Raw genomic sequence first — 87,409 nt, 5'->3', positions numbered from 1 at the left:
AAAAGCAGGTGGCGACCCCTGCAGGAATCGAACCTGCGACAACCTGCTTAGAAGGCAGGTGCTCTATCCAGCTGAGCTAAGGGGCCGTCCGGCGGTCACGTTCAAAGAGCGCGACCGAATGCGCCATATGTGGACGAGAAATTTCAATGCGTCCAGGGCTGCGTGCGGGTATAGCGGAAATTATCCGGATAGGCCACAACCTGGCGGGCCGGATCCTTCGGCGCGATGACGCGGTATTCGATGCCGTTGCGCTGGGCGTAGGATTCGGCAAGCGCCTGCGTTTCGAAGGTGAGCTTTACCTGCTGGCGCATGTCACCCGAGGAGGTGTAGCCCATGATCGGATCGATCTTGCGCGGCGACTCCTGATCGAATTCAAGCACCCAGAGATGGGTCTTGGCCTTGCCTGACTGCATGGCGGTCTTAGCAGGACGATAGATCTTGGCAGACATGACTGCGGCATCTCCGAATATGCAGGGACAGAGCGCCCCGCCTTTCATGGTCTCAATCCCGTTGCCGGGCCCTTGCTTCGTCGTTTGCGATAACGCGAAGAGTTGAATTTTGCTTATCCGCGAATCCCCGTTTTTTCAAGAAAAAAGCGGATCGCGACGCCGCCGCCACAGCCACCCCGACGATGCGCCAATGTGTTGGGAAGCAAGGCTTATCGTTAACTCGGGCGCCTCAGCACATTCATCCCTCATGTCGCTGCCATTCCACCTAAATCCCCAGGAATTCCAAGCGATTGCGCAATATTACCAATTGTCTCATGTTGTGATCACAAGGTGATTGCCGCAGCCGACCGCGGGCACTAGTTTGCGGCTCAATCGGCTTCAGTGGATGCACGCATGATGAGACGTTCGACAGAGTTCAATGCCATTATGATAGGAGCTGGCATCACCGCTTTCTTCTATGTCGCTATCAGCTATGCCCAATATATCGGCCTGATCGCCCGCGGCTAAGGCTGATCGTCCTGACGTCCAATTGCGCCTCACAGGTAAATTGAAGGCCGACCGGGATTTTCCTCTTGCGTCCACAGGCCTGGTGAGAAATCTCCGGCCACAGCTGGATTTATGGGTTGCGACGACGAAGTGAACCGTGTATTCCCGCTGCCAATCACGGCACGGAGTGTAGCGCAGTCTGGTAGCGCATCTGGTTTGGGACCAGAGGGTCGGGAGTTCGAATCTCTCCACTCCGACCATTCAATATTCTGATTTCTTGGATTTCTTGTTGGCCACATCGCACCTCGCGAGCTGGTGTGCCGTCACTTCGCCTTCGTCGTCGTGGCGCTCACGATTCTGTCGCCCGGCTTGATTCCGAATTTGCCGACGATGCCGGCATTGAGTTCGACGACGTATTTCACCGGGCTCATCGAATCGATGATCTCGCGTGAATAGGGTTTTGCGTTTTCCTTGATGTGGCGGATCGTGCCGGTGTCGTCGGCAAAGAGCATGTCGAGCGGCAGGATGGTGTTCTCCATCCACATGGCAACGCGCCGTGTTTGCCCGAAATCGAAAATCATGCCGGCGTCATCAGCCATCGACTTGCGAAACATCAGCCCGCGGGCGCGCTGATCACCGGTGGCGGCGACCTCGACGGTAAAATGCAGCATCTTGCCGGCGGCTGTCTGGATGAGCAGTGGCTCCTTTTCGAACCGCATCTCCTCCTCAGCCAAAGCCGGCAGGGCGACCAAGAAAAAAAGCGCCATGACGGCGCTTCTGATCGCATGAAACAGGACGATGCCGCGCATGTCAGTGCGACCGGCTTGCCGGGCTCGGAACGTCGGGATGGATCTCTGCGGCCATCAGGCCCTTTTCGCCATCGCCGAAGCGGACGAGGACCACTTGGCCGGGGCGCAGCTCCGTCAGCCCGAAGCGGCGCAGCGTCTCCATGTGCACAAAAATGTCTTCGGTGCCCTCACCGCGCGTCAGGAAGCCGAAGCCCTTGGTGCGGTTGAACCACTTGACAAGCGCCCGCTCGAGCCCGCTCGTGGCGGTGACCTGCACATGGGTGCGCACCGGCGGCAGCTGCGAAGGATGAATGGCGGTCGACTGATCCATCGACAGGATCTTGAAAGCCTGGTAGCCGCGCTCGCGGCGCTGGACGAGAGCGACGATGCGCGTCCCCTCGAGGATCGTCTGATAGCCGTCGCGACGCAGGCAAGTCACGTGCAGGAGAACATCCTGCATGCCGTTATCAGGCACGATGAAGCCGAAGCCCTTGGCGACGTCGAACCACTTGACGACACCGGTGATTTCAACAAGATCGACCGCTTCCGACGACAGCTCGTCGACATCGGTGTATGCGTTCGATGAAATCCTATCAGCCATTATCGCCAGCCCCTCGAATACGCGTCACACTGTTACGGTTAACTGATTCTTGAAATCAAGATTAACATCTTGGTAACGGATAAGCGCAAGTCCTAGTTTTCGGTTATTCCCAGCTGCACATTTTATAAAGATGACTTGCCCGAAGCTGACCTCGGCTCGCCAAAAAGGCCAGCCCCTATAAAGGAGTAGATAGAATGCGTTATCTTCATACGATGGTTCGCGTCAAAGATCTGGACGCTTCGCTTGCCTTCTATACCACGCTGTTCGGACTGGAGGAGATTCGCCGCCACGAAAACGAGAAGGGCCGCTTTACCCTGGTTTTCCTGGCCGCTCGCGACGATCTCGACCGTGCGCGCAGCGAAAAGGCGCCCTGCCTCGAGCTCACTTACAACTGGGATACGGAGGATTATAGCGGAGGACGCAATTTCGGCCACCTCGCCTATGAGGTGGATGATATTTACGCGATCTGCCAAAAGCTGATGGATAACGGCATTACCATCAACCGGCCGCCGCGCGACGGCAACATGGCCTTCGTGCGCTCGCCCGACGGCATTTCGATCGAAATCCTGCAGAAGGGAAGCCCGCTTCCGGCCGCCGAACCCTGGGCTTCCATGGGCAATACCGGCGCCTGGTAATGGTTTTGGCCGCAAGGCTTTTGCGAAGCTTGCGGCTTTTGCGATTTCGGGTCCGGCCGGCGCCTTGACGCTTGCCGCGATCCGGCCCCGCAGGCAATCTCCCGGTGACTCGAAGCGGAAGATGGCGATATCTCGCCGTTTTCGCATCAACCGGAGACCGATTGCTTGCGTGACCTTGAGATGCGGATGCCCATTACGGGCGCATTGCTGATCGCCACCTCGATGCTGGCGCTTTCCGGCTGCGTATCGAACAAGAAGACGCTCGATTCGGCCGCAGCTGTTCCAGCGACGGCGGCCGCAGCGCCACAGCTTGGCGCAACGGCGCCCGTGAAATCTGCCCCGCGCTCAGTCTATACCGACCCCCGCCTCGTCAATGTCTCCGGCGCCGAGGCCGCGCCACAGGTCGTGGCAGGCGATGCGAATGCCGCCGTCCCGCCGGCCGATCCGGCAATGGTGGCGCCTGCCAATATAGGCGGGCTCGTCATGCAGTCGACACGGATCAATGCGCAGGCGATGAGCATCTTTTCGGATCACCAGCCGCCGCCACAGAACAACAGCACGTCCACCGTCATTCAGCCGCAGGCCTATGCGCCCACGGAAGGAGTGGCCCCTACAAAAAGCAGCGTCTACAGCCAGCCAATCATGCCCTCACAGCCGGCCGCCCCGGTGCTGCCGCAGCAATCGTCCGAAAATTCCGGCACGCAGCCTGCGCCCGTACAAACAGCCTCGCTGGCGATGGGCGGTATCCCCGCCTCGACGACAAACGCGCTCTACAGCGCACCGAAGCAGAACCTGCTCGGCAGTCTTTCCGGCCTTCTGCACAAAGCCGCCCTGCCCGGCATGACGCGTGTTGCGCCGAACGGGCTGCACGTCCAGAACGACAATGTCGAGGTCGGCTGCTTCAAACCGGACCTGCTGAAAGTGATCAAGACGGTCGAAAACCATTTCGGCCGGCCTGTCATCGTCACGTCAGGCTATCGCGACGAAGAACATAACCGCCTGGTCGGTGGGGCTGACGAATCGATGCACAAGAGCTGTGAGGCCGCGGACATTCAGATCGACGGCGTCTCCAATTGGGATATCGCCGCCTATATAAGATCCTTGCCGGATCGCGGCGGGGTCGGCACCTATTGCCACACCGACTCGGTCCACCTCGACACCGGCAAGACCCGGGACTGGAACTGGGGCTGCGGCGGCAAACGGGCACCCTTAACCACCGCAAGAGCGATCTGACATCGTCGACGCGAAGTTCCCTCACCCAACGTCAGCTGGATTTCACCTGCTTCTGGAAGGCTGTACAAGCCTTTGATTCGCCAGTGGTAATTTTAAATAGTACTGCCACTGGAATATCTGTCATTTTTTTGAAAAAAATCGAATTTGCCGCTTGCGGCTTTCGAAGGTGCTGACTATAAGGGCGCCACCACGAAGGAAGCGCCCTTCGTCTATCGGTTAGGACACCAGATTTTCATTCTGGGAAGAGGGGTTCGACTCCCCTAGGGCGTGCCACTTTCTCTCCATACAGAAGCCATCGCATCCGCTTGCAGAAGCTCGCGCGCACGCCTATTTTATCGAGGCTGGCCTGCGCCCTTCGTCTATCGGTTAGGACGACAGATTCTCATTCTGTAAAGAGGGGTTCGACTCCCCTAGGGCGTACCATTTTTCCTAATAAGATCAGATCGATAGCCGCCCCAATTTTCTCCGGAAATATTCGATCAATTATTTTGCCTTTCGGGGGCAGATCGGGGGCAGGTTAAATGGCCCGATCCCCGCCATTTGCACCTTCCATGGAGGCCGCATCACATTACCGTAGCTTAACCCGTAGCACTTTGGACGGCTCGTCATTCAAGGTTTCCCCGCCAAAGTTCTTCAGTGATTATACTTGCGGGTCCGGCCTCCTTGACGGCTACCGGACTATGCGAGCTATCATCGCAACAGTTGCTTTTGGAGGGGCGCATGAAACCAAAAAGTAAAAAGCCGAAGTTCAACACTGAACAAGCCAGGGTCAAGAAGAGGCGGAAGATCGAGCCGAAGGCACCGGGAGATTTTCGCGAAGAAAACTACCGAATATTAAATTCAGGCCTCAGGGCGAAAACAAAAAAGAAGCGCATTCTGATCGATCTAACCGCCGATCTCAGCAAGTACGAGGACACCCGCGAACCGGCTATGCCGGGGAAGACCATCCGAAACGAGTTCAAGAAATACCCTTGGAAAAACTCGTCATACGATACAGTCAAGAGCTAGACCCATGCGGCTATGAGGGCCACGTGGACCTAAGATCCCTCGGAGAAATCCTTACGGGTTCGATCCCGTCACCCGCAGCATTTTCTTGCCGGATTGTGTTCCGATAATTCTCTACAGGGCACCGAATGCGCCGCAAAGCACCTCACGGGCTACGGGAATCATTGACGCACCTGAGCAGGCTCAGATAGTCGGCACAGCCAACTAATTGGACGTGATGACCTCGTATCGCTCTCGATGGGGCGCAACCTCGGCGCCCGCCGCGATAATAATCCACCCGCGCGGACAAATTTCCGCGCAACGTTGGTGCTCGCGAGATCGCCGTTCCGGTTACCGAGTACCTCGATGATCGACGAGAAGCCCTTTAAAGGAGTTCCGGAGCGGCTTCACTGTTGACCTATTTAACGAACAACTTGTGAAACATCGCTGAAGCGGCGACACAACCTATCGACTCTAGATGAACCGTGCACTTAAAGTCTCTGATCTTTAGATTCGGAGAAAATTCTGTGTTCCTCGAAAAGCATTCTCGGTATTTTCGCAAGTTTGAGTTCAGTTTTACTCCTCGTCATACCGGCGCCCCCTACCTTCCATTGGTCGCTGATGCAGACGACTACAGCATCATTGATGCGCTCAAGACCCATATCAAAGCAGAGAAGGCCTTAGAGGTTCAACCGAACGGCGATATCGTGGAACTGATGGAGGTGGAGTACCTTGCTAAGCACGCGGCCCTTGCAATATTGGTGCACCGAGCCAGCCCAAACGCAGCCGACCCGGTGTATAGGAAGAAAGCCCGCAAAGACGCGGACAAAAAATTCACCCTGCGTCAAACAGTCAAAGATGCGGATGAAGAGCAGTCGGTCTCGGCCCACGTGGTGATATCTACCGTGGGCAATCCAAAATCAAAACATCGAGCGGCTCTGGAAGAAATCCCGGGCATCAGCATGGCGGTCGTGCGGCGGCTAATCTCGAACGCTCTCCATGACTACCCTTACAATTTCAAGCGGGCGAAAACGGAGATCGAAACCTACGTCTCGTTCAAGCCGGAAGGGATCAAATCCGAGTCAATGGAGAACGCCTTAAAGTCGGGACACATCAAGTTTGTCACCCTCTCCCGACCAGGAAAACCAGAATTCGTGGATGCTGACGGAATGTTTAAGCCAGAGCAAGAGGTTCTGAAGCTCCGCGTAACGGGAGAAATCGACGCCAAGAACTGGCGTGGTGTTATTTCCAATCTCATGGGAAAGGCCAAAGCCGACGGGTGGGCGGAGTTTAAGGTGGACGTGGGTTTGAACGATGATCGAACACGGACGGTGAAGATCGATAGAGACGAAGAAGCAAAAGAAATTTTATTCATTCGATCGGAGCAAGCTGCCTTCAAAACCGCACTCCCTACGTGTAGCGTTGATATCGTTGATGAGGTCGTTCAAAGAGCCGTAGCCATAGCTAAAATCTAACGAGGAGCAGATGAACATCTTGACCTACCCCTTGGGCTATCTCCGGCTCAAGGACGCGGACGGCCGATACCTCTACCGCCGAAACCTGCTTGCTCTTGTTGCCCTAACGGCAATTGTTAGCGCGCCGTTCATCATCGCTAACGCGAACTTCTTTGGCGACAAAGGATTTCTCGACAGGATTGGCAGTTTCTCAGCCGTTCTTACCGGGTTTTACATTGCGGCGCTTGTCGGCATCGCAAGCTTTTCGACGGCTATTGGCGACCTTGACGAAGAGATCCTAGTCGGCCCCATCTCTCGCGAAGCCGCTAACGGAGAGCCTGAAAATCTGACGAGGCGTCAGTATGTATGCGCGTTGTTCGGCTATCTCTCATTCGTTTCCCTGATCATTTCTCTGGGATCGATACTTTTGATCGTACTCGGCGGAGCCAGTACCGACGTTCTGATGCTGTTCGCAGAGTTTCCACGTCTTGCCGCACTTGCCGATACCATCACCGGGCTTATCCGAGTTGGAGTCGTAATCATATGCTCACTCGTCATATCGCACATGTTCATCACCACATGCCACGGGCTCTACTACATGATTGATCGCCTCTACCACAAAGAGGCTCAGATATTAAAAAAGCCGACAGCCAAGCGGTCAGAAGGCTGAAATCAAAATATGCTACGACTTATTGATTTTGCTAGAGAATTTTAATTAAACCTCCAGTCGGTCTTCGGCGCCACGGCACGGGGCGGCCCATTTGGATAGCACGATAAACTTTTCAAAGCAGGGCCTTTTCTTCTTGTCTCCTTCTCTCTTTGAAGCCCATTTTTCTAAGCTGCAGATTCCACCGTTTCCCACCCCAACAAGTGCTCGTTCTTGTCGAGCCAAGCCTTCCTCTCCGCCCAGTCCGGTAAGAATGGGCCCGACAAGTGTCCAAAACTTCGGCTCGTGATGCCGACGTTCAGGTGGCACATCTCGTGGACGACTGCGTATTCGAGCGCCGGCTTTGGGGCAACGATCAGATGCCAATTGAGGTTGATCTTGCCGATCCTTGGCCGCAGCTGCCCCACATCTGCTTCTGGTCCTTTATCTGCAGACCGCTGGGCTTCAAGCCATGACCCTCGCCGTGTCGGCGGACATATTCTCGGGCATCATCGCGAACCCGGCGCGCCGTTTTAACTGCCGCTGGACGGCGAAGCGAACCGGTCCCAAGATAGTGGGCTCAGGATCCATAGCAGCCACCGTCAACCGTCCGTTGCTACTGACGTGCCAGAGGTCCGGACCATTTTGAGCCGTACACAAAATTATCAAATCGTATGGAAGACAAATGCCCAACAAGGAAGACAGGTATTCGTATCCCCCGCGCGGCATGTCGCGGGAGGTTGCCGCCCGTTACATTGGCGTCGGTGAGACGACGTTCGACAAGCTTGTGGCAGAGGGCCGAATGCCGAAGCCGAAGCGGATAGGCAGCCGGGTGATCTGGGATCGCCACGAGATCGAGGCATGTTTCGAAGACCTTGAAGAAGAGAACAGTCTTCAAAGATTGGTTGACGCATCGAGAGGTGCAAAGACCCACGTAGAGCAAGCGCGAGCGAGACACGAAGCGATGGCTAAATATGGCTTAGACGCTTTCCTGCAGGCATCGCGAAGGTCGACAGTGCCGCAGGAGGATTTGGGGACAGACATACCGGATGGCAGTGTCGATGTCCGCGCAAGCGCGATGACGCGACAACAGCGCCGTGATGAGGCAGATGCTATTCGCCGCGCTCAATTGAAGGCAGCAAAAAAGACCGAGAATTAACGTCGCCGACCTCCGATATACTAAAAAATCTCTCACCTGCGGTTCTGAAATCGCTCTGCATCGCGCCCTTGGCTGGACCTGTTTGCAACAAGTCGCTGTAGACCAAATTATGTGAAGTGGGCCCCTTTTCTGGCCCCCTACCCCGCCCGTCGAAAGACCCGGAGGGCGGGTGGCGGCAGGCAGGCCGCCAGCGCCGGGCGATCACTTGCCATCCGGCTTGCTTGCCCAGCATGCGCGAGACGGCTGCTCTCGTAAAGCGCTCCGATGCTCGATCATGCGCCGGACGTGCTAAACGCATTCTTTGGCCAGCGTCGTGACAAGGTGGCGGCAAATCGCGGGATAGGAAATTGAACGCGCCCCGCCTTGCCATGATCGGTCCAGACGGTTTTGCGCTTGCCGTTTGTGACCGGGGCAGATCCGCATCAACGGTACCCTTAGCGTCGTTACTCTAGCAGAAAAGCCCGTAGCCGCACGGCAATCGGGAGGTTAGGGCGCCGAGGTACGTGTCACCAAGCGCGTTCGACGTGCACTTCCACCGGCCACTGCCGGTGAGCCTCGCCGAGAATAAACGCATCTACAAAGAGGCATGTAGCATCATCTGCCGACATCAACGCTTGGTCCACAAGGTAAGCGATAAGCGTCAGAGTGTGCCCCGCAAGCTCACGGTACTGGCCTTGGTAGACAATCGTTAAGATGTAATCGCAATCCATCAACCGATAATCCTGCTTCTAGAGCCTTGGGGTTCTAGAGCAACGACCATCGCCCCAACGCCCGTGATGCGGCTGTTGGATGGGACCCTTTTTCCACCCCCGCCAACCGGAAGCCCCCGCTCTATCGCTTCCGAAGCGCTCAGATCCAATGGTGAGGCCCTTATGGTAAACCGTCATCAAGCTCTTACACTGAGCTTGCTCGGCGCAAAAAATAGTGATTACCCGCGCTGCCTTCAACGACGTCCGTGACCTTTTATTTCCCCCCCCCGGCTCAGACGAACAATCTCGCCGAGAAGGACGTCTAGGTCTGCCGCGAAGTCGACTTGGACTGCTGTAGGCACGTCTTCGCGGGATCTTATTGGGGAATGGAGATGCATATCGGCAATGTTGCGAAGTGAGGTCTCAAGACGCTGCATTGAAGCCTTGAACGATTTCTGCGATTTGGCGCCGCCATACTGGTTAGCCAATTCGGCAAAGGTAGCGAAACCAAAAACTGGCGGTACATGGTTTATGATCGTGCGGAGAAGCATAGCTGTTGATAGGTGGCATCGGTTTGCCGCCGCAATATTGATTTCACGGCAAAGCTCAATGAGGCGTGCGAAGTCCCAGGGGCCATTGCCGATGGCTTGGAGCGCCAGAACCCGGGTGGGATCGACATAGGATTTGGCAGAAAGTGCTGAATGTGCAGGTATTCGCCACTTTCGCTCGAACGCACGCACCGCAGCACGCACGATCTGAGTAGCCTCTTCAACAGAGGCGTAAGATGGCCCTCCGATAAAACCTCCAGAACCGGTGTTAACGGCATGCAGAAGGTTCAAAGAGTACTCGTTGCCGTGACCAAGTTCTTGATCGATAATCGACTTTGCCTCAATCGCGAGAGCCTTGAACGTTGCCGAGTGGGTTGTCGGAAGAATAAGGCCCGATGTATTTCCCCCATCGACGAACAATGGGAGCAAGGCCGCCATATCGTCCGCAATTCCGGTCAGTTCATCGATCATTGGTGGACTGTAGGACACGCAGCATCGGTGCGAAAGTGACGGCCAGACGGGTGCTGCAATTGCCCACAGGCAAATTCAACTGGTGTTTCGTTCTGCGGAGCGGCTATTACGTAAGTGGTGAGCGGCGGCAGCGGGCTATTAACTGCTCCACGGTCTGTGCAACAGGCAAGGCCATCGTGGTTGGCCTATCGGTTGCCGATCGTCGAAAGCCTATGTGAGAACGCCGTACATTAGGCGATCCAAATGCCAGCTTTCGCGATAGATCTTGAAATCTCTAATAGTGAGGGGCTTATGGTTTCCAACACTTGGGAGTACGTGTGCACCGGCTATCGTTCGGAAATCCCGCTCTAGTCCCGCAGTTTGATAGTGCGCGCTGATGGAAAGGCGAAGCATTTCGTCCGCGATCTTCTCCGCCTCTTCAGAGGTCATCTCGACCTGCAAGAGCAGCGGCAACCTAAACGATTGCCCCGGCGGAACAATGTAGCCGTTCCCGTCTAGTTCTTCGATCCGTGCATGTAGAGCTTCCGTCAGTGGTCGGACGCTGTCTGCAGTAGGGCCAAAGGTAACAACATGCGCGAGCGCTTCGACAGGGAGTTTGCCCGTGTTGCGGACGTTGATGGAGCCCTGCGCGGTGAAATGAAAGCCTTTCTCGCCGTACACACCAGCCGTGCTGGTGATCTCAACGCCTTCTATCAGAAGCCACGGCCGCACGTCGATAAAGGAGGTTTCCCTAGCGTGCTCGATCGCGGCTCGCGTTTGATAGAGCGATACGAACAAGCCTACAAGCCCTAGCCCACCAACCAAAGACGAGGCCAACGTGACCCAGAACATGGCCGCCGCCCACCAAGCCATGGCCTCTTGGGCTTGTAGATCGCGTATCTCCCGGCCCGTCGCTGCCGCGTCGGCGAAGGTCTGGGCCAGTGGCGGATAGCTATCGGCAAATACCGGCAGGGCGGACGCCGCCACTACGATGCATATCCATAAGCGTCGCATGAATTACTCCAGATCATCAGTTGATGATCCGATATAGTCATCGCTGCTTGAGCGAAGCTTCCCGTTTTGGGCAAGGACCGTTTGGACGCTGCCCTTTGCCAAGGATCAGTTAGACCCTGCGCCGCAGCAAAGGATGGCGCACAGCTGGAGCCTTTTGCCGCCCTGCCAACGGAAGGGCGTGCGGGGCAAGCCCCCTGCCTAATTCTCCTCGGGCTTCCGTTCCAGCATGCGAGAGATAGCAATCCTAGCGAAAGGCTTTCCAGTGCTGGATAGGTAACCAGCTTTGGCCAATTCCTCGGCAATGTCGTTTAGCGAACGGCGCTTGCCATTGACCGGGTAGCGGTGAAGCTTCTTGGCCAGTGCAATCATCTCGCTACCGCCTTCCATCTCGCCATAGTTCTTCCGACCCCCCACCTTCTTGCCGGTCTCACGGCGCTTGCGTTCCCGTGCACCTTTCAGCTTTTCGACCAACATCGCTTTCTCAAACTCGGAGACGGCACCAAGCACCTGCCGGATCAAAGTCGCGGTCGGGGTGTCACCAACGAAACTGTCGGGGCTGTCCACGGCGATTAGATCGATACCACGAGCCTTTAGCATTTTGTGTCCGGTCTCTTGCACAATCATGTCGCGGGCAAAGCGGCTGGCGGTCTCGACAAGGATGGTGCGCACACCATTCGATAGCAACCGCTCCAGCATCGAGGAAAAGCCGGGGCGTTCGGTCACGGCATCGGCCCCGGAAACGGCTGCGTCATAGTAGCTGTCCACGATCTCATAACCCGCCGCGTTGGCAAATCCGTCGATGGCCTCGCGTTGTCGCCTCTCGCTATCCTTGTCCGCCCCGACATTGGCTGAACTGGACGTTCTGAGATATGCCACAGCCTTTCTATTTGTTCTGATACTCAAGCCATCCGCCCCTCTATGTGTAACGCTTCCTCAAGCAATTGTTACAACAAGACGCGGACGGAAGCCAGAGGAAGTGATGAATGCTAGTGAATGGTGGCGTTTTCTCGTTCTTCCGCGAGCAGTTCGAGGCGGCGATGACGGAGATCGGCGACGGTGGCTAGAAACCTCGTAACCTCTTTCGGGGCAAACCGAGCCATGAGCGGGCCAACCGAGTCGCAAACCGCAATGATGGCGTCCACGCTTGGCGGCTTCGGACTGGCGGGGGCATGACACGTAATATCCCAAGCGATGCGTAGTGCCTTGACGGCGGTTGCACGGTCGCCACTTTCCTCGGCCAGATCAGCTATCTGCCGCAGATCGGCAACGATGGACTTGCGGTCGACCGCCATGGCGCTATTCCGGCTTGCCCGGCTTTTCGGGCATTGTCTCCCGCACGGCTTTGAATGCAGCCCGTAGAATGGCGACAAGCATCAAATCATCGTTGGGCCGGAGCATGATGTTGCGATAGATCGACGAGGCGGCGACCAGCAGCAACGGCACCGCGATCCATGCAGGCTCGCCCCTTTCCTCGCAAAATTTGGACGCGACCCGCTCCAAAGCCATTACGTCATCGCGCATTAGTCCGGGCAACGCCGTAAGCTTTGCCACGGCGGCATCGAGTGCAGCGTCGTCGATCACGATCACGTTGTTGGCTTCGACTGGTCTCCGGTCAATCACTATCATCGTCGTCTCCTATCGTTATCATTCGCGCTTTCAATATCTCGCCGGTGCTGGCGTCCCATCTGATGGCTGGCGGCGGTTTTCGCTGATCAGCTTTCGACCGCTTGGCACCCGGGAGCGTCCTCGTGGGGGCCGGTCCAGAGCCAAATTGGCGCACCCATTCGGCTTCGGATAATTCGATAACGGCGGTCGGTAGCGGCGCGGGCTTTCTCAGCACCACCTGTTCGCTCCGATCGATCATCAAACCCAACAGCCGGGCTTGGCTGTTGACGGCGGCGACCATCGCGGCTGGATTTCGGCATTCCTTTGAAAATGCAATGATTTGGTCGAGGTCGCTCACCAGACTCGCGACCGTTTTTGTGGTCCGTTTGGCGGCCACGCTCTTTAGTTCGTCGACGCGAGCGGCCACACCATCATTTCTCAGCAACCTATGGGCGCTCACCTCAGCCGTATGACCAGAGACACCATAGACGCTGGCATAGGCCCGTGACGCGGCCTCACCCTTGGCAACGAGGCGGGCAAAAGCTTCGCGTCTGGCATTCGAAAGCGGCGGCATGATGCACGGTACTCCGGTTTGGGCGGGCTCCCCAACGTTAGGCGCGGCCTCTGCTCAACGACAGCCGGTGACGTCCGGTCGTTGGAGCTTCAGCGCGCGATGGTTTTCGTCACGAAGCGAAGCTCACCGATTTCAATTGGGCTCATGCTGCACCCCTCTTAAGCATGACAATTTCACCGGACTTAGGGGTCGGCGGCCATACCGCTTCGGATGCGATCTTGCGGATAAGCGCAGGCATGATGTCGATTACATCAGCGGATGGTCGGGACGCGGCCCACTCAAATAGATCCATCTGCTTCATGCCACACCTCTGATGCTGGACCATTCTTCGATGTCATAGGCGGTAAGGCTTCCTTCCATTAGCATTCGAAGGCATCGATCAAGCTGATCACTGGGGACGTTGTGATTGATCAGAAAATTTCGTCCTTCGACGACATTCGAAGGTGCTGCAAATCTACGAAGAGAGCCCCTACCAATCCCCCTTTCTTCTAAAGCCCAGCCAGCTGGCTCTGTGTCTGATGCTGAATATGGTTCTGGTTCTGGTTCTGGTTCTGGTTCTGGTTGCTTGAGCTTAGCTCTAGCAGTGCTCAAGCTTTGCTTGGTTTTTCCGCCCTTTCGACCCGCCCTCACCCGGTCTGCGTGGTACTTCTCGGCGTTTGCTCGCTCTTCGTCTAGCCGGGCGTTCCGCCACCCATCATCAAAGAGAATTTCGATCACCGGCCGGAGGTTTTTCCACTCATCCGGGGTAGCGCGGGCAATTCGGGCAAGGCGGTCGTCATCATTCGGCAAGCACCCGTGTTGCCAGTAATACCGCCTTAAAAGCTCGTATGCCCCAAACTCATCTCTCGACAGGTGGACGGTCGCAGCCGCCTCGTCGCCGACGTAAGTTTTCATCCAATGGAGGTGGGTCATCCACGTGCCTTTCTGGAAGTGCCATTACCTACGCTACAGGCTGCAGGCTCGCCATCCAGTCCGCCCAAACGGGGCGGCTCACCGCCCGCCTGCTGAGCCTGTCTGCCAACCGGCGAGCCCAGCTGCTTATGAGTGGTGGAGTCGGCGCTGCCGTCATTGTCGTCGTAAGGATACAAGAACGGCGCGACATCCTCATAGGCAGACAGCAGCTTGCTATTCCGCTCCCAATCTTCCTCGGTCTTATTACGCCAACCGGAAAACAGGTTAGAGCCGATAGACCAGCGGACCTTATGTGTGTGGCAAACGGTCCAATGTGTTTTATCGACATTGAGCATTTCATCGTTGCGATTGCAGATGGGGCAGAGCCCGCATAGTCGTCGATGAAAGGTGGCTGCAAGATTTCGACCGTGGTCATGCTGCACCTCTGGGGTCGGTGCTGTTGGCACCGTCGGTGACGGGCAACTTCCTTGGACGCCCCGGCCCGCGCTTTTCCGAAACGGCGACGGCGACGGCAGCCGTCGACATCTGCCCTTTCGCCCGGTCGCTGATGATCTGCAGAATGGTGCTTTCACGCCAAGCGGAGGTTCGTTCGCTGATCTTCAACGGCGCGGGAATGTTACCGGCTGAAACCTCCCGATAGAGCGTACGGGTGCTTACACCTAGTCGGTGGGCCGCGTCCTTTGGCCGGATAAGTCTTTCGTTTGTCATTGTCTGGTTCTCCCAATTTTCAGAGTCTTACCGTGACATACAGATTCATCGCTGCTTCGGTCGGACGGTGTAAAGCTCATTTTGAGTTGTGCGGTGTCGGACATAACCATGGCGCGTCGGAGAGTGACGTGACAAATGAAAAAAATCGATTGAACCAATTGAAGTTGCTCAGGAAATCGCAATCAATTTGGTTTAAAATCGCTTATCGCTTAGGTTTAAATTGAGTTGAAAGTCAATGCTCTGTAAGTGGCGCCAAATCAGCGGCTTGGGTGTCGAAACGGGTTAAACTTTTCCTCAACCCGGCTTTGAACCCCCGCGCAAGTTTGCGGGATTTCATACCCATAAACTCTCTTGATCGGTCACGCCTGCTTGCGTGGAAATGCTATTACCTTGCCCCCGCCATCGCTCGGCGTCTCTGCAACAATGTCCATCAGCAAATTGGCCCATGCGTCGGCGGTTCGGCGCTTTTCGGCAAGATAGTCGTTCATGTCGTAATGCTTGCCTGTCATGTCGTGGTCGGCATGAGCCAGTAGCAGCTTCCCAGTCGAGCGCGGAATGCCGATGCGGTCTCCGCAGATGTTCGTGAGTGCCGTTCGGCGGAAGTCGTGCGGCGTGGCGCGCGGCATGTCCAGATGCTCTACAATGCGCTTGAAGGCGGCACCAATTGAAGCGGCATGTAACGGGCGTCCCGATCTCGCGGAACGAAACACCAACACGTCGTCGCCAATGATTTGTCGTGCGCGCTCCAACAGTGCCATCGCGGGGGCCGTAAGTGGCATAACGTGCTGACGTTTCCCCTTCATGCGGGGTGCCGGGACGGTCCAAACGTCGCCCTCGATTTCCGCCCATTCCATCCCAGCAACTTCCGAAGCGCGCAGTGGCTCTAGAAGCATCATCTGCAATAGAAGCGCCATTTCGTCGGAAACCTCGACTTTGGCGCGTGCCTCGATATCGTTCAGCAACGCCCAAACCTTGCGAAGTTCATCATCAGTAAGCCAGCGGGTGCGCGGGTCTATCGCCTTCACGGCGACGTGCGGCGCGGGGTTCATCGGAATGATATCGCGGGTCACGGCGAAATTGAGCATTTGCCGCAACAGGTGAAAGCCAGCACGACCCGCCGATGGCGCGCGGCTGGTGAGCGCATCGACCCATTGAATGATTTCCTTCTTAGTTAGGGTTGTGACGATGCGATTGCCGAACTTCGGTTCGACGTCTGCCTTCCAAACGCGCTCCTCTTGAGCAAGAGTTTTTGGCGCTTTAATGCGCACCCTATCGCCGATGCGCTGGGTTCCGACCAGGCACGCGGCAAAATATGCTGTCGCAACATCGGATAGGGTTTCCCTTGCCGCTTCCGCCTTAGCGTCATCCTTGGCTTTACGCTCTTCGGCAATTACGTCGCGGCCCTCGGTAACTTGCCCTCTGAGCTTGCGGATCAGTTCGCGAGCTCGTGCCAGACCTATTTCCGGATATTGGTAGGTCTTGCGGCGCATCGTCCCATCGGGCGCTTCGTAGCGCATGGACCATGATTTGTTGCCTGTGGGCGTCACACGCAGAACCAAACCGCGCTCTTCGGTATCGCGGATTTCAAGCCGCTTGCCCTCTTCCGGTCTTAGGTTTTTGACGAAATCGGGCGTCAATCTGGTCTTCACGGATGACTCTGTTTGTTCGTGTGTTGGTCTCGTCAGTCTTTACAGAATGTATTTGGCGGGGGCAGCTCGGGGGCAGTTCAAGCCGTCACGGCATGGCACTTCTTTACCGAGTACGGCAGATAAACGTCAAGTTATTTCAATATGTTTGGCGATTTTGACGCTTCTTTGCACGTCTTGGCGCGAGCGAAAAAGATGTTCTCATTCTGTAAAGAGGGGTTCGACTCCCCTAGGGCGTACCATCGAAATTATGATTGCCCCCAACCACCGATCGGTTTGATATTCCAGCCATCCACCGCCCGTAGCGCCGTGGTTTTCCACAGCTCAAAAAAATCGGCGAAAACTGTGATTTTTTCGCGCCTTGGCGCTTGCGGCTTTCGAAGGTGCTGACTATAAGGGCGCCACCACGAAGGAAGCGCCCTTCGTCTATCGGTTAGGACACCAGATTTTCATTCTGGGAAGAGGGGTTCGACTCCCCTAGGGCGTGCCACTTTCTTCCATCAATTTTCTCATTCGAGCCTCTTTTTCGTGACCGTTCTATTTCGCTGGCGCTGCGTCGCAGACGCGCAGCTGGACGCGGCGTGCGCCTTGATAATGTTCAGCGCCGAGCGAGCCTGCGACATGCAGGCTCGCGCCGCGTGAATTGATGAGAAGATTGCCGAGGCCGGTATCGGCGGCGCGAAAGGCGATTCCATCGAGCCGCGACCCGTCCATCGCCTCCAGCGTCACCTTCACATGTTTCTCGCCGACGAGGCGCGCGTCTCGCACCCGATGCGCCGGTACGGCAAAGAGCGGCTGAGCGTGGCCGGAGCCATAGGGACCGGCGGCTTCCAGGCGGTCGATGAGTTCAAGCGTGGCGCCGCTTGCGCCGATTGCGCCATCGATCTTCAATGTCTCGTTGGCGACGAGGCTCGCCACCGTCCTTGCGGCCTTCTCGGTAAAGAAGGTCCTCAACCTGCCGAGATCGGCGCGCTCGACCGTCAGCCCCGCCGCCATGGCATGGCCGCCACCCTTGATGAGGATGCCCTCCTCGACCGCAGCCCGCACCATCCTGCCCATGTCGAAACCATTGATGGAGCGGCCTGAGCCGGTCCCGCGGCCGGAGGGATCGAAAGCGATCGCGAACGCGGGCCGCTTGAATTTCTCCTTCAGCCGCGCGGCGATCAACCCAACGATGCCCGGATGCCACTTCTCATGGGCGGTGACGATGACGGAGGCGCCCTCGCCGTCGCCATATTCGGCCAGCGCCTCGGCTTCCGCCTCCTGCAGCATCATCGCCTCCATCGCCTGACGTTCACGGTTGAGCTCGTCGAGGCGCTGTGCGATCATTTCCGCCTCACCGGCATCGTCGAGCGTCAGCAGGCGGCTTCCGAGCGCGGCATCGCCGATCCGTCCACCGGCATTGATGCGCGGGCCGATCAGAAAGCCGAAATGATAGGGGGTCACGGGGCCCGCGAGCCCCGCCTTGCGGAAGAGCGCGGCAAGCCCGGCGTTGCTCTGGTGCCGGGCAGCAACCAGCCCCTTCACCACATAGGCGCGGTTGAGCCCCTTCAGCGGCACGACATCGCAGACCGTCGCAAGCGCCACGATGTCAAGCCATTGCAGCAGATCGAGCGCCAGGATGCGTTTGTTGCCGGCCGCGCGCAACAGCCGCAATGTCGCGACCAGCACCATGAAGACGACGCCGGCTGCGCAAAGATGCCCCTGCCCCGACAGATCGTCTTCACGGTTCGGATTGACGAGCGCATGGCAGGGCGGCAGCTCATGTGTCACCTGGTGGTGATCGATGACCACGACATCGATGTTGCGCGCGGCAGCGGCCGCAAGCGCGTCGTGACTGGTGGAGCCGCAATCGACGGTGACGATCAGCCTGGCGCCATTGTCGATCAGCTGGTTGATCGCCGCCGGATTGGGGCCATAACCTTCAAAGATGCGGTCGGGAATGTAGATGTTCGCCTTGACGCCGAAATGGCTTAGAAGGCGGAACATCAGCGCCGAGGAAGCCGCGCCGTCGACGTCGTAGTCGCCGAAAATCGCCACGCTCTCGCCGCGCTCGATTGCAAGCAAGAGACGGGTTGCCGCCTTCTCGCAATCGGTCAGCGTGTGGGGATCGGGCATCAGGCTGCGGATCGTCGGGTCGAGGAATTCGACCGCTTCGTCAACCGGGACGCCGCGTCCTGCGAGAACGCGGGCGATCAGATCCGGCAGCCCGTGAACCTGCGCCATGGCGAGCGCCCGGTTCTGGCCGGCCTGGTCGAGTCTTGCAACCCAGCGATTGTCGAGTGCGGATTTCTCCACGCCGAGAAACGCGCGCTGTACCGGATCGACGAGATCTGCCATGCCAAACTCCGCTGACTTCATCTGTTCTTTCTACAGGAGCAGCGGAGATAACATAGGGACGGATTTCCAGACACGGATTTTTACCAGAAGATCAGCCAGACGATCACGGCGATGCCGCCGATCTGCACCAACAAGACCGAAAACAGCGTCAGCAGAATGGCCCAGTTGCGGCCTTCCGTATGTTCGTCGTCAAAAGCCTCGTCATGGCTCACTTCACGAATGTCACTGTGCAGCGGCTTGAGGATGTCCGCAAACATCGCAGGGCGGGCTGGCGGCACCTTGCTCGGACTGCCATGCTCTTTTCCGGCGTGGCTGTCCTTGCTCATGAAATGCTCCACGCCGACGACTCACCATCTGTGGTTTTATTTATAGCAGTATTTCGGCATTTGGTAATATAGACTTCCGCAAGGGGAGGCTGAACGATTAACAAAAAACCCGCCCTGCCAGAGACAGGGCGGCTCATACTTCGGAAAACGCTTTAACACTCTGAAGCTGCGCATCGTGCTTTCCGAAAATCGAATCCGATTTTCGGGCCGACGCGCTAGGCTTCTTCTTTCGGCCGTTCGATACGGATTACCTGCGGCTCGCCGAAGAGATAGCCTTCCGACTTTATCGAAGCGACCGCCCTGCGCACGGACTCCTCCATCGTCGCATGGGTGACGAGAATGATCGTCTGGTGATGCGATGGCGCCAGGTGCTGCGTGGAGCGCTGAACGATCGATTCGAGCGAGATGTGGTTTTCCGCCATGCGGGTGGCGACGCTTGCAAAGACGCCGGTGCGGTCGAGCACAGTCAGGCGGATGAAATATCCGCCCTCGTGACTCTGCATCTGTGCCTTGCGGTAAGGCTCCAGCGCCTTTGCGGGATGACCGAGCACCGGCACGCGCTGAGCGCCCGGCTGGCTCTTGGCGATATCGGCGATATCGCCAAGCACGGACGAGGCCGTCGCATTGCCGCCAGCGCCTGGTCCGACCATCAGCAGTTCGCCGAGGACGTCGGACTCAATTGCCACCGCATTGGTAACGCCGTCGACTTGGGCGATGACGGAATCGACCGGGACCATGGTCGGGTGTACACGCTGTTCGATGCCGGTCTCGGTGCGCTGGGCAACGCCGAGCAGCTTGATGCGGTAACCGAGTTCGGCCGCGGCGTGGATGTCCTCGATCGAGATGTTGGTGATGCCTTCGAGATAGATATCGTCGGCTGCGATGCGATTGCCGAAGGCAAGCGTCGTCAGGATGGCGAGCTTGTGGGCGGTATCGTTGCCCTCGATATCGAAGGCGGGATCGGCTTCGGCATAACCCAGCCGCTGCGCTTCCTTGAGGCATTCGGCGAAGGAAAGCCCCTCCTTCTCCATCTTGGTCAGGATGTAGTTGCAGGTGCCGTTCATGATGCCGTAGATGCGCGAGACGGCGTTACCCGTCAGCGATTCGCGCAGCGCCTTGATAACGGGGATGCCGCCGGCGACCGCCGCCTCGAAATTCAACAGCGAGCCCTTCTCTTCCGCGATCGTCGCAAACTCGACGCCGTGATAGGCGAGCAGCGCCTTGTTGGCTGTCACCACATGGAGACCGCGCTGCAGCGCGGCGCGCACCGAGACGTTGGCAGCCCCTTCGGCACCGCCCATCAGTTCGACGAAGACGTCGATATCACCCTTTTCGGCCAGATCCTCAGGCCGATCGAACCAGGTGACGGCAGAAAGATCGACGCCCCGGTCTCGCGTTTTGTCGCGGGCGGAAACCGCGGTGATCGTAATCGGACGTCCGCAGGTGACCGCAAGCTCGTTGCTTTTCTGCTGAATGATGCGGACAAGCGAGGCGCCAACGGTGCCTAAGCCCGCAATGCCGATTTTGAGGGCATCTGCCATGGATCGATCCTGAAATGTCTGTGTGGCGGCAGCCGCCGAATGCGGCTGCCCAAGAGTTGGAATTAACGATGGGCGTTCAGCGAGATGACGTTATGCATCGTCTCGTCTGCCGTCGACATGAACTTTTTGATATTGCGCGCAGCCTGACGGATGCGGTGTTCATTCTCGACAAGCGCCAGACGGACATAGTCGTCGCCCATCTCGCCGAATCCGATGCCGGGAGCAACGGCGACGTCGGCCTTCTCGACCAGCAGCTTGGAAAACTCCAGCGAACCGAGATGACGGAACTTTTCCGGAATTTTCGCCCAGGCGAACATGGTGGCTGCCGGCGGCGGCACTTCAAAGCCTGCCTTGCCGAAGCTTTCGACCATGACGTCGCGGCGGCGCTTGTAGACGTTACGGACTTCCGCAATGTCGGAACCATCACCGTTCAGCGCATGCGTCGCCGCCACCTGGATCGGCGTGAAGGCGCCGTAATCGAGGTAGGACTTGACGCGGGTGAGCGCAGCGATCAGCCGCTCATTGCCGACGGCAAAGCCCATGCGCCAGCCGGGCATGGAAAAGGTCTTCGACATCGAGGTGAACTCGACCGTCACATCCATTGCGCCGGGCACTTCGAGGACCGAAGGCGGCGGAGCGCCGTCGAAATAGATCTCCGAATAGGCAAGGTCGGAGAGCACGATGATGTCGTGCTTCTTGGCGAAGGCGACGACGTCCTTGTAGAAATCGAGCGTCGCGACAAAGGCTGTCGGGTTCGAGGGATAGTTGAGGATCAGCGCCAGGGGCTTCGGGATCGAATGCCGGACCGCGCGCTCAAGCGGCGGGAAGAAGGTCTCGTCCGGCTCCACCGACATCGAGCGGATCACGCCGCCGGCCATCAGGAAGCCGAAGGCGTGAATCGGATAGGTGGGATTCGGGCAGAGGATCACGTCGCCGGGCGCGGTGATCGCCTGCGCCATATTGGCGAAGCCTTCCTTGGATCCCAGGGTGGCGACCACCTGCGTATCGGGGTTGAGCTTGACGCCGAAGCGGCGGGCATAATAGGCGGCCTGGGCGCGGCGCAGACCGGGAATGCCCTTGGAGGAGGAGTAACGGTGCGTGCGCGGATCCTGCACGACCTCGCAGAGCTTATCGACGATCGCCTGGGGGGTGGGAAGGTCAGGGTTTCCCATGCCGAGATCGATGATATCGGCGCCGCCCGCTCGCGCGCTTGCTTTCAAACGGTTGACCTGTTCGAAAACATAAGGCGGCAAACGCCGGACTTTGTGAAACTCTTCCATTTCATTCCCCGTGGAAAGGCGGCATTTCGGGCCGCGGTCGAAGTTCGTTCCGTCTCCCGGCTGCTGCAACACGAACTTCACAATCGCAGCGCCGTATTCATCAGACCCAAGCCAAGCGGCAAATCTTTGACGGAAAGGCCGCACAACCACGCATTATCGGGAAAATCGCATCTTCCGATCCATCCGGAAGGCTTTGCGTCCAAATTGCCTGAAAGGCAAGGCTTATTTGGAAATTTCGGAGAGCGTCTGCGGACCATGCTCGGCGGCGAGGCGGCGCATTTCGGCGACCTTCGCCTGATATTCGGCTTCCGAGATCGTGCCGGCCTTGCGCCGGCCGGCAAGCGCGGTCAACTGATGCTGCAGTTCGGCCGCCTGCTCATCGCTCATCTGGACGTTGGCCGCCGTCAGCGGTGCACCGAAATTCGGATAGCCGTCCGGTGATTTTGTCAGACCGCCTTCGACAGCCTCGCCCTTGGTTGCCGGCATGACGACGGCGGTCGGCGCCGCCCGCTTGGCGGCAGCTGCGGCTTTTTCCTCCGCCGTCAGATTGCATCCGGCAAGGGTCATCGCCGCCGCGGCGCAGATCAATGCGGTGCGGTTGAAGGTTGCGATGCGCCGGATGCGGTTCTCGATCATGCCTCAAAATCCAGTTCTGATTGCCTCGACTGTTAAATTTGTCGCAGCCACAAAGCAATAGCACGAGCCGATGCGGGTGGAACTTGTTTTCTCGTTCGGTCACGATGTACAACAAACGGATAAAAAGAGTGCTGCCGCCGGAGGAAATGGTGACCGACAGCAAGCAGGAGAGTGGCGGCCAGAAGAATGGCGACAAGACCGGTTTCGACGCGACCGATCTCGAACCCTATCTGCTGAAGGATCCCGAGACCATGGCGATGAATTTCGCCCGGGCGCTCGAAAATCTCGGCCAGGCCGCCTCGGCTTGGCTTGCGCCGCGCGAACGCGGCGAGATCTCCGAAAGCTCCATCGATCCGATGACCGACATGGTCAAGACGCTTTCCAAGGTCAGCGAATACTGGATTTCCGATCCCCGCCGCACCTTCGAGGCGCAGACCCAGCTGATGTCCTCGTTCTTCGGAATCTGGATGCGCTCGATGCAGCGCTTGCAGGGCACGCGTGGGATGCAGGGCGAGCCCCTGCCGCCCGAGCCCGACACCCGCAAGGACAAGCGCTTTTCCGACGAGGATTGGCAGAAAAATCCGTTCTTCGATTTCCTCCGCCAGGTCTATCTCGTCACGAGCGATTGGGTGGACAAGCTGGTATCGGAGACCGACGGCCTCGACGAACACACCAAGCACAAGGCAGAATTTTACGTGAAGCAGATCACGGCGGCTCTTTCGCCGAGCAACTTCATCGCTACCAACCCGCAGCTTTACCGCGAGACCATCGCAACCAACGGCGAAAACCTGGTGCGCGGCATGAAGATGCTCGCCGAGGACATCGCTGCCGGAAACGGCGAGCTTCGCCTTCGACAGACCGACATGACGAAATTCGCTGTCGGCCGTGACATGGCGCTGACACCGGGCAAAGTCATCGCCCAGAACGATATCTGCCAGATCATCCAGTACGAAGCCTCGACCGAAACCGTGCTGAAGCGGCCGCTGCTGATCTGCCCGCCCTGGATCAACAAGTTCTATATTCTCGACCTCAACCCTCAGAAATCCTTCATCAAATGGTGCGTAGACCAGGGCCAGACCGTCTTCGTCATATCCTGGGTCAACCCGGATGCGCGTCACGCCGAGAAGGACTGGGGCGCCTATGCCCGGGAAGGCATCGATTTCGCGATCGAGACGATCGAGAAGGCGACCGGCGAGAAGGACATCAATGCCGTCGGCTACTGCGTCGGTGGCACGCTGCTGGCCGCGACACTGGCGCTGCACGCCAAGGAGAAGAACCGGCGCATAAAGACCGCGACTCTCTTCACCACTCAGGTCGACTTCACCCATGCCGGCGACCTCAAAGTCTTCGTCGACGAGGAGCAGCTTGCCGCGCTCGAAGAGCATATGAAGGCGGCCGGCTATCTCGACGGCACGAAGATGTCGATGGCCTTCAACATGCTGCGCGCCTCCGAGCTGATCTGGCCTTATTTCGTCAACAGCTACCTCAAGGGTCAGGAGCCCCTGCCCTTCGACCTCTTGTTCTGGAACGCCGATTCGACGCGCATGGCGGCGGCAAACCACGCCTTCTACCTGCGAAACTGCTATCTCCGCAATGCGTTGACGCAGAACGAGATGATCCTCGACGGCAAGCGCGTATCGCTGAAAGATGTGAAGATCCCGATCTATAATCTCGCAACGCGCGAGGACCACATCGCGCCTGCAAAATCGGTCTTCCTCGGCAGCCAGTTCTTCGGCGGCAAGGTCGAATTCGTCGTCACCGGCTCGGGACATATCGCCGGTGTCGTCAACCCGCCCGACAAGAAGAAATACCAATTCTGGACGGGCGGCCCGGCGAAGGGCGACTATGAGACCTGGCTCGAGCGAGCCAGCGAGACGCCGGGATCGTGGTGGCCGCATTGGCAGGCCTGGATCGAGTCGCAGGACAGTAGACGCGTTGCGGCGCGCAAACCCGGCGGCGATGCGCTGAACGCGATCGAAGAAGCACCGGGAAGTTATGTGATGGAACGCACCTGAGACGCCAGCAGGCATCTCTTTTTGAGACATCCCAAGAAACAGCGATATCGCGTAAACAAATTAGAAACCATAATTCGTCATCCTCTCAAAACAGTCGGAAGTCGCAGGCGGCCTAAATTCGGCCCCTTTGCGCCCTTACCGGCCCCGGCGAAGTTTTAGTCAGTCAGTGCCGCCGGCCTGCGTAGCGAGTTTGAAAGACGAGTGTAGTATGGCGTTTGCGGTAGGGACGTTGGATAACGTCGCCCCTCTTGGCGGATCTGCTTTGCGTTCGCACAGATCTCGCGGTTTTCTTTACGGTGTCGTCGGCGCCGGGCTTTTAACCTCAACATGGATGATCGCGACCTTGGCAACGATGCATTCGGTCGCCGCGCCCTTCTCTCCAGCAGGCAGCCTGGCACAGATCGGCGCCACCCCGAAAGTGGCGTCGTCAACTCGCCTTGAAAGGTTGATCCATGTCGGCAAGGGTGACCGGCTGACTGCCTTCAACGCGAAGCCGAAGATGCCGCTGACGGCAAGCCTCATCCAGTCTCACGCCGAAAAGACCGCCGCCGCCGCAACGGCATTGGCGGCTCTGGCGAAGAACAATCGGCTGACCATGACTGCCGAGCAACCGGTCGTCGCCGCGATTTCCGACAGCGCCAAGTTCCGCAAGGATGATGCGATCGCGGCGCCGCCGGTCGAACTCGCCTCGGCAGAGATTGAAGAAGACGACGGCAACCGCATCATCGTTCCGTCAAAGGAGGCCGTCGCAGCGGCCCAACTCCAGGCGATGCTCGCGCTTGCCGATGCCGACCCCCGGCAGATCGCACCCGCCCCGATCGAGCCAGTCGCCTCTCCCGTCAGGACCGCCTCGGTTCCTGCAACAGAATCCGCTCCGGTGCAGGTCGCAGCGGCAGAGGATCAACCCTTCGATCTCGTCCTGTCACCCGATACAGGTTCCGTGCCGTTACCGATGGCGCGTCCGGACGGACTCATCGGCAAACCGGCGCCGACGGCCAAGGGTGCGCAGCGCTCTGCCGGGCCTGCCCTTGCCTATGCCCAGCCAAACTCGCCGATAGAGGACGATGAGGACGATGCCGTGCCGCGCTACGACAAGCCGGTCTTCTCGCCGAAACTGCGGGCAGGTGTCGCGATCTATGATATCGAAAACAGCACCGTCTACCTGCCGAGCGGCGAACGGCTGGAGGCTCATTCAGGTCTCGGCAAGATGCGCGACAACCCGCGCTACGTCGACAAGAAGATGCGCGGACCGACGCCGCCGCATACCTATGTCCTCACGATGCGCGAGGCTCTGTTTCACGGAGTCGAAGCGCTGCGCTTGACACCGGTGGAAGGCTCGGATGCCATCTATGACCGCGTCGGCCTGCTTGCCCACACCTATATGCTCGGCAAGAACGGCGATTCCAATGGCTGCGTTTCCTTCAAGGATTACAAGCGCTTCCTGGCCGCCTACAAACGGGGCGAGATCAAGCAGCTCGTGGTGGTGCCGCGGCTGAACAACAAGCCGGCTTCGACGCTCGCTTCGCTGTTTTCGTCGCGCAGCTGATTTAGAGCACGTGGGCAAGCAGCCGCTTGCCCCGCAGCCCTACTTCAGCCAAACTGCTATCCGCTCCACCGCCTCGGCGATCTCTGCTTGCGAACCCGCATAGGAGAGACGCAAGGTTCGATGTCCCTCCAGCGGATCGAAATCAAGCCCCGGCGTCGTCGCGACGTTGATTTCTGCAAGCATGCGTTTGGCAAAACCCATGCTGTCATTGGTGAAGCGCGAGACATCGATATAGGCGTAGAAGGCACCGTCCATCGGCGAAGCGGGCGCAAGGCCGATCCTGGGCAGGCGGTCGAACAGCAGCGCTCGGTTTGCGGCATAGCTCGCCTTGACATGATCAAGCTCTTGGCTTGCGCCAAGTGCGGCCACCGCTGCGATCTGGGAGAGCTCGGGCGGCGAGATATAGAGGCTCTGCGCCACGCGCTCGATCGGCCGCACCAGGCGCTCCGGCAGCACCATCCAACCGATTCGCCAGCCCGTCATGCAGTAATATTTGGAGAAGGAGTTGATGACGATCGCCTCGTCGGTCAGCTCGAGCGCGCTCGCTTCCTCGCCGGCGAAGGTCAGCCCGTGATAGATCTCATCGGAGATGAAGGCGATGGATTGGGCCGCGCAGTAGTCCGCAAGCGCCTTCAACCCGTCACGGCCGGTCACCGTGCCGGTCGGATTTGCGGGACTTGCAAGCAGTACGCCTTTGAGCCTGACGCCGCTTTGCTGCTGTGCCGCCTCAAGGCTCTCGGGTGTCAGGGTAAAGTGGGTCTCGGCCGTCACCGGCACTTCGAGAACCATCAGCCCCAGCGCGCCGAGAATGTTGCGGTAAGCGGGATAACCCGGTCTCGCGATCGCCACGGCATCGCCGGCATCGAAAAGCGACAGAAAGGCGAGATTGAACCCTGCCGAGGAGCCTGTCGTTATGGCGATGCGCTTGGGATCGATCTCCAGGCCGTGACGGTCCCTGTAGTGCCAAGCAAGTGCGGATTTCAGCCGCGCCGTCCCCAGCGCATCCGTATAACCGATCCGGCCTTCGACGAGGGCGGCGTTTGCCGCTTCGAGGGCAGCTCGAGGCGCGGGATGCGAAGGTTGGCCGACCGCCACCGAGATGACGGGATGGCCGGCTGCCCGCCGCTTCGTCGCCTCCGCCAACACGTCCATGGCATGAAAAGGCTCGACTTCGCTGCGTTTCGATATGGAAAACAAGATCGCTTCTCGCTCGGCTTCTTGGCTGTTGGCCAGACAATTGCCGCATTAATCGGCTCATCACAATCCCGCGAGGGCGGCGCAGGGATGAAAATTCCTGTTTGAGCAGAACTCGACGCACCGTACCTTGACGCGACGCGTTCAAATCCATAACCCGGCGACGGTTTCTCGACCAAGACCACATCGCCGATGACGAGGATATCATGGCCTTCTTCTCAAAAAGCTTCACCGCACTGGCGCTCGCCGCATCGATCGCGCTCCCGTTTCCAGCGGCAGCGCTCGACGATCAGCAGAAGAAGGAGTTCGGCGAATTCATCAAGCAATATCTGATCGAGAACCCGGAGATCATGCTTGATGTCCAGGAGGCGCTGCAGAAGAAGCAGGAAGCCGCGCGGCTGGTGAAAGCCAATATGGCAATCGAGGAGAACACCGCGAACATCTTCAATTCGAAGGATGACGTCGCGCTCGGCAATCCCAAGGGCGACGTGACGGTCGTCGAATTCTTCGATTATAACTGCACCTACTGCCGTCACGCGCTTCCCGACATGCAGGCGATGTTGAAGAAGGACACGAACGTTCGCTTCGTGCTCAAGGAATTCCCGATCCTCGGGCCGGCTTCGGTTGCCGCCCACAAAGTGGCCGACGCCTTCCGCAGGCTGGCGCCTGCGAAATACGCCGACTTTCATGTCGCCCTTCTCAGCAGCGAAGGCCGCGCCTCGGAAGACAGTGCGATCGCCGTCGCAGGCTCTCTCGGCGTCAGCGAGGACAAGATTCGCGCCGAGATGGCTAAGAGCCCGAATGACGGGATCGTTCAGGCGACCTATCAGCTTGCCTCCAGCCTCGGCATCAGCGGCACGCCCTCTTACGTAATCGGCAACGAGCTGGTCCCGGGCGCAGTCGGGCTCGACGATCTCGAAGCCAAGGTCAAGAACATGCGCAGCTGCGGCAAGACCGCCTGCTGAGGAAGCGGGCAGCCGACCGGCCGCTCATCAAATCGCCAGAATCGAAGCGTTTCAGCCATGTGGACAAATGTGGCGCGATTCCTGCCGGCCAACCCGTAAGGGCTTTCATTCAGCCCTCGCGGAGTCTATAGGTTGCCGTCGTGCATTTACGGAACATTCGATGACGCAAACGATTTTTGTCCTGAACGGCCCAAACCTGAACATGCTGGGCAAACGAGAGCCCGGCATTTATGGCGGCAAGACGCTCAAGGACATCGAGGCAAACTGCAAGGCAGCCGGGCGCGAACTCGGCTTTGATATCGATTTCCGTCAGAGCAACCACGAAGGCACGCTTGTGGACTGGATCCACGAGGCCGACGAAAAAGCCGCCGGCGTCGCCATCAATGCAGGCGCCTACACGCATACGTCAGTCGCGCTGCACGACGCGATCCGCGCTATTTCGATTCCCGTCATCGAGCTCCACATTTCCAACGTCCATGCACGGGAAGAGTTTCGCCACAAGTCGATGATCGCACCGGCATGCAAGGGCGTGATCTGCGGCTTCGGGCCTCATAGTTACATCCTGGCGCTGCAAGCGCTGAAGAACATCACGGCATAAGAAGAAGACAGGGCAACACCATGGCTGAAAAGAAATCGGGTATCGATCAGGCACTGATCCGCGATCTCGCCAACATCCTCAACGAGACGGATCTGACGGAGATCGAGGTCGAGCAGGACGACTTGCGCATCCGCGTTTCGCGCGGCGGCACGCCGCAATACGTCCAGGCACCGATCGCTGCACCGGCCTTTGCCGCTGCTCCGGCAGCAGCCGCCGCTCCGGCAGCCGCCGCTGCCGCGCCTGCCGCAGCCCCCGGCCGCAACCCGGCGAATGTCGTCAATGCGCCAATGGTCGGCACCGTCTATATGGCGCCGGCTCCGGGCGCACGTCCGTTCATCGAAATCGGCGCCACCGTCAAGGAAGGCCAGACGCTCATCATCATCGAAGCGATGAAGACGATGAACCAGATTCCTTCGCCGAAGTCGGGCAAGGTGACCGAGATCCTCGTCGACGACGGACATCCCGTCGAATACGGCCAAGCTCTCGTCGTCATCGAATAGGCCCAAGCCCATGATTTCGAAAATCCTTATCGCCAATCGCGGGGAAATCGCCCTTCGCGTGCTTCGAGCCTGCAAGGAGCTCGGCATTGCCTGCGTCGTGGTGCATTCTACCGCCGACGCCGATGCCATGCATGTGCGCCTTGCCGACGAAAGCGTTTGCATCGGTCCGCCCTCCTCGCGCGAGAGCTATCTCAACATCCACCAGATCGTCGCCGCCTGCGAGATCACCGGCGCCGATGCCGTGCACCCGGGTTACGGCTTTCTGTCGGAGAACGCCAAGTTTGCCGATATCCTGGAAGCGCACGGCATCACCTTCATCGGGCCGACGGCGGATCACATCCGTATCATGGGCGACAAGATCACCGCCAAGACGACGGCGCTGGAACTCGGCATTCCCGTCGTTCCCGGCTCGGACGGCGAAGTGAAGACAGAAGAGGATGCGCTGCGGACGGCCGCCGAAATCGGCTATCCCGTGCTGATCAAGGCAACGGCCGGCGGCGGTGGGCGCGGCATGAAGGTTGCCAAAAGCGAGGCCGATCTCATCGAGGCCTGGTCGACGGCGCGCACGGAGGCGGCAGCCGCCTTCGGCAACGATGCCGTCTACATGGAAAAGTATCTCGGCAAGCCGCGCCACATCGAAATCCAGGTGTTCGGTGACGGTGAAGGCAATGCCATTCATCTCGGCGAACGCGACTGCTCGCTGCAGCGCCGCCACCAGAAGGTCTGGGAAGAAGCCAATTCGCCTGCACTCAATGTCGAGCAGCGCATGAAGATCGGCCAGATCTGCGCCGATGCCATGAAGAAGCTGAAATATCGCGGCGCCGGCACGATCGAATTCCTCTACGAGAACGGCGAATTCTATTTCATCGAAATGAACACCCGTTTGCAGGTGGAGCATCCGATCACGGAAGCGATCACCGGCATCGACCTGGTGCATGAGCAGATCCGCGTCGCCTCCGGCGGCGGCCTGTCTGTGACGCAGGACGAGGTGCATTTCTCCGGCCATGCCATCGAATGCCGGATCAATGCCGAGGATGCGCGCACCTTCGTGCCCTCCCCCGGCACGATCACGCATTTCCATGCGCCGGGCGGCCTTGGCGTGCGCATCGACTCCGGCGCCTACCAAGGTTACAAGATCCCGCCCTATTACGACAGCCTCATCGGCAAGCTGATCGTGCACGGCCGCACGCGCGTCGAATGCATGATGCGCCTGCGCCGCGCGCTCGACGAATTCGTCGTCGACGGCATCAAGACGACGCTGCCGTTGTTCCAGGATCTCGTCTCCAACCAGGATATCGCCAACGGCGACTACGATATCCACTGGCTGGAACATTACCTCGCCAACACGCCAGCGGGATAGGACAGGAATGGCAGGATCGCGCAGGAAGTCACCAGGCATAACCCCTGACATCCTCCTGCGCGCCTATTCCATCGGCCTCTTTCCAATGGCCGAATCTGCCGACGACCCGGAGATCTTCTGGGTCGAACCGGAATTGCGCGGCGTTCTGCCGCTCGGTGATTTCCACATATCGAAAAGCCTCGCCAAAACGGTGCGCAGGAAACCCTTCGAAATCCGCTTCGATCACGATTTCGACCAGGTGATCGCGGCTTGCGCGGAGGAAACATCGGGACGCCCGAGCACCTGGATCAACCAGACGATCCGGTCGCTTTATTCCACGCTGTTCGAAATTGGTCATGCCCATACCGTTGAAGCCTGGGAAGGCGATCAACTGGTCGGCGGCCTCTACGGTGTCTCGCTGGGTTCGGCCTTTTTCGGCGAAAGCATGTTTTCACGCCGGACGGACGCCTCGAAAATCTGCCTTGTACACCTGGTCGACCGGCTGAGGGAAAAGGGTTTCACGCTGCTCGACACGCAATTCACCACCGAACATCTGAAAACGTTCGGAGCGATCGACGTGCCGAAGGCCGAATATGCGCTGTTGCTCGCCAGCGCGATGGAATCGCCACACCTGGAGTTTTAAGCGTGATCGTTTCATCCCAGCGTTGATTTTCGAGCCGATTCGAATAGGTTCGGCCATGAAATGGGGGATAGAATTTTGAAACGATATTATGCGGCCACACTCCTTTTTGCCTTGTTTGCGGGTCAGGCCGAAGCACGCCCGTACCAGGAGATGTTTCCTGGCAGGGCTTTTTCGGATGCAGAAAAACCACTGCTGCAAAAGCTCGATTTTCAGCAGGGTGCGATCAAGCTGCCCGCTGCAAAGGCGACGCTGAACATGCCGGAAGGCTTCTACTATCTCAATTCCGCAGACACGAAGAAGGTGCTGGTCGATATCTGGGGAAATCCGCCGCAGGCGGCGGAGGGAACGATGGGAATGATCTTCCCGGCGAAATACGCGCCGACCGATATCGGGGCCTGGGGTTCCATCGTCGAATACAGCGCCGACGGGTATGTCTCAGACGCCGACGCCGCCACGACCGATTACGATGAATTGCTGCAGAAGATCAAGGATTCGATCAGGGAAAATAACGTCGAGCGCGAAAAGCAGGGTTTTAAAAAAATTACGCTTGTCGGCTGGGCCTCGACGCCGCATTACGACAAATCTGCGCATGCGATGCATTGGGCGCGCGATTTGCTGTTCGGCGATGATGCGCAAGCCCCGCATACCCTTAACTATTCGGTACGCGTTCTTGGTCGCCAGGGCGTATTCGAGTTCGATTTCGTTGCCGGCCTGAATCAGTTGAAGGAGATCGAGCAGGTCATTCCGACCGTCACGACGCTCGTGCAGTTCGACAAGGGAATGGCCTATACCGACTTCGTCGAAGGCGACAAGATCGCAGCCTACGGAATGGCCGGGATGATCGCTGCGGGTGCTGGCGCCAAGATCGCCGCAAAGGTAGGGCTACTGGCGCTTGCCGCCGCCTTCCTCAAAAAGGCCGGCATCCTTATTGTCGTCGTGCTTGGCGGTGCGCTTCGGTTTGCCAAAGGTCTTTTCACGCGAAACAAGACACCCACGGCATAGGCTGTCTAACCAGTGGACGGCGCCGAAATTGTGAAGCTTTTTCGGCGTCTGCCCCAGCTGATATCAATCAGCGGGCCGGCGCCTTGGCGCTGTCAGGTGCCGGGACGTCTGAGCTTGTCTTGCAGTCCTTCAGCCAGACGTCGTAGATCGGGTGCTCGACGGCGTTGAGGCCGGGGCTGTCGGCGAACATCCAGCCGGTAAAGATGCGGCGGATCTTGCGGTCGAGGGTGATTTCGTCGACTTCGACAAAGCCGTCGATCTTCTGCGCTTCCGCCTGGTCGCGCGAATAGCAGGCCTTCGGCGTCACCTGTAGCGCGCCGAACTGTACCGTCTCATTGACATAAACATCGAACGTCGTGATGCGGCCGGTGATCTTGTCGAGGCCGGAGAACACGGCAACCGGATTGTCGATTCGGGCGGCATGCGCCGCACCCGGTGGAAGCAGAGCCGAGAGCGCCAGCAGCGATCCGGCGCCACGCAGGACCATGTTCCGCGTGAAGAGCTTCATATGCACCCGTCTCCAGACATTTTCGGTTCACGGCCGCGATCCAGCGCGGCCAACCTGCGGGTAAAGGTCAATTGTGGCCAAAAGCCGGGCTTGCGATCGCCCGGTCGAGCCGTCTCAGTTGCCGGGCGTCCAGGCGTCGTAATCGCCGGTGACGCGCGGCCGCTCGCCGGGAACCGCGAGTGAGCCCGGCGGACGGTAAGCCTGCGGCGAACCGGTGAGGTTCGGACGATGCGCCTTCTGCCATTCCTTGGCGACATAGTTTTCCTTGGACGGCGGAACATCGGTGCGATGATGCATCCAACCATGCCAGCCCGGCGGAATGGCGGAGGCTTCGGCATAACCCTTGTAGATCACCCAGCGCTTCGGCAGGCCATAGGAAGACATGCCGCCTTCATAATAGACGTTGCCGAATTCATCCTCGCCGACGCGCTTGCCAAAACGCCAGGTCGCAAAACGCGTGCCTATCGTCTGACTGTTCCACCAGGTGAAGATTTGAACCAGAAGATTCCGCATGTCTTTTCCTTGTGCCCGCCAGTGCGGGCCAAACCAGAATATAGCTCCCCGCTTATGCCGTCGCCAAGCCGAATTGTCCAGCGATTCCACGAGAGGCAGGGGTCATTTCAAGGCCATCTTGAAGCCGATATGCGAAGGCTTGAAGCCAAGCCTTTCATAGAAACGATGGGCATCCTTGCGTATGGCGTTCGAGGTCAGCTGTACCAGCCGCACGCCGCGGCTTTTTGCCTCGGCAACGGCGAATTCGATCATTCCAGTGCCGATGCCCTGCCCGCGCATATCGGCCCGCGTCTGCACCGCCTCAATGATCATCGTCGAAGAACCGCGGCCCGTCAGCGAGGTCGTGAGCATCGTCTGGAACGTGCCGACGACTTCGCGGCCGCGCTCTGCGACATAAAGCGTCTGGTCGGGCGAAGCCTCGATAACCGCGTAGGCTCTGGCATAATCAACAAAAGCCTCGGCATCCGTCGTATCGCCGTGACCGCCGAGAGCATCGGCAGCAAACAGCGCCACAAGCGCCGGCAGATCGTCGCTGCGCGCTTCGCGAATGAGAGTATCGGACAATTCGACCGCCACGGTCTCAATGCCCTTCGAGCGGTTTTTCGAAAATCAGCGAGGGAATGCCGGATTGTCCGGGCGCGCTGTTCTCGTTGCGGCCGGCTTCGGTGAAACCATGCGCCTGGTAGAAGGCGATCGCCGCCGCATTCTGCGGCTCGACTTCCAGACGCATGATCTCGGCATCCGGAAAGCAGGATTCGAGCTCGGCGAAGATATCGCGGCCGATGCCCTGGCGCTTCAGCGACGGGCTGACGTAGAGGAGATGCAGCATGACCGTTTTCGTCAGCGCCTGCGACATCGCTGCATAGCCCACGCCGCCGATGTTGCGGCCATTATCGGCGACGAGGAACTCGGCATCCCTGCGCACCAGCCGCGCCTTGAGCGCTGCCGGAGTAAAGAGATGGGCGATCAGATCGTCCACCTTTGTTGTGCCGTGGAGCTCGTCATAGGTGGCGTGAAAGCTCTCCACCAGAAGAGCGCGCACCTTCTCGAGGTCGCGCTCGCCGGCGGTGCGGACGAAATACACCGCTTATTCCTCGATTCCGAGCTTCGCCTTGACCAGCGCCTGGACGGCCTGTGGATTGGCCTTGCCGCCGGTCGCTTTCATCACCTGGCCGACGAACCATGCCGCCATGGTCGGCTTCGCCTTGACCTTTTCGACCTGCTCGGGATTGGCGGCGATGATCTCGTCCACGGCCTTTTCGATCGCTCCGGTATCGGTCACCTGTTTCATGCCGCGCAATTCGACGATCTCGGCGGGATCGCCGCCTTCGGTCAGCACGATCTCGAAGAGATCCTTGGCGATCTTGCCGGAGATGGTCCCAGCCTTGATGAGGTCGATGATGGCGCCGAGTTGGGCCGGCGACACCGGCGTCTGTTCGATGTCCTTGCCGGTGCGGTTGAGCGCGCCGAGCAGGTCGTTGATCACCCAGTTGGCCGCCGTCTTGCCGTCGCGGCCGGCGGCCACGGCCTCGAAATAATCGGCGATCGCCTTTTCGGAAACGAGCACCGAAGCATCGTAGATCGACAGGCCGAGTTCACGCACGAAGCGCTCCTTCTTGTCGTCGGGCAGCTCCGGCAGATCGGCTTCGAGCGCCTTGATGAAGGCGTCGTCGAATTCGAGCGGCAACAGATCCGGGTCGGGGAAGTAGCGATAATCATGCGCGTCTTCCTTGGATCGCATGGAACGCGTCTCGCCCTTGTTCGGATCGAAGAGGCGCGTCTCCTGATCGATCGTACCACCGTCTTCCAGAATGCCGATCTGGCGGCGCGCTTCATATTCGATCGCCTGGCCGATGAAACGGATCGAGTTGACGTTCTTGATTTCGCAGCGCGTGCCGAAAGCCTCGCCCGGACGGCGCACGGAGACGTTGACGTCGGCGCGCATCGAGCCTTCGTCCATGTTGCCGTCGCAGGTGCCGAGATAACGCACGATCGAACGCAGCTTGGTCATATAGGCCTTGGCTTCGTCGGACGAGCGCATATCGGGCTTGGAGACGATCTCCATCAGCGCCACGCCGGACCGGTTCAGATCGACATAGGACATGGTCGCGTGCTGGTCGTGCATCGACTTGCCGGCATCCTGCTCCAGGTGCAGGCGCTCGATGCCGATCTCGATGTCCTCGAACTGGCCCTGACGATCCGGCCCGAGCGAAATGACGATCTTGCCCTCGCCGACGATCGGATCCTTGTACTGCGAGATCTGATAGCCCTGCGGCAGGTCGGGGTAGAAATAGTTCTTGCGGTCGAAGACCGAACGCTTGTTGATCTCAGCTTTGAGGCCGAGACCGGTGCGCACGGCCTGCTTGACGCATTCCTCGTTGATGACGGGCAGCATGCCGGGCATGGCGGCATCGACCAGCGATACGTTCGAATTCTGTGGCTTGCCGAATTCCGTCGAAGCGCCGGAAAAGAGCTTCGAATTGGACAGCACCTGGGCATGGACTTCCATGCCGACGATGACTTCCCAGTCGCCGGTGGCGCCGGGAATGAAGCGTTTCGGATCGGGCGTGCGGACGTCGACAATGGTCATCTGATGCTCTTTGCAGGCTGTTCTTTTCCACTGGTGAGGTAAAGGAAATGGCATTCCGGTGCAAGGCTTTCCCCATCGCGCACCGCGGTTTGACGCAGGGCGGCGACATTTGCCGCGGGTTAACCGAGGGATGGCAGTGTAGCCGCATGACGATGACCGACATCACAAAAATGGCCGCACTGTTTCTGGCGCTGAACCTCATCGTCTTTACGATCTATTTCCTCGACAAGCAGGCGGCGCGCAATGGCGGGTGGCGCATCAGCGAGCGCACGCTTCTGACTCTTGCGCTGATCGGCGGCAGCCTCGGTGCGGTGGCGGCACAGCAGATCCTGCGCCACAAGACGAGAAAGGAGCCGTTCCGGTCGATCCTGGCGGCGATCCTGATCCTCCACGGCGCCTTGGTCATGATGCTGGCCTTCGCGCCGCTATAGGCCCCTCACCTTCATCTGGATTTTTAAACGAATTCCTGCCCATAGCCGCCTTGGCTTTCCGAAACCAGCGGCTTCGTCAGCCCGACAGAGGGCACGTCTCGGTCAAGCTTCGGGTTATAGGCGACCGACAGCCAGTGGATACCGTAACCGTGCTTCCGAAAAAAGCCGATAGCCTCGCTATTGCCGGAATGGGTCTGCACCGCCGCCGTCTCGAAGCCTCGGCCGGCGATATCCTTCTCGATGCGTTCGAGAAGGGCTGAGCCGAGTCCCTGCCGGGTGAAGACGGGATCGATCCAGAAATCCGAGATGGTTTCGTCCAATCCCTCGCGTGCAGCCCAGCCTGCGACCTGGCCGTTCCGCTCGATGACGGTGATTGTCAGCCAGTCGTTCTCCACGAAGTTGCGAAAGGCGTTGCGCGCCGCGTCGATCATCGCATCCGATTCGCCAATCGACGCCATCGCCTTTTGCCAGGCCCTGAGCCCGATCTCGCTCAATAGCTCCGCTTCCCCGTCGCGGGCATTGCGAATGTGGATCAACGACACCTCCGCGTTACCCCTCTAACTAGATCACTGAGTCGCGGAATTTACCAGTAGCTGCAAAGGGATGATCAACCGAAACCAGCGTTTTCGACCGGTTTTCACCGACAGGGATGCTCTTGACCGCTTTTCCGGGCTGAATAATAGATATTTTATGTTGAGCCAGTCTGAGACCCGGTAAAGGCCCTGCCCGCAAGTTTTCTTGCGAGCATGGGCCCGAAAAATGAAGCCCTGACGTTCGAATGAGCGCCAGATCGTTTTTGTGCGCGCCGACGGCGCGATACCGGATCTCACAACATGGACATTTCCCGCACGGAGCAGCGCATCCTGCATCTCATGGCCCAAGGCGGCCGCATCGAAATTACCCGCGACGGCAACCGAAAGATTGAAAACGTCAATTGCTTCACCCGCGACGGCTGGCGCTATCCCGGCGTCGACCTCGATCTCTTCCGCAGGCTGAAGCGGCTGAAGGCGATCAGGTCTTCAGGCGGGCAGCCCTACCGGATCACCGAAAGGGGGCTGAGGCTGGTCAGATCGCAGTTGGACAATAGATAGGTCGGGCAACCAACCCTGATCGCGCCTCAGACCGGCGCGGTCGGGGGCTCAGCTTCCACTCGCAGGCGACCTCTGGGTGACACTCGACAATCGATTGGCGCCGTCCCAGGTCAGTGTGCGGCTACCGTGGAGACCATGTTGCCGTTGGCGTCACAGTCGCATAGTCGATGGTCTTGGCGCCGATCTGTGTCGCCACATGCGGACGGATCGCTGATGCCGTCGTTGATAGACATAGGCGCCGATCCGTGCGCGTGAGAGAAGATTGTGATTGGTGTCGTAGCTGTAGGTCTCGTCGAGGGTGTTGTCGATTGTCGCTCCGGCCACGCGAGAGAGATCGTCATAGCCATAAGTCCAGTTTCGTTGCCTGTCAGACCGGTGATGGTCTTGTTCCTGCCTAGTTTGTCACGGCTGTGGTTCAGGACTTGATGCGCCGTCATTACTTCTTACGCCAGGAGTTCATTTCTTTAGCGAGTTGCGGGTCGTGTCGTAGCTCGTCAACCGCATCTTTGCTGATAGCAGCCTTCGAGCGTCTTAAAGGTCCGATCAGCAAGAGGCGGCTTTCTCCATGGGCGGGATCTTTTGCCAGTTCAATAAGCTGGGGGAGCGTGTCTTCAGTTATTGATCCAGAAAGCGCACAAGCTAACGCCTCCTTAAAACCCAGCACGAATTCCGTCTCCTCACCGGGGAAAACGGGACCTTTGCCCTGTTTTGCGTTGATGTATTGCTGAACAAGGAAATCCCAATATTGACTGGCCGCGGGAACCGCTAGAGCTCTTGCAATCCCACTTCGTGTTCGATCGGAATAAGGCAATTGCAAATGCTTCATCAAGATCGGCACCAGGGTTGGATATCCACTCCTCCTGTTAACCAGGTCCCAAACAGATGTGATGTTCGCGCCCGCCTCCCGCAGGTCATTGACAATAGGTTGCTCCTCTTCAAGCAAGCGGGCGTCGCGAATGGCCCAAATATCGCTCATTTCATTCTCCTATGTCTGACCCACTCCCTCAATAATCACCGTTCTATGTCCCTTCGATTTATCAAGCCGTCTTCAATTGCCCTTTGGAGAGTGCCTGATCTCTGTGTCGCTGGTAGGTCGAACCGATCGAAGCGCAATCCCCGAGAAATGGCAGTGTCGATGCAATCCATCAACTGCTGGTTGATATTCAGCTTTCCGACGTTTTTCACCTCTGACAGCGTCGATCGCGTGATACCATCAGGAATTCGAACCCTTCCATTTACATCAGCCCGGTCTCGGCATCGAAGCGTTCGCCGATATAGCTCTTCTTGGTCTGGAAGCTGGTGTTGGTGGCTTCGCCATAGGCGGCGTAGCCGGTCTCCTCGACACGGTATCCGCTTTTCGAGCCGGCGGTGACAACAATCTTGGCGTCGGAATGCGGATAAAGCGTGTAGCTATCCGCACCCTCAAACGGTTAATCTCGACATTGGCTTCGGGATAAAGTCGCGAAGTCCCAACTCTTCTTCACCTGGGCGCCGTCCGGGCCATAGGCGAGAGTCACGGTGGCGCCGTTCTGGGACGCTCGACAGACGGTTGGCGCCATCCAGGTCAGCGTGCCGGCACCGTCCGACAGCAAATTGCTGGTCAGCGAATAGCTGTAGGTCTCATCAAGCGTATTGTCGCCGGCATTGTCGGCGCTGATCACCGGCTGAGATCGTCATAGCCGCAGGTCTAGTTGTCGCCTGACGTCCACTGACAGATTCCCTCAACTCAAGCCCTTCGGAGGTTGCCAAATATGCTTGTGAGGTGACATTAATTGGATCGCAGAGTCGCCGCAATCTCACGGATTAATCCCTCAGCTCTTTCTTTCGAAAAATTTATTTTTTCTCAGCAAAGACTTTCGAGGCGAGTTCGATGCTTTCGCGCAATACTTGTGTGATGTAGTCAACCGAAGACACCGCATCAAACTTGGAAGGGGAACGGCGATCGTAACAACCACACCTTTTTCCTTCCGCGAAAAATGTCCAATTTTGAACCCTTCAAAATCGGGCTTATAGACAGACCCGGGAAGTACGAAAACCGGGTTCACCCAACCTTCTTGTCCCGAGTCATATGAAGGTTCGCGATGCTGTTTGGCGAATGTCATTGCTTTCTTCAAAACTGCAACCAGCGGAATATTACTTAGCTCCGGACCGCCTGTGTGAACGCCGATTGCAATCATTCGCTCAGCCTCGCTCTAGCTTTGACTGCCATGGTTCCTTGTTCAAAGGGCGGGGACCGTAGATCACCAACTGACGCTCGCGAGTCAACATCGATGCAAGTCCATCTTCTTCATCGGCGGCCCTCGCTCAGGTCGCATTGACAGCGGCGATGACAGGCCGTTCGTTTCGCTGGATCAACTCTTCTTTGGAAGAAGCCGATATGATTTCGAGAAATTCACTCTTAAGGGCCAAGCTACGATCTCTTCTTTGCCGCGACAACTCGCGTTGTACGACGGGATGCATCAAAATCTCTTCCTCCGAAGGTTCGCGGCTATCTCTCCGTAAAAGGTAGATCGCGACCTGATCTGCAGCCTCATACGCGCGTCGAAGAGCCCAAGCCACTTCCTGCACACTAGGCGCAATTTTTGCTCTTATCGAGTAGCATAGTGACGCCAACGCATCTTCTGCTAGCGCGTCAACAATGGCCCATGGCCGGTCGTCAGGCGGCATCATTTTCATCGACTGCTCAAGCAACGCTTCCCAATCGGGAGGCGCTCTATCTTCTTCAGTTGCGCCCCAAAGACTTTCGATGCATTCCGAAAAAAATTCTGGTCGGCCGCTTCCAGTTACTTCGTGGTACCAACAAAAGCTACTTTTTTGCCTGGCTGCAGACGCTATCGCCAAAAAGAACCAATCTCGTTGCGACAGCGGCGCAAGATCGCTCAGTAGCTGTTTTTCATTGAATCTTTCCATCATTTTAACCACTCTGCGTATCTTGGATCTCTTATGGTACCTCGACCTGCTCGATGCGACCGGGCGTAGGGCCGCACCGCGACGGCTGGCTCTATCCCCGCGTTGACCCCTACCTCTTCCGCAAGCTGAAGCGTCTGAAGGCGATCAAGTCTTCGGGCGGGCAGCCGAACCGGATCACCGAAAGAGGGCTGAGGCTGGTCAGGTCGCAACTGGACAACAGGTAAACAAGACAACGCCCCGCCGCGCTCGACCCGAGCACCGTCGGGATGTCCTTAGGCCTTTGCCGACAATTCCGCCCGCATCGCCGCCCACTCGTCGGGCAGTGCGCCCGAGCCGCGCATCTTGCCGGCGCGGCGATACCAGTAGTCCGCATTCCAGTCGTCGCCCTCGATGCGATGGCAGAGGGCGTGGCCCCAGTCGAACGGCTGTTCGCCTTCGTGGCGCTGACAGATATCGTGAACCGCCTGCCAATCCGCGCCGATGGCGAAGCCGCCGGCAGCAAGGCGATCGATTGCATCGATCAGGCGCATAAGATCATTGCCTGCCATGTAGCCCTCCCCAGTTTCGGCTATTGCTCAGCCTAGCTGCTTCTCCAGGTGCACCTTTTCGAGCGGGACGCCCATGCTCCTGGAGAATTCGATACCGTGCCAGATGATGGTGAAACCGCAGCGTTTGTAAAGCCGGATCGCGCCCAGGTTCCTGGCATGGGTGTCGATCCGGGCGGTCGTCAGTCCTTCGGCCGTCATCAGCTCGCACAGATACGACAGCAGAGCTTCGCCCACACCCTTGCCCTGATGATGGGGATGCACCCAGAGATCGGAGATATAGTTGGGTTGGCCTTCACGAGCAATCCAGCCGACGATCTCCGCGTCGAGTTGGGCAACGAAGATCTCACCTTTTGTCTCTCGCGGAAAAACAGTGAACTCTTGCCTGATTTTAGCAATCACAGCGGGGTCGCGATAACTCTCGTCGAAGGCATCTGCTGCGGCCCATGCGGCGAAGCCGACGGCGCCGACCGTTTCGTGGTCGGCGGACGTCATCTTTCGGATCGTGAGACCCGTTACCACCACTTGGCCGGCGTAAATTTGCCGGCGGCCTGCTCGATAACGTAGGCGGTCTTGAAGAGGGTCTCCTCGTCGAAGGCCTTGCCGATGAGCTGCAGGCCGAGCGGCAGGCCCTTATGGTCGAGGCCGGCAGGCACGGCGATGCCGGGCAGGCCCGCCATGTTGACCGTCACCGTGAAGATGTCGTTCAGGTACATCTTCACCGGATCGGCCGCGAGGTTTTCGTCGGCGACGCCGAAGGCGGAGGACGGCGTTGCCGGGGTGAGGATGGCGTCGACGCCGGCATCGAAGGCCAGTTCGAAATCGCGCTTGATCAGCGTGCGGACCTTCTGGGCGCGGATGTAATAGGCGTCGTAGTAGCCGGCCGACAGCACGTAGGTGCCGATCATGATGCGGCGCTTGACTTCCTGGCCGAAGCCGGCGGCGCGCGTCTTCTCGTACATATCGACAATATCCTTGCCGTCGACGCGCAGGCCGTAGCGCACGCCATCGTATCGCGCGAGGTTCGAGGACGCCTCGGCAGGCGCGACGATGTAATAGGCCGGAAGCGCGTATTTGGTGTGGGGCAGGGAGATATCGACGATCTCGGCGCCGGCATCCTTCAGCCAGGCGATGCCCTGGCGCCAGAGGGTCTCAATCTCCTCAGGCATGCCGTCGACACGGTATTCATTCGGAATGCCGATCTTCATGCCCTTCAGCGACTGGCCGAGGACGGCCTCATAATCGGGCACCGGCAGATCAACAGACGTGGTGTCCTTGGCGTCGACGCTTGCCATCGACTTCAGCAGGATAGCGGCATCGCGCACATCGCGGGCGATCGGGCCTGCCTGGTCGAGCGAGGAGGCAAAGGCGACGGTGCCCCAGCGCGAGCAGCGGCCATAGGTCGGCTTGATGCCGACGGTGCCGGTGAAGGCGGCCGGCTGGCGGATTGAGCCGCCGGTATCGGTCGCGGTGGCGCCGGCGCAAAGATGGGCGGCAACAGCAGCGGCCGAGCCGCCGGAGGAGCCGCCGGGAACGAGTTGCTGGTTGGAGCCCGACGCACGCCAGGGATTGATCACCGGGCCGGAATAGGACGTCTCGTTGGACGAGCCCATGGCGAACTCGTCCATGTTCAGCTTGCCGAGCATGACGGCGCCATCGTCCCAGAGGTTCTGCGTGACGGTCGATTCATAACGCGGCTCGAAACGATCGAGGATATGGCTGCAGGCCTGGGTGTGGACGCCAACGGTTGCGAACAGATCCTTGATGCCGAGCGGAATGCCTTCGAGCTCGCCCGCCGTGCCGGCGGCAATCCGCTCGTCGGACTTCCTGGCCATGACGCGGGCGAGATCCGGCGTCACCTTGACATAGGCGTTCAGCCGGTCGTTGGCCGCGTCGATTGCCGCGATATAGGCTTCGGTCAGTTCGAGCGCGGTGATTTCCTTGGCGCGCAGCTTCTCGCGGGCTTCGGCAATGGTCAGGCTGGTGAGTTCGCTCATCGTGTTTTCGCTTCAGGTCTTGAAAATGGCAACAGGGTCGGAAAGAGGCTTTCGACGCCTTATTCGACGACTTTCGGCACCAGGAAAAAATTATGGTCGGTGACCGGCGCATTGGCGACGATATCGGCGGCCTTGTTGCCGTCGGTCACCTCGTCGGCCCGCTTTTTCATCGCCATCGGCGTCACCGACGTCATCGCCTCGACGCCATCGACATTGACTTCGGATAGCTGCTCGACGAAGCCGAGGATGCCGTTCAACTCGCCGACCATGCGATTTGCCTCATCTTCGGAGACGGCAATACGGGCAAGTTTGGCGACGCGCTTCACGGTGGCAAGATCGACGGACATGGCATTCTCCGGATAGGATTTTTCCCACCCGCTATAAAGGCCATGTCCGCCCGGTGCAACGGGGTTTCGTCAGATCGACAGGCTCTCGGCAGGCTTCAGCGCCCTCGCCTCAGTCTTCGATCCCTCCATGCCGGCGACGAATTTATCGGCCGTCTGGTCGATGATCGGGAAGGTGCCGTAATGGCAGGGGATCGCGGTCTTGAAGCTGAAATAGCGCTGGCAGGCGAGTGCCGCCACCGCGCCGCCCATGGTGAAGCGGTCGCCGATCGGCACGAAGCCGATATCGGGCTGGTGCAGTTCGTTGATCAGCGCCATGTCGGAGAAGATGTCGGTGTCGCCCATGGCGAAGATCGAGGCTTCGTCGTCGAAGTGCAGCATCAGACCATTGGCGTTGCCGAGCGCATGCGAGACGCCGTCCTCGGTGATCTGGGCCGAGGAATGCAGCGCATTGGTGAAGGTCGCGGAGAATCCGCCGAACGTGACCGTGCCGCCGGTATTGCCCATCTCGATCCTGTCGACGCCCTTGGAGCCGAGCCAGGCGGCAAGATCGGCATTGGCGAGCACGACCGCACCCGTTTCCTTGGCGAGCGCCACGGTGTCGCCGACATGGTCGCCATGGCCATGGGTCAGCAGGATATGGGTGATGCCTGCAGACACATCCTTGATGTCCTGGCCGGAAAAGGAGCGGTTATGGCTGAGGAACGGATCGAGCAGGATCTTCGCCTTTGATGTCTCGATGCGGAAGGCGGAATGGCCGAGCCAGGTGATCTTCATGAAATCTCTCCTTACGTGATGCAAAATCTGATTTCGATGGTAAGGACATATCTCATGCCCCGGCAAAGGAAAGCGGCGGCGGCTTCAATTTCTTTTGACGGGATGAAACGGCAATGACGGTGCTGACGATCGAGGAAATGGCTGAAATCCTTGCTCCCGGGCAGGCGATCGCCGGTCTCGACCTCGGCACCAAAACGATCGGCGTTTCGATGTCCGATCTCGGCCGGCGTTTCGCCACGCCACGTCCGGTGATCCGCCGCGTCAAGTTCACGGTCGATGCGCAGGTGCTGCTGGACTTCGCGGCGGCGGAAAAGGTTGCCGGCTTTATCATCGGCCTGCCGATGAATATGGACGGATCGGCGGGGCCGCGCGTGCAGGCGACGCGCGCCTTCGTGCGTAACATGGAGCAGAAAACGGTGCTGCCCTTCGTCTATTGGGACGAACGGCTTTCGACGGTCGCGGCCGAACGGACGCTCATCGAAATGGACGTCTCACGCGCCAAGCGGGCCGAACGGATCGATTCGGCCGCGGCAAGCTTCATCCTTCAGGGGGCCCTCGACAGGCTGTCCTCGCTCGCAAGGTCTGCGGGAGACGAATCCAGCGCCTGACGCGCCTTCCACCAGGCGGCGATCAACTTCCGCTTTCTGAATCCCAGGATGGCGAAGACGACGAGACTGTCCACCGCAATGGCGCGAGCAACGAGCGGCGGAATGGTTTCCGGCGGAATGCCGAGGGCTTCGCCATAAATCGCGAAAGTCAGGTCATGGACCTGCCGTGTCAGCATGAAGATGCCGAAATTCATGTCGTAATAGGAGAGCCAGTACCATGCGCCCAGAAAGACGATAGGACCGGCCCAGAAGACTAGAAACCACTTCATGCGGCTTCTCCTCCCTGCTTGCGGGCGATGGGCAGATCGAGGGAAACCAGCCAGGTCGACAACGCCATGATGCAAAGCACCAGCGTGGGAATTGCGATATCGAGCGCCAGGATTGCGAAGAACATCATTGCCGTCACCAGAATTGCGGCTTTCGCGATCTTGCTTCCCATGGGCGTCAACTCGCAGGTTCTCACTCGTATCATCTCTGCTCCCCGCCACACTGTCCGGTTAACCAGCCCCACGCAACGTAAACCATTCGTTAAGGTTAACGCAGCGCCGCCTCCCTGTGGATGAATGGGGTCAGCCGTAGACGCCGCGCACGAGACGCTTCAGTGCCGTCGCGGCCTTCTCCCAGTCCTTCGACCTCTTCAGCGACAGGCCTGCACACTGGCCGCCGGCTGCGCCGGAAAGCACGAGGTACTGAATCGCCGCGATCACGACGGCATTGACGGCTGCCGCATCCACGCCCTTCGGCGGCGCCAGCGAACCGCGCATGCGATCTAGCCAAAGGGCGAGAGCCTTCGAACGGGCCTCGGACAGCCGCCTCACCTGCTCGGTATTTTCCGATACTTCCCAGGCGAGGATGCGGCGCATCAGCGGATCATCTCTCAAGGCGTCGAGCAGGAGAAGCGCCAGCCGCTCCATCAGATCGCCATAGGTGAGCATGAACATGCCGCCGGCATCTTCCGGAATGCGATCCCTCACCCACGTGCCGAGATCCGCGCCGATCGCCTCGACCAGACCGTCAAGTCCGCCATAGTAGCGGTAGATCAGCTGCTTGTCGCAGCCGGCGCGGCGGGCGACCGCATTGATGCCGAAATTCTGGAAGCCCTCCTCCGCCAGCAGGCCCTTGGCGGCGGCAAGGATGGCGCGCTCGGTGGCGCCGCGATCGCGCACGCGCCGTTCCGGCTCCGTGCCGATCCCGGGTGAGTTATCAAGATTTTCAGCTTCATTCAGCACGACCGACCCTTCCCCACTGTCACCAATCGGTGAGTAGCGGGGAGACCTTATTCGATCAATCCTATCCCCTTGGGAAGATTGTGGATATTTCCTCCGGCACTTAGAACTCGGCGCCGAATGGCTGCGGAAAGCGGATCGAAACCTTCCAGAAATCTCGTCCCGACGGTTGATCGCGATGGACGAACCCGGCATAGCTGCATTATGAACAAATCTAACAATCTCCGCTAAGGCCCTGCAATGGTGAATTATATCGAAGCCTCCTCCGCGCCGCCGAAGAATACGGGCGCCATCCGGCTTTACGATGCGCAGGCATTCGAAGGCATGCGCAGGGCGTGCCAGCTGACCGCGCGCTGCCTCGATGCACTCGCCGATATCGTCAGGCCCGGCCTGCTTACCGACGAGATCGACCGATTCGTATTCGATTTCGGCATGGATCACGGCGCCTTTCCTGCGACGCTGAATTATCGCGGCTACACCAAATCCACCTGCACCTCGATCAACCACGTCGTCTGCCACGGCATTCCTAACGACAAGCCGCTGCGCGAAGGCGATATCGTCAATATCGACGTTACCTTCGTGCTCGACGGCTGGCATGGCGATTCGAGCCGCATGTATCCGGTCGGCACGATCAAGCGGGCAGCCGAGCGGCTGCTCGAGGTCACCTATGAATCCCTGATGCGCGGCATATCGGCCGTCAGGCCCGGCGCCCGCACCGGCGCGATCGGCGAGGCGATCCAGACCTATGCAGAGGCCGAGCGCTGTTCGGTGGTGCGTGATTTCTGCGGCCACGGCGTCGGCCGGCTGTTCCACGATTCGCCGAATATCCTGCATTATGGCCGCGCCAATGAAGGACCGGAGCTGCGCGAAGGCATGATCTTCACCATCGAGCCGATGATCAATCTCGGCCGGCCGCATGTGAAGGTGCTTGCCGACGGCTGGACGGCCGTGACCCGCGACCGCTCGCTTTCGGCGCAGTATGAACACACGGTCGGCGTCACCGCCGAGGGCTGCGAAATCTTTACGTTGTCACCGGGTGGCCTCGACCGGCCCGGACTGCCGCCGCTTGCCAGGTGACGATCCGATGGCGAAGCGGCCTGTTGCGACATCTTCCGACGACAAGCTGCCTTTCGAGACTGAAGAGCCTGTTGTCGACGAACGCTCGTTCTTCGGCGGCCGGCTGCGAAAACCAGCCGCGCCGAACGCCCGGACCGCCCTACCCGCCTCGCTTTCCGGGCCGGAACATTATCACGGTCATCGCGAGCGGCTGCGTGACCGCTTCCGCGAACTGGGCGATACGGCGCTTGCCGATTACGAAATCCTTGAACTCTTGCTTTTCCGGCTGATCCCGCGACGCGACACCAAGCCGATCGCCAAGGCGCTCATCGAACGATTCGGCTCGCTTTCCGGCGTCTTTGGCGCGCCGGCGGCGCTATTGACGGAGGTGAAGGGCGTCGGCGAGAATGTCGCCCTCGACCTGAAACTGATCGCCACCGTTGCTCACCGGACCCTGAAGAGCGAGATCAGAAGCAAGCAGGTTCTCTCCTCCTGGTCCTCGGTCATCCAGTACTGCCATGCCGCCATGGCGCATGAGACACGCGAACAATTCCGCATTCTCTTCCTCGACAAGCGCAACGTGCTGATCGCTGACGAGGTGCAGGGCCGCGGCACGGTCGACCATACGCCGGTCTACCCCCGCGAGGTGGTCAAACGCGCGCTTGAGCTTTCGGCGACGGCGATCATCCTCGTGCACAACCACCCCTCCGGCGATCCGACGCCCTCGCGCGCCGATATCGACATGACGAAGGTGATCGTCGAGGCAGCCAAAGCGCTCGACATCACCGTCCACGACCACATCATCATCGGCAAGGACGGCCATGTCAGCCTGAAGGGGCTGAAGTTGATGTGATCCCGCCGCCTTGAGACGTGACTCCATAACCATCGCCCGAGCTTGCCACCCCGGGCCCTCTACGGGGACGATCTTCAATCCGGCTCGGCTAATCCTGCCCGCGCGAATGCCCTCACCGTCATGGCGAGACCTGTCATGATTCCACCGGTGGTCCAATCAGCGCTCTGCTGCTGACGCCGATGCGCGTTCTGCCGTCGATCCGGAGAGGTCGCAGGCAAGCATCTGAGGCAAGCGAAGACTGCGGAAAGCTTCAGTTGACAGCGGTCGCCGGCGCGGATTCTATGCAATCCTGCGCCGCCACTCTGAATAATACCCGCCCGCAAATGCCGAGAAGATAAAGCTTCATGACGATCTCCAGCGGTAACACTGATCGATCGACCCGGCTCTGCCGCGATGCGCTCTGCCTCGATGACTTTGAAATGAGGGCACGGCGGCATCTGCCGAAGCCTCTGTTCGGTTATATCGCCGGCGCGACCGAGACCAATGCGTCGCTGCGGCATAACGCAGAGGCCTTCAAGGCCTATGCCTTTCGGCCTCGTGTACTTCGCGACGTCTCGGGGCGCGGCACTGAGACGAGCCTCTTCGGCAAAACCTATGCCGCACCGTTCGGCATTGCGCCGATGGGGATCAGCGCGCTGATGGCCTACCGGGGGGACATTGTGCTCGCGCAAGGAGCGGACCAATCGGGAATCCCGATGATTATAAGCGGTTCGTCACTCATCCCCCTGGAAGAGATCGCGGCGGCTTCGCCACAAGCATGGTTTCAGGCCTATCTCCCCGGCGAACCCGACCGTATCGACGCTCTCATCGATCGGGTCGCCGCGGCCGGCCTCACCACCCTTCTGCTGACCGTGGATACCGCCACGCTGCCCAATCGGGAAAATAATGTAAGGGCGGGCTTTTCGACACCTTTGCGTCCCGGGCTCCGCTTGGCATGGCAGGGCATCTCGCATCCCCGCTGGACAACCGGCACATTCCTGCGCACGATCGTCCGGCACGGCATTCCGCATTTTGAAAATTCCTACGCCACAAGAGGCGCGCCGATCATCTCTTCGAACGTCACGCGCGATTTCGGCAAGCGTGACCATCTCAATTGGAGCCACTTGGAGCGGATACGCAAGCGGTGGTCCGGCAAGCTCGTGGTCAAGGGGATCATGCATCCTGAAGACGCGGCACGGGCTGCAGATACCGGAGCGGATGGCGTGATCGTCTCCAATCACGGCGGCCGCCAGCTCGACGGCACCGCATCTCCCCTTCAGGTCCTCCCGGAGGTTGCTGCACGTGTCGGAGACAGCATTGCCGTCATGATCGACGGCGGCATCCGGCGTGGAACGGATATCATAAAGGCCCTCGCGCTTGGCGCCTGTTTCGTGTTCGTGGGCAGGCCGTTCCTTTATGCTGCAGCCGTCGCGGGGCTACCGGGCGTGCTCAGGGCGGCGGATATCCTGAAGACGGAACTGTATAGCAACATGGCGCTGCTCGGGGTCACCGGGGTGAGCGATCTTTCCACGGACTACATCACTCGCGTATGAACAACCGTCGCGCGCTGACATCGACATGACGAAGGTGATCATCGACGCGGCGAAGACACTTGATATCACTCTCGACGACCACATCATCATCGGCAAGGACGGCCATGTGAGCTTGAAAGGGCTGAAGCTGATCTGAAAAGCACAGGTCCGCCTGAAACGGCAGCCGTAAAACAATCTGTAACATTGACCGGCTACCGATAGAAGAGCGACATTTTTGTCGCAAATGATTCCATTTCAAATCCGAGGCTAGAGGATGTTTCAGTACGATCTCGTTGTGGTGGGTAGCGGTCCCGCAGGGCGCCGCGGCGCGATCCAGGCTGCGAAACTCGGCAAGAAAGTGCTTGTCATCGAACAGGGCAAGCGCGTCGGCGGCGTGTCCGTCCATACCGGCACCATCCCTTCGAAGACGCTGCGCGAGACCGCGCTCAATCTCTCCGGCTGGCGCGAGCGCGGCTTCTACGGTAGATCCTACCGCGTCAAGCAGGAGATCAGTGCGGAAGATCTGCGTCGCCGACTGCTGATTACCCTCAACCATGAAGTGGAAGTGCTCGAGCATCAGTTCGCCCGCAACCGTGTCCACCATATGCGCGGCAAAGCGAGTTTCATCGATTCCACCACCTTGCAGGTCATCAAGGATGACGGCGAAGCGCTGACGGTGAGCGGCGCCAGCATTCTGCTTGCCGTTGGCACGAAGCCTTTCCGCCCGGACTACATGCCATTTGATGGCAAGACAGTGCTCGACAGCGATGAATTGCTCGATATCGAAGAACTGCCGCGCACCATGGTCGTCATCGGCGCCGGGGTTATCGGCATCGAATATGCGACGATCTTCTCGGCGCTTGATACTGCCGTGACGGTGATCGATCCAAAGTCGACCATGCTCGACTTTATTGACAAGGAAATCGTCGAGGATTTCACCTATCAGTTGCGAGACCGCAATATGAAGCTGCTGCTCGGCACGAAGGCCGAGAAGGTCGAGCGGCTGGATAGCGGCAAGGTCCAGCTGACGCTCGACAACGGCCGTCATCTTGTGACCGACATGGTGCTCTTTGCCGCCGGACGCATGGGAGCGACCGACGCGCTGAACCTTCCGGCCATCGGACTGGAGGCTGACGGCCGTGGCCGCCTCAAGGTCAATCCGGAGACCTTCCAGACCTCTGTGCCGAATGTCTACGCCGCCGGTGACGTCGTCGGCTTTCCGAGCCTTGCCTCGACATCGATGGAACAGGGCCGCATCGCCGCGCGCGTGGCGATCGGCGCGGTCGCCAAGGAGCCGCAGAAATATTTCCCCTACGGCATCTATGCAGTGCCGGAGATCTCGACCTGCGGTCTGACCGAAGAGGAAATGAAGGAGCGCGGCATTCCCTATGAATGCGGCATTGCCCGCTTCCGCGAAACCTCACGCGGCCATATCATGGGCCTCGATACCGGGCTTCTGAAGCTGATCTTCTCGCTGAAGACCCGCCGACTGCTCGGCGTGCATATCGTCGGCGAGGGCGCCACCGAGCTGGTGCACATCGGTCAGGCGGTGCTCAATCTGAAAGGCACGGTCGAATATTTCGTCGAAAACACCTTCAACTATCCGACGCTCGCCGAAGCCTACAAGATCGCCGGCCTCGACGCCTGGAACCGGATGGGTGACATCAAGTCGGAACTCTGAAGGCCCGACGGCAGCGCCCATCTGATTCCGCCAGCTAAGATGGAGCCGAGAGCTTGCGCATCATTTCGCTGAATGCATGGGGCGGCCGACTGCACGAGGCCCTGATCGCCTATGTCAAGCAGGCTGACCCTGATGTGCTGTGCCTTCAGGAGGTGCTGCGGGCGCCGAATGCGGATAGCGGATGGTCGATATACCGGGATGCGGGGCTGGAACTGCCGCAACGTGTCAATCTGTTTCAGGAAATCAGGGCCGCCCTGCCCGCCCACGACGCCTTCTTCTGCCCGACATCGCGAGGTGAACTTTTCAACGGCGACGCCGCCATTGTCGCGGAATTCGGGTTGGCGACCTTCGTCCGCAAATCACATTCCATCATCGCCCAGTCGCTGGACTTCGTGCATGGCAGTTTTTCCGCCGATGGCTGGGGTGAACATCCCAGACCGCGCAACGCCCATTGCATTCGCCTCTTCAGCCATGCGCACGGCCGCGCGGTGACCATCGCCCATATGCATGGCCTGCGCGATCCCGCCGGCAAGGGCGATACGGCGCAGCGCGAACAGCAGGCGCTGGCATTGGCCGAGCTCGTCGGGCGGATCTGGCCCGGCGACGAAGGGCTCGTGGTCTGCGGTGACTTCAATGTGCTGCCCGACAGTGCGACCTTTCGCATCCTTGCCCGGTCGGGCCTTTCCGATCTCGTCACCGGAAACGGCCTTGTCGACACGCGAACCTCCTACTATCTGAAGCAGGGCCGCTTCGCGGACTACATGCTGGTTACGCCTGACGTGGAGGTTGCCAGGTTCGAGGTGGTCGAATCGCCCGAGGTCTCCGACCACCGCGCATTGCTGCTCGATATCGCGTAGTATATTGAGGGATGCGCTGTGCGAAACTTCTGCGCGCAGTTTCCGGTTTTTACGCCATAGTTTGAACCCAGCTCAATCGCATCGATACGCCGTGCCTGACTTGTGCCTTCAACTCCCTTTTGCCTCCGGGCAGACGTTTCTAGAGAAAGATAGATACTCTTGCCCCATGCTTCGGAAACCGCGCGCAGACGTTTTCAGCTCATCTTGATCAAGCCGTCGCATTATGACGATGACGGCTACGTCATCCGCTGGTGGCGGGCGATGATCCCTTCCAATTCGCTCGCGGCGCTATACGGCATCGCTGCCGAATGCGCCGAGCGCAAAGTGCTCGGGCCGGATACCGCGATCGACATTACCGTGATCGATGAAACCAATACACGGATCGATTTTGCCGGGCTGCTCGCCCAGTTCAAGCGCCACGGCAATTTCGGCATGGTCGCGCTGGTCGGCGTCCAGTCCAACCAATATCCGCGCGCCCTCGACATTGCCCGCCCCTTCCGCGATGCCGGCCTGCCGGTCTCAATGGGCGGCTTCCATGTTTCCGGCTGCCTGTCGATGCTCGACGGCAAGGCAGTCGGGCTCGATGCCTGCCGCGAGATGGGCATCTCGATGTTCGCCGGCGAAGCAGAGGGGCGGCTCGACATGGTGCTGCGAGATGCCGCCGCCGGCGAGTTGAAGCCGCTTTATAATTTCATGAACGACCTTCCCGGCATCGGCGGCACGCCGGTTCCTTTCTTGCCGAAGGACAACATCCAGCGCACGCTCGGCCTCAGCACCAGCTTCGATGCCGGACGCGGCTGTCCCTACCAGTGCTCCTTCTGCACCATCATCAACGTGCAGGGTCGAAAATCGCGTTTCCGCTCGGCCGACGACGTCGAGAAGCTCGTGCGGATGAACTGGGCGCAGGGCATCCACAAGTTCTTCATCACCGACGATAATTTCGCCCGAAACAAGGATTGGGAAGCGATCTTCGACCGGCTGATCGAGCTCAAGGAGCGGGATGGCATTCCGCTCGGCCTGATGATCCAGGTCGATACGCTCTGCCACAAGATCCCCAATTTCATTGAAAAATCCAAGCGCGCCGGCGTCACCCGTGTCTTCATCGGCCTCGAAAATGTCAATCCGGATAATCTGACTGCCGCAAAGAAAAACCAGAACAAGATCACCGAATATCGCAAGATGTTGCTCGCCTGGAAGGCGCAGGGCATCATGACGCTCGCCGGCTATATCCTGGGCTTCCCCGCCGACACGCCGGATTCGATCCGCCGCGACATCGCCATCATCCAGGAAGAGCTGCCGCTCGATGTCATCGAGTTCTTCATCCTGACGCCGCTTCCCGGCTCCGAGGACCATCAAGTTCTCTGGAAGAAGGGTGTCGAGATGAATGATGATCTCAACATCTACGATGTCGAGCATGTCTGCACTGCTCATCCCAAGATGAGCAAGCAGGAATGGGAAGACATCTACCATGAGGCCTGGTCGCTCTATTATTCGCCTGATCATATGAAGACGCTGCTGCGCCGCGCCGTGGCGACCGGTGTGCCGCTCGCAAGGCTCGTCAAGGTTCTCGTTTCCTTCGCGACCACCGTACCACTGGAAAATGTGCATCCGCTGCAGAGCGGTCTCTTGCGCCTGAGGACGCCGTCGGAGCGGCGCCCGGAACTGCCGCGCGAACATCCGCTGGTCTTCTGGTGCCGTTTTGCCTGGGACACCTTCCGCAAACATGCCTCGCTCGCCGGCACGATTATCGGACTGACGATTTCGGCCTTCCTGATTTCACGGGATGCCAAGTCGAAGACCTATATGGATCAGGCTCTGACGCCCGTCGCCGACGACGAAGAAGAAACGCTCCACCTCTTCACCCAGACATCAGGCGGCGCCGCAGCCGTCAGCCATGTCAGGAAAGTCGCGCAACTGACGGGGCATTGAGCGGAAATTCTTGCAATAGCGGCCGACTCCCCGCTGGCCGGAGATCACAGGCGACATCAAGGCGAAGCTTGGAGGCTCCGGCTTTGATTCGGCTAAAGCGCGTCGCGATCTCCCAGAGACGCGCCACGCTCTATGCGATTTGGATCATCCGGCTCGTCTCGGCCACTTGTAGCGTGTCGACGAATTCGACGATCTTGACGGGTTTGCCATCCTGGAAATGGATCTTGTCGACGAATTCCGTTGAGAAGGTTACGCCCGATGGGATGTGTCTGACCTCGCCTTCACGATGGGCAAAGACCATCTGCTCGTCCTCATCCACATAGATGCCGGTCGTCCTGACCTTGGATAGGTCCCATGCCGTGATAAGCTGCGTTATCGTTTGGCGAAAGTCCTGCCCGCTCGATTCGATCGTCAAAGGCGCCAGCCGTGCATTGCCGACCATGCGAAAGGTACAACCCTCGCCGAACAGCGCAAGCGTACCCTCGATGTCGCCACGACCACGCACAGAATAGATTTCCTCTACCAGCGTCTTCATGTCATTCTTTGCGGTCATTTTCAGGTCCTCCATTACCCAACGCTGTTGGTTTTTATGCATGTTGATCCCGGGCAACATGCGCCAGTAAAATCTGCGCCGGCTTGCAGCTTGCTCAACTATTTGTTGTTGCCAGCAAAGATAACACCACGACGGAGAGGGCGTCGAGTACCCCGTCCGGATGACCCGAAAAGAAAAAGCCCCGCACGATGGCGGGGCCTTTCCAAGTTTCAGAACTGAAAAGCGATTATTCGGCGCTTTCGTCAGCCGCCTTCTTCTTCGGTGCAGCCTTCTTCTTCGGTGCGGCTTCCTCGCCTTCGCCGGCGTCAGCAGCTTCTGCCTTGGCGGCAGCCTTCTTCTTCGGAGTGGCCTTCTTGGTTTCAGCCTTGGCTTCGCCTTCTTCCTCGGCGAGCAGCTCTTCCTTCGTCACCTTCTTGTCGGTGACGTCGATTTCGGTCAGCAGGTGATCGATGACCTTCTCTTCGAAGATCGGCGCGCGGATCGAAGCGGCGGCGCCCGGCTGGCTGCGGAAGAATTCGAGAATCTGCTTTTCCTGGCCTGGATACTGGCGCAGCTGATCGTAGATCGCGCGCTGCATCTCGTCTTCGGTGACTTCGACGCCGGCCTTTTCGCCGATTTCGGAGAGAACGAGTCCGAGGCGGACACGACGCTCGGCGAGCGTCTTGTATTCCTCGCGCGCCTTCTCTTCGGTCGTGTCTTCGTCTTCGAAGGTCTTACCGGACTGGGCGAGATCGTTGTTCACCTGGCTCCAGATGCCGTTGTACTCGGCGTCGACGAGCGAAGCCGGGGTATCGAACTTGTACATCTCATCGAGCTGATCGAGGATCTGACGCTTTAGCTTCTGGCGGGTCAGCGAGCCGTACTGCGATTCGATCTGGCCACGGACGATCTCCTTCAGGCGATCGGCAGATTCGATGCCGAGCTTGGAGGCGAGCTCGTCGTTGATTTCGACAGCGCCCGGAGCTGCGACATCCTTGACCGTGATGTCGAAGGTCGCTTCCTTGCCGGCAAGATTCTTGGCCGGATAGTCGGCCGGGAAGGTCACGGTGATGGTCTTCTCTTCGCCAGCCTTGACGCCGACGAGCTGGTCTTCGAAGCCCGGAATGAAGCGGCCGGAGCCGATCACCAGTTCGGCGCCCTGATCGGTGCCGCCTTCGAAGGCTTCGCCGTCAACCTTGCCCACATAATCCATGGTGATGCGGTCGCCGTTTGCGGCCTTGCCGGTCTTGCTCTCGTAGGAGCGGGCGCTTTCGGCGACCTTCAGGACCTGTTCATTGACTTCCTCATCCGAGATGTCGATGACTTCGCGCGTTACCTTGATGCCCTTGACGGACTTCAGCTCGATCGGCGGCAGCACTTCGTAGGAGAGCGTGAATTCGAAATCCTGCTGGGCGGTGAGGATCTTGTCAGCCTCGTCCTTGTCCTCGGTCATGGCGATTTCCGGCTGGGTGGCCGACTTTTCGCCGCGGCTGGACAGGATGGCGGCGGGCTGCTCGCGGACAATCTCGTTGACGAGATCGGCCATGATCGATTTGCCGTAGACCTTCTTCAGGTGAGCAGCGGGGACCTTGCCCGGACGGAAGCCGTTGATGCGGATCTTGTCCTTCACATCGGCAAGACGCTCATTCATCTTGTCTTCCATGTCCTTGGCCGGGATAACGACCTTGATTTCGCGCTTCAGCCCTTCAGCGAGCGTTTCGATAACCTGCATGTCTTCCTACCTTCATGTCGTGGCGGCCGTGCCCAGACGCCGTTCGTTTCTATGAGCACGACGCCGGCAGCGTGCCGCGCGTGGCTTTTCCCAATTCCTGCATCATTCCACCCAAGGGGGAACGGCACTCGCTTCCGGGTATCGGGGATAACTAACTTCTTAGTCGCCCCTGCAAACAGCCTGGTGCGGGTAGAGAGACTTGAACTCCCACGCCTTGCGGCACCAGAACCTAAATCTGGCGTGTCTACCAATTTCACCATACCCGCGTTCACAGAACCGCATGCCTATGCCTGCGCATGAGGCCTTCCGGAGCGCGGCGTCTCTATATCACCCGATTTGGTCGAGGCAAAGGAAAAATGAACGTCCAATGACAGGCTATTCAAGGCCCAAAAGCCGCCCTGTCCCGAAGGCTCCGGAGATCAGTAAAGCGGTTCGTCGTAAACCGGCTTGCCGTCGACGAGCAGGCTGCGAATCTGCGCGCTTCCATCCGGCGCGACCCTCACCGCTATGGCGACGTTGCCATCGTTGCGGGCCTCCTCGATCAGTTTGCCCTGACCTTCCGGAACGTAATAGCGCTCGATGCCGTATTCGACCCGGATGCTGTCGCCCGCAGCCAGCCCGCCGCTATAGAAAGTCTTGCTGCGCAGGATCACCGTCTCCGGCTGCGGCGGCAGTGCCTGGAAGGACGATTCGGTCACCGCCCAGAAACCGTCGGCCTGCTTCTTCAACCGGACCCATAGCGTGCGTTCGCCGGGTTCGGCGGGAATGCCGCCGGAGACCGTCTGCACCGGCACGGTAGAAATGTCATAATTCAACACGACATAATCGCCGCGCAGGAAATCCCGTGGGTCGACCGGGGCGGTTTTCAGCAGGACCTCAGCGCCGCTGCTGAGGATCGATGCACGGCTCTGGATGATCGTGCCGAGGATCACGGTCTGCAAGCCGGCGACGATGATCGCCGAAACGAAATATCCCTTGCCGGATCGCAGCCTAGCCATCAACGAGCTCATACGCGTGCCTCCCGCGAAAAGCGCCGCTCGAGACGGATGACGATCCAGGCGACGAGCGCCACCACAAGACCTGAGAACAGGAAGAGGCTCGACGTGCCGAGGATCGAGCCGACGGTGACGGAGGCGAGATAGAGCATCTCCGCGGCGAAGGTCGTATAGGCGAGATAGCGCACCGCGCCGTTATCCCTGCCCTGCAGAGCGATCGCCAGCACGGCAGCGGCGAGCGTCGCCACCCCGAGCACCACCAGCCGCCAGCCTTGCTCGATCTCGATATGCAGCAGCAGCAAGCCAATGACGGCGATGAGGAAGCTGTAGAAAGCCGGCGCTGCGCCGGCACTCCTGACGAGGGAAGCGATACGGGGGTGCGGCAAGGCTGTCAGCGCGAACACCGCCATGCCGCCGATCGCGAAGGCGAGCGCCACCGCGATCTCCTCATAAAGAGTATAGAGCCAGGCGAGCCAGCCGATCAACAGCAGATAGGCGAGATGACGGGCGCGCTCGGCACCGGTGTAACGCACCAGCGCGACTGTGATCACCGCCATGACCGGCGCCATCCAGGGATCAAATCCGATCCAATGCGTGTCGTTGTTCTCGAGATAGACGGCGAAGGACGCCCACGAGAGAAAGCCCGCGACGACGACGACCGCGCCCGAGCGGAACAGGATCGCCGAGATCGTCGCAATCGCGAACCAGAGATACATCACGGTTTGCTCGTCGCCGGAGAGATGATACATCTGGCCGACCAGCGAAATCGCGCCACCGAAGCTCACCGCGCCGATGACCAGCAGCCCACTTGCTGCCGCTGTCGCACCTCGGGCAAACATGGAGGCGGCGGCAATGTGCACAGCCCAGATCAGCGCGAGAATTGCGCCGACCCGGACGAGCCGCGGAATGGCCTCCCAGTTGGACGCGACAACCAGCAGGACGGCAGCAGCAAGCAGCACCGCCGCCAGCGCCATCAGCACTCGACCCAGGCTGAAACTTGCCGGACGGCTGTCATATTCGGTGAGAAGCTTGGCCGCCGTTTCCTGTCCAATCAGACCCTTGCCCACCCAGAGCGAGAGATCCCGCTCCAATCTGCCGCGATACATACCTCCACCCCTCATTTCCGTGTCGCTCGCTCCGGCGCTACGGCCTCCATCGTTATAGCCGCAGCAAGCCGCTTCGCAAACGCCCGTCGCGGCGACAAATATGCAAATTCCTCAGTGGTCTAATTTGGGTCAGATGTTAACCGGGCGCTAACGTCGCAACTGCTAATATGAGCACATGAAAGACAGACATGCGGTTTACGCATACCCCTTATGTATTTATTGCACTGCAAAATATCAATTAGTCATACTATTTACCGCTCTATCGAAGCACGGGGATGGCGCCCCGGCCCGGTTTTCCGGATGCCCACGGACGCTTTGTTCGTGATGAGATTCGCAGCCGCGCACTCCTCCTCCCAAGCGCGCTGTGATAGACTGGCAACACTCCTCCTCCCAGTTGCCAGTCAATATAATGCGCCCGCCGGATCCTCCCCCGGCGGGCGTTCTTTTTGACGACTGTATCTTGGACAATTCAAGCACTTAACGGCATCCGAGCTGCGGCACTGCCACCAAAGCGAGATGTCGAAGTCCCCGTCGCGTGAAGCTGCGGGACCCCATCGCGATCCATCGCTTTGCCATTGGCATTGAGACGAATGAACAGCCAGTCGATTCAGCGCGAAACGCCAACGGACTGATCGTCAGCGGGGCGGCTTTGTTTCATCGCAAGGCGAGTGAGCGGGAGAAAAGGCGGATTTCTCCAGCGATTATTTTGCCTATTCGTTGACCAGAATGCGGTAAGATTATGTAAAGCATTGCACGACTCGCATGGGTGACTTGAAAACTTGGCTGTTTTCGTTCTTCGCGACGCAACATATATTCCGGCCATCAAATAGAGGTCAGCGCCGATCGGTGGCCGCTGGCAGATCAAACCCTAGGAAAGGGGCTTAACATGAACATCACTCGCTCTTTCAACAACTGGCGCAAGTATCGTCAGACCGTCACGGAGCTCGGTCGCATGACCAACCGCGAATTGCATGACCTCGGCATTGACCGTTCGGACATCCATCGCGTCGCTCGCGAAGCTTCTTCTCGCTAATTCAAGGCGATCACTGCTTCCTCCAAGCAGATCGCAAATGATTGAAACGCCCGCTGCACCGCAGCGGGCGTTTTCTTTTGCAAACAATGCACTTCCGCTCCGGTTGCGACCTTCCCCGTTCTTTCGTCCGCTTAAAAAATATTCACCGCTCAAATTGCGAGCATCATCGTGCACAATTGCATGGCAGACGCCTCTTATTTGCACTGCACAATGCGACCGATATCACCTATATAAACATCAACCGCAGAGAGACAGGCGATCCCGCCGTCCCGCGGATATTTGTTCGAGGAAGAAGACAATGAACCCGATCCGTATCGCAAAAAGCTGGCTCAGCTATCGTCGTACAATCAACGAACTCGGCAGCCTGTCGAACCAGACCCTGTCTGATATCGGTGTCAGCCGCTACGACATCCGCAACATCGCATCCCGCTCTTTCCGTTAATCGCGGTCTCGCAACGGGCACGATGTTTCAAGACGGCGCCATTATGGGCGCCGTTTTTGATTCCGGGTGTTGGATCGCACCTGCCGACATGATATCAGCCCGGAATGAACACGATCTCCTCCTACTCCCCTATCCACGTCGTCGGCGGCGGGCTTGCCGGTTCGGAAGCCGCGTGGCAGATCGCCAGTGTCGGCGTACCCGTCATTCTGCATGAGATGCGCGGCGTGCGCGGCACGGATGCGCACAAGACCGACGGTCTTGCCGAACTCGTCTGCTCCAATTCCTTCCGTTCCGACGATGCGACCAGCAATGCCGTCGGCGTCATCCATGCGGAAATGCGCATGGCAGGGTCGCTGATCATGGCCGCGGCCGACCGCCACCAGGTACCGGCCGGCGGCGCGCTCGCTGTCGATCGCGACGGCTTCTCCGAGGCAGTCACCAAGGCAATCCACGACCATCCGCTCATCACCGTCGTGCGCGAAGAGATCACCGGCCTGCCGCCGCGTGAGTGGGATCTAGCCATCGTCGCCACCGGACCGCTGACGGCGCCGTCGCTCGCAGCCGCGATACAGGCGGAGACCGGTGAGGATTCGCTTGCTTTCTTCGACGCCATTGCGCCGATCGTCTACCGCGACAGCATCGACATGGATATCTGCTGGTATCAGTCGCGCTACGACAAGATCGGCCCCGGCGGCACCGGCAAGGACTACATCAACTGCCCGATGGACGAGGCGCAATACAATGCCTTCGTCGACGCGTTGATCGCAGGCGACACGGTCGGTTTCAAGGAATGGGAAGGCACATCCTATTTCGACGGCTGCCTGCCGATCGAGGTCATGGCCGAACGCGGCCGCGAGACACTGCGCCACGGGCCGATGAAGCCGATGGGTTTGACGAACGCGCATAACCCGACCGTCAAGGCCTATGCCGTCGTGCAGCTGCGGCAGGACAATGCGCTCGGCACTCTCTACAACATGGTCGGCTTTCAGACGAAGCTGAAATACGGCGCGCAGGCGGAAATCTTCCGGATGATTCCGGGTCTTCAAAATGCGGAATTTGCCCGGCTCGGCGGCCTGCACCGCAATACCTACATCAATTCCCCCACCCTGCTCGATCCGTCGCTGACGCTGAAATCACGGTCGGGCTTGCGTTTTGCCGGCCAGATCACCGGCTGCGAGGGGTATGTGGAAAGCGCCAGCGTCGGGCTGATGGCCGGGCGTTTCGCCGCTGCCGAACGCAAGGGTGAGGAAATCTCGCTGCCACCGGCGACGACGGCACTCGGTTCGCTGCTCGGTCATATCACCGGCGGGCATATCGTCACCGACGAGGAGCCGGGCAAGCGATCGTTCCAGCCGATGAATATCAATTTCGGACTGTTTCCCGAACTCGAGCCGGGCTCGATCGTCAAGCCCGAGGGCGTCAAGCGCTTTCGCGGCAAGGACAAAACGATCATGAAACGGCAGTTGATCGCACGTCGCGCGCTTGCCGACTGCGCCGCCTGGCTCGGTCAGACACCGACCTTTGCCGAAAGTGCCTAAGCAGCTGTTCTACTGCTTGTTGGCGGCGGAAATACTGTCGGATGGCAGATCCTTATCCGGCTCGGCGATGTAATTGCCGAGCAGCCAGAGCGCCACTTCGGAAGCCTCCTTCGGCGAGGCAAACTCGAATTTGCCGTTGTGGCTGGGGGCATCGAGAAATTCGATCGCCAACCCCCTGCCCGTCTCCGTGCTTACGGCACGCACACGGCCGGGCTCTATCAGATGGCAGGAGAAATGGCGTGCCATGTTGCGCATGAGGCCGGCCTTGTTGTCGTGCAGGCGCACGAAGATTGCCTGCCCGTTTTCCGTCGCCTGCAGCTGGCGGATTGCCTCGTTGGGAAAGGCGCGGCCGAACTCGATGATGGCCAGACCCGTATCGTGCAAACTGTCTTCCTTGTTTTGCGCAGCCATGCGTGTGGCTGCGAAAGCAAAGAAGATGACGATGGCGAAAAGGACGCACCAGACGATAATGCCCACGCCGAGTCTCCGTTCAAAGCATAGTGGTGAAGGCGTTATAGCGCGCGAGACTTGCGCGAATTTGAACGATATCAGATTTTCCGACGGCCCGCTGACAGCGCCATTCTGAGCTGGCGGCGCCATTGCGGCGGCTGCAGCGGCCGGTCGAACAGGAGAGAACCCTGCCTCTGCGCCTTGAGGAGCACCGGTTCGGCCAAAGTCGCGGGAAGGAAAGCAGGGAACACGGCTGACGCAATCGATCCTGCCCCTCTCGCCTTTGCCAGATGCTCAAGGCCCAGCCCGGCGAAGGCCTCGATGGCGGCGGAGATGCGCGATCGGTCTTCGCCGGCGAGGAAGGCGTCGCGGTCGAGCCCGGTGGCGGAAAGGATCTGCAGCGGAATATAGAGCTGGCCGCGGCGGCGATGCAGCGGCATCAGCAGCAACAGCCCGGCAATCGCCTGTGCGACGCCGGCATGGCCGGCGGCATCCGCCGATCGCGGTGCCTCCTCCGGCGAAAGCACGAGGCTTGCGAGCTGAATCAGCGCGGAGGCCGTTTCGCCGGCATAACCTTCGAGCGAGACCCGCGTCTCCATCGGATCGTCATAAAGGTCGAAAGTGCGGGCGTCGATCATGTCGACCAGCGTCTTGCGCGGCAGGCGATGGGTTTCGATCGCCGTCAGAAGTGCGGCGGCGACGGGATTGGCTGCCGTCGAGCCATGCGCGCTGCCTTCCAGCAGGTCGCGCCAGTATTGCATGCGCACTTCGCCAGGCAGCGGCTCGTGCACCAGATCGCGGATGCGGGCAAGCTCCGCATTGAACGCGTAAAGGGCCGCCAGCGCGCCGCGCTTCTCCTGCGGCGACAGGAGACAGGCGAGATAACGGTCGCGATCGTTGTCGCGCAGCATCGCCAGGCAGATGTCCTGGTTCGTCGCTAGTTTCGCATCAGCCATCGTCAGACCGCAATCAATGCCGCTGCGACGGCGCGCTGCTCCGACAGCATGATGTTGAAGGTGCGTACCGCGGCACCCGTGCTCATCGGATCGGAAGAAATGCCGCGCGCCTTCAGCACCTGTTTCAATTCGTCGGGCAGACGGCGAAGCTCGGTTCCAGTGCCGACGAGCAGAACCTCGATATCGGCGGCCTCATCAAGCACACGGCTGAAGTTTTCAGGCGTCAGCGGCTTCGATACGTCCATGTCCCAGCCGTAAATGCCGGAGGGCAGGCAAAGGATCGAGCCGCGATGCGACATATCGGCAAAACGGAAACCGCCATTGCCGTAGGTGTCGATCGGAGCCCGGCCAGGAAAATGAGCCGCGCGGATTTCTATGCCTTTTGCCATGTTTTCAAACCACCGTGCCGGATTTTACACCAGCATCCGTCTTGTTGCTCTCTTCGCCGTCGGGAACCTCCGGCCGCAGCCGGAAGACGATCAAGACGGGAGCCGCGATATAGATCGAAGAGAAAGTGCCGAGCGCGACTCCGAAGAGCATTGCAAAGGAAAAGGAGCGAATGACGTCGCCGCCGAACAGATAGAGCGCGAGCAGCGCAAGCAGTGTCGTCGCGGCCGTCAAGACAGTGCGCGACAATGTCTGGTTGATCGAGGCATCGATCAGGATCGGCAGCGGCATCTTCCTGTATCGTACGAGATTCTCGCGCATCCGGTCATAGACGACGACCGTGTCGTTCAAGGAGTAGCCGACGATGGTCAGTACGGCGGCAATGCTCGTCAAGTTGAACTCGATGCCGGTCAGCACGAAAAGCCCGAGCATGATGATGACATCGTGCAGCGTGGCAATAATGGCGCCAATGGCGAACTGCCATTCAAAACGGATCCATATGTAGATCAGGATCGCCGCGAGTGCGGCTGCGACACCAAGCGTCGCCATCGTCGTCAATTCGCCCGAAATGGCGGGGCCGACGACCTCGACGCGGCGGAAATCATAGTCTGTCTCGAGTTCGCCGCGCACCAGCGTCGCCGCTGATTGCTCGGCGTTCTCGCCGCCCCCTTGGGAGGCGATGCGGATGCGCGCGTTCGACGGCCCGCCTGTAAGCTCGACGCTGACCTCGCCAATATTGAGATCGTCAAGGCGTGATTTAAGATCAGCGATGTCGGCATTGCCCTGTTTCGCCGTCACCTCGATGAGAGAGCCGCCCGTGAAATCGATCCCGAGCTGCAGGCCAACGGTGGCAAAGGCCGCCATGGCGATCAGCGAGATCACTGCCGAGGCCGTGAAGACGTAACGGCGGATCCCCATGAAACGCACATTGGCGTGCTCGAAAAGCTGCGCGAGAACGCTCTTCGGCAGATGCCTGGGATGGCGCGCTTTCAGCCAGGCGGCAACGATCGAGCGTGTCACCGTGAAAGCCGTGATGACTGTCGTCAGAATGCCGACCGCGAGCGTCACCGCGAAACCGCGAATGGACTCGCTGCCGAGAAACAGAAGGATAATTGCGGCGATAAAGATCGTGACATTCGCGTCGACGATCGTTGCGAAGGCGCGCGAGAAGCCGCGGCCGACGGCCAGGGCAAAGGAGGAGTTGGCTCTTTCCTCCTCGCGGATGCGCTCATAGATCAGCACGTTGGAATCGACCGCCATGCCGACGATAAGCACGATGCCGGCAATACCAGGCAAAGTCAGCGTGGCGCCGGCAAGGCTGAGTGCCGCGACGATGAAGATCAGATTGAAGAAGAGCGACATGACGGCGATAGCGCCGAGAATACGGTAGAGCGCGATCATCAGCGCTGCGACCAGTACGACGGCCACGAGACCGGCAACCAGGCCGGAGAATATGGAATCGGCGCCGAAGCTCGGGCTGATGCTGCGCTCCTCGACGCTGGTCAACGTCGCCGGCATGGCGCCGGCGCGCAGCATCACTGCAAGGTCACGAATGCCATCCTCGGAGAAATTCGCCGAAATCCGGCCCTCGCCGCCAGTGATCGCCGCATCGATGACCGGCGCAGACATCACCTGATCGTCAAAGACGATGGCAAGGTGCTTGCCGATATTTTGCGCTGTCGCCTGCGCCAGCCGCTGCGTGCCCTCCGCATCGAGTCGATAGTCAATCGAGGTCTCCTGCGTCTGCGGATCGACGACAGGCTCGATATCGACCATGTTGCTGCCGGTGACGAATGCCGTGCGGTCGACGAGATAGGGAACAGGTGGATCGTCGAGCGAATAGAGCACCTGCGAGCTGGCCGGCCAGCGGCCGTTCAGCGCCTCCTGTCCCGACATGCTTTCGTCGAGCAGATGAAAGGAAAGCTTTGCCGGCTGGTTCAGAATATTCTTCAGCCGCTCCGCATCGACGGATCCCAGCACCTGCACGACGATCCGGTCGTCGCCATCGGGGCGAATCTGAAAGTCTTTATAGCCGAAGCCAGCGATGCGGCGGCCGACGATATCGAGCGACCGGCTGCGGGCCGAGGCGACGTCGGCGGTGATGCCGGCATCGGATATCTGCAGTGAGAGTTGCCCTTCCTCGCCCTGCCGCAGCGCAAGGCCGGTGCCTGAATGTTCGTCACCTGATGTCAGAGGCTTCAGAAGATCGACCGCCTTTTTCGTCTCTGCCGGATCGGTAATCCGGACAGTGACAGTCTGGCCGTTGCCGGTTAGGCCGGTATAGCGGATGCCGGCACCTCTCAGCGCCTTGCGCACATTCGCGACCGTCTCTTCCAACCGGTCTTTGATGATATCGGAACGCTCGACCTTCAGAACGATGTGCGAACCGCCCTGCAGGTCAAGACCGAGTGTCACGTGGTCCTTTTGCCACCATCCCGGCAGAGAAGAGCGCTGCGCCTCGCTCAGGAGATTGGGCGCAGCAACGACGACGGCCGCAAATGCAACCAGCCAAATCAGAAGTGTTTTCAAGCGGGAAAAATGCAACATTCTCTCGACGATCTTCCGATCCGGCGGTTCCGCCGTTATCGCTTGTTACGCCGCGTCGGCCTTGACAGGCTCACCCTTGACGCGAACGTCAGAAATGCCGCTGCGGACGATGCGCACGCGAACACCTTCGGCAATCTCGACCTCGACTTCCTTATCGTCGACGACCTTCGTCACCTTGCCGACGAGACCACCGCCGGTCACGATCTGGTCGCCACGGCGGATCGCCTTCAGAGTTTCCTCACGCTTCTTGGCCTGCGCGCGCTGCGGCCGGATCAGCAGAAAATACCAGACGACCATCAGCGGCACGAACAGGATGATCATTTCGAAACCGGAACCGCCGAATCCTGTTGCGGTATCGGTCGCAGTCTGGGCGAATGCCGGGGTGATGAACATGCTAAACTCCTCAGGCTTCTATGGCGGAACTCCGCCTGCTTTTCAGGTTGCCGGACTATAGTTGCAGCTTAGATGAATGCAACAGAAACAGCCGGGAACAGTACCGATTCCGGTGCCTCATAACCTTTCCGCTGGCAAAACGCCATGGTAGGCGGCATCGAAAGATCAAAGCGGCTTGCCGCAGCGAGAAATCAGGAGGCCCATGATGACCGAGGAAATCAACACCGCCCTGCTTGCCGAACTGAAAAGGCTCGCTGACGCCGTGCAGCGGCTGGCCGGACCGGCACCTGCCGTCAACGATTGGAATGCGGCCGACTGTTTCGTCTGGGCACCGTCGCGTCAGTATCTGCAGCCGGTGAAGAAGCCGAACCGGGTGGCGCTGAAACTCATCCGCGGTGTCGACCACGTGCGCGACATCCTGCATGAGAATACGGTGCGGTTCGCCGAGGGTTATGCCGCCAACAACGTGCTTCTCTGGGGCGCGCGCGGCATGGGCAAATCCTCGCTTGTCAAGGCCGTGCATGAGGATGTCAGGCGCGAGAGCGGCATTCCGCTGAAGCTGGTCGAGGTTCATCGCGAGGATATTGCGAGCCTGCCCAACCTGCTCGACCTGCTGAAGGACACGCCGTACCGTGTGATCGTCTTCTGCGACGACCTCTCCTTCGATCACGACGACACCGCCTACAAGTCACTGAAGGCGGCACTCGATGGCGGGGTCGAAGGGCGGCCCGACAATGTGCTCTTCTACGCAACGTCAAATCGGCGCCATCTTCTGCCGCGTCACATGATGGAAAACGAACAGTCGACGGCGATCAATCCATCGGAGGCCGTCGAGGAAAAGGTTTCGCTGTCCGACCGCTTCGGTCTTTGGCTCGGCTTTCACAAATGCAGCCAGGAAGACTATCTCGGCATGATTGACAGCTATGCCGATCACTTCAAGCTCGGTCTCGACCGTGACAAGATGCATGCCGAGGCGCTGGAATGGGCAACGACACGCGGTGCGCGCTCCGGCCGCGTGGCCTGGCAATATATCCAGGATCTGGCCGGACGTATGCGCGTTCATATCGACCGGGCGTAGGCGCCTCTCCCGAAGCGGAACGGACGAGATCTAAAAATGACAAAAGCCCGGCTGGCGGCCGGGCTTTTGCGCTCCCTGGTACGCTATACCTATTCCAGGAAAGTCATCGGATTGACCGGCGAGGCGTCCTTGCGGACCTCGAAATGGACCTGCGGCTGCTTGACGTCGCCGCTCATGCCGGAGACGGCGACGGTCTGCCCGCGCTGAATCTTCTGACCACGGGTGACGCTCAGCGTGTCGGCGTTGCCGTAGACGGTGACGGTGCCGTCGTCGTGACGGACGAGTACCGTATTGCCGAGCTCCTTCAGGCCGTTACCGGCATAAATGACAACGCCGTTTTCCGCGGCTTTGATCGGCGTTCCCTGCGGCACCGAGATATCGATGCCGTCATTGCGGTTGCCGTTGACGTTGGCGCCGTAGGCGGCAATCACCTGACCGCGGACCGGCCAGCGATATTTGCCGATGCCGGTCGATTCCGGTGCATCGGAGCTGACGTCGGACTTCTTCTCGACATCGTCAACGGACTGGGTGGCGACCGGCGCCTTGTAAGGCGCGGGCTGAACGGAGGCGGTCTGTTGGGCGGGCGCCGGATCAGCCGGCTTCGACTCGACCTTCTCAGCCGGGATCGAGGCGGTCTTGACAGTATCTGCACTGCCATTCGGAAGCTTCAGGGCCTGTCCGACACGCAGCGAATTCGCCGAAAGATTGTTGGCCGCCTTGAGATCGTCGATGTTGGTGCCTGTCGCCTTTGCGATCTTCGCCAGCGAATCGCCCTGCTTGACGACATAGCTGCCGGCCGGCGTCTTCGGGTCCTTGCCGGCGCCAACCGGAACCTTGCCGGTGGGATCGGCGCTCGCCATGGTCTTGTCCCGGGCGGAATTGGCGCCGGGGACGACAGCGACCTTCTGTTCCGGCGCCTTGGCCGGGTCCGGCATATTGCCGGGCTTGGAAAGATCGGTCGCCTGCGAAGCCGCCTTGACGGCATTGCCGCCATTCAAAGTCGGGATCAGGATTGCCTGGCCAGGTTTAGCGGCAGAAGCCATCTTCAGATTATTGACGCGCAGGATTTCCTTTTCCGGAACGCCAAAGCGCCGCGATAACGTCGCAATGCTCTCACCCGGGCGCAGCGTGACGGAAGGTGCGTTGGTCGCGGACCAACCGGAAACCTTCGGCGTCGTGCCCGTCGTCAAAGAATCGGGCGTGGGCTTCGGGGCAGCGGGCGCTACGAGCCGCTGCTTATCAAGCTGCGCCGAAGCGGGGAACGGCTGGGCAAGCGCGACTTCCTTTTCCCGCTGGCGGGACGGCGCCGCGGCCGTCGGAGCGGCGAGATCGGAACGCTGTATCGAGACCGGCGAGGAAGCCATGCGTGCGCTCGACGTGCGCACCGGCTCGTAACTCTGACGCGCCGGATAGGGCTGATTCAGCGTATTATTGCCGCCGCCGTAACCGGACTGACTGGCAACGGCGGAACCGCCGAGATCGGCGCGCGGCACCGGATCGCCTTGCTGACCGCTGGGCGGAATGGAACTGGTGGTAATCTGATCCCGCCCCGAGGAGGAAAACAAGCCGCCGAACCGTGTCACATCGGAACTGCAGCCTGTTGCGGTACTCGCCAGCAGGCCAACAACCAGGAGATTACCGGCCGACTTACTGAACTTCGGCGAAAGACTGAAACGCATTGACTCGACCCACTGAGAACGCAACCATTTGTGAGTCTATTAAAACGCGTTAGTGTTACCACGCGGTTAAGAGGCTGGAATCAGTGCGATATTTTTGAGAAGTTGATAACCATAGCTTACGGGTGAAAAATCGCAGTGCCTGGAAGGTAATCCCGAAAAGTGCGCGGTCTTTCAGACGCTGCCTCTACAGCAGCGATGCAAGACGCGGAACAATCGGCAGATAAGGGGCTTCGAACAGTTCCTCGCGTTCGAAACGGCTGCCGGTTTTCGTCAGCCGCACCATGCGACACTCATTCTCGGAAATCATCAGCGGCGCAATCATCGAACCACCGGAAACGAGTTGGTCGGTATAAAAGCGCGGCATGGCATTGAATGCGGCGGTGACCAGAATGCGGTCGAAAGTGCCCTCTCCCTGCATGCCGGCGCTGCCGTCGGCGTGGCGGATGACAACATTGCGTAAACCGAGCGATTCCATGCGCCGCTGTGCAGCCGTCGTCAGCGTCTTATAGCGGTCGATCGACAGAACACGCTCGGCCAGACGGCCCATGACAGCGGCGGTGAAGCCGCTGCCGGTGCCGACTTCCAGGACGCGCTGCCCCGGTTTGAGCTTCAGGTGATGCAGGATGCGGACGACAAAATCGATGCCTTCAAGGAAAGAGCCGCATTCGATCGGTATCGTCCGGCTCGAATAGGCGTCGTCTGAAAATTGCGGCGGCACGAACAGCGAGCGCTGTGTCTGCTCGACCGCCGTCAGCAGATCGAGATCAGAGATGCCTTCGGCACGCAGTCTGAGGACGAGCGCCGCAAAGCCCTCCTTCTCCGCCAGTCTTGCCGTCAAACTTGTGCTCCGTATCCCAAGGCCCGCGCCACGCGGTCCGTCACGGAATAATCGGTCAGATCCAGTTTCAAAGGCGTTACCGAAATCTTGTTATGCTTCAGGGCGTGAATATCGGTGCCTTCGATGAAGGCGCCGGCGCGTTCGCCGAACTTCAGCCAGTAATAGGGGAAGCCCCGGCCGTCGGAGCGGGCGTCGACCTGCAGGTTGAAGGCGAGCTTGCCCTGCATGGTGACCTCGGCGCCGTCGACCTCGTCGGGGCGGCAGTTTGGGAAGTTGAGATTGAGGAACGTACCGTCCGGCAGGTCCAGCACCATCAGTTTTTCCAGAAGAGCCGGTGCATGTGCTTCGCAGACCTCCCAGGGCACGATGCGCGCGCCGTCCTCGTAAAGATAAGCTTGGCTCAGCGCAAAGGAGCGCACGCCCTGCATCGTGCCTTCGATGGCGCCGGCGATCGTGCCGGAATAGGTCACGTCGTCTGCGACGTTCGAACCCGAATTGACGCCGGAGAGGACAAGATCAGGTTTGATGTCCATTACCTGGCGGATGCCCATGATGACGCAATCCGTCGGCGTGCCGCGCAAGGCGAAATGCTTGTCGGAAATCTTGCGCAGCCGCAAAGGCTCAGACAGGCTCAGCGAATGGGCCAGGCCACTCTGGTCGGTCTCGGGCGCCACGATCCAGACGTCGTCGGACAGAGTGCGGGCGATCCGCTCCAGCGCGGCAAGGCCTTCGGCATGGATGCCATCGTCATTCGTGAGCAGGATGCGCATCACCTCAGGCCGCCCGTTCGATCTTCGTCATTCCGCCCATATAGGGCAGCAAAACGTCCGGAATCGTGACGGAACCATCTTCGTTCAGATAATTTTCGAGGATTGCGATCAGGCAGCGGCCGACAGCGGTGCCGGAACCGTTCAGCGTGTGCACGAACTTGTTGCTCTTATCGTCCTTGCCGCGGTAGCGCGCATTCATGCGCCGGGCCTGGAAATCGCCGCAGACCGAGCAGGAGGAAATTTCGCGGAAAGTGTTCTGCCCCGGCAGCCAGACTTCGAGATCGTAGGTCTTGCGCGAGCCGAAGCCCATGTCGCCGGTGCACAACGTCATCGTGCGGAAATGCAGGCCAAGACGCTTCAGCACTTCCTCAGCGCAGGCAGTCATCCGCTCGTGCTCGGCGATCGAACTTTCGGCGTCGGTGATCGAGACGAGCTCGCACTTCCAGAACTGGTGCTGGCGCAGCATGCCGCGGGTGTCGCGGCCGGCCGAGCCCGCCTCGGAACGGAAAGACGGCGTCAAGGCGGTGAAGCGGAGCGGCAGCTTCTCCTGGTCGAGGATTTCCTCGCGCACCAGGTTGGTCAGGGTCACCTCGGCCGTCGGAATGAGATAACGGCTGTCGGTCGTCTTGAAGAGATCCTCTTCGAACTTCGGCAGGTTGCCGGTGCCGAACAGCGCTTCAGCGCGCACCATCAGCGGCGAACTGACCTCGGTGTAGCCGTGCTCGCTGGTGTGGAGGTCGATCATGAACTGTCCGAGCGCCCGCTCGAGCCTGGCGAGCGGCCCGGTCAGGACCGTGAAGCGCGAACCGGAGAGCTTGGCGGCGCGCTCGAAATCCATATAGCCGAGCGCCTCGCCGATTTCGAAATGCTCCTTCGGCGTGTGGTTCCAACGCGGCTTTTCGCCGACGATGCGGCTGATGGCATTGTCGTGCTCGTCCTTGCCAACAGGAACGTCGTCCAAGGGCACGTTCGGAATGCGCGAGAGAGCGTCGTTGAGCTCGGCGGAAAGCAGACGCTCCTCCTCCTCGGCTGCCGGCAGCGTCACCTTGATCTCTGCAACCTCGGCCTTCAGCTTCTCGGCAAGCTCGGTATTCTTCTGCGCCATGGCTGCGCCGATCTCCTTGGAGGCGGCGTTGCGGCGGGACAGCAAATCCTGCGCCTTCTGCACGGCGGAGCGGCGCTTTTCATCGAGGGCGACCAGAGTTTGGGCCAGAGGCTCCGCGCCGCGCTTGGCAAGGGCGGCATCGAGCGCTTCGGGATTCTCACGGATCCATTTGATATCGAGCATCGTCGTTCCAACTCGTTGCAACAGAAGTGACCGGTCGGAGAAACCGACCGGACAGGAAATGGCAGACCTCGGGAAAATGTCGGAAACCGGTCAGACGTTGTCCGTCTTGGCGACGTCGGAGGAACCAGAAGCCTCTTCAAGTGCCTGTCGGGAACGCTGACGCTCCACGAGTCGTGCCGCGTAGATGGAAATCTCGTAGAGAAGGATCGTCGGCAGCGCAAGGCCGATCTGGGACATCGGATCCGGTGGCGTCAGCACGGCAGCGACGACGAAGGCGAGAACGATGGCAAACTTGCGCTTCTCGGCGAGCCATTGCGACGTCAGCAGACCGACGCGGGCAAGCAGCGTCGTGATGACGGGCAGCTGGAACACGAGGCCGAAAGAGAAGACAAGCGTCATGATGAGGCTGAGATATTCCGAGACCTTCGGCATCAGCGAGATCGCCACCTCGTCATGCCCCGGCGCCTGCTGCATCGACAGGAAGAACCACATGACCATCGGCGTGAAGAAGAAATAGACGAGCGCGGCACCCATGAGGAACAGGACCGGCGACGCGATCAGGAACGGCAGGAAGGCCTGGCGCTCGTTCTTGTAGAGGCCGGGGGCTACGAACTTATAGACCTGGGCGGCAATGATGGGGAAAGCGACCACCAGGCCGCCGAACATCGCCACCTTGACCTGGGTAAAGAAGAACTCCTGGGGCGCGGTATAAATCAGCTGGGCCTTCTCGACGTCGAGATGCGCCCATTCCACGGCCGTCTTGTAGGGGATGACCAGATAGTTGAAGAGATGCTTGGCAAAAAAGAAGCATACAATGAAGGCGATGAAGAACGCCCCGATCGACCAGATCAGCCGCGTGCGCAGCTCCATCAGGTGCTCGATCAGCGGCTGCGGCTTGTCTTCGATATCACCGCTCATGCCTCGTCCTTCTTCTTCTGGGTCGGCTTCTTCGGTGTTGCAGGCTTCCTGACTGCCGCGGCGCGCTTCGGCTTTTCCACCGGTACGGCAACGGCTGCGGCGGCATCGACCTTGTCGGCAGCCTTGACGCGTGGCCTGCGCACGGCCTTCGGCTTCTCGGCGACCGTATCGGCCTCGGCAATCGCCGCTGCGACGGGCACAGGCTGCACAGGCGCGGGCACCAGGGGCGGCGTTTCCGGCAGGCTCATCGACGGCGTCGGGGCCGAGACGGCAGCCGGCGGCACTTCGGTCTTATTTTCCGGAGCAGCAGTCGTCTTCTGCAAGTCGGCTTTGATCTCGTTGCCCATCTGGCGAAGCGGGTTCATCGCTTCACGCAGGCTGTTGACCGGGTTGAGCTTCTGGGCGTCGCTGATCGTCTGGCGGACATCGTCAAGCTCGGCTTCGCGCAACGCTTCGTCGAACTGCGCCCGAAATTCACCCGCAACCTTGCGGGCGCGCTGCGTCATCTTGCCGAAAGCGCGCAGCATCGGCGGCAAATCCTTGGGACCGACAACGACGATCAGCACGACCGCGATGACCAAAAGCTCGGTCCAGCCAATATCGAACATGCAAGGCTCCTGGACGGGAAGCGCGGGGGCTGCGCTTTTTCCCGGACTTGTTTACTTCGTTTCGTCGGCCTTGTGATCGACGGTCTTCGCCGTTTCCGGCGCGTCTTCGTCCGTCATGCCCTTCTTGAAGCTTTTGATGCCCTTGGCGACATCGCCCATCAGTTCCGGAATCTTGCCGCGCCCGAACAACAACAGCACGATGACCAGAACGATCAGCCAGTGCCACATGCTAAGAGAACCCATCACTCTAACTCCCTGTTTCGATGTTCCCACGATGTAAGGAATTCTAACACCGTTTCCAACATCAAGCCCTTTGAACTGCGCTTAATGTCACGGTATCGCCCTTTATGACAAGCCACAGACCCGTCGAAAAATGGTGAGCACCATTGTTTTCGTCATGCATGGCAAAAGCAAGAGGAAGTCCTTCAATCTTCGGAGGTAGAACGTGGGGCAAGCAACCCCAGTTCTTCGAGATCCATCTGGGTGATCGGATCTTCGTCCTCGGTCAATTCGTCATTCATCGAAGGCGAGGGAATATTGAAGTTCGTCGGGATGCGGCCCGACAAAAGGCCCGCCCCCTTCAATTCTTCGAGACCCGGCAGATCGCGCAGTTCTTCCAGGCCGAAATGGTCGAGAAAATCGCGGGTCGTGCCCAATGTCACCGGCCGGCCAGGTGTGCGCCGGCGGCCGCGAAACCGCACCCAACCGGCTTCCATCAGCACGTCGAGCGTGCCGCGCGAGGTCTGAACGCCGCGAATATCCTCGATCTCGGCGCGCGTCACCGGCTGGTGATAGGCGATGATCGCCAGCACTTCCAGCGCGGCGCGCGAAAGCTTCTTCACCTCGTTGTCGTCACGGCGGATAACGAAGGAGAGATCGGCGGCGGTGCGGAAAGCCCAGGCACCCTCGACCTGCACGAGATTGACCCCGCGCGGCGCATATTGCTCCTTCAGGCGCAGCATGATCGCGCGCACGTCGGCGCCCCTCGGCAGGCGCTCGGCGAGGAAAGCTTCGGAAACCGGCTGCGAGGATGCGAAGACCAGCGCCTCGGCAGTGCGCTCAGCCTCGATCTCGGCCTGCAAGTCGCGGCCTTCCCCCTCGAAATCCTCTTCGCTCCCGGGATCGATCAAACCGGCCGCTCCTGTTCAACCACCTGCAACGTGGCGTGCTTGGGACCGCGACGCATGTAGATCGGCTGAAAGGCGCCGTCCTGACGGATTTCGAGCTTGCCCTCGCGCACCAGTTCCAGCGAAGCGGCGAAGGCGCTGGCGATCGCCGTCACGCGTTCCTCGGGCGCTGCGAGATAACGCAGCAGATAATGCTCCATCGCCGTCCAGTCGCCGACCTCGCCGATCATCTGGGTCAGCAGCTCACGGGCATCGGTCAGCGACCAGACATTACGCCTCTCGATCGTCACCTGGGTGATGGCATGGCGCTGGCGCAGCGCCGCATAGGCGGTCAGGAGATCGTAGAGGCTTGCGGCGTAAGCCGATTGTTGCCGATCGGGAATGTGCTCGGGTGCACCGCGGGCGAAGATATCGCGGCCGAGGCGGTTGCGGTTGACGAGGCCCTCCGCCGCTTGCCGCATGGCCTCGAGGCGCTTTAGGCGGAAGGCGAGCGTTGCCGCCATCTCCTCGCCCGAAGGGCCGTCATCCTTGACTTGCTGGGGTATGAGCAGCCGCGACTTGAGATAGGCAAGCCAGGCCGCCATGACGAGATAATCGGCGGCAAGCTCGATGCGGATGCGCCGGGCGCTTTCGACGAACTGCAAATATTGTTCGGCGAGCGCCAAGACCGATATGCGCGACAGGTCGACCTTCTGGTTGCGGGCGAGATAGAGCAGCAGGTCGAGCGGGCCTTCGAATCCGGCCACGTCGATCACCAGCGCCGGTTCGTGGCTGGCGCGCTCAGCGCCGTTCTCCTGCCACAGCTTGTCCATCGGCGTTGCCGCCTGCGGACGTTCCGCGCCCTTGACCGTGCTCACCACCCTGCTCTCCTACGATCACACCGACACAAACATTGCCTCGAATTCCGCCCTCAATTTCGCCTCGTCGGCAGTATCCGGAGCCGCAAAGCCTGCTTCTACCGCTTTTGCGCGGGCAAGCGAAAGACCGGCGAGCGGCGGAACATTTGCCACGACATCTAGCATCTCGTCCATCTTGCCATTGCAATGCAGCACGATATCGCATCCGCCTGCAATGATATTCGCCGCCCTTTCGCCGATCGTGCCGGAAAGCGCGTTCATCGAGCTATCGTCGGAAAGCAGCAGACCGCCAAAGCCGATGTGCTGACGGATGACGCCGTCGATCACCTTGCGCGAGGTCGTCGCCGGATTGTCCGGGTCGATTGAGGTGAAGACGAGATGGCAGGTCATTGCCATCAGTTCGTCTTTCATCGCGGTGAAGGGCGGGAAATCATGGGCCTCCAGCTCATCGCGGGATACGGTAACGACAGGCAGCTCCAGATGTGAATCGGCAAAGCCGCGACCGTGGCCGGGCATATGCTTCATCACGGGCAGCAGGCCGCCGGCCTTCAGCCCCTCGCCAGCCGCCCGTCCCATTGCGATAACCGCCTGTGGATCGCCGCCATAGGCGCGGTCGCCGATGACGTTGCTGCTGCCTTCGACCGGCACGTCGAGAACCGGCAGGCAATCGACATTGATGCCAAGGTTCGACAGGTCGAAGGCATGCAGGCGCGACATCACCCAAGCGGCGCGCAGCCCGAGCTCCGGGTCGCGGCGATAGAGATCGCCCAGCGCCTGGCCTGAGGGATAACGCGGCAAAACCGGCGGACGAATGCGCTGGACGCGACCACCCTCCTGGTCGATCAGCACCGGTGCGTGCCAGCCGACGCTGTCGCGCAACTCGGCAACGAGATCGGTGATCTGCGCTGCTTCGGAGATATTGCGCCCGAAGAGAATGAAGCCCCAGGGCCGTTCGTCCCGGTAAAAGGCCTTTTCTTCGGATGTGAGGGCAAGGCCGCTGCAGCCAAGGATCATCGCTTTTGATTCGGTCATGGAGGAATCATAGACGGCGGCGGGCCAAATGCGAGCAAACGCGGGCGCGATGCACAAAAAAGAGCGGCGGGCCGATCCGGCTCGCCGCTCTCATAATTCAAATGGCTCAATGTTACTTGGAAATCAAGCAGCTTCCCCCGGCGGCGCGATACTTTTCGCAAAGCGCTGCGGCTTCATCTTTGGAGCCGACCGGGATGCGGACACGGTAGAAAGTGCCCTTACCGGCGATATCTGCCCTGCGGATTTCATGGGCGCGGCCACCAAGCACGCCGGCGAATTTCTTCGACAGGTTTGCATAAGATTTATTGGCCTCATCCTCCGACGGCAGCGATGCTATCTGGAGGCCGTAGCCGCCTGCAGATGCGGCTTGCTGCGGCTGGGCGGCGGCCGGCGTTGCGGCGGCGACCTGCGTCGGCTTTGGCTGCTGCACGGGCGTGCGGACGTTACCCTGGTCGGTAACCGTGCCGACGACGTTGACGGGCTGCTCGGCCGGGCGGGCGATCGGAACCGGGGCCGTATCGGCGATCGTTGCCGTCTTGACCGGCCGTACCGGCGCATCGACCGGTGCGGGATTTGCCGCCTGCTCATCGGCACTTGCGGCAGGCGACGGCTGCGCCGGCGCAGCTTGAACTGGTGCTGCAGAACGCGCATCGGCGGAAGCAATCTCGGCGCTTGCCGGGAAGCTTGCAGCCGTTCCGGCGACCGGCGGCGCGATCGGGGCCGACGGCGCAGACGGGGCGGACTGCGCCGTCACTGGCGTCTGGGCAGACGGCATCGGCTGCGCAGGCGGCGTCGGCTGGTCGACCGGCGCGGACTCCTCGCGGGCGACCAGCGTGCCGTCAGGCTTGACGATCATCGTGCGGACCTTGCGCGGCGAAACGGATGGCGCCTTGTCAGCGTCGCTTGCGGAATTGTCGTCCGCGTTGGCGTGGTTCGGCAGCAGACGCGGATCCTCCGTCTCGCCAACCGCCGTCGGCGTGACACGATCGTCAGCGCCGGCGTTCTCGTCATCCTCTGGCAATGCCTCCGGCGTCAAGGTTCGCTGGACGACATCGACCGGCGCCTCGTCCGAAGAGACGAGCGCCTTCTGCTTCGGCTCCTCGGCGGAACCCGCAACGCGGTCGTAGACGGCCTTATCCTGGTTCGGAACCGTCTTACCACCGGGATTTTCCGGAACGACCTTGACCGGCTCCTTGTCCGCGGTGATCACACGCGGCTCGCCGGATGCGACAATACCAAGCCCTACACCGTTCGAGACGGAAGAATAAACGCCATAACCGACCCCGGCGAAGACCACCAATACCACGGCCCCGGCCAGCAGCCGGCGCATCGACCGGGCGCGGCTGAAATCAGCAGCCTGGCTTGCCGACTCGATGTGGACCTCGGAGGTTTCCCGGCGCTCGACCGGCTCGCGCACGCTGCGGCGGAAATCCTCCTCCAGGGCTCGTTCGAAATCATCGAGACCGTCGGCTATCGTCGGCTTGACCGGCGTTGCCGCAGCAGCAGCCATATTACGGGCGGACGCCGCCGTTTCCCGCGGCTTGGCCGGCTCGAAGAAGCTCGCGATCTCCGCATCGAGATCGAAATCGAAATCCGCAGTTTTCGCGACCGGAGCGGGCTGCTCGACCGGCGGCAGCGCCGGCACATGCATGTCCTCCACCGTCTCGGGACGATCCTCCGGATCGGAGATCATCGCCGGATCGAAGGGCAGATCTTCGGTCGATTCAGCGGCGGACGCCTCTGCAGCGGGTGCCCAGTTGAAAGCCGGAGCTGGGGCCGGCTGCTCAGAAACCAGGGCCGGCGCCGGCTGCGCCGGGACAGCGGCCTGCGGGTACTCACGCGTTGCCTGCTGGGGCGCGGCGGGCGCCGGCTGCGCCTTTGGCTGCGGCGCAGGCTCGGCTGCTTCGGAAAAATCAAGATCGGCAAGTTCCAGCTCGATACCGGCGAGGTCCAGTTCGAAATCGTGGCCCGCGAAGGGATCATCGGCTTCCGGCGCTGGCTGCGGCGCCCGTGAATAGGCCTTTGCGACAGGCTGGGGCGGCATGACCGCCGCAGGCTGCGGCGCGACCGGCCTTGCGGCTTCGGCAGCATGGGCAGGCGCCATTTCGATCGGAGCAGACAGGACCGGTGCCGGAGCGATCTCCTCTGGCTGAACCGGTGCGGCAGTGATCGGGGCGACTTCGACGGGAGCGGGCTCCGGCGAAACCGGCGCCAGATTGGCGCGCTGCAATACCGGGCGGGGCACGGGATAGCGCGAGACGTCGGCCAGCAGGTCGTCGACATCGAAGGTGCCGGCGGTATGCGGAACCTCAGGTCCGACCTCGGTCAGCGCGGCATCGGCCTGGATCTCGCCCTCGACGGCGGCCGCGAGATCGAAACCGGCGTCGGAGCCGATCTCTTCCAGATCATCCTCGACTTCAATGAATTCCCGGGCTTCAGCAGTTTCTTGCGGTGCAATTGCCTCGTCGTGGCGATCGAGCTCGGCGGGAAAGCCGAACGACGGCGCTGCGGACTCAAACTCCTCGGGAGGTTCGACGGCCGCAACGGGCGCCGGCTGCTCGATAACGGGCTCCGGCTCGGCGGAGGCGAGATCGGCAACCGCTGCTTCAGCCGCCGGTTCAGCGACTGCTTCAGCTGCGGGCGCAGCGACTACTTCGGCGACCGGTTCGACCACTGCCACCGGCTCCTCACGTTTCGGGGCGTGGAAATTGGCGAGCGGCAGCCTGATGCTGGCGGCCGACCATTGCGGGGCTTTGGCGGGCTGCGACAGTGAAGAGACCGGCGCCGCACCGATCGACAGCTCAAGTTCCTCGATCAGGTCGCGGGCGCCGCCGAAAGCGGCTTGGGTCGGCACCTCGGAAGCAGGATCGATGGACAGCTGGTGGGAACCAGCCGCTCGGTCGGCGGCGGCTACGTCCCAGTTCCTTGCCGGAGGTTGGGCAGCTTCTTCCGCGGCGACGGGACCAGCGGAGACGGGCTCCGGAACATCCGCGTTTACGGGAGAAGCATCGAGAACGGGCTCGACATAGTCTTCGGAAGCGAAGCCGTCGAAGATCGGCTCGGCCGGCCGATCGAGCTCGGCCAGCGGACGCGGTGAATCGTAGCGATCGAACTCCCGCCCGAGCTCGTCTTCCAGATCGAAGGCGGGTTCGCGCCGGGCGGCGTCGCTTATGGTATTCGCTGCAACACGCGGCTCGAAACCGACGATCCGGGCAAGTTCGGCCAACGGATCGTCGTCGGCAAACAGATCTTCTTTTCCGCGCGTATCATACGCAAGTTGTTTCTCAGCCATGCCTATCCCACTCGCAAACGCCAACGCTCAAATGCCAGCGCATTGTGGGTAAATGGTGACGTTATCGCATTTCGTCAGGTGCGGCAGTGCCTGTAATGGCAAGTCCCGACTTCAAAACCGACGCGACGGCGTACACCAGCCCAAGTCTGGCAATACTTGATTCTCGGTTTTTATCATTAACAAATCGTAATTCCGGCTGATCTTTACCTTTGTTCCAGTGCGCGTGGAAGGAACTGGCGAGGTCATAGAGGTAAAAAGCGATGCGATGCGGCTCCTGCGCCTGGGCCGCCGCCTCGACCACACGCGGGAATTCGGCAAGCTTGGCGACGAGCTGTAATTCGGCCGGATCTTCAATGCCAGCAACGGCTTTCGCAAGATCCTCTGGCGAAACACCGAGGCCGGGAAAAGCCTCCCTCGCCTGCCGGAAGACCGACATGCAGCGGGCATGCGCATATTGAACGTAGAAGACGGGATTATCCTTCGACTGTTCCGTCACTTTGGCGAAATCGAAGTCGAGCGGTTCGGAATTCTTGCGATAGAGCATCATGAACCGGACCGAATCACGGCCGACTTCCTCGACGACATCCCGCAGCGTGACGAAATCGCCGGAGCGTTTCGACATCTTCACCGGCTCACCGTTGCGATAGAGTTTGACGAGCTGGCAGAGCAGCACGGTCAGCTTCGCCTTACCTTCCGAGACCGCGCGCGCAACCGCTTCCAGGCGTTTGACGTAGCCGCCATGGTCGGCGCCGAGCACATAGATCATCTCCTCGAAGCCGCGGTCGAACTTGTTCTTGAAGTAGGCGAGGTCGGCGGCAAAGTAGGTGTAGGAGCCGTCCGACTTGATCAGCGGCCGGTCCATGTCGTCACCCACTTCGGTCGACCGGAACAGCGTCTGCTCGCGGTCTTCCCAATCCTCGGCAACCTGACCCTTCGGCGGCGGCAGCGTGCCCTTGTAGACATACCCCTTGAAGGTCAGGTCGTTGATCGCCGTGCGGATCGCCGCTGCGCCATTGGCATGCAAGGCGCGCTCGGAGAAGAAGGTATCGTGATGGACGTTCAGCGCCGCCAGATCTTCGCGGATCATCGCCATCATCGCATCGATCGTGCGATCCTTGACGATCGGCATCCATTCCTCTTCCGGCATATTGTGCAGCCGGACACCGTAATCGGCGGCAAGCGACTGGCCGACGGGCACGAGATAGTCGCCCGGATAGAGACCCGACGGGATTTCGCCGATCCGTTCACCCAGCGCTTCGCGATAACGCAGGAAGACCGACCGGGCGAGCACGTCGATCTGCGAACCGGCGTCGTTGATGTAATATTCCTTCTCGACGCCGTAACCGGCAAAGGCGAGCAGGTTGGCGAGCGCATCGCCGACGACGGCGCCGCGGCAATGGCCGACATGCATCGGGCCGGTCGGATTGGCCGAGACATATTCGACGTTGACCTTGCGACCTTGGCCTAGGGTCGAGCGGCCGTAGTCGGTGCCGACGCCGATGACGGAAGCCAGCAGCCGCTGCCAATAGCCGACGGCGAGACGGATGTTGATGAAACCGGGACCGGCCACCGAAACATCGGCGACGTCGGCGTCCTCCTTAAGCTTCGCGATAAGGACATCCGCAAGGGCGCGAGGATTGGTGCCGAGCGGCTTTGCCAGCACCATCGCGGCATTGGTCGCAACGTCCCCATGACTCACATCGCGCGGCGGTTCGACCGTGATGCGGCCGAAATCGAGCTCAGATCGCTTTTCCCTGACCAGATCGATCTGTTCAAGGGCGGTTTTGATCCTGGCTTCGAAGTCGGTAAAAAGGTTCATCGCACTCTTCCATGCATAGGCTGTGCCAAAGGGGCAAATCGGCCTTCGGCGGGCGACCGCTGCCTATCGCAAATCCGGAGTGTGGTCAAACAATCGCCTGTGGGCACTGATCGCATAGGTGTCGGTCATGCCGGCGAGGTAATCGCCAACATGGCGAGCCTTGGGCGCGTCGGCGAGCCCGGCGATATGATCGACCCAGTAATGGCTCTGCATCTCCTTGGGACTGGCCATGTAGGCGGCAAAGAGGTCCGTGACGATCTGGGCAGCACCGGCGCGGATGCGCATAATATCGGGATTGCGGTAGATGCGCTTGAAGAGCATTGCCTTGATCTGCCTGTCGGTTTCGGCCATCCCTTCGGAAAAGGTGGCGATAACCCGGTCGGCGCCGCGAATGTCGGCTGCGCTCTCGGGACGAAGGAGTGAAAGGCGCTCCTGCGCAACGCCGATGACGTCCTCGACCATGCGGGTGATCTGGCGGCGCATGATCTCGTGGGTGAAACGGCTCGGTTCCAGATGCGGATAGCGCCCCCTCACCTCGGCCATCAATCCCGCAAGAAAGGGGATTTCCTCCAGCATGTCGAAACTCAGATAGCCGGAGCGCAGGCCGTCGTCGATATCGTGTGTGTTGTAGGCGATGTCGTCGGCAATCGCCGCGACCTGGGCTTCCAGGCTGGCATAGGTTGCGAGTTCGAGATCGTGCAGTTCGCAATAATCGAGGATCGGCTGCGGAACCGGACCGCGCGTGCCTGCCCCTTCCGGCGTCAGCAGCGGACCATTGTGCTTGACCAGGCCTTCGAGGCTTTCCCATGTCAGATTGATGCCGTCGAATTCGGCATATCGCCTCTCGAGCTTGGTCACGATGCGCAGCGATTGGGCATTGTGGTCGAAGCCGCCATAGGGCAGCAGCACCTCGTGCAGCGCGTCCTCGCCGGTATGGCCGAACGGAGTGTGGCCGAAATCGTGCACCAGCGCCACGCCCTCGGACAAATCCTCGTCAAGTTTCAGGGCGCGGGCAAGCGCGCGGGCAATCTGCGCCACCTCGATCGTATGCGTCAGCCGGGTGCGGTAGTGATCGCCGTCCTGGGCGATGAAGACCTGGGTCTTGTGCTTCAGCCGGCGGAAGGCGGTTGTATGAACAATGCGGTCGCGGTCGCGTTGGAAATCGGAGCGAGTCGGACTGCTGTCTTCCGGATAGAGGCGCCCACGCGTCGTCCACGGGTCGGCCGCATAGACCGCCCTCTCGCTGCCGCCGAAACCTAAAGCCCGCCTGTCAATCGTCATTCTTCACCGTCATTCTGCCTGTTGCCGCATCTGCCCATTGACGCCGCTTTGCCCTCTTCATACCTATAGCCCGACGAAACGGCAAAGCGGCATTCGCCGACCGCTTCGGCGCATCATGGCCTTTTTGCGAAGATCATGGTAAGTTCCTTTGATATCAGGCATTTGAACATTCGGGTGCCAAAACCCATTCTCTCCGGATCTTGACCCCGGCAGGAGGAAATATGACGGATACGAGTGTAACTCTTTCGGATGCCGCGGCAAAGCGTATCGCCGCGATCGTCGGTGCTGAGGCCGGCAAGAGCGCGCTGCGCGTTTCCGTCGAAGGCGGCGGCTGTTCGGGCTTTTCCTACAAGTTCGATCTTGCCGACAGCGCTGGGGATGATGACATCGTCGTCGAAAAGAACGACGCGAAGGTGCTGATCGACAGCCTGTCGCTCGTCTATATGGCAGGGTCCGAGATCGACTTCGTCGACAATCTGCTTGGCCAATCCTTCCAGATCAAGAACCCGAATGCGGTGGCAAGCTGCGGCTGCGGCACCAGCTTCTCGATCTGAATATCCGAACGGACAACGTTGTCCCCAACGACCGGCGGAAGAATTCCTTCCAGCCGGTTTATCGGCTTGTCCAGCGGCGAAAGACCACGATAAAAGGAGCGCACTGAAGCGCGTCGCGATCTTTCAGATTCGCTTGGCCCACGCTTTAGCTCTTTGGTTTTCCGCATGTCGTCAATCGCAAAACCGCCGCACGTTTTTGCGCGACATGCCCTAGCGAACGGGACAGAGCATGAAGATCGCGACCTGGAACATCAACGGCGTCAAGGCGCGCATCGACAATCTCACGCAATGGCTCAAGGATTCCGATCCCGATATCGTCTGCCTGCAGGAGATCAAGACGGTCGACGAAGGCTTTCCCCGGCTGGAGATCGAAGCGCTCGGCTATCATGTCGAGACGCATGGCCAGAAGGGATTCAACGGGGTCGCGATCCTCTCCAAGACTTCACCTTTTGAAGTCAACCGCGGCCTGCCCGGCGACCCGCTAGACGAACAGGCGCGTTTCCTGGAAGCGGTGTTCACGCTGCCCGACAGCCGCATTCTGCGCGTCTGCTGCATCTATCTCCCGAACGGCAATCCCGTTGACACCGAGAAATACCCCTACAAGCTCGCCTGGATGGAGCGTCTGAGGAGCTTTGCGGCCGAACGGCTGGCCTATGAAGAGATGCTGGTGCTTGCCGGCGATTACAACGTCATCCCCGAACCGCACGACTGCTTCGACCCCAGGGTCTGGGAAAGCGATGCGCTGTTTCTGCCGCAGACGCGGCAGGCCTTCCGCAGGCTCGAAAATCTCGGCTTGATTGATGCAGTGCGCGCGACGACGGACGCGACGCGTCTCTATTCCTTCTGGGATTATCAGGCGGGCGCATGGCCGAAGAACAACGGCATCCGCATCGACCACCTGCTACTGTCACCGGAAGCAGCCGACCGGATGACGTCGGCTGCTATCGAAAAACATGTGCGGGCCTGGGAAAAGCCGTCCGACCATGTACCGGTGATCGCCTATTTCGATTTCGCGGCCTGACATTCCGAGCCCATGGCAGCGCGTCAACTCAGGGCGCGATGGAGACGCGCGGGTTGAATGCCGCGGGCGCTGAACGGAAAGCGTCAATCAGAACCGCTCGCGATGGCGTGCGACAGCGAAACTGCCGTGCGACGGTCGGCCTCATTGGCAACCGAGAAGGCCTGCTCCTGCAGCGCTTCCATCCAGCTGCAATCCTTCGGCTTGCAGCGATCGAGAGCGGCGGTCATCAGCGCGAGACCGCGAGCCGTCTGGCCTTCGTCGAAAAGGATGTTTCCGAAAACGGCCATGGCACCGGGATGGCCACTCTTGCGGGCCTGGTTCAACCACTTTTTCGCCTGCTGCGGGCTGGAACTACCGCCCTCGCCGGCCAGCATCATCTGCGCCAGCTGGAACTGTGCTTCGGGAACGCCAAAGGTGGAGGCCACCTGGAAATAAAGCTGGCGCGCCTGAGTGAGATCGATCTTGACAGGGCTGCCGGCAATACCGTGCTTGTAGTAATTGGCGAGCGAGAGAAGAGCGTTGACGAAGAAGCCTGTGTCTTCCGAGCCGGGTTCGACACCCTGCTGGGCGATCTCACTATAGATCTTGAAGGCTTCGAAATCGTCCTGGGTGACGCCGTCACCATCGGCATACATGTTGGCGAGCGCCCAGCGCGAACCGGTATGACCCTTTTCGGCGGCGTATTTGTAGGCTTCTACCGCCTCCTCCTTCTGTCCGTTTTTATAGGCCTTGAAGCCGAACTTGAACAGATCGAAAGGACCGGACTCCTTGCTGACGTCGCTCTTGATGTCGAAAGCATGAACCGGACCGGACAACGATATTGCCACCCACATGCTCACCAGCATGAACTTGAACAGTTTGAACTCGGACGTTACCATTTCAACCGATTTCTTTCGTTCATCGCGCGCAGCCGGCGCTAACGCCGGACATACCGCGGATGTATTCTTTCGATGCGAGCGATCCCGCGGCGGGCTCCATGGCCCCTTTGCCCGCGTCGCATCCAGCCCATAGGCCTTTTCTCAAAGGCCGAATTTTCAGCACATCATTCACGACCACCCGGCTCCCGGCATGGCCCGACTGCAATCTTCCTGGCGCTCTTTCGGCGGGCGCGGCATCCGCCTTCCCGCCTTTATCGCATTCGTAAATAGCAAATGTGACCAAACCGGTATCGACATCTGCCGTTAAGCCCGCCTGCCTGTGCGAACGGGCAGACAACGACGATGATGGATGGATCGACGGCGTGATCTTGAGGTCGAACTTGTGGCCGGAACAGCCTTGGCCGGAAAGAAAAACGGCCGCAATCATGCGGCTGTCGCCACTTGCGCCGTACGATCTGCTGTTACCGGAAAAAAATCGACTCATGCTACTGATTACACGCACCGTAAGTCTGCCATCACCTCGCCCGCAAATACCGCTGCGCTCTCTTTGTGGCGGGAAATGGACAAATTCACCCCATCGCCACCATACGCCATTCGTCGTAAAAAACTGTTGCTGAATCGTCACAAAACGAGACCAGAAAATAACATGATTAATGGGCGCACATAAAGAAGAGCCCGGCAGTGCCGGGCTCCTCAATTCTTCAGAACGTGGAATTAGAACTTGATCTTTATGCTTGTCGACAGTGCAGCGACCAGATCATCGTCAAAGGAATAGGAGACATCATCTCCATATGTGACGCCATTCCGGGTCACAGCACCAGACGAACCGCTCGTCAACACGCCCACGGCCCCTGCAAAGCGCCATTCGATATGCTCTGTGGGCGTATAGGCCGCGCCGAGACCGAGCGTCCAGCTGTCTGTCTGCGCGCCATAGCCTTGGCTTGTGCCGCGGTCCCATGTCAGGCTGACTGCACCGGCCCATTGTTCATTGAACTTGTGGCCAACACCGCCGGAGATCGTCCAACCATCACGATAAAGAAGGTCGAGTGAGGTTAGACCACCCGCGGGGCAAGGCAAACCGTTGGTCGGGCAGAATGCTACCGACTGCAGCACGCTCCAATTCGTCCATTTAACCGATCCGAATGCAAGCCAATCCGGAGCGATTCCGCTTTGCAGCTTCAACTCCAGCGAATCCGGCGCTTCGGCGGAGCCGGAAACAGGTGTGACTAAGCCCCCGAATAACGGCACCACCGGAACCTGACGGAGATCGACGGTCCCGGACAGGTCATCGTACTTGACGCGACTGTTATAGACCAGGCTCGCACGCATCGCATATTCCGGGATCTCATAAGCGATGCCGGCGCGCCAGCCCCAACCACTGTCGTCAATATCCAGACGACCGACGCCGGTTCCAGTCCCGAGCAGAAGCGGAAGCGTTGAAACCAGACGTTCCTTGAAGCCTTCGACTTCCTGATAAAAAGCACCGCCAATGAAGCGAAGCTGCCCAGGGCCGACATCAAAACGATAGGAGCAGGTGCCGCCATAGTTGCGGGTTTTGATCTTTGTCTCAATGTTATCATTGGCGCCGGCCCAGTTCAGGCCGGGGTCGGTGTGCGCGCCGAAGGGCTCCGAATAGTCAACGAGGCAGTCGACTGCATCGCCAAAACCAGCCTTAAAACCAATATAGGGGATGGTGTAATTTGAGGTGTCGTCAGCCGTGTCTGGACGGCTGTTCAGATTGCCGCCCCCTGTAAGTATCGACGTATTCGTGTCTCGGACATCCTTCAGCTTACGCTGCGGCGTGACGTAAGTCACGCCCGACTGAAATGAGAAAGGCGACGTATCGAACAGCTGATCGATGTTATAGCCGCCGCGCTCCAGGCCACCGGCGAAGGATGGCGAGGCAAGCGACGAAAGAAAAACGAGCGACGTTACGCCCTTGGAAAACATACGCGATGCCATTGTGTCTCCCCCACTCCAGCAGTTGATGTACGCCACTTTAGTAAGCGTTCGCTCGACATGGCAACGCGCCCCACGGCGTCGCTCCCAGGCATTGCAGCGGCTAACTTACGTAAAGAAATTGACGGACACGTCAAAAAATCCGGTTAATAGAATATTATTCTAGAGTTATCAATTTTGAGTTTGGCGTTTGGGTTTTCATTCCAAACATTGCAAATGCTGTATCAATCCAACAACAGTGACAGTTTTCACCAAATGGATAACCGCAGAGCCAAGATCCACGGGCTCAGCCCCTGAAATCAGCAGCGTTCAAGACCGAATCAGAAGCGCCCCAAAAACGAAAAGACGCGCCCGATGGGGCGCGTC

The 87,409-nt window shown here is 59.7% G+C and carries 93 protein-coding genes, 6 tRNA genes and 3 pseudogenes; 36 read left to right on the top strand and 66 right to left on the bottom strand.

All coding sequences use genetic code 11. The annotated features are described in order from the left end of the window. Positions 1–9: 9 nt before the first annotated feature. Together ACQ7C1_RS27660 and ACQ7C1_RS27655 are read right to left on the bottom strand one after the other, a co-directional pair. Positions 10–86, bottom strand: a tRNA-Arg gene (locus ACQ7C1_RS27660). Positions 87–143: 57 nt separating this feature from the next. Beyond that, positions 144–449: an ETC complex I subunit gene (locus tag ACQ7C1_RS27655; RefSeq protein WP_085778028.1), complete on the bottom strand. Its 306-nt coding sequence runs from the start codon at positions 447–449 to the stop codon at positions 144–146. A 669-nt stretch (positions 450–1,118) separates the two neighbouring features. Between ACQ7C1_RS27655 and ACQ7C1_RS27650 the strand changes: the two genes are divergently transcribed. After that, positions 1,119–1,195: transfer RNA gene (locus ACQ7C1_RS27650), tRNA-Pro, on the top strand. A 63-nt stretch (positions 1,196–1,258) separates the two neighbouring features. Here ACQ7C1_RS27650 and ACQ7C1_RS27645 read toward each other — a convergent pair. After that, positions 1,259–1,744 carry a DUF192 domain-containing protein gene (locus ACQ7C1_RS27645; RefSeq protein WP_183701004.1) on the bottom strand — a complete coding sequence of 162 codons (486 nt, stop codon included), beginning with the start codon at positions 1,742–1,744 and terminating at the stop codon, positions 1,259–1,261. A gap of 1 nt (position 1,745) precedes the next feature. After that, positions 1,746–2,324 carry a cold-shock protein gene (locus ACQ7C1_RS27640; protein WP_064802232.1) on the bottom strand — a complete coding sequence of 193 codons (579 nt, stop codon included), beginning with the start codon at positions 2,322–2,324 and terminating at the stop codon, positions 1,746–1,748. A 194-nt stretch (positions 2,325–2,518) separates the two neighbouring features. On the opposite strand from ACQ7C1_RS27640, the gene gloA reads away from it, so the two are divergent. The 7 genes from gloA to ACQ7C1_RS27605 all read left to right on the top strand — a co-directional run bounded on the left by gloA (position 2,519) and on the right by ACQ7C1_RS27605 (position 7,300). Beyond that, complete coding sequence (gene gloA, locus ACQ7C1_RS27635; RefSeq protein ID WP_085778026.1) at positions 2,519–2,959, top strand: lactoylglutathione lyase; 441 nt, start codon at positions 2,519–2,521, stop codon at positions 2,957–2,959. A gap of 165 nt (positions 2,960–3,124) precedes the next feature. Further along, the gene (locus tag ACQ7C1_RS27630; protein WP_430960562.1) at positions 3,125–4,192 is read left to right on the top strand and encodes a D-Ala-D-Ala carboxypeptidase family metallohydrolase; all 1,068 of its coding nucleotides are present in this window, start codon (positions 3,125–3,127) and stop codon (positions 4,190–4,192) included. 198 nt (positions 4,193–4,390) lie between these two features. Next, a tRNA-Glu gene (locus tag ACQ7C1_RS27625) sits at positions 4,391–4,465 on the top strand. Between the two features lie 75 nt (positions 4,466–4,540). Further along, positions 4,541–4,615: transfer RNA gene (locus ACQ7C1_RS27620), tRNA-Glu, on the top strand. Between the two features lie 297 nt (positions 4,616–4,912). After that, complete coding sequence (locus ACQ7C1_RS27615; RefSeq protein ID WP_221124158.1) at positions 4,913–5,200, top strand: hypothetical protein; 288 nt, start codon at positions 4,913–4,915, stop codon at positions 5,198–5,200. Positions 5,201–5,703: 503 nt separating this feature from the next. Continuing rightward, a complete protein-coding gene (locus ACQ7C1_RS27610) occupies positions 5,704–6,651 on the top strand; it encodes a hypothetical protein (protein WP_221124159.1) in 948 nt (315 codons plus the stop codon). 10 nt (positions 6,652–6,661) lie between these two features. Further along, entirely contained in the window at positions 6,662–7,300 is a 639-nt protein-coding gene (locus ACQ7C1_RS27605; protein WP_221124160.1) for a hypothetical protein, read from the top strand. A gap of 164 nt (positions 7,301–7,464) precedes the next feature. Here ACQ7C1_RS27605 and ACQ7C1_RS27600 read toward each other — a convergent pair whose 3' ends face one another. Continuing rightward, positions 7,465–7,704, bottom strand: a complete 240-nt coding sequence (locus tag ACQ7C1_RS27600; protein WP_311044585.1) for a M48 metallopeptidase family protein — start codon at positions 7,702–7,704, stop codon at positions 7,465–7,467. A 257-nt stretch (positions 7,705–7,961) separates the two neighbouring features. On the opposite strand from ACQ7C1_RS27600, the pseudogene ACQ7C1_RS27595 reads away from it, so the two are divergent. After that, positions 7,962–8,130 (top strand): annotated as a pseudogene (locus ACQ7C1_RS27595) (helix-turn-helix transcriptional regulator); the annotation flags it as partial. Positions 8,131–9,378: 1,248 nt separating this feature from the next. Here ACQ7C1_RS27595 and ACQ7C1_RS27590 read toward each other — a convergent pair. The 10 genes from ACQ7C1_RS27590 to ACQ7C1_RS27545 all read right to left on the bottom strand — a co-directional run bounded on the left by ACQ7C1_RS27590 (position 9,379) and on the right by ACQ7C1_RS27545 (position 16,584). Further along, the gene (locus ACQ7C1_RS27590) at positions 9,379–10,143 is read right to left on the bottom strand and encodes a hypothetical protein (protein WP_430960561.1); all 765 of its coding nucleotides are present in this window, start codon (positions 10,141–10,143) and stop codon (positions 9,379–9,381) included. A 210-nt stretch (positions 10,144–10,353) separates the two neighbouring features. Continuing rightward, on the bottom strand, positions 10,354–11,136 hold the full coding sequence (locus ACQ7C1_RS27585; RefSeq protein ID WP_221124162.1) for a hypothetical protein: 783 nt from the start codon (positions 11,134–11,136) through the stop codon (positions 10,354–10,356). Between the two features lie 198 nt (positions 11,137–11,334). Beyond that, complete coding sequence (locus ACQ7C1_RS27580) at positions 11,335–12,039, bottom strand: recombinase family protein (RefSeq protein WP_221124163.1); 705 nt, start codon at positions 12,037–12,039, stop codon at positions 11,335–11,337. 83 nt (positions 12,040–12,122) lie between these two features. Continuing rightward, a complete protein-coding gene (locus tag ACQ7C1_RS27575; RefSeq protein WP_221124164.1) occupies positions 12,123–12,428 on the bottom strand; it encodes a hypothetical protein in 306 nt (101 codons plus the stop codon). A 4-nt stretch (positions 12,429–12,432) separates the two neighbouring features. Continuing rightward, complete coding sequence (locus tag ACQ7C1_RS27570) at positions 12,433–12,762, bottom strand: hypothetical protein (RefSeq protein ID WP_221124165.1); 330 nt, start codon at positions 12,760–12,762, stop codon at positions 12,433–12,435. Then, positions 12,749–13,315 carry a terminase small subunit gene (locus ACQ7C1_RS27565; RefSeq protein WP_221124166.1) on the bottom strand — a complete coding sequence of 189 codons (567 nt, stop codon included), beginning with the start codon at positions 13,313–13,315 and terminating at the stop codon, positions 12,749–12,751. The genes ACQ7C1_RS27570 and ACQ7C1_RS27565 overlap by 14 nt, the downstream gene beginning before the upstream one ends. Positions 13,316–13,612: 297 nt before the next feature. Next, positions 13,613–14,209, bottom strand: coding sequence for a YdaU family protein (locus ACQ7C1_RS27560; protein ID WP_430960566.1), 597 nt, complete (start codon positions 14,207–14,209; stop codon positions 13,613–13,615). 14 nt (positions 14,210–14,223) lie between these two features. Beyond that, positions 14,224–14,562 (bottom strand): hypothetical protein, encoded by a 339-nt coding sequence (locus ACQ7C1_RS27555; protein ID WP_221124168.1) that lies wholly within the window; start codon positions 14,560–14,562, stop codon positions 14,224–14,226. Between the two features lie 76 nt (positions 14,563–14,638). Then, on the bottom strand, positions 14,639–14,935 hold the full coding sequence (locus ACQ7C1_RS27550) for a helix-turn-helix transcriptional regulator (protein ID WP_221124169.1): 297 nt from the start codon (positions 14,933–14,935) through the stop codon (positions 14,639–14,641). Between the two features lie 359 nt (positions 14,936–15,294). After that, on the bottom strand, positions 15,295–16,584 hold the full coding sequence (locus tag ACQ7C1_RS27545) for a tyrosine-type recombinase/integrase (RefSeq protein WP_221124170.1): 1,290 nt from the start codon (positions 16,582–16,584) through the stop codon (positions 15,295–15,297). 412 nt (positions 16,585–16,996) lie between these two features. Here ACQ7C1_RS27545 and ACQ7C1_RS27540 point away from each other — a divergent pair. Beyond that, positions 16,997–17,071, top strand: a tRNA-Glu gene (locus ACQ7C1_RS27540). Between the two features lie 47 nt (positions 17,072–17,118). Here the strand turns inward: ACQ7C1_RS27540 and recJ are convergent. The 5 genes from recJ to ACQ7C1_RS27515 form a co-directional block, all read right to left on the bottom strand. Next, complete coding sequence (recJ, locus tag ACQ7C1_RS27535) at positions 17,119–18,921, bottom strand: single-stranded-DNA-specific exonuclease RecJ (protein WP_430960560.1); 1,803 nt, start codon at positions 18,919–18,921, stop codon at positions 17,119–17,121. A gap of 80 nt (positions 18,922–19,001) precedes the next feature. Then, the gene (locus ACQ7C1_RS27530) at positions 19,002–19,247 is read right to left on the bottom strand and encodes a hypothetical protein (protein WP_097598613.1); all 246 of its coding nucleotides are present in this window, start codon (positions 19,245–19,247) and stop codon (positions 19,002–19,004) included. A 215-nt stretch (positions 19,248–19,462) separates the two neighbouring features. Then, positions 19,463–20,788, bottom strand: a complete 1,326-nt coding sequence (locus tag ACQ7C1_RS27525; RefSeq protein WP_183700996.1) for a homoserine dehydrogenase — start codon at positions 20,786–20,788, stop codon at positions 19,463–19,465. A gap of 62 nt (positions 20,789–20,850) precedes the next feature. Beyond that, positions 20,851–22,068 carry an LL-diaminopimelate aminotransferase gene (locus ACQ7C1_RS27520; RefSeq protein ID WP_097598741.1) on the bottom strand — a complete coding sequence of 406 codons (1,218 nt, stop codon included), beginning with the start codon at positions 22,066–22,068 and terminating at the stop codon, positions 20,851–20,853. Between the two features lie 222 nt (positions 22,069–22,290). Further along, positions 22,291–22,704, bottom strand: coding sequence for a hypothetical protein (locus ACQ7C1_RS27515; protein ID WP_085778022.1), 414 nt, complete (start codon positions 22,702–22,704; stop codon positions 22,291–22,293). A gap of 146 nt (positions 22,705–22,850) precedes the next feature. On the opposite strand from ACQ7C1_RS27515, the gene ACQ7C1_RS27510 reads away from it, so the two are divergent. Together ACQ7C1_RS27510 and ACQ7C1_RS27505 are read left to right on the top strand one after the other, a co-directional pair. Further along, positions 22,851–24,719 (top strand): PHA/PHB synthase family protein, encoded by a 1,869-nt coding sequence (locus ACQ7C1_RS27510; RefSeq protein WP_430960565.1) that lies wholly within the window; start codon positions 22,851–22,853, stop codon positions 24,717–24,719. 208 nt (positions 24,720–24,927) lie between these two features. Continuing rightward, positions 24,928–26,265: a tlde1 domain-containing protein gene (locus ACQ7C1_RS27505; protein ID WP_430960559.1), complete on the top strand. Its 1,338-nt coding sequence runs from the start codon at positions 24,928–24,930 to the stop codon at positions 26,263–26,265. 39 nt (positions 26,266–26,304) lie between these two features. Here ACQ7C1_RS27505 and ACQ7C1_RS27500 read toward each other — a convergent pair whose 3' ends face one another. Then, complete coding sequence (locus ACQ7C1_RS27500) at positions 26,305–27,462, bottom strand: pyridoxal phosphate-dependent aminotransferase (protein WP_430960558.1); 1,158 nt, start codon at positions 27,460–27,462, stop codon at positions 26,305–26,307. Positions 27,463–27,665: 203 nt separating this feature from the next. Here ACQ7C1_RS27500 and ACQ7C1_RS27495 point away from each other — a divergent pair, with 203 nt between their 5' ends. The 6 genes from ACQ7C1_RS27495 to ACQ7C1_RS27470 all read left to right on the top strand — a co-directional run bounded on the left by ACQ7C1_RS27495 (position 27,666) and on the right by ACQ7C1_RS27470 (position 32,506). Beyond that, positions 27,666–28,424, top strand: coding sequence for a DsbA family protein (locus ACQ7C1_RS27495; protein WP_430960557.1), 759 nt, complete (start codon positions 27,666–27,668; stop codon positions 28,422–28,424). Between the two features lie 160 nt (positions 28,425–28,584). Next, entirely contained in the window at positions 28,585–29,022 is a 438-nt protein-coding gene (gene aroQ / locus ACQ7C1_RS27490) for a type II 3-dehydroquinate dehydratase (RefSeq protein ID WP_430960556.1), read from the top strand. Between the two features lie 20 nt (positions 29,023–29,042). Further along, positions 29,043–29,522, top strand: a complete 480-nt coding sequence (accB, locus tag ACQ7C1_RS27485; RefSeq protein WP_085778016.1) for an acetyl-CoA carboxylase biotin carboxyl carrier protein — start codon at positions 29,043–29,045, stop codon at positions 29,520–29,522. Positions 29,523–29,532: 10 nt separating this feature from the next. Next, the gene (accC, locus tag ACQ7C1_RS27480; RefSeq protein WP_430960555.1) at positions 29,533–30,882 is read left to right on the top strand and encodes an acetyl-CoA carboxylase biotin carboxylase subunit; all 1,350 of its coding nucleotides are present in this window, start codon (positions 29,533–29,535) and stop codon (positions 30,880–30,882) included. Between the two features lie 7 nt (positions 30,883–30,889). After that, positions 30,890–31,504 carry a leucyl/phenylalanyl-tRNA--protein transferase gene (gene aat / locus ACQ7C1_RS27475; protein WP_430960554.1) on the top strand — a complete coding sequence of 205 codons (615 nt, stop codon included), beginning with the start codon at positions 30,890–30,892 and terminating at the stop codon, positions 31,502–31,504. 75 nt (positions 31,505–31,579) lie between these two features. Next, positions 31,580–32,506, top strand: a complete 927-nt coding sequence (locus ACQ7C1_RS27470; RefSeq protein ID WP_430960553.1) for a DUF2167 domain-containing protein — start codon at positions 31,580–31,582, stop codon at positions 32,504–32,506. Between the two features lie 67 nt (positions 32,507–32,573). On the opposite strand, the gene ACQ7C1_RS27465 is transcribed toward ACQ7C1_RS27470, so the two are convergent. From ACQ7C1_RS27465 to gatB, 5 genes are all read right to left on the bottom strand, one after another. Then, positions 32,574–33,014, bottom strand: coding sequence for a DUF2155 domain-containing protein (locus tag ACQ7C1_RS27465; RefSeq protein ID WP_097598622.1), 441 nt, complete (start codon positions 33,012–33,014; stop codon positions 32,574–32,576). Positions 33,015–33,128: 114 nt separating this feature from the next. Beyond that, a complete protein-coding gene (locus ACQ7C1_RS27460) occupies positions 33,129–33,527 on the bottom strand; it encodes an NADH:ubiquinone oxidoreductase subunit NDUFA12 (protein WP_011425152.1) in 399 nt (132 codons plus the stop codon). A 102-nt stretch (positions 33,528–33,629) separates the two neighbouring features. Next, complete coding sequence (locus ACQ7C1_RS27455; RefSeq protein ID WP_430960552.1) at positions 33,630–34,103, bottom strand: GNAT family N-acetyltransferase; 474 nt, start codon at positions 34,101–34,103, stop codon at positions 33,630–33,632. Positions 34,104–34,107: 4 nt separating this feature from the next. After that, a complete protein-coding gene (locus tag ACQ7C1_RS27450) occupies positions 34,108–34,611 on the bottom strand; it encodes a GNAT family N-acetyltransferase (protein ID WP_085778010.1) in 504 nt (167 codons plus the stop codon). 3 nt (positions 34,612–34,614) lie between these two features. Continuing rightward, positions 34,615–36,117 (bottom strand): Asp-tRNA(Asn)/Glu-tRNA(Gln) amidotransferase subunit GatB, encoded by a 1,503-nt coding sequence (gene gatB, locus ACQ7C1_RS27445; RefSeq protein WP_430960551.1) that lies wholly within the window; start codon positions 36,115–36,117, stop codon positions 34,615–34,617. A gap of 146 nt (positions 36,118–36,263) precedes the next feature. Between gatB and ACQ7C1_RS27440 the strand changes: the two genes are divergently transcribed. After that, positions 36,264–36,548, top strand: a complete 285-nt coding sequence (locus tag ACQ7C1_RS27440) for a DUF1294 domain-containing protein (protein WP_430960550.1) — start codon at positions 36,264–36,266, stop codon at positions 36,546–36,548. A 23-nt stretch (positions 36,549–36,571) separates the two neighbouring features. Here the strand turns inward: ACQ7C1_RS27440 and ACQ7C1_RS27435 are convergent, their stop codons facing one another. Continuing rightward, positions 36,572–37,084, bottom strand: coding sequence for a GNAT family N-acetyltransferase (locus ACQ7C1_RS27435; protein ID WP_430960549.1), 513 nt, complete (start codon positions 37,082–37,084; stop codon positions 36,572–36,574). Positions 37,085–37,381: 297 nt separating this feature from the next. Between ACQ7C1_RS27435 and ACQ7C1_RS27430 the strand changes: the two genes are divergently transcribed. Beyond that, positions 37,382–37,639 (top strand): YjhX family toxin, encoded by a 258-nt coding sequence (locus ACQ7C1_RS27430; protein ID WP_430960548.1) that lies wholly within the window; start codon positions 37,382–37,384, stop codon positions 37,637–37,639. Between the two features lie 436 nt (positions 37,640–38,075). Here the strand turns inward: ACQ7C1_RS27430 and ACQ7C1_RS27425 are convergent, their stop codons facing one another. The 5 genes from ACQ7C1_RS27425 to ACQ7C1_RS27405 all read right to left on the bottom strand — a co-directional run bounded on the left by ACQ7C1_RS27425 (position 38,076) and on the right by ACQ7C1_RS27405 (position 40,552). After that, positions 38,076–38,615: a hypothetical protein gene (locus ACQ7C1_RS27425; RefSeq protein ID WP_430960547.1), complete on the bottom strand. Its 540-nt coding sequence runs from the start codon at positions 38,613–38,615 to the stop codon at positions 38,076–38,078. A gap of 35 nt (positions 38,616–38,650) precedes the next feature. Beyond that, complete coding sequence (locus ACQ7C1_RS27420; RefSeq protein ID WP_430960564.1) at positions 38,651–38,989, bottom strand: putative toxin; 339 nt, start codon at positions 38,987–38,989, stop codon at positions 38,651–38,653. Positions 38,990–39,069: 80 nt separating this feature from the next. Continuing rightward, entirely contained in the window at positions 39,070–39,300 is a 231-nt protein-coding gene (locus ACQ7C1_RS27415) for a hypothetical protein (protein WP_430960546.1), read from the bottom strand. 150 nt (positions 39,301–39,450) lie between these two features. Next, the gene (locus ACQ7C1_RS27410; protein WP_430960545.1) at positions 39,451–39,816 is read right to left on the bottom strand and encodes a hypothetical protein; all 366 of its coding nucleotides are present in this window, start codon (positions 39,814–39,816) and stop codon (positions 39,451–39,453) included. A gap of 127 nt (positions 39,817–39,943) precedes the next feature. Next, complete coding sequence (locus ACQ7C1_RS27405; RefSeq protein ID WP_430960544.1) at positions 39,944–40,552, bottom strand: DUF416 family protein; 609 nt, start codon at positions 40,550–40,552, stop codon at positions 39,944–39,946. Positions 40,553–40,626: 74 nt separating this feature from the next. Here ACQ7C1_RS27405 and ACQ7C1_RS27400 point away from each other — a divergent pair. Further along, a pseudogene (locus ACQ7C1_RS27400) lies at positions 40,627–40,773 on the top strand (YjhX family toxin); the annotation flags it as partial. Positions 40,774–40,821: 48 nt separating this feature from the next. Here the strand turns inward: ACQ7C1_RS27400 and ACQ7C1_RS27395 are convergent. From ACQ7C1_RS27395 to ACQ7C1_RS27375, 5 genes are all read right to left on the bottom strand, one after another. Next, positions 40,822–41,097 carry a hypothetical protein gene (locus ACQ7C1_RS27395; protein ID WP_430960543.1) on the bottom strand — a complete coding sequence of 92 codons (276 nt, stop codon included), beginning with the start codon at positions 41,095–41,097 and terminating at the stop codon, positions 40,822–40,824. 27 nt (positions 41,098–41,124) lie between these two features. Further along, on the bottom strand, positions 41,125–41,619 hold the full coding sequence (locus ACQ7C1_RS27390) for a GNAT family N-acetyltransferase (protein WP_430960542.1): 495 nt from the start codon (positions 41,617–41,619) through the stop codon (positions 41,125–41,127). Continuing rightward, a complete protein-coding gene (gene gatA / locus ACQ7C1_RS27385; RefSeq protein WP_430960541.1) occupies positions 41,610–43,091 on the bottom strand; it encodes an Asp-tRNA(Asn)/Glu-tRNA(Gln) amidotransferase subunit GatA in 1,482 nt (493 codons plus the stop codon). Before gatA ends, ACQ7C1_RS27390 begins: the two co-directional genes overlap by 10 nt. A gap of 59 nt (positions 43,092–43,150) precedes the next feature. Beyond that, positions 43,151–43,438, bottom strand: coding sequence for an Asp-tRNA(Asn)/Glu-tRNA(Gln) amidotransferase subunit GatC (gene gatC / locus ACQ7C1_RS27380; RefSeq protein ID WP_011425142.1), 288 nt, complete (start codon positions 43,436–43,438; stop codon positions 43,151–43,153). A 69-nt stretch (positions 43,439–43,507) separates the two neighbouring features. Continuing rightward, complete coding sequence (locus ACQ7C1_RS27375) at positions 43,508–44,212, bottom strand: metal-dependent hydrolase (protein WP_430960540.1); 705 nt, start codon at positions 44,210–44,212, stop codon at positions 43,508–43,510. A gap of 113 nt (positions 44,213–44,325) precedes the next feature. On the opposite strand from ACQ7C1_RS27375, the gene ruvX reads away from it, so the two are divergent. Next, positions 44,326–44,820, top strand: a complete 495-nt coding sequence (gene ruvX, locus ACQ7C1_RS27370; protein WP_430960539.1) for a Holliday junction resolvase RuvX — start codon at positions 44,326–44,328, stop codon at positions 44,818–44,820. Here ruvX and ACQ7C1_RS27365 read toward each other — a convergent pair. From ACQ7C1_RS27365 to ACQ7C1_RS27355, 3 genes are all read right to left on the bottom strand, one after another. Further along, positions 44,757–45,089 carry a DUF6105 family protein gene (locus ACQ7C1_RS27365; protein WP_285193551.1) on the bottom strand — a complete coding sequence of 111 codons (333 nt, stop codon included), beginning with the start codon at positions 45,087–45,089 and terminating at the stop codon, positions 44,757–44,759. The two genes, ruvX and ACQ7C1_RS27365, sit on opposite strands and share 64 nt — an antisense overlap. Next, positions 45,086–45,259, bottom strand: a complete 174-nt coding sequence (locus ACQ7C1_RS27360; RefSeq protein WP_176536264.1) for a hypothetical protein — start codon at positions 45,257–45,259, stop codon at positions 45,086–45,088. The genes ACQ7C1_RS27365 and ACQ7C1_RS27360 overlap by 4 nt, the downstream gene beginning before the upstream one ends. Positions 45,260–45,389: 130 nt before the next feature. Beyond that, entirely contained in the window at positions 45,390–46,049 is a 660-nt protein-coding gene (locus ACQ7C1_RS27355) for a TetR/AcrR family transcriptional regulator (RefSeq protein ID WP_430960538.1), read from the bottom strand. Between the two features lie 237 nt (positions 46,050–46,286). Between ACQ7C1_RS27355 and map the strand changes: the two genes are divergently transcribed. The 7 genes and pseudogenes from map (at position 46,287) to ACQ7C1_RS27320 (ending at position 53,933) form a co-directional block, all read left to right on the top strand. Then, entirely contained in the window at positions 46,287–47,123 is an 837-nt protein-coding gene (map, locus tag ACQ7C1_RS27350; RefSeq protein WP_085777995.1) for a type I methionyl aminopeptidase, read from the top strand. A 7-nt stretch (positions 47,124–47,130) separates the two neighbouring features. Continuing rightward, on the top strand, positions 47,131–47,955 hold the full coding sequence (gene radC / locus ACQ7C1_RS27345) for a RadC family protein (RefSeq protein WP_430960537.1): 825 nt from the start codon (positions 47,131–47,133) through the stop codon (positions 47,953–47,955). Positions 47,956–48,299: 344 nt separating this feature from the next. Continuing rightward, on the top strand, positions 48,300–49,487 hold the full coding sequence (locus tag ACQ7C1_RS27340) for an alpha-hydroxy acid oxidase (RefSeq protein WP_430960536.1): 1,188 nt from the start codon (positions 48,300–48,302) through the stop codon (positions 49,485–49,487). A 4-nt stretch (positions 49,488–49,491) separates the two neighbouring features. Next, positions 49,492–49,623: pseudogene (locus tag ACQ7C1_RS27335) on the top strand (JAB domain-containing protein); the annotation flags it as partial. Positions 49,624–49,740: 117 nt separating this feature from the next. After that, positions 49,741–51,147 (top strand): Si-specific NAD(P)(+) transhydrogenase, encoded by a 1,407-nt coding sequence (sthA, locus tag ACQ7C1_RS27330; RefSeq protein ID WP_430960535.1) that lies wholly within the window; start codon positions 49,741–49,743, stop codon positions 51,145–51,147. Positions 51,148–51,200: 53 nt separating this feature from the next. Further along, positions 51,201–52,004 (top strand): endonuclease/exonuclease/phosphatase family protein, encoded by an 804-nt coding sequence (locus tag ACQ7C1_RS27325; RefSeq protein ID WP_430960534.1) that lies wholly within the window; start codon positions 51,201–51,203, stop codon positions 52,002–52,004. A gap of 159 nt (positions 52,005–52,163) precedes the next feature. Then, a complete protein-coding gene (locus ACQ7C1_RS27320; protein WP_430960533.1) occupies positions 52,164–53,933 on the top strand; it encodes a B12-binding domain-containing radical SAM protein in 1,770 nt (589 codons plus the stop codon). Positions 53,934–54,063: 130 nt separating this feature from the next. Here ACQ7C1_RS27320 and ACQ7C1_RS27315 read toward each other — a convergent pair whose 3' ends face one another. From ACQ7C1_RS27315 to ACQ7C1_RS27295, 5 genes are all read right to left on the bottom strand, one after another. Beyond that, positions 54,064–54,486 (bottom strand): nuclear transport factor 2 family protein, encoded by a 423-nt coding sequence (locus ACQ7C1_RS27315; RefSeq protein ID WP_430960532.1) that lies wholly within the window; start codon positions 54,484–54,486, stop codon positions 54,064–54,066. A gap of 226 nt (positions 54,487–54,712) precedes the next feature. Further along, on the bottom strand, positions 54,713–56,197 hold the full coding sequence (tig, locus tag ACQ7C1_RS27310) for a trigger factor (RefSeq protein WP_430960531.1): 1,485 nt from the start codon (positions 56,195–56,197) through the stop codon (positions 54,713–54,715). Between the two features lie 181 nt (positions 56,198–56,378). Beyond that, positions 56,379–56,463 (bottom strand) — tRNA-Leu (locus tag ACQ7C1_RS27305). Positions 56,464–56,616: 153 nt separating this feature from the next. Further along, positions 56,617–57,207: a GDYXXLXY domain-containing protein gene (locus ACQ7C1_RS27300; protein ID WP_221138359.1), complete on the bottom strand. Its 591-nt coding sequence runs from the start codon at positions 57,205–57,207 to the stop codon at positions 56,617–56,619. Further along, complete coding sequence (locus ACQ7C1_RS27295; protein ID WP_430960530.1) at positions 57,204–58,298, bottom strand: DUF2157 domain-containing protein; 1,095 nt, start codon at positions 58,296–58,298, stop codon at positions 57,204–57,206. Before ACQ7C1_RS27295 ends, ACQ7C1_RS27300 begins: the two co-directional genes overlap by 4 nt. Positions 58,299–58,833: 535 nt before the next feature. Here ACQ7C1_RS27295 and ACQ7C1_RS27290 point away from each other — a divergent pair. From ACQ7C1_RS27290 to trmFO, 4 genes are all read left to right on the top strand, one after another. Then, positions 58,834–59,019 (top strand): hypothetical protein, encoded by a 186-nt coding sequence (locus ACQ7C1_RS27290; RefSeq protein ID WP_430960529.1) that lies wholly within the window; start codon positions 58,834–58,836, stop codon positions 59,017–59,019. 165 nt (positions 59,020–59,184) lie between these two features. Next, complete coding sequence (locus tag ACQ7C1_RS27285; RefSeq protein ID WP_004678838.1) at positions 59,185–59,331, top strand: DUF1127 domain-containing protein; 147 nt, start codon at positions 59,185–59,187, stop codon at positions 59,329–59,331. A 298-nt stretch (positions 59,332–59,629) separates the two neighbouring features. Next, positions 59,630–59,773, top strand: a complete 144-nt coding sequence (locus tag ACQ7C1_RS27280; protein ID WP_085777942.1) for a DUF1127 domain-containing protein — start codon at positions 59,630–59,632, stop codon at positions 59,771–59,773. A 104-nt stretch (positions 59,774–59,877) separates the two neighbouring features. Continuing rightward, a complete protein-coding gene (trmFO, locus tag ACQ7C1_RS27275; protein ID WP_430960528.1) occupies positions 59,878–61,311 on the top strand; it encodes a methylenetetrahydrofolate--tRNA-(uracil(54)-C(5))-methyltransferase (FADH(2)-oxidizing) TrmFO in 1,434 nt (477 codons plus the stop codon). A 9-nt stretch (positions 61,312–61,320) separates the two neighbouring features. Here the strand turns inward: trmFO and ACQ7C1_RS27270 are convergent, their stop codons facing one another. The 5 genes from ACQ7C1_RS27270 to yajC all read right to left on the bottom strand — a co-directional run bounded on the left by ACQ7C1_RS27270 (position 61,321) and on the right by yajC (position 66,044). Next, positions 61,321–61,788 (bottom strand): hypothetical protein, encoded by a 468-nt coding sequence (locus ACQ7C1_RS27270; protein WP_183700930.1) that lies wholly within the window; start codon positions 61,786–61,788, stop codon positions 61,321–61,323. Between the two features lie 71 nt (positions 61,789–61,859). Then, positions 61,860–62,717, bottom strand: coding sequence for a phytoene/squalene synthase family protein (locus ACQ7C1_RS27265; protein ID WP_097598647.1), 858 nt, complete (start codon positions 62,715–62,717; stop codon positions 61,860–61,862). Between the two features lie 2 nt (positions 62,718–62,719). Beyond that, positions 62,720–63,106: an Mth938-like domain-containing protein gene (locus ACQ7C1_RS27260; RefSeq protein ID WP_183700927.1), complete on the bottom strand. Its 387-nt coding sequence runs from the start codon at positions 63,104–63,106 to the stop codon at positions 62,720–62,722. Between the two features lie 4 nt (positions 63,107–63,110). Continuing rightward, positions 63,111–65,651 carry a protein translocase subunit SecDF gene (gene secDF / locus ACQ7C1_RS27255; protein ID WP_430960527.1) on the bottom strand — a complete coding sequence of 847 codons (2,541 nt, stop codon included), beginning with the start codon at positions 65,649–65,651 and terminating at the stop codon, positions 63,111–63,113. Positions 65,652–65,696: 45 nt separating this feature from the next. Beyond that, on the bottom strand, positions 65,697–66,044 hold the full coding sequence (gene yajC / locus ACQ7C1_RS27250) for a preprotein translocase subunit YajC (RefSeq protein WP_064696006.1): 348 nt from the start codon (positions 66,042–66,044) through the stop codon (positions 65,697–65,699). 205 nt (positions 66,045–66,249) lie between these two features. On the opposite strand from yajC, the gene ACQ7C1_RS27245 reads away from it, so the two are divergent. Further along, positions 66,250–67,122, top strand: coding sequence for an ATP-binding protein (locus ACQ7C1_RS27245; protein ID WP_430960563.1), 873 nt, complete (start codon positions 66,250–66,252; stop codon positions 67,120–67,122). An 89-nt stretch (positions 67,123–67,211) separates the two neighbouring features. On the opposite strand, the gene ACQ7C1_RS27240 is transcribed toward ACQ7C1_RS27245, so the two are convergent. The 13 genes from ACQ7C1_RS27240 to ACQ7C1_RS27180 all read right to left on the bottom strand — a co-directional run bounded on the left by ACQ7C1_RS27240 (position 67,212) and on the right by ACQ7C1_RS27180 (position 82,631). Then, positions 67,212–68,801: a peptidoglycan DD-metalloendopeptidase family protein gene (locus ACQ7C1_RS27240; protein WP_430960526.1), complete on the bottom strand. Its 1,590-nt coding sequence runs from the start codon at positions 68,799–68,801 to the stop codon at positions 67,212–67,214. 184 nt (positions 68,802–68,985) lie between these two features. Next, positions 68,986–69,639 carry a protein-L-isoaspartate(D-aspartate) O-methyltransferase gene (locus ACQ7C1_RS27235; protein ID WP_210628123.1) on the bottom strand — a complete coding sequence of 218 codons (654 nt, stop codon included), beginning with the start codon at positions 69,637–69,639 and terminating at the stop codon, positions 68,986–68,988. Next, the gene (gene surE / locus ACQ7C1_RS27230) at positions 69,636–70,409 is read right to left on the bottom strand and encodes a 5'/3'-nucleotidase SurE (RefSeq protein WP_085777934.1); all 774 of its coding nucleotides are present in this window, start codon (positions 70,407–70,409) and stop codon (positions 69,636–69,638) included. Before surE ends, ACQ7C1_RS27235 begins: the two co-directional genes overlap by 4 nt. Before the next feature lie 4 nt (positions 70,410–70,413). Then, positions 70,414–71,697: a serine--tRNA ligase gene (gene serS / locus ACQ7C1_RS27225; protein WP_430960525.1), complete on the bottom strand. Its 1,284-nt coding sequence runs from the start codon at positions 71,695–71,697 to the stop codon at positions 70,414–70,416. Positions 71,698–71,787: 90 nt separating this feature from the next. Further along, positions 71,788–72,615, bottom strand: coding sequence for a twin-arginine translocase subunit TatC (gene tatC, locus ACQ7C1_RS27220; protein WP_085777932.1), 828 nt, complete (start codon positions 72,613–72,615; stop codon positions 71,788–71,790). After that, positions 72,612–73,223 carry a Sec-independent protein translocase protein TatB gene (gene tatB, locus ACQ7C1_RS27215; protein WP_430960524.1) on the bottom strand — a complete coding sequence of 204 codons (612 nt, stop codon included), beginning with the start codon at positions 73,221–73,223 and terminating at the stop codon, positions 72,612–72,614. Before tatB ends, tatC begins: the two co-directional genes overlap by 4 nt. Before the next feature lie 51 nt (positions 73,224–73,274). Then, on the bottom strand, positions 73,275–73,466 hold the full coding sequence (locus ACQ7C1_RS27210; RefSeq protein ID WP_011425113.1) for a twin-arginine translocase TatA/TatE family subunit: 192 nt from the start codon (positions 73,464–73,466) through the stop codon (positions 73,275–73,277). A gap of 182 nt (positions 73,467–73,648) precedes the next feature. Beyond that, entirely contained in the window at positions 73,649–74,353 is a 705-nt protein-coding gene (scpB, locus tag ACQ7C1_RS27205) for an SMC-Scp complex subunit ScpB (protein ID WP_430960523.1), read from the bottom strand. Then, on the bottom strand, positions 74,350–75,207 hold the full coding sequence (locus tag ACQ7C1_RS27200; RefSeq protein WP_085780051.1) for a segregation and condensation protein A: 858 nt from the start codon (positions 75,205–75,207) through the stop codon (positions 74,350–74,352). Before ACQ7C1_RS27200 ends, scpB begins: the two co-directional genes overlap by 4 nt. 18 nt (positions 75,208–75,225) lie before the next feature. Then, complete coding sequence (gene nagZ, locus ACQ7C1_RS27195; protein ID WP_430960522.1) at positions 75,226–76,239, bottom strand: beta-N-acetylhexosaminidase; 1,014 nt, start codon at positions 76,237–76,239, stop codon at positions 75,226–75,228. A gap of 112 nt (positions 76,240–76,351) precedes the next feature. Then, entirely contained in the window at positions 76,352–79,531 is a 3,180-nt protein-coding gene (locus tag ACQ7C1_RS27190) for an SPOR domain-containing protein (protein WP_430960521.1), read from the bottom strand. Positions 79,532–79,592: 61 nt separating this feature from the next. Next, positions 79,593–81,350, bottom strand: coding sequence for an arginine--tRNA ligase (gene argS, locus ACQ7C1_RS27185; protein WP_430960520.1), 1,758 nt, complete (start codon positions 81,348–81,350; stop codon positions 79,593–79,595). 63 nt (positions 81,351–81,413) lie between these two features. Then, positions 81,414–82,631: a deoxyguanosinetriphosphate triphosphohydrolase gene (locus ACQ7C1_RS27180; protein WP_430960519.1), complete on the bottom strand. Its 1,218-nt coding sequence runs from the start codon at positions 82,629–82,631 to the stop codon at positions 81,414–81,416. Between the two features lie 221 nt (positions 82,632–82,852). Between ACQ7C1_RS27180 and erpA the strand changes: the two genes are divergently transcribed. Both erpA and xth read left to right on the top strand, forming a co-directional pair. Then, complete coding sequence (erpA, locus tag ACQ7C1_RS27175) at positions 82,853–83,185, top strand: iron-sulfur cluster insertion protein ErpA (protein ID WP_430960518.1); 333 nt, start codon at positions 82,853–82,855, stop codon at positions 83,183–83,185. A 229-nt stretch (positions 83,186–83,414) separates the two neighbouring features. Then, a complete protein-coding gene (gene xth, locus ACQ7C1_RS27170) occupies positions 83,415–84,206 on the top strand; it encodes an exodeoxyribonuclease III (RefSeq protein ID WP_183700907.1) in 792 nt (263 codons plus the stop codon). Positions 84,207–84,289: 83 nt separating this feature from the next. Here xth and exoR read toward each other — a convergent pair whose 3' ends face one another. The 3 genes from exoR to ACQ7C1_RS27155 all read right to left on the bottom strand — a co-directional run bounded on the left by exoR (position 84,290) and on the right by ACQ7C1_RS27155 (position 87,046). Beyond that, a complete protein-coding gene (gene exoR / locus ACQ7C1_RS27165) occupies positions 84,290–85,084 on the bottom strand; it encodes an exopolysaccharide production regulator ExoR (RefSeq protein ID WP_085777015.1) in 795 nt (264 codons plus the stop codon). 19 nt (positions 85,085–85,103) lie between these two features. Further along, positions 85,104–85,511: a hypothetical protein gene (locus tag ACQ7C1_RS27160; protein ID WP_430960517.1), complete on the bottom strand. Its 408-nt coding sequence runs from the start codon at positions 85,509–85,511 to the stop codon at positions 85,104–85,106. A gap of 287 nt (positions 85,512–85,798) precedes the next feature. After that, positions 85,799–87,046 carry an OmpP1/FadL family transporter gene (locus tag ACQ7C1_RS27155; protein WP_430960516.1) on the bottom strand — a complete coding sequence of 416 codons (1,248 nt, stop codon included), beginning with the start codon at positions 87,044–87,046 and terminating at the stop codon, positions 85,799–85,801. Between the last annotated feature and the right edge of the window lie 363 nt (positions 87,047–87,409).

The organism is Rhizobium sp. Nf11,1 (genome assembly GCF_050587665.1).
Classification (GTDB): domain Bacteria; phylum Pseudomonadota; class Alphaproteobacteria; order Rhizobiales; family Rhizobiaceae; genus Rhizobium.
This window is presented reverse-complemented; position numbering and strand designations above follow the sequence as displayed.

Bases quoted from the DNA above. Each gene is read 5' to 3' on its own strand.
- ACQ7C1_RS27655 (WP_085778028.1), bottom strand. From the start codon at position 449: ATGTCTGCCAAGATCTATCGTCCTGCTAAGACCGCCATGCAGTCAGGC.
- ACQ7C1_RS27645 (WP_183701004.1), bottom strand. From the start codon at position 1,744: ATGCGCGGCATCGTCCTGTTTCATGCGATCAGAAGCGCCGTCATGGCG.
- ACQ7C1_RS27640 (WP_064802232.1), bottom strand. From the start codon at position 2,324: ATGGCTGATAGGATTTCATCGAACGCATACACCGATGTCGACGAGCTG.
- gloA (WP_085778026.1), top strand. From the start codon at position 2,519: ATGCGTTATCTTCATACGATGGTTCGCGTCAAAGATCTGGACGCTTCG.
- ACQ7C1_RS27615 (WP_221124158.1), top strand. From the start codon at position 4,913: ATGAAACCAAAAAGTAAAAAGCCGAAGTTCAACACTGAACAAGCCAGG.
- ACQ7C1_RS27605 (WP_221124160.1), top strand. From the start codon at position 6,662: ATGAACATCTTGACCTACCCCTTGGGCTATCTCCGGCTCAAGGACGCG.
- ACQ7C1_RS27590 (WP_430960561.1), bottom strand. From the start codon at position 10,143: ATGATCGATGAACTGACCGGAATTGCGGACGATATGGCGGCCTTGCTC.
- ACQ7C1_RS27585 (WP_221124162.1), bottom strand. From the start codon at position 11,136: ATGCGACGCTTATGGATATGCATCGTAGTGGCGGCGTCCGCCCTGCCG.
- ACQ7C1_RS27575 (WP_221124164.1), bottom strand. From the start codon at position 12,428: ATGGCGGTCGACCGCAAGTCCATCGTTGCCGATCTGCGGCAGATAGCT.
- ACQ7C1_RS27570 (WP_221124165.1), bottom strand. From the start codon at position 12,762: ATGATAGTGATTGACCGGAGACCAGTCGAAGCCAACAACGTGATCGTG.
- ACQ7C1_RS27565 (WP_221124166.1), bottom strand. From the start codon at position 13,315: ATGCCGCCGCTTTCGAATGCCAGACGCGAAGCTTTTGCCCGCCTCGTT.
- ACQ7C1_RS27560 (WP_430960566.1), bottom strand. From the start codon at position 14,209: ATGAAAACTTACGTCGGCGACGAGGCGGCTGCGACCGTCCACCTGTCG.
- ACQ7C1_RS27555 (WP_221124168.1), bottom strand. From the start codon at position 14,562: ATGCTCAATGTCGATAAAACACATTGGACCGTTTGCCACACACATAAG.
- ACQ7C1_RS27550 (WP_221124169.1), bottom strand. From the start codon at position 14,935: ATGACAAACGAAAGACTTATCCGGCCAAAGGACGCGGCCCACCGACTA.
- recJ (WP_430960560.1), bottom strand. From the start codon at position 18,921: ATGGCAGATCTCGTCGATCCGGTACAGCGCGCGTTTCTCGGCGTGGAG.
- ACQ7C1_RS27530 (WP_097598613.1), bottom strand. From the start codon at position 19,247: ATGAGCAAGGACAGCCACGCCGGAAAAGAGCATGGCAGTCCGAGCAAG.
- ACQ7C1_RS27525 (WP_183700996.1), bottom strand. From the start codon at position 20,788: ATGGCAGATGCCCTCAAAATCGGCATTGCGGGCTTAGGCACCGTTGGC.
- ACQ7C1_RS27520 (WP_097598741.1), bottom strand. From the start codon at position 22,068: ATGGAAGAGTTTCACAAAGTCCGGCGTTTGCCGCCTTATGTTTTCGAA.
- ACQ7C1_RS27515 (WP_085778022.1), bottom strand. From the start codon at position 22,704: ATGATCGAGAACCGCATCCGGCGCATCGCAACCTTCAACCGCACCGCA.
- ACQ7C1_RS27510 (WP_430960565.1), top strand. From the start codon at position 22,851: ATGGTGACCGACAGCAAGCAGGAGAGTGGCGGCCAGAAGAATGGCGAC.
- ACQ7C1_RS27505 (WP_430960559.1), top strand. From the start codon at position 24,928: ATGGCGTTTGCGGTAGGGACGTTGGATAACGTCGCCCCTCTTGGCGGA.
- ACQ7C1_RS27495 (WP_430960557.1), top strand. From the start codon at position 27,666: ATGGCCTTCTTCTCAAAAAGCTTCACCGCACTGGCGCTCGCCGCATCG.
- aroQ (WP_430960556.1), top strand. From the start codon at position 28,585: ATGACGCAAACGATTTTTGTCCTGAACGGCCCAAACCTGAACATGCTG.
- accB (WP_085778016.1), top strand. From the start codon at position 29,043: ATGGCTGAAAAGAAATCGGGTATCGATCAGGCACTGATCCGCGATCTC.
- accC (WP_430960555.1), top strand. From the start codon at position 29,533: ATGATTTCGAAAATCCTTATCGCCAATCGCGGGGAAATCGCCCTTCGC.
- aat (WP_430960554.1), top strand. From the start codon at position 30,890: ATGGCAGGATCGCGCAGGAAGTCACCAGGCATAACCCCTGACATCCTC.
- ACQ7C1_RS27465 (WP_097598622.1), bottom strand. From the start codon at position 33,014: ATGAAGCTCTTCACGCGGAACATGGTCCTGCGTGGCGCCGGATCGCTG.
- ACQ7C1_RS27460 (WP_011425152.1), bottom strand. From the start codon at position 33,527: ATGCGGAATCTTCTGGTTCAAATCTTCACCTGGTGGAACAGTCAGACG.
- gatB (WP_430960551.1), bottom strand. From the start codon at position 36,117: ATGACCATTGTCGACGTCCGCACGCCCGATCCGAAACGCTTCATTCCC.
- ACQ7C1_RS27440 (WP_430960550.1), top strand. From the start codon at position 36,264: ATGACGATGACCGACATCACAAAAATGGCCGCACTGTTTCTGGCGCTG.
- ACQ7C1_RS27430 (WP_430960548.1), top strand. From the start codon at position 37,382: ATGGACATTTCCCGCACGGAGCAGCGCATCCTGCATCTCATGGCCCAA.
- ACQ7C1_RS27425 (WP_430960547.1), bottom strand. From the start codon at position 38,615: ATGAGCGATATTTGGGCCATTCGCGACGCCCGCTTGCTTGAAGAGGAG.
- ACQ7C1_RS27410 (WP_430960545.1), bottom strand. From the start codon at position 39,816: ATGATTGCAATCGGCGTTCACACAGGCGGTCCGGAGCTAAGTAATATT.
- ACQ7C1_RS27405 (WP_430960544.1), bottom strand. From the start codon at position 40,552: ATGATGGAAAGATTCAATGAAAAACAGCTACTGAGCGATCTTGCGCCG.
- ACQ7C1_RS27395 (WP_430960543.1), bottom strand. From the start codon at position 41,097: ATGGCAGGCAATGATCTTATGCGCCTGATCGATGCAATCGATCGCCTT.
- gatA (WP_430960541.1), bottom strand. From the start codon at position 43,091: ATGAGCGAACTCACCAGCCTGACCATTGCCGAAGCCCGCGAGAAGCTG.
- gatC (WP_011425142.1), bottom strand. From the start codon at position 43,438: ATGTCCGTCGATCTTGCCACCGTGAAGCGCGTCGCCAAACTTGCCCGT.
- ACQ7C1_RS27375 (WP_430960540.1), bottom strand. From the start codon at position 44,212: ATGAAGATCACCTGGCTCGGCCATTCCGCCTTCCGCATCGAGACATCA.
- ruvX (WP_430960539.1), top strand. From the start codon at position 44,326: ATGACGGTGCTGACGATCGAGGAAATGGCTGAAATCCTTGCTCCCGGG.
- ACQ7C1_RS27365 (WP_285193551.1), bottom strand. From the start codon at position 45,089: ATGAAGTGGTTTCTAGTCTTCTGGGCCGGTCCTATCGTCTTTCTGGGC.
- ACQ7C1_RS27360 (WP_176536264.1), bottom strand. From the start codon at position 45,259: ATGGGAAGCAAGATCGCGAAAGCCGCAATTCTGGTGACGGCAATGATG.
- map (WP_085777995.1), top strand. From the start codon at position 46,287: ATGGTGAATTATATCGAAGCCTCCTCCGCGCCGCCGAAGAATACGGGC.
- radC (WP_430960537.1), top strand. From the start codon at position 47,131: ATGGCGAAGCGGCCTGTTGCGACATCTTCCGACGACAAGCTGCCTTTC.
- ACQ7C1_RS27340 (WP_430960536.1), top strand. From the start codon at position 48,300: ATGACGATCTCCAGCGGTAACACTGATCGATCGACCCGGCTCTGCCGC.
- sthA (WP_430960535.1), top strand. From the start codon at position 49,741: ATGTTTCAGTACGATCTCGTTGTGGTGGGTAGCGGTCCCGCAGGGCGC.
- ACQ7C1_RS27315 (WP_430960532.1), bottom strand. From the start codon at position 54,486: ATGACCGCAAAGAATGACATGAAGACGCTGGTAGAGGAAATCTATTCT.
- tig (WP_430960531.1), bottom strand. From the start codon at position 56,197: ATGCAGGTTATCGAAACGCTCGCTGAAGGGCTGAAGCGCGAAATCAAG.
- ACQ7C1_RS27300 (WP_221138359.1), bottom strand. From the start codon at position 57,207: ATGAGCTCGTTGATGGCTAGGCTGCGATCCGGCAAGGGATATTTCGTT.
- ACQ7C1_RS27295 (WP_430960530.1), bottom strand. From the start codon at position 58,298: ATGTATCGCGGCAGATTGGAGCGGGATCTCTCGCTCTGGGTGGGCAAG.
- ACQ7C1_RS27285 (WP_004678838.1), top strand. From the start codon at position 59,185: ATGAACATCACTCGCTCTTTCAACAACTGGCGCAAGTATCGTCAGACC.
- ACQ7C1_RS27280 (WP_085777942.1), top strand. From the start codon at position 59,630: ATGAACCCGATCCGTATCGCAAAAAGCTGGCTCAGCTATCGTCGTACA.
- trmFO (WP_430960528.1), top strand. From the start codon at position 59,878: ATGAACACGATCTCCTCCTACTCCCCTATCCACGTCGTCGGCGGCGGG.
- ACQ7C1_RS27265 (WP_097598647.1), bottom strand. From the start codon at position 62,717: ATGGCTGATGCGAAACTAGCGACGAACCAGGACATCTGCCTGGCGATG.
- ACQ7C1_RS27260 (WP_183700927.1), bottom strand. From the start codon at position 63,106: ATGGCAAAAGGCATAGAAATCCGCGCGGCTCATTTTCCTGGCCGGGCT.
- secDF (WP_430960527.1), bottom strand. From the start codon at position 65,651: ATGTTGCATTTTTCCCGCTTGAAAACACTTCTGATTTGGCTGGTTGCA.
- yajC (WP_064696006.1), bottom strand. From the start codon at position 66,044: ATGTTCATCACCCCGGCATTCGCCCAGACTGCGACCGATACCGCAACA.
- ACQ7C1_RS27245 (WP_430960563.1), top strand. From the start codon at position 66,250: ATGACCGAGGAAATCAACACCGCCCTGCTTGCCGAACTGAAAAGGCTC.
- ACQ7C1_RS27240 (WP_430960526.1), bottom strand. From the start codon at position 68,801: ATGCGTTTCAGTCTTTCGCCGAAGTTCAGTAAGTCGGCCGGTAATCTC.
- surE (WP_085777934.1), bottom strand. From the start codon at position 70,409: ATGCGCATCCTGCTCACGAATGACGATGGCATCCATGCCGAAGGCCTT.
- serS (WP_430960525.1), bottom strand. From the start codon at position 71,697: ATGCTCGATATCAAATGGATCCGTGAGAATCCCGAAGCGCTCGATGCC.
- tatC (WP_085777932.1), bottom strand. From the start codon at position 72,615: ATGAGCGGTGATATCGAAGACAAGCCGCAGCCGCTGATCGAGCACCTG.
- tatB (WP_430960524.1), bottom strand. From the start codon at position 73,223: ATGTTCGATATTGGCTGGACCGAGCTTTTGGTCATCGCGGTCGTGCTG.
- ACQ7C1_RS27210 (WP_011425113.1), bottom strand. From the start codon at position 73,466: ATGGGTTCTCTTAGCATGTGGCACTGGCTGATCGTTCTGGTCATCGTG.
- nagZ (WP_430960522.1), bottom strand. From the start codon at position 76,239: ATGACCGAATCAAAAGCGATGATCCTTGGCTGCAGCGGCCTTGCCCTC.
- ACQ7C1_RS27190 (WP_430960521.1), bottom strand. From the start codon at position 79,531: ATGGCTGAGAAACAACTTGCGTATGATACGCGCGGAAAAGAAGATCTG.
- argS (WP_430960520.1), bottom strand. From the start codon at position 81,350: ATGAACCTTTTTACCGACTTCGAAGCCAGGATCAAAACCGCCCTTGAA.
- ACQ7C1_RS27180 (WP_430960519.1), bottom strand. From the start codon at position 82,631: ATGACGATTGACAGGCGGGCTTTAGGTTTCGGCGGCAGCGAGAGGGCG.
- erpA (WP_430960518.1), top strand. From the start codon at position 82,853: ATGACGGATACGAGTGTAACTCTTTCGGATGCCGCGGCAAAGCGTATC.
- xth (WP_183700907.1), top strand. From the start codon at position 83,415: ATGAAGATCGCGACCTGGAACATCAACGGCGTCAAGGCGCGCATCGAC.
- exoR (WP_085777015.1), bottom strand. From the start codon at position 85,084: ATGGTAACGTCCGAGTTCAAACTGTTCAAGTTCATGCTGGTGAGCATG.
- ACQ7C1_RS27160 (WP_430960517.1), bottom strand. From the start codon at position 85,511: ATGATTGCGGCCGTTTTTCTTTCCGGCCAAGGCTGTTCCGGCCACAAG.
- ACQ7C1_RS27155 (WP_430960516.1), bottom strand. From the start codon at position 87,046: ATGGCATCGCGTATGTTTTCCAAGGGCGTAACGTCGCTCGTTTTTCTT.